Genomic DNA, 111,087 nt, shown 5'->3' with positions numbered 1-111,087 from the left:
CGGCCCTGTCCCGCTGCAGCATCACGTTCGCCGCGAGCCTCACCCTGTGCCTGGCCGTCTTCACGGTGCTGGACCGGACGTAGCGAAGGGGAACAGGAGACAGACGGCCGACGGGACGTTCCCAACACGCTCCAGGGGGATGCTCCGGTTCACCCCCGGGTCGGCGGGAAGCACGTCGAACAGCGTCTCGTCGTCGACCACGATGTCGTGGTCCCCGCCGACGCGGGGGAGTTCAGTCGGCTTCGGCGACATTGTCGACGAGCAGGATGCGCTCGACGCCGTCATCAGCCTCGCCGGGTTCCTCCTGGACGCCAACTTCCAGGCTGGCCAATTCACCGCGAACGACGCAGAGCACATGGCGTCGATGTTGATGGTGATCCGCGAACACATTCGGCCTCCTTCCGCTCGGCCTTGTGGATGGGCCGGAAGGCACCGAGATGGACGGGGTCACGCTCGACCTGCAGGAGATGGTCAACGCCATCCGGGCTCTCCGCGAACAGTCAGGCTCGCAGGGGTAGCTGGAAGGATTGCAGCTTGAGCCTCGGCGAAAGCTACCCTCTCGCGGCATGACCAACCGAGAGCCCGAAGTCTCCGGCGACATCGACGAGCAAGACTGGCCCGCGGCACTCGACCGGGCCCTGGTGTCCGCGTACTTTCCGAGCCGGAACCGATCACCCAAGACGCAGTGCGCAAGCGTCGGACTCGGGTCACGTCGAGCCACTTGACGAAGGGCTCATCGCGACAAACTGATACGGGAGGCCTGTTCAGAGCAGCGACTTCAACGAGACGTGGCAACAGGTTGTCGCACGGGCCGGTCTTCCTGAACGTGCCCGTTTCCATGATCTCAGGAGCTTCTACACCTCCACGCTCGGCGGCCCAGGTCAGCACGATCCGGAGACAGTCCAATCCCTCTCGCGTCAAGCCCGTTTCACCGAAACCTGGGACACGTATGCCCGCCCGCCAAAGATTGCAGAAGGTCTGACGGTGACCGCTTTCGGCCAGGCATTCCACTCGATCCTCCAGCGGCCCAACGGGTGTTGAGTACAGCGCGATCATCTCGTTCGCCGCGCTCTGTGACCGAACACTGCGCCCCTTCCGCCACGGCCGGGCGGCACACGGCCGGGGGGAGGGACTATGGCGGGCCGGTGTTGGTGAGGTCCAGGGCCCCCTCCAGACCGGGGAAGACGCTGGTGAGCTGGGCGCGGAGCTGGTTAACGATGCGCGTGCGGTCAGCGACCAGGTCCATGCGACGGCCGGTGAGGATTTTGAGGTCGGTGACACTCTCGTCGCCGATCCGTAAGAGGTGCAGGTCGCGTCGGATGCGTGCTTGGTCGGAAGACGCGCCGGACAATACTTCGAAAGCGTCCGAGGCTTCTCTTCTCGCTGCCCACCAGGGTCCAGCTGCTCCGACACCCCCCAGCAGGCGCCCGAAACGTTCACGCTTATCCCCCTATGGGGTCGGACGCGGACGACAAGACTTGGCGTACATCGGCACGTTGCAATTCACAGACGCACTCAAATTCGACCCCGAAACGACCCCAACAGATCAAGGATTCGCAAAAAACAGGCTCTGACCTGCATAAACTTAGAGCGGCAGACGAGTCGGGCTGTACGCCGGGTTCTGTCGCCGGTCGGCCTCACGGCCGGCCGGGAGACGGCCATCCATCTAGGGCCGGCGTTGCCGCCGGCCTCGTGCGGTCTACCCGCGGACTCGGGCGGGCAGCCCTCGAACGTCCGCGCAGAAACACCGGAGTGTTTCCTTTTGACCTTGCTCCGGGTGGGGTTTACCTAGCCGCCTGAGTCGCCTCAGGCGCTGGTGGTCTCTTACACCACCGTTTCACCCTTACCCGGGACCGAAGTCCCTGGCGGTCTGTTTTCTGTGGCACTGTCCCGCGGGTCACCCCGGGTGGCCGTTAGCCATCACCCTGCCCTGTGGAGCCCGGACGTTCCTCGGGGAGGTCCGCAAGGACCTCCACGCGGCCGTCCGCCCGGCTCGTCTGCCGTGTCGACCATGATACCGGGCGGATGACCCTCTTCGGTCCGGACTTCGGCCCCGAGGCCGCCGTGGCCAGGAAGGATCCCGCCAGGATCAGGGCGAAGGACACCGCGACGCCCGCGGTCAGGGACTCGTCCAGGAACGTCACACCCGCCGCCACCGCCACCGCCGGGTTGACGTACGTGAAGACCATCGCCCGGGTAGCCCCGGCCTCGCGGATCAGTTCGAGGAAGACGACGAAGGCGACGGCCGTGCAGATGACGCCCAGGCCTGCGAGGGAGGCCAAGACCGAGGAGAGGACGGGACCTCGGATGGCCAGGTCAGGGCTGCCCCGGGGGCGTACACCAGGGCCGCGAGCAGCAGGCACGGGGCTATCAGCTGGAGCGTCGGGACCGGCTTCAGGTGGTGCGCGACGATCAGGGGCGCCGTCGCGTATCCGAGCACCGTGATCAGCATCTCCGCGAGGGAGCGGGCGTCGCCGCCGGTGAGGTGCGGGACGGTCAGGACCGCGACGCCGGCCAGGCCGAGGCTGAGGCCGGTGATCCGCCGGGTCCCGAGCCGTTCGGTGTCGCCGAAGAAGCGGGCGAGGACGACACCGACGATCGGTACGCCCGCGATCAGCAGGCCGGCCGTGGAGCTGGACAGGTGGCGCTCCGCGTCCGTCAGGGTCCACCACGGGCCGATGATCTCGATGACGGCGAAGGCCAGCATCGGGCGCCAGTGCGTCCGTACGACGCGGACGAGCCCCCCTTGCCGTACGGCGAAGGGAAGCAGCAGCGCCGCGCCGAGCACGCAGCGCGTGAAGACGACCATCGACGGGGAGACCCCGTCCACCGCCACTTTGATCATCAGGTAGGGGATGCCCCAGAGGACTCCCATCAGGGAGAAGAGAAGCCAGCCGCGTGCAGTCATGCGGGCAGTCTCCGCCGGGTCGACGGGCGGTGTCTTGAACGCTGTTGCGCAACCGGTCGCGGAGCTGCGCGACCGTTCGCGCAGCCACGCCACCGGGAGCACGCTCCTCGCGCAGCTACGCCGCCGGCAACACGCTCGTGCGGTACGCCGCCGGAGTCACCCCCAGCACTCGCCGGAACCAGCGCGTCAGATGCGCCTGGTCCGCGAAGCCCACCAGGCCCGCCACCTCGGCGGGGCGCCGCCCGGCCTCGAGAAGCCCGCGGGCCCTGTCCACCCGGTGCTGGGCGAGCCAGGCGTACGGCGGTATCCCCATCGTCGTACGGAAGGCGCGCAGGAGTTGGTAGCGGGAGAGACCGAGGTCGGCGGCGAGGTCTGCGAGTGAAGGCGGGCTCTGCAGCTCGTCGGCGAGGCGCTCGCGTACGGCGTGCGCGACGTGGCCGGCCCCCGGGATCGTGTCGCACACCGGGCGGGCCGTGGAGTGGCGGCGGGCGAGGGCCGTGAGCAGCCAGGGAATGCGGGACTCGGCCTCCAACAGGTCCGGGCAGACGCTGAGTTCGGTGTGCGCGGTTCGCAGGGCAGCGGCCAGTTCGGGGTCGTCGAGGAGCGGTTCGCGGAAGTGCGGCAGGGTCAGGGTGCCCTCGCTGAGGAGGGAGACGTCCGGGTACATCGCACGGTACGCGTAGCCCTCGCAGGCGGCGGGCCCACCCGTGTGCACCTCACCGGGGGCGAGAACGACGATCGAGCCCGGTCCGGTACGGATCCGGCCGCCTCGGTAGTCGATGAGCTCGGCACCGTCGACGCAGACCCCGATGGTGAACTCCGCGTGGGTGTGCGGGGCGTACCGGTGCCGGTCGAAGCGGGCGGTCAGCAGATCGAGCGGACGTCCGTCCCGCCCGAGGGTCGCCCTGGTCCAGAGCGCCTGCTCACGTCCGCCCACCCCGTACTCCCCCGCCACCTCGGCTCACTGTCGGAGGTGCAACGCCTGAGCGCTCCCCTTCCATACCGCGAGGACGAGCGCGGGGCTCAGAGGAAGTCCGTCGTGTCCAGCTCGAAGGCGAACGGTTCCGGGAGGGCCAGCGGCTTACCGAAGGGGAGCGTGCAGTGTTGCCGGTAGTCGTCCCGTTCCGGGGCGCTGAACAGCGTCACCGAGGAGTCGTCCCGGTCGACGAGCAGGTAGAGCGGGATGCCGCCACGGGCATAGCAGCGGCGCTTGGCCTCGCGGTCGATCCTGGGCTTGGTGGAGGTCACCTCCAGCACCATGGCGACGCCGTCGCATGGCATCCAGGGTTCGGCGCCCCGGTAGAGCCGCAGTTCCTCGGGGGCGAACGTACCGTCCGGAATCGCGTGGTCCTTCGGGCAGCCTCCCCCGCTCTTCAGCTTCAGCCCCTTGTGCCCGGAGAACTGAATGTCGGTCCGGGACCGCCTGATCATCTGGCTCACGATCAGGCTGATGTAGTCCTCGTGGTCCCCGTCCGGCGGCGGCGTCACGACAATCTCCCCCTCGATCAGTTCCGCCCGGAAACCCTCCGGGGTGTCGAGGGCCAGGAAGATCTCCAGCAATCCCTCTGCCGGCGTGATCGGCTCATGGGCCACAGCAGTCATGTCACGCCCCTCCTTCGGTCGCTCGCCAGACTGGGACATCGAGTGATCACCCGTCCATGAGATCGGGAACTGTTCCCTCGATCGTGGCACACGACCACGGGCACCGTCAGGCCTCGCCCGCCCGGCGCGCGCCGTCGCTTGACCCTGTCGCAGCGTCAACGTTTCTACTGGGGTCATGCGGATCGGAGAACTCGCCACGGCCGTCGGTGTCACGACGCGGACCGTGCGGCACTATCACCATCTTGGGCTGCTGCCCGAGCCGGAGCGCCGCTCCAACGGCTATCGGGACTACGGGCTGCGGCACGCCGTCGTGCTGGCCCGGATCCGGCGGCTCACCGAGCTGGGGCTCGGGCTGGCCGAGGTGCGGGACGTGCTCGCGGACGACGCGGGGCGCGAGCTCGCCGAGGTGCTCGCGGAGCTGGACGAGGATCTGGCGCGGCAGGAGGAGGCGATCCGGGAGCGGCGGGAGCGGCTGGCTGCGCTGATGCGCGACGGGGTATCCGCCGAGGGACCCCTCTCCCCCGAACTGTCCTCGCTGTTCAGGGAGATGGCCGGCGGACCCGAATCGCCCATGGCCGCGAAGGACCGCGAGATGCTGGCGCTCATCGAGACCGCGGCGTCCCCGGAGGAGCGGCAACGGCTGCTGGCCGGGCTGCGCGGCGCGTTCGCGGCGCCGGGTGCGGTGGAGCGGGCGCATCAGGTGTACGCCCTGCTCGACGCGCTCGCGGACGCGGATCCGGCCGACCCGCGCGTGGAGGACGCCGCGCTGGCCATCGTCGACTGTCTGCCGGACGCCCTGCTGCCTGGGGGCGAGGTGGACGGCGACAGCAGTTTCCTGCGCGCCTTCTACGCCGACTTCGCACCGGCCCAGGCAGAGGCGCTCCGCCGCACGATGCGGATGGTCGCGGAGCGACAGCAAAAACAAAAACAAAAACAAAAGCAACAGCCACAGCCACAGCCACAGCCACAGCCACAGCAAAGGAGTACGCCATGAAAGCCACGTACGGACTCCTACGACTGCTACGACTGCTGCGACGGCTCCTCGCCCACGAGTCACGGCTGCTCGCGAGCCTCTGGCGGTGGTTGGCCCGGCGGCCCCACGGGGTGGGTGACGGGCGCGGGTTCGGGTATGCGCGCGGGCAGGCCGCGATGATGTTCGGGCTTGCGTTCGTGTGCGTCGTGGAGACCGTCGGCATGTCCGTGCTGCTGCGTGACTGGCCCCTCGTGGAGCGAGCCGTCCTCGTCCTCGACGTCTACACGGTGGTCTTTCTGATCGGCCTGTACGCGGCCTGCGTGACCCGGCCCCACGTGCTGGACTCCGGCGCCCTGCGGGTGCGCAACGGCGCCCATGTCGACCTGCGGATACCGCTGGAGAACATCGCCTCCGTACGCCGCGAGGTGCGTTTCACCCACGAGCGGGAGGAGGGTGAACTGAACCTCCCCGTGGGCGCACAGACCGAGGTGACCCTCGAACTCGCCACCCCGGTAAGGCACTTCAGTTTCCTGGGCCGGAAACGGGCCGTACATCTCGTACGTCTTCACGCGGACGACCCCGACGAACTGGTCCGGAGCCTCAAGCGGGCGCGAACCGCACCTTCGCCGCTCCCGGGTCGGCCTGCGTGAGCCGTACCCGCAGCCGCTCCCCCAGCGGCAGCGGCGCGGGCCCGCCGACGAGCCGGGCGACCACCGCAGGAGACTCCAACTGCACGGTCCCGACGGTGGGTTCACGTTCCTGTACGTCCACCACGCAGCCCTCGAACACCTCGCCGATCCGGTCCTTGAGCAGCGCGGCCTCGACGATGTCGACGCACTCGCGCTCGACGGTGCCCTGGCGCCGGGTGCCGTCGGCCATCTCCTTGGGGAGTTCACCGAGGGCGGCCAACACCCAGTCGGGGGGCGACTGTTCGGCGACCGCCGCGAGGCAGATCTCGGAGGCGTAGCGGTCGGCGAGGCGGCGTAGCGGGGCTGTGCAGTGGGCGTAGGGCGCGGCGACGGCGGCGTGTGAGGTGACCTCGGGGAGCACGCCGTCCTGGAACACCGTGTAGCCCGCGCCGCGCAGCAGCGTCGTGCACTCCTGGAGGAAGGCCGCGTGGTGCGGCTGGTGCGGGTCGAGGGAGCGGATGAGTTGCGCGTACGAGACGTGGTGCGGCCAGTCGATGTGCAGGGCCTTGGCGGTACGGCGGAGCCGGCCGACCGCGCCGTCGGGTGCGGCGGGGAGGGTGCGCAGGACGCCGGTGCCGTGGGCGAGCATGAGCTCGGCCGCCGCCATTCCGGTGAGCAGGGAGATCTGCGCGTTCCAGCCTTCGGCGGGGAGCGGGGCGCGGTAGGCGAGTTCGTACGTCCCGTCCGCCCCGTCCACCCCGTCCTTCTCGACGATCTCCTGCTCGGGCACGCTGAGCGAGATACCGCCGCGCTCCACTTCAAGTCCCTCGCGCAGCAGCCCGATGTCCTTCAGCAGCGCGAGCGGTTCCTCGGCCGTCCGGTCGTCGATCCGCTGCTGTACCTGCGCGTAGTCGAGCTTGGCGCGGCTGCGTACGAGGGCTCGGCGTACGTCGGTCGTCTCCGTACGGCCGTCCGCGTCGAGGTCGATCGTCCACAGCACGGCCGGGCAGGTCTGGTCCGGGAGCAAACTGGCGGCGCCCTCGGAGAGTTGGGGCGGGTGCAGCGGGACCTTCTCGTCCGGGAAGTACAGCGTCGTCACGCGGCGGTGGGCCTCGGCGTCCAGGGCGCCGCCGGGTGCGACGAACGCGGCGACATCGGCGATGGCGTACCGGACACGAAAGCCTCCCGGGCGGCGTGCCAGGTGCATCGCCTGGTCGAGGTCCCTGGACGTCGGCGGGTCGATGGTGAAGAGCGGGATGTCCGTCGCGTCGTGGGAGTCGTGGGAGGGGAGACGAGGTGCCCGCGCGGCTTCGTCGAGCACGCCGGGCGGGAAGCTCTCGGGCACGTCGAGCTCGGCACGCAGTGCGCGCAGCGCGGCCCGCAAGGGGGCCTCGGCTGTGCCGGTGACACGGATGCGACGGCGAGGCATGGGTCGAGCGTAGGCCGCGCCGCATCGGGCGGCACTCCGGGCGCTTGCCGCGTACCCCTTAGGCTTGCCCGGGCCAGATCCACCGTAGGGAGATACCACCGTGCTCGTGCTGCTGCCGCCCTCCGAAGGCAAGGCCCCCTCCGGCCGGGGAACCGCGCTGAAGCTGGAGTCGCTGTCGCTTCCGGGGCTCACCGAGGCGCGTCAGTCGGTGCTCGACGAGCTGGTCGAGCTGTGCCTGGGCGACGAGGAGAAGGCGCGAGAGGTGCTCGGGCTGAGCGAGGGCCTGCGCGGCGAGGTCGCCAAGAACACGGAGTTGCGGACGGCGGGCGCGCGCCCTGCCGGGGAGATCTACACCGGGGTCCTGTACGACGCCCTGGACCTGGCCTCGCTCGACTCGGCGACCAAGCGCCGCGCGGGCCGCTCGCTCCTCGTCTTCTCGGGTCTGTGGGGCGCGGTCCGGGTGACCGACCGGATCCCCTCGTACCGCTGCTCGATGGGTGTGAAGCTGCCCGCGCTGGGAGCGCTGGGCGCGTACTGGCGTACGCCGATGGCCGCCGCGCTCCCCGAGGCGGCCGGCAACGGGCTCGTCCTCGATCTGCGGTCCTCCGCGTACGCGGCCGCCTGGCGGCCGAAGGGCGAGATCGCCGCGCGGACGGCCACCGTACGGGTGCTGCACTCGCAGCTCGTGAACGGCGTCGAGAAGCGGTCCGTCGTCAGCCACTTCAACAAGGCGACCAAGGGAAAGATCGTGCGCAGCCTGCTCACGGCGGGCGCGGCTCCCAAGGGTCCGGCTGAGCTGGTCGAGGCGTTGCGGGATCTCGGGTACGCGGTGGAGGTCGAGGCGCCGGGCAGGGCGGGCAGGCCTTGGGCGCTGGACGTGGTGGTTACAGAGATCCACTGAACTCCGGGTTCACCCAAACTCCCGCCTCAGTGAACTCACACCTCAACAGCGCGTTGCAGCATACGCAATGACCTTTGCGCATGTTGCGCACCCCGGGCAGGATGAGCGGCATGACTTCGCCGCTGCCCTCATCTCCGCATGCCTCCGTGCTGGACCTCGCGCCGGTCGTCCCCGTCGTCGTGCTCGCGGACGCCGCCGACGCCGTGCCGCTCGCGCGGGCGCTGGTCGCGGGCGGGCTGCCGGTGATCGAGGTGACGCTGCGGACACCGGCGGCGCTCGACGCGATCCGGGCGATGGCGGCGGAGGTCCCGGACGCGGTGGTGGGGGCGGGGACCGTGCTCTCGCCGGCTCAGGTGGCTCAGTCCGTGGACGCCGGGGCGCGCTTTCTCGTCAGCCCCGGCTGGACGGACGTACTGCTCGCCGCCATGGAGGGGTCCGGGGTGCCGTTCCTGCCGGGGGTGTCCACGACGTCGGAGGTTGTGGCGCTGCTGGAGCGGGGGGTGCGCGACATGAAGTTCTTCCCGGCGCAGGCGGCGGGCGGTACGGCGTATCTCAAATCGCTGGCGGGCCCGCTGCCGCAGGCTCGGTTCTGCCCTACGGGCGGTATAGGGCTCGCCTCCGCACCGGAGTACCTGGCCCTGCCCAACGTCGGCTGTGTGGGCGGGAGTTGGATGCTCCCCGAGGACGCGCTCGCGGCACAGGACTGGGGGCGGATCGAGTCCCTGGCACGCGAGGCGGCGGCGCTGCGGCCTTAGCGACAGCTCCCTCAGCGGACCCTGCTCAGCGAAGGTGGGACGTGTCGTTGAAGACGCGCAGGCTCGCGTTGCCGTCCGCGTAGTACGCCACCGCGGAGAGGGAGGCCGCGGACAGCTCCATCCGGAACAGCGACTCCGACGGGGCGCCGATCGCGAGGCGTACGAGGGTCTTGATCGGGGTGACGTGGGTGACGAGCAGGACGGTGCGGCCCGCGTACGCGGCGATGAGCTTGTCGCGGGTGAGGGCGATTCGGCGGGCGGTGGCCTCGAAGCTCTCGCCACCGCCGGTGGGTTCGACGTCCGGCGATGCGAGCCAGGCGTTGAGGTCGTCGGGGTAGCGCTCCCGTACCTCGCCGAACGTCAGACCCTCCCACGCGCCGAAGTCGGTCTCGCGCAGGCCTTCCTCGATGACCACATCGAGCCCGAGGCGGGCGGCTACGGCCGCGGCGGTCTCGCGGGTGCGGGCAAGGGGGGACGCCACGATCGCCTGGATCGTGCCGCGTGCGGCGAGGGCCGTTGCGGCTCGCTCGGCCTGGTCCCGGCCTACTTCGGACAGGGCCGGGTCCGTGCCGCCGCTGCCGGAGAAGCGTTTCTGGGGGGTGAGGGGGGTCTCGCCGTGGCGAAGGAGCACGAAGGTGGCGGGGGCGCCGAGGTCCGGGGGTGCGCCCCAGCCGACGGACGGGGTCCCGGTGGCCAGGTTTCGCGCTGCCCGCACGTCGGATTCGGCCTTGGCGGCTGCGCCGCCGGATGACGGGGAACCGCCGGGAGTCTTCAGACTGCGGGCCGCCTGGGGCTGGTCGCGTAGTTCCCCGCGCCCCTGAAGGGGCGCTCCCGAACCCGGCGCCTTCAGGGCAGCCCGTACCTTCGCCGCACCCGCGACCGCGTCCCCGGGCGGACCCGCCGGCTCAGCCGCAGCCGACCTCGCCGCCCGCGCATCCAGCTCCGCCGTCGAAGCCGACGGCGACCACCGCTCGCCCCGCTTCCCCGCGTCCATCGCCTCGTTGGCGAGTCGGTCGGCGTGCTTGTTCTTCTCGCGCGGGATCCACTCGTACGTCACTTGTGACGGGGGGAGGATTCGCGCAGCCTCCGCCGCGAGGGGCTTCATGTCGGGGTGTTTGATCTTCCAGCGGCCCGACATCTGCTCGACGACGAGCTTGGAGTCCATGCGGACGCGGACCGAGGCGGCGGGGTCAAGTTCGCGGGCCGCCTTCAGGCCGGCGATCAACCCCCGGTACTCCGCGACGTTGTTGGTGGCCACGCCGATGTACTCGGCGGCCTCCGCCAGCGTTTCCCCGGTGGCCGCGTCGATGACCACGGAGCCGTAGCCCGCGGGTCCCGGGTTGCCCCGGGAACCGCCGTCGGCCTCGACGATGAACTCCCGCACCGCACAAGCTCCTTACTGGCCTACCGGCTACTTGGCCTACTTGGCTACTGGTCCGTAGGCCTACCGGCCCTACAGGCCGGACTCGGACGTGCGGATCAGGATGCGGCGGCAGTTCTCGCAGCGGAGCACGGTGTCGGGGGAGGCGGCCTTCACCTCGTTGACCTCGGTGATGTTGAGCTCCAGGCGGCAGCCCTCGCAGCGGCGCTGGTAGAGGCGCGCCGCACCGACGCCGCCCTGCTGCTGGCGCAGCTTGTCGTAGAGCTTGAGGAGGTCGGCGGGGACGACTCCCGCGATGACCTCGCGCTCCTTGGTCGCCGTGGCCGCCTCGCTGTCGAGCGACTCGTAGGAGGCGTCCCGGCGCGCGGTCGCGTCGTCGATCTTCGACTGGACGGAGGAGACCCGCTCGGTCAGCTCGGCGGACCTCTCCTGCGCGGACTCGCGGCGCTCCATGATCTCCAGGACGACGTCTTCCAGGTCGCCCTGCCGCTTGGCGAGGGAGATGATCTCGCGCTGGAGGTTCTCCAGGTCCTTGGGCGAGGACACGGCGCCGGAGTCGAGGCGCTGCTGGTCGCGGACGGCGCGCTGGCGCACCTGGTCGACGTCCTGCTCCGCCTTGGTCTGCTCGCGGGCGCAGTCGCTGTCCTCGGTCTGCGCGGCGACGAGCAGGTCACGCAGCTGGGTGAGGTCCTTGGTCAGGGACTCGATCTCGGCGTGCTCGGGCAGCGACCTGCGCTTGTGCGCCAGTTGCTGAAGGCGGGCGTCGAGGGACTGGACGTCGAGGAGTCGGATCTGGTCGGCGGGCGCGGCGTTCAGTTGGGGGCTCCTGATGTATCGGTAGTCGAGGCCGCGTGGGCGGTCCAGGGGTCGGTGACCGTCTTGGAGACGTGGACGCGAAGTCCCCATCCCTTCCGGTCGGAGATCTCGTCGAGCTGGGCGGCGGCCAGCTCGCACCAGGGCCACTCGGTGGCCCAGTGCGCCGCGTCGAGCAGCGCGAGAGGACTGTGGGCGCGGGCCTCGCTCACCGGGTGGTGGCGCAGGTCCGCGGTGAGGAAGGCGTCAACGCCTGCGGCGCGTACGTCGTCGAAGAGGCTGTCGCCGGAGCCGCCGCTGACCGCGACGGTCCGCAGCAGCGCCTCGGGGTCGCCCGCGACGCGGATGCCCTGCGCGGTGGCGGGCAGCCGCTCGGCGGCGCGCGCGGCGAACTCGCGAACGGTCAGCGGGTGGTCCAGCTCACAGACGCGGCCGAGGCCCCGGCGGCCGTCCGGGTCTGTCGGGTCCGGCACGAGGGGCCGTACGACCCGGAGGTCGAGCGCGCCCGCGAGGGCGTCCGAGACTCCCGGATCGGCACGGTCGGCGTTCGTGTGGGCGACGTGCAGCGCGATGTCGTGTCTGATCAGGGTGTGCACGACGCGGCCCTTGAAGGTGTCGGCCGCGACCGTCGTCGTACCGCGAAGGTAGAGCGGGTGGTGGGTGACCAGCAGGCCGGCGCCCAGCTTCAGTGCCTCGTCGACGACGTCCTGGACGGGGTCGACGGCGAACAGGACGCGTGTGACCTCCTGGTCGGGGTCGCCGCAGACCGTGCCGACCGCGTCCCACCCCTCGGCCCGCTCCGGAGGCCAGAGGGCGTCGAGCGCGGCGATGACTTCAGACAGACGGGGCACGAAGAAAGGCTACCTGGCTCAGGCCGGTCCCCCACCGGCCGCGGGCCACTCGGCCGGGACCCCGGCGACGGACGCGTCGCGGTCACCCCGTTCCCGCCACCCGCCGCCCGTCCCGTTCAGCACATCCGCCCCCGTTTCCTCAGGCGAATCTCGACATAGCCACCCTTATGTGTGAAGCGTCCGCCCGCCGGTCCCACGACCGTGCGTACGAAAACTAGCTTCGTGGCCGGAGGTGACCGAACGATGACGGCCTGTGCGACCGAACCCGGGAACGAGGCGGCTGAGAACGAGCGGGCCGCCCGCCCTACCTGCGTGATCACCGCGGACGGCACGTACGCGGCACGCCTCGCCCTCGACGGCGAGTCCTGGTATCCGGAGCGCTGGACTCTGGACGGCCCCGAGCCGTACGCCGTACCCCTGCCCTCCCATCAGCCGGAGGAGCCCGGCACCGAGGTGCTGCCGCTGACCGACGGACGGGTGCTGATCCACCGCGAGACCGACCGGCGGCACGCGTTCTCGCTGCTCTACCCGACCGGGCCCGGCACCGGTGAGCTGCCGCTCGGCGCGGTGGAGTGCCCGGAGGAGGGGACCCGGCTGCGGCTGCTGCCGCCCGCGCCGGACGGGGAGCACGCGTACGCCCTCGCCGTCGGCCGGGGGTCCACAGCGGTGTGGCAGGTGGCAGGCGGCGCCTTCGGGCCCGAGCATCTGGCCGAGGTGCCAGGCCGCTGCTCGGGCGGGGTGTGGCTGGACGGCACAGGACGCCTGCTGGCCCTGGACCGCTTCCAGGACGGCCACACCAAGACGGTCGTCGTGGACCTGGAGCGCGGCGGCGAGGTGTCCCCGCTGCTCCAGATCGCCGAGAACAGCAACGACCGGCTGCTCCTCGCGGACCCCGACAGCGGACTGCTCCTCATCCGCTCCGACGCCCCGTCCCCGGGCCACGACCGCCTCGGGTGGGGCGTCCTCGGCAGCACCCTGCCGATCCGCTTCCCGGAGAGCCTCAACCTGGCCGACCGCACGGTGACCCCGTTCGCGATCCAGCCCGGCCAGGTACTGATGCCGGAGAGCTGCGCGGTGGCCCTGCGCATCGACGGCCCACCCGGCACCTGGGTGGGCCTGTGGCGCCCCACCGAACGGCTGGTCCAGCATTTCCCGGCACCCGAGGGGTGGTTGACGGGGACGGGCCTGTGGAGCAGCGCGGGAGTGCTCCAACTGCCTTACGCGACAGGGTCGGTGGCGTACGGGGTGGCGAGGTTGCAGGTGCCGCCGGAACAGCCGGAGCAGCCGGAAAGGGACGACCCGCCGCCCGCGGAGCGGGTGACGCCCCGCCCGATCCCTCTCCAACAGGCACCTTTGAGCGGAGGGCGACATTCAGCCCGTCCGGCGTTTGAGGACGAGGCCGTCCAGGCCGAAGGGGGGTCTGGGGGCGCAGCTCCTAGGGACGGGAAGGGTAGGGGCGGCGGGGGCGAGAAAAACCCCAGCCCCGCCGAAGCCCCGGCCCTGGCCGCCGGTTAGAATCCCCCGGCACAAGAAGGATCTTGTCTACGGGGTGAACACAAGATGAGCGACACCAGCACCATGCAAAGCCCGACCACTGACACCCGAGCCGAGGGCCACGGCAAGCACCGCGGCCCGGTGGTCTCCGGCGGGGACGCGGACGCGACCCCGCAGGGCCGCCACCGCAAGCCGTCCGACCAGGGCAACCCGGCCTGACGACAGGCCGCAGTCACAACCGGCAACAACAACACGGCCCCGCTCGCTTCACAGCGAGCGGGGCCGTTCCGTGCGCCAGTAGCCACACCCACATGCCGATCGAGAAGGTCTAACCGCTCGTGAAGACCTAACGGCTCGTGAAGGACTAACCGCTCGTGAAGAGCTAACCGCTCGTGAGTGGGTTATCCGCTCGTGAATGGGCTATCCGCGCTTGAGTCCCAGCACCTCCGCCGCCGCGAACGTCTCCCCCGTCGGGCGCTCGGCGTAGTACGGGCTGAGCAGCGCGTCCAGTTCGTCGTACGTGAAGGTGTCCTCTTTGCTGTCGAACCTGGCGGCCACCCGCGGGCGTTCGACGATCGCGACCATGCCGCCGTGCACGACGAGAAGCTGACCGTTGACGTGCGCGGCGGCGGGCGAGGTCAAGTAGCCGACGAGCGGGGCAACATGCTCGGGAGCGAGCGGATCCAGGCCGTCCTCGGGCTCGGCGAAACCGGCGAACACGTCCTGGGTCATGCGGGTCCGGGCGCGCGGGCAGATCGCGTTCGCGGTGACGCCGTACTTCGCGAGAGCCAGTGCCGTGGAGGTGGTCAGCCCGACGATTCCGCCTTTGGCCGCCGCGTAGTTGGGCTGTCCCGCCGAGCCGGCGAGGAACGCCTCCGACGAGGTGTTCACGACCCGCCCATACACCGGCCCGCCCGCCGCCTTGGACCGCGCCCGCCAGTGCGCGGAGGCGAAGTGGGTGGTGTTGAAGTGGCCTTTCAGATGCACTCTGATGACCGAGTCCCACTCGTCCTCCGACATCGAGAAGACCATCCGGTCGCGCAGGATGCCCGCGTTGTTGACCAGGATGTCCAGCTTGCCGAACTCACTGACCGCCAACTCGACCAGGGCGCGGGCCTGTTCGTGGTCGGCGACGTCACCGGTGTGGGCGACGGCCCGGCCGCCCGCGGCACGGATCTCGGCGGCGACCTCCTCGGCGGGGGTGGCCGACGCCTCGCCGGAACCGTCCCTCCCGGGCCGGCCGTAGTCGTTGACGACGACGGCCGCGCCGAGACGGCCGAGTTCGAGCGCCTCCACCCGCCCGAGCCCGCGCCCCGCGCCGGTGACGATCGCGGCCAGCCCCTCAAGTGGCAGTGACATCAAGGTCCTTAGGGGTCGCGAAGAAGGTGTTGTGGGGGTCAGATCTCGATGCACGTACGCAGCGCCGTGCCCGTCCGCATCTGGTCCAGTGCCTCGTTGATCTCGGCGAGCGGCACCCGGTGGGTGATCAGGCTCTCCAGGTCGATGCGGCCCGCACGCCACAGGGCGACGGTCCGCTCGTAGGAACGCAGGACGTCTCCGCCGCCGTACATCGAGGGCAGGATCCGCTTCTCGTCGAAGAACAGCTCGAACATGTTGAGCTGGAGGAAGTCGTCCATGGCGCCCGCGCCGACGATGACGAGGGTGCCGCCGCGCCGGGTGTTCTCGTACGCGGTGCGGGCGGTGGAGGAGCGGCCGACGACCTCGAAGACGTAGTCGAAGCCCTCGCCCGCGGTGATCCGCTGCTTGGCGTCCGGGAGTTCGTCCGGGGAGACGGCCTGGGTGGCGCCGAACTTCAGCGCGGCCTCGCGACGGGAGGCGACCGGGTCGACGGCGACGATCTCGGCGGCGCCCTTGAGCCGTGCGCCCTGGATCGCGGAGATGCCGACGCCGCCGCAGCCGATGACGGCGACCGACGAACCGGCTTCCACGTCCGCGGTGTTGAGGGCGGCGCCGAGTCCGGTGGTGACCCCGCAGCCGATGAGGGCGGCGATGTCGAAGGGCACGTCGTCGGGGATCGGCACGGCGCATCCGGCGTCGACCACGACCTCCTCGGCGAAGGTGCCGGTGCCCGCGAAGCCGAATACATCGGAGGGGGTTCCGCCGGGGCGCCTGAAGTTGGGGGTGCCCGCGTTCATGAACCCGGCCAGGCACAGTTCGGTCTGGCCGCGCTTGCAGGCGGGACAGACGCCGCAGGCCGGCAGCCAGCAGACGACGACCCGGTCGCCGGGTTTGACGCTCGTGACGCCCTCGCCGACCTCGACGACCTCGCCGGCGCCCTCGTGCCCGGGCACGAACGGCGCGGGCTGCGGCAGTACGCCGCTCATCGCCGACAGGTCCGAGTGGCACAGCCCCGTGGCCCGTACCCGGATCCTCACCCGGCCCGGCCCGAAGCCCACCGCCTCGATGTCGTCGAGGACTTCCAGCTTGTCCTGGCCTATCTCGTGCTGTACGGCTGCGCGCATGGTGCGGCTCCCCTCGGGAAGGACGTCGGGAAGGACGTCACGGAGGTACGTACGACAGTCAGGCGATGCGACGGTCAGGCGTGCTCAACGATCGTGTCGGCGAGGACCGGAGCGTCGTCCCGCTCCGCCGCAGTCACCGCCACCTGGATCCCGCCGGGGCGCCGCCACATCCGGATGCGCAGGGTCTCGCCGGGGTAGACGACACCGGCGAAGCGGGTCGTGTACGAGTGGACGCGGGCCACGTCCCCGCCGAGCAGCGTGTCGACGACCGCCTTGAGCGTCATCCCGTACGTGCACAGCCCGTGCAGGATCGGCCGGTCGAACCCGGCGACCTTGGCGAACTCGGGGTCGGCGTGCAGCGGGTTCCAGTCGCCGGAGAGCCGGTAGAGCAGGGCCTGGTCCTCGCGAACCGGGCGTTCAACTTCCTTGTCCGGTAGCCCGGTTGGTGCTTCGAGGCGGGCAGAGGGGCCTCGGTCGCCGCCCCAGCCGCCTTCACCCCGTACGAAGATCTGGGCGTCGTTCGTCCACAACGGGCCCTCGGCGTCGGTGACTTCGGTGCGCATGACGAGGATCGCGGCCTTGCCCTTGTCGTACACCGCGGCGATCCGCGAGGTGGCCGTCGCCCTGCCCTCGACCGGGATCGGGCGGTGCAGTCGGAGGCTCTGGCCGCCGTGCAGGACGCGGGCCAGGTCGACTTCGACACCGGGCATGGAGAGGCTGCCGGTCACACCCGGGGAGCCCGCGCCCGCGACGGTCGCGAAGCTCGGCAGGACGTGCAGCCTGGACTCCAGGGTGTACCGCAGCTCGTCCGGGTCCGTCGCGGGGCTCTCCTTGTCGGGATTGGCGCCCGCACCGAGGCCGAGGTGGTAGAGCTGGACGTCCTTGTGACCCCAGGCGATCTCTCCGATCCGGGGTTCGGCGGCGAGGGCCTTGGCGGCGTCGATGGGCATGGGGCTCCTGGTCGCTCGTGATCTCGCCTGCAACTGCTCGTGATCGCTTGCCGTCGCTCGTGATCGCCGGCAAGCGGTGGTCGTTCTCGTGATCGGTGGTCGTTCTCGCGATCGGTGGTCGTTCTCGTGATCGCCTGTGGAAAACCTCGGTACGGCCGTCCGCACCGTCGGCCGCACCGAGGTCGACGCTGGGCCGTGGAACCCGCCTCTTCTAGAACGCGTTCCAGTCCGGCGACCCCTTGTATAGCCCAGCGCCCGATAGTTGTGAAGACTCCTGACACCATGTCAGATCGGGGCAGGATCGACGGGCCGTGACATTTGTCCCGCCCAACTCCTTACAAACACCTCTGCCGGGCGGCAGCCCCAGTCCGTAGCGTCGGACTCATCGCATTCGACGAGGGGGAGACGCGATGGCCGGGAAGAAGAAGAGGAACTGTCGCAGCACCGCGCTCGGGAAGTCCGGGGAGTCGCGGCACGACGACGTGGGCCACCCGCCCAGCGGCTTCGCGCTGCTGCCCTGGCTGCTGATGGGTATGGGCTCGTTCTCCAACCTCGTCCAGGGCAGGACGGCGAACCCCGTGGTCGGCGGCCTGGGTCTGCTCGCCTTCAACTCTCTCTACATCTACGTCGTGTTCCGCGCCTTCTCGAAGGAGACGCGGGAGGCCCGCTCCACCCGGGTGGCGCTCGTCCTGATGGCACTGCTGACCTCGGGTCTCACCATCGGGTACGGCGACACATGGCTGTGGTTCTTCCCGCTGCTTGGCCTGGCCGTGGGCTCGGTGGTCAGGGGCAAGCCCCTCGGCCGGATCGCGCTCGGCCTGAGCGTCCTCGCCGGGACCATCGCCTGGTTCCACGAGGGCTGGGCCGCGGTCAACATCGCCTACGGCACCTTCCTGTCCACCGCGGTGACCGCCGCGATCCTGTCCCTCTCCGATGCGGTACGTGAACTGCGCGCAGCCCGAGAGGAGTTGGCGCGCCGCGCGGTCGAGAAGGAGCGGCTGCGTTTCTCCCGCGATCTGCACGACCTGCTCGGCCACACGCTTTCGGTGATCGTGGTGAAGTCGGAGGCGGCCCGTCGTCTGGCCCACCGCGACCTGAACGCGGCCCTCGTCCAGGTCACGGACATCGAGTCGGTCGGCCGCCAGGCCCTCACGGAGATCCGCGAGGCGGTCACCGGCTATCGCGAGGGCAGCCTCGACACCGAACTGGACGGCGCCCGCTCGGCACTGTCCGCGGCCGGAGTCGAACCGGCCGTCCACCGGTCGGGCACACCCCTCGCACCGCAGATCGAGGTCCTCCTCGGCTGGGTGGTCCGCGAGGCCGTCACCAACGTCGTACGGCACAGCGGCGCCACCCACTGCGACATCACCGTCGACAGCACCCCCGAACGCGTCCGCCTGACCGTCACGGACGACGGCACCGTCCCCGCGGCCGCCCAGGAGCCCGGCATCAGTACCGGTACCGGCATCAAGGGCCTCACCGAACGCCTCGCGGCAGCGGGGGGCTCGTTGGAGGCAGGGCCCGGTTCGCGCGGCGGGTTCACGGTGTCGGCCGAACTTCCGGTGGAGCCGATGGATCCGATGGACGCGTTGGGTGCGGTGTATCCGATGGGAGTGGCGGATCCGATGGATGCGGTGGGCTTGAGGGACCCGGCGGGCTTGAAGGACCCGGCAGGCTTGGGGGATCCGGGAGAGCCGCAGTCGGTCAGGCACCGGAGGTGAGCACAATGCGCCGGCCGGGCGCCGTAGGGGTGTTCCACGCCTGCTCGACCTCGCACAGAGGCAGGGCGAGGGGGTCGACCGCCAGGGTTCCGGAGGCGATCTCCGCGACGAGGGCGGGCAGTTCGGCGAGGATTCCGGCGGTGGTGACCGAACCCTGGCCGCTGCCCATGATCTGGAGGTTCGCCGCGCGCAGCAGGTAGGAGGGCAGGGTGATCTCCGCGCCGGCCATGGAGCCGATCTGGATCCAGGCCAGCGGCTTGGCGCGCTCGGGGCGTGCGGTGAGCAGGGCGGGCATGGCGTGTTCGGCTACCGGGCCCCACAGGTAGTCGATGACCACGTCCGCGTCGCCCGCGCTCCGGCCGAGTTGGTCGGCGACCTTCTCCGGGTCGCCCAGCAGAGAGATGGTCTCGTCCGCGCCCAGGCCGGGCAGCAGGTCCAGACGCTCGGCGTCGCGGCCGGCGCCCACGACATGGGCGGCGCCGAGGTGCTTGGCGATCTGGACGGCGAGTTGTCCGGAGTTGCCGGTCGCACCCAGGACCAGGACGCGGGCGCCCGGCTTGAGCGTGACGCGGCTGCGGAGGGCGACCCAGGAGGACATGCCGGGATTCATCGCGGCGGCCACGGCGACCGGGTCGGTGCCGGCCGGCAGGGTGATGGCGCGGCGGCGGTCGACGACGGCCTGCTCCGCCATGGTGCCCGGGGCGGTTTCGTGGGCGACGAAGTAGAGCAGTTCACCCTGCGGCGTACGGCCGACCGCGTCGATGCCGGGGACCAGCGGCAGGACGCCGCCCGAGGTGTAGTGGGTGCCGTTGGCGTCGGAGCGCACCCGCGGATGGAGACCGGCGGCCAGTACGTCCACCAGGATCTCGTGCTCCCCGGCGGGCCGGGGTGTGTCGATGGTGTCGAAGCGGGGCGGGGCGTCGAAGGAACGGACGACGGCTGCGTGCATGGCTGGCTGGCCTCCTGGATCGGGCGGACACCCGTATGGTTTGCGGCGCGTACTACTTTCGTTTCAGTGTCCGCGATAGTTTGCGTCACGTACTAATTCGAAGGTAGTTTGCGTCACGTACTAAGTCAAGCGGAGGCGGCCACGATGACCACAAGCTCCCCCAGTTCCCCCGGCCCCACCCCGAACGCGGCAGGCGACCCGGCAGGCAGCCAGGCAGGCGACCAGGTGGCAGGAGACCAGACAGCCGACGCGGCCGCCCCGGGGGCCGATGAACCGCAGAACACGGTCGACGCCCTGGTCCAGCTGTCGTTCCTGGTCCAAGGCGTCCTGACCCGTATCGCCGCCGACCACGACCTCTCCCTGATCCAGGTCCGCCTCCTCGGCATCCTGCGCGACCGCAGACCCGGCATGCTCGAACTCGCCCGTCACCTGGGCCTGGACAAGTCCTCCATGACCGGCCTGGTCACCCGCGCCGAGAAACGCGGCCTGGTCCAGCGGCTGCCCTCACCCGACGACGGCCGCGCCGTCCTGGTCAGCCTCACCCCGCTCGGCCATCAGCTCACCGAGACGTGCACCGCCGATGCGGAGCAGCAGATCACCGCCCTGACCGCGTCGCTGACCGCCGCCGAACACACCCAGATCCTCGCCCTGACGGCGAAGCTCCTGCGCAGGCCCCCGAGCCATACTCTGACCCCGTGAACGAGATGCCCCGGGACCACCGGCCCGCCAAGTCCATTCGCGTCCTGCTCGCCGAGGATCAGGGAATGATGCGGGGCGCGCTCGCTCTGCTGCTGGACTTGGAGGCGGACATCCAGGTGGTGGCGCAGGTGTCGGCGGGGGACGCGATCGTCGACGCGGCGTTGACGTATCGGCCCGATGTGGCTCTGCTGGACATCGAGTTGCCGGGGATGAGCGGGCTGGCCGCGGCGGCCGAACTGCGCGACCAGGTGCCCGACTGCCGGGTGCTGATCCTCACGACCTTCGGGCGCCCCGGGTATCTGCGGCGGGCCATGGAGGCGGGGGCAGCGGGGTTCCTCGTCAAGGACGGGCCGGTGGAGGAACTCGCCGAGGCCATTCGCCGGGTGCTGACCGGTGAGAAGGTCATCGATCCGGCGCTCGCGGCGGTCGCACTGAGCGCCGGGCCCAATCCGCTCACCGCCCGCGAGTGCGACGTACTGAACGCCTCCGTGGACGGCGCCACCGTCGCCGACATCGCGGCCAAGCTCCACCTCTCCGAGTCGACCGTCCGCAACTACCTCTCCTCCGCCATCGGCAAGACGAGCACCCGCAACCGCATGGAGGCGATGCGGGAGGCGCGGCAGCAGGGGTGGCTGTAACCCCGGCCACCCCGACCTCGGGCAGGATCCGCGCAAGCTGTCCTGAAGCAGGAACCAACAGCGACCAGCAATGCATCGAATATGCGTTTCATTCTGACGCCAGGTCAGATCCTCATGTGTAGGTCAAGAATTCGTTAGTGCGCCGAAGTATCGGAATAGTTGCCCGGGCGCACCGGGTTCACCCTGCACGTATCCCGCACGGATCGCCGACCCCCTGCTTTCTCTTTCGGCCTGGAGGCCTCACGTAATGACGCACACGACGACCGAACAGCCCACCCGGAGGCCGAGCGGCGCGATCGTGCCGGTGCTGGCCTTCGCGGGCATCGTTGTCGCGGTGATGCAGACCCTGCTGGTGCCGGTCATCAAGGACCTGCCGGAGCTGCTCGGCACCACGCCGAGCAACGCCACCTGGGTGCTGACCTCGACCCTGCTCGCGGGAGCTGTGGCCACGCCGATCATGGGCCGGCTCGGTGACCTGTACGGCAAGCGGCGCATGCTGCTCCTCAGCCTGTCCGTGATGGTCGTGGGCTCGCTGATCGCGGGCTTCACCAGCCAGCTCCTTGTGATGATCGTCGGCCGTTCCCTTCAGGGCTTCGCCATGGGCGCCATCCCGCTGGGCATCGGCCTGATGCGCGACATGCTGCCCCGCGAGAAGCTCGGCAAGGCGATGGCCCTGATGAGCTCCTCGATCGGCGTCGGCGGCGGACTCGCGCTGCCGGTCGCGGCCCTGGTCGCGCAGCACGCCGACTGGCACGCCCTCTTCTTCCTGGCCGCAGCGCTGGGCGTCGTCTCGATCGTCCTCACCCTCGTCGCCGTACCGGAGTCCCCGATGCGCGCGAAGGGCACCTTCGACGTCCTCGGCGCGATAGGACTCTCCGCGGGCCTCATCCTTTTCCTGCTGCCGATCACCAAGGGCAGCGACTGGGGCTGGACCTCGGTCACCACGCTCGGTCTGTTCGCCGCGGCTGCCGTCGTCCTCCTCCTGTGGGGCGTGATGGAGCTGCGTCTGAAGGCCCCGCTGGTCGACCTGCGCACCACCGCCCGTCGCGCGGTGCTGTTCACCAACCTCGCCTCGATCATGGTCGGCGTCGCCTTCTACGCCGTCTCGCTCGTCCTGCCGCAGCTGCTCCAGCTGCCGAAGTCCACCGGCTACGGCCTCGGCCAGTCGATGGTCGTCGCGGGTCTGTGCGTGGCGCCGCTCGGCCTGACGATGATGTTCACGGCGCCGGTGTACGCCAAGATCTCCGCCAAGTACGGTCCCAAGGTCACCCTGATCATCGGCATGGTGATCATCGCGATCGGCTACGGCGCGGGCCTCGGCCTGATGAGCGCGGCCTGGCAGACCATCATCATCGCGGTGGTCCTGGGCGCCGGTATCGGCCTCGCGTACTCCTCGCTTCCCGCGCTGATCGTCGGCGCCGTCCCCGCCTCGGAGACCGGCGCGGCCAACGGCCTCAACACCCTGATGCGTTCGATCGGTACGTCGGTGTCGAGCGCCGTCATCGGCATGGTCCTGGCCAACACGGCCAACAACGTCGGAGGCGTCGCCGTCCCCACCATGCACGGCTTCCGGGTCTCCTTCATGATCGCCACAGGCGCTGTGGTCATCGGCCTGCTGATGGCCCTCTTCCTCCCCCGCGGGCGACCGGCGACCGCGCCGCAACTGATCGCCACCAGCGAGGAGGACGCCGCGCTCGAGCGGGCGCAGGAACTTCTCGGCGGCTTCCGCGGCCGGGTCGTCGACGCCGGCGGCGACCCCGTCGCCCGCGCCAAGGTCACCCTCATCGACCGGCGCGGCCGCCAGGCGGGCGCCACGCTCTCCGCGGAGGACGGCAGCTACACACTCGCCGTACCCGCCGAGGGCCCGTACGTCCTGGCCGCCAAGGCCACCGGCCACGGCCCGCTCGCCTCCTCGGCGACACACGCCGGGGACGACCGTACGGTCGACGTGGACCTGGCACTGCCGGGCGAAGCCGTCCGGGCCTGACCTGTCGTACACCGTCGTACACACCCCCGTCGCCCCAGGCGCCGGGGGTGTGGTGCACCATGGGGCGCCCACAGACACGTACAAACTGGAGGTCCCGCATGTCCGCGGCACCCGAGCCGGAGATCAAGCCGGCGATCAAGCCGGAGATTGTCGCCGCCTTCGAGGCCGCCAAGGGGTTCATGCCCACGGGCGAGGGGCTCGCGCTGTACGAGGCCGCCGTCGAGGCCGGTCGGCTGGGGCTGCCGCTGCTCGAGGTCGGCACGTACTGCGGACGCTCCACCGTTCTGCTCGCCGACGCGGCGCGCGGGGCCGGGGTCACGGCGATCACGGTCGACCACCACCGGGGCAGCGAGGAGCAGCAGCCGGGGTGGGAGTACCACGACCCGACGACGGTCGACCCGGAACTCGGCCTCATGGACACGCTCCCGACCTTCCGCCGCACCCTCCACAAGGCGGGTCTGGAGGACCACGTGGTCGCGGTCGTCGGCCGCTCGCCGCAGATCGCCGCGTTCTGGAAGTCCCCCCTCGGCCTCGTCTTCATCGACGGCGGTCACACCGACGAACACGCCTTGGGCGACTACGAGGGCTGGGCGCCGCACGTCGCCGACGGCGGGCTGCTGCTGATCCACGACGTCTTCCCGGACCCGGCCGACGAGTTCACCGGACAGGCTCCCTACCGCGTCTACCTCCGGGCCCTGAAGTCCGGCGCGTTCACGGAGGTCTCGGCGACGGACTCGTTGCGGGTGCTGCGGCGTACGGGGACAGGGATCTGAGTCAGGGATCTGAGTCAGGGATCTGAGGCGGGCTCCCTCAGCGCTCACCGGTCGGAAAAGGGCTGGAGGAGGGTGCGGCCTCCGTGCTCCCATGGGCCGCATGGTGCCTGCCGACCGACTGCTGGCCTTCGCGGCCATGTCGTTCCTGCTGATCGTGATACCCGGCCCCAGTGTGCTGTTCGTGATCGGGCGTGCGCTGGCGCAGGGGCGCCGTGCCGCGCTGACGACGGTCGCGGGGAACACTCTCGGGGCGTACCTGCTCGTCGTGGCGGTGGCTCTCGGCGTCGGTGCCGTGGTGGAGCGCTCAGTCCTCGTCTTCACGACGCTGAAGCTGGTGGGCGCCGCCTACCTGGTGTACCTCGGTGTGAAGGCGGTACGCCAACGCCGTTCGCTGCACGCCGCGTTCACCGCTGACGGCCCCGCGTACGGCGGACTGCGGACGCTGTGGGAGGGGTTCGCGGTCGGTGTGGCCAACCCCAAGACCATCGTGTTCTTCGCCGCCGTACTGCCTCAGTTCGTCGACCGGAGCCAGGGGCACGTCACCGCTCAGATGCTGCTGCTCGGTCTGGTCTTCAATCTCATCGCGGTGGTTTCCGACAGTGTGTGGGGGCTGGTCGCGGCGACCATGCGCAGCTGGTTCGCCGGTTCGCCGCGGCGGCTCGCCATGGTCGGGGGAATCGGCGGGCTCACGATGATCGGTCTCGGCGTGACGGTCGCGGCAACGGGCCGCAAGGAGTAGTTCCGCCAAGCGGATCACGAGGGGCCCGCCGTCCCGGGCACCCCGCGGATCATGTGGAGCGGCGCCCCGTAGGGTGGCACCCGTGTCGTACGTGGGCCCCGACTTCGATCCTCCCCGGCCGCGCCGTCCCTGGCGCCGGCCGCTGACCGTGGCAGTCGCCGCGCTGGTGCCGGGTGCGCTGGCCGGATGGCTGGTGTGGCAGGCGGTGGGTGACGACTCCGGGGGCGGGGGCGCGTCGCAGCAGGCGCGGGGGTCTGCCCCCTCCGCCGCCGGATCCCCGGAGGCGTCGAGCACCGACGACGCCAAGGAAGCGAGCCCCGCGTCGTCCGCGCCCGCCGCCACCCCCCTCAAGGGCAAGGTCGTCGTCATCGACCCGGGGCACAACCCCGGCAACTTCCAGCACACGGCCGAGATCAACCGCAAGGTGGACATCGGCACGAACTCGAAGGAATGCGATACGACGGGAACGGCGACCAACGCGGGTTACGCGGAGGCGCAGTTCACGCTCGACGTTTCGCGACGGCTGCGTACGATCCTGCAACAGCAGGGCGCCACGGTGAAGTTCACCCAGGACGGTGACCGTTCCTGGGGCCCGTGCATCGACGAGCGGGCCGAGATCGGCAACGAGGCGCATGCCGACGCTGCCGTCTCGATCCACGCGGACGGCTCGGCCGTCGGCAACCGCGGTTTCCACGTGATCCTTCCCGGGCCCGTCCACGACGGCGCCGCCGACACCCGCCCGATCGTCGCCCCGTCCCGCGAACTCGGCGAGCGCATCGCGGGCGACTTCGCCCGCGAGACGGGCACCGCGCCCTCCAATTACATCGGCGAAGGCACCGGCCTCGACGTCCGGACGGATCTCGGCGGTCTCAATCTGTCAACGGTTCCCAAGGTGTTCATCGAGTGCGGCAACATGCGCGACAGCAAGGACGCGGCACTGCTGACCAGCGGCGCCTGGCGTCAGCAGGCGGCACGTGGGATCTCTGAGGGAATCGTGAGTTTCCTGCGCGGGTGACGATCAGTGCGCTCAACCCGGCGGACACCCTGGTGGGGCGGGCGATAGTGTCGTCCCTACGATGAGGGGCCACCCCCGCGCTTCACACCACGGCCTCACGGCGGCATGGTGGCAGCGACGCCTCCACCGATGACGAGACGACTGACGAAGGACCTGAAGTGAATATCCGCTCCCTCACTCGAGGCGACGGCGTGGTGATCGGAGCAGCGGTATTGCTCCTCATCGCCTCGTTCTTCGCCATCTACTCCATCGACGGGGCCCCCGACGACTACGAGATCCCGAATGCGTGGCAGAGCGGGCCGTTGTTGATGGGCGTCGTCCTTGCGGGCATCATCGGCGCCGCGCTGATCGTGGTCTCCCACGGTCTTCCGCAGCCTCCCAAGGTCGTCGGCCTGGACCTCGGCCCGTTCGGCGTCGCGTTCACGGTCTTCGCCGCCTGGACCGCGCTGGGGAACCTCTTCGACCCGCTCGGCGGCACGGACAACGTCGGTCCTGCCACGGACAGCGGCGTCAGCGCCGGCATCGGCCTGATCCTTATTTTCATCGCCACCCTGATCCTCGCCGGCGGCGCCATCGCGACCCCCCTCGTCCCGGCCCTGAAGGGCGCTCTGCTCCCCGCCCCGAAGCCCGCCGCCCCGCAGCCCTACGGCGGTCAGCCCCAGGGTGGATACGGCTACCCGGGCGCGGGTGCCCCGCAGCCCGGCCAGCCCTACGGCGCCCAGCCGCAGACGGGCCAGCCGTTCGGCGCTCAGCCCAGCCAGCCGCAGCAGGCGCCGACTCCGCAGGTGCAGCAGCCGGCCGGGGACTTCTCCCCGTTCTGGTTCGCGGTGCCGGTGCCGCGTCCGCTGTACGCGGAGGACGGTTCGCCGACGCCGATCGCCGAACTGGCGCCGGGCACCTGGTACCTGGCCGTCGAGCAGCGCGGCCCGAGCCTGGTGGCGCAGACGCAGGACGGCCGTCGTGGTGTTCTGCAGGACACGTCGGGGATCCAGCGCGGCTGACGCGCACTACGGTCCAGCACGGCCCCTCGCCCTTCCCGGCGGGGGGCCGTTGTCGTACGCTCACCCGGCCGACATCTGACACACCGTCAGAACAGGGCGTCTGGAGGAGACATGCGGCTCGGTCTCGCACTCGGCTACTGGGGCCGCGGCCCCTCCGCCGACCACATACCGCTCGCACAGGAAGCGGAACGCCTCGGCTACCACTCCGTATGGACCGCCGAGTCCTGGGGGTCCGACGCCTTCACCCCGTTGACCTGGATCGCCGCGCAGACGTCCCGCATCCGGCTCGGCACGGCCGTCGCGCAGATGGCGGCCCGCTCCCCCACCACCACCGCGATGCACGCGCTCACCCTCGACCATCTCTCGGGCGGGCGCATGATGCTCGGCCTCGGGCTTTCGGGACCGCAGGTCGTCGAGGGCTGGTACGGGCGCCCGTTCCCGAAGTCGCCGCTGACCGCGACCCGGGAGTACGTCGACGTCGTACGCCAAGTCCTCAGGCGCGAGGCCCCCGTTGAGCTGGACGGGCGTTTCCACTCCCACCCGTACCGGGGCGCCGACGGCACCGGGCTCGGCAAGGCGCTCAAGTCCATCACGCATCCCCTGCGGGCCGAACTGCCCGTCCTGCTCGGCGCCGAGGGCCCGAAGAACATCGCACAGACGACCCGCATCGCGGACGGCTGGCTGCCGCTGTACTGGTCGCCGACACGCCCGCAGGCGTACGAGGCCTCGCTGACCGAACTGCCCGAGGGCTTCCTCATCGCCCCCATGGCCCGCGTCCACGTCTGCGACGACCTCGCCGAAGGGCTGCTGCCCGTCAAGGCCATGCTCGGCTTCTACATCGGCGGGATGGGGCACGCGGCCCGCAACTTCCACGCCGATCTGATGGCACGGATGGGCTTCGAGGAGGAGGCCCGGCGCGTCCAGGAGCTGTTTCTCGCGGGGCGGCGCGAGGAGGCCGTACTCGCCGTGCCCGACGCCTTCGCCGACGAGATCTCACTCGTCGGCCCGCGTGAACGCATCGCCGAGCGCCTGGAGTTGTGGCGAAAGGGTCCGGTGACCGACCTGCTCGTCCTCTCCCCCGACCCGCACACACTCCGCGTACTTGCCGAGCTCAACTCCTAGTCGCGACTCAACGCCCGGTCGCCGCCCGACTCCCAGCCGCGGCTCAACTCCCAGTCGCCGCCCGGCTCCTAGCCGCCGCTCAGCTGCGACGCGGACGGAACCTTGTCCGTGACCTCGGCGCCCGCGCCCTTCCCTGCGTCCTTCACATTGTTGATGATGTCGTCGAAGGAGCCGACGACCGAGTCCGTCGAGTCGCCCTTGCGGAGCTTGGACGGCAGGTCCTTGAGCGCGTCGATGCCCACGGAGAGCGGGGCGACGGCCTTCGCGAGCGTCGGGTCGCCCTGGGCGTTCTTGGTCGCGGCCTTGAGGCGGTTGTACGTGAACGCGCCCGCCAGGCCCGCCTTGATCAGGGCGAGCCTGCGTCCGTCGGCGCCCTTCTTGAACTTGCCGGCCTTCCAGGGCTTCACGATCCACTGGTAGGTGGCGCCGGCCGCGAGCCCCGCGTTCGCCACGAAACGGGTCTTGGCGAACTTCTGCTTCTCGGCCGAGCCGGTCGGTGTCGGAGTGGCGGCCGCGACCACGGCGGCGGTGTCCTCGGTACTGGTGCCACTCCCACACGCGGTGGCACCCGCGAGCAGGGCGCAGCAGAGGGTGAGCGCCACGATCAGGCGCCGTATCGGTACGGGCACGGGATCCTCCGGAAAGGGAACGGCTCTCCCCGGTCCCGGGAGAACACGGCTCTACCAGCAGCGTCACCCGGCCCCCGCGGTTGCGCCACTTGGGGGAAACCGTTCGGGTTTCATACACCGTTCTCGGGCAACACGGGTGTCATGTCCTCTCGAAATCGCAACGGTTCCAACCAAGCGGGGAGGGTCATCGCGGTCGTCGCAGACGTGATGGCGCTCATACTCGGGGTCTGGATCCTGATGTACCTACTGGACGCGAACCGCGCCAACGACCTGGTGCAGTTCGTCCACAACGTGGCAGCGTGGCTGGCGGGCTGGTCCCGCGACCTGTTCACGTTCGACGAGGAGTGGGCGCGCGTCGTCGCGGGCTACGGCCTCGCAGCCGTCGTGTACCTCTTCATAGGCCATGCCATCGCCAACCGTATGCACCGGTACTGAGAACGAAGAGTGAGAAGAGCAGAAGTACCAGGACCCTCGCGACCTCGGCCCCGACCGCCCTGCCGACTCACCGGCAGCAGTCGGGGTCCAGGCCTGCCGGGAGTCGTTCGCCGCTGAAGACGGCGCAGGTGGGCTCGTCACCGCCCAGTGCGGCGACGGCCAGCAGGAGCGAACCGGCTGTCCAACTGGTGAGTTCCTCGGGCCAGATGGCCTGGTCCTCGTAGACGTAGCCGGTCCAGTACAGGCCGGTCTTCGGGTCGCGCAGGTGCTGGATGGACTGGAGGATCTCCAGGGCACGGTCCGATTCGCCCACCGCCCAGAGCGCCAGGGCGAGTTCGGCCGATTCGCCGCCGGTCACCCACGGGTTGGGGACCACGCAGCGGACGCCGGCCCCGGGGACCACGAACCGGTCCCAGCCCTCCTCGATACGGGACTTGGCCTCGGCGCCGGTCAACGCACCACCGAGCACCGGGTAGTACCAGTCCATCGAGTAGCGGTCCTTGTCGAGGAACCGCTCGGGGTGCCGGCTGATCGCGTGGCGCAGCGCGCCCACCGCCAACTCCCAGTCAGGCTGCGGCTCTTCACGCTGCTCGGCGACGGCGAGCGCGCAGCGCAACGCGTGGTGGATCGACGAACTCCCGGTCAGCAGCGCGTCGTTGACGGCACGTCCGTCGTCCTCGCGCTTCCAGCCGATCTGCCCGCCGGGCTGCTGGAGCCGGAGTACGAACTCCATCGCCGCGTAGACGGTCGGCCACATCTGGTCCAGGAACGTGTCGTCGCCCGTCGCAAGGTAGTGGTGCCAGACGCCCACCGCGATGTACGCGCAGAAGTTGGTCTCCAGGCCGCGGTCGGTGACGTCCGCGAAGTCCCCGTCGGCGTAGGCCGCGTACCAGGACCCGTCCTGGTTCTGATGTCGCGCGAGCCACTCGTAGGCGCGCTCCGCCGCCTCGTGCTCGCCTGCCGCGTCCAGTGCCATGGCGGCCTCGGTGTGGTCCCACGGGTCCAGGTGATGCCCGCGGAACCACGGGATGGCACCGTCCGGGCGCTGCACCGCGAGGATCCCGCGCACCGTGGCGGCAGCCTCCTCGGCGGTGAGGACCCCGGGCAGGACGAGGTGTTCTGTCCGGGGAGTCGTCACCGGCCGGCCACCTCGACGGACTCGACGACCTCGGCGGACTCGACGGATTCCGCGGACTCGACGACCTCGGCCGACTCGACGGATTCCGCGGACTCGACCGGCAGGTGCGGCTTGGTCGCGTACGCCACGAAGCTCTTGCCGATCAGCGGGTTCAGCGCGTTCTCCGCGACCCGGGTGGCGAGCGGTTTCTTCATGATGTCCCAGACCAGGAGCTTGTGGTACGCCCGCACGGGCAGCGCCTTGTCGTTGTCGACGCCGAACGCGCACTTCAGCCACCAGTAGGGGCTGTGGAGGGCGTGCGCGTGATGGCTGCCGTACGGCCTGAGCCCGGCTTCCCTGATCTTGCTCAGCAGCTCGTCCGCCTTGTAGATGCGGATGTGGCCGCCCTCGACCTCGTGGTACGCGTCGGACAGTGTCCAGCAGACCTTCTCGGGCCCGTAGCGCGGGACGGTGATCGCGATGCGGCCGCCCGGCCTGAGCACCCGGACCATCTCGGCGAGTACGCCCTTGTCGTCCGGGATGTGCTCCATGACCTCGGAGATGATCACGACGTCGAAGGACTCATCGGGGAAGGGAAGCGCCAGGGCGTCGCCCTCCATGGCCGTCGCGGTGGCCCCGGCGGGCGCCTCGCCCGCCTCCTTCATCGCCGCGAACCACTTGGCGACCTCGCGGATCTCCTCGCCGTTCTGGTCCAGCGCGACCACCTGGGCACCGCGCCGGTAACACTCGAACGCGTGCCGGCCGGCACCGCACCCGAGGTCCAGTACGCGGTCACCCGGGGCGAGCGGGAACCGGGAGAAGTCGACGGTCAGCACGTGGCCCTGCTTTCGCGGTCGGGGGTGGTGGGTGCGGGGGGTGCCGCCCCGGCGGCTGTCACGCGGGTACCCGTCGCCGGGGCGGCTGTCGCGAGAGCGCCCGGCGCGGAACCGCCCGCGGAGCGGGTCATTGCCTCGCGGTAGTGGCTCACCGTGCCCTCGGCGGCGCGGGCCCAGGTGAAGCGGTCCAGTACGCGTGTGCGTCCGGCGGAGCCGAGGCGGGCGCGGAGTTCGGGGTCGGCGAGGACCCGGCTCAGGGCGGTGGCCAGCGCCCCCGAGTCACCGGGGGGTACGGCGAGGCAGGTCTCCCCGTCGGGCCCTGCGACCTCCGGGATCGCACCGCCGGTCGTGGCCACGAGCGGCGTCCCCGTCGCCATCGCCTCGGCGGCGGGCAGCGAGAACCCCTCGTACAGGGAGGGCACGCAGGCGACCTCCGCCGACCGTACGAGGTCGACGAGTTCGGCGTCGGAGATCCCCTTGACGAACTCGACGGCGCCTTCGAGGCCGTACCGCTCGATGGCCTGGGCGACGGGCCCGTCCTCGGCGCGCCTGCCGACGACCACGAGGTGCGCGCCGGGGTGCTCGGTGCGCACCTTCCCGAGCGCCTCGACGAGGAAGACGAGCCCCTTGAGCGGTACGTCCGCACTGGAGGTGGTGACGATCCGGCCCGGCACCTGAGGCACCGCGGGATCCGGCGAGAAAAGGTCGGTGTCCGCGCCGATGTGGACGACGTGGATACGGTCGTCGCGTACGCCGAGGTGCTCGACGATCTCCTGGCGTGACGTACCGGAGACGGTGAGCACGGACGGCAGTCGGCGCGCGACACGCTTCTGCATGCGGGTGAAGGCGTACCAGCGGCGTACGGACATGCGCCGCTTCCAGCCCTCGGCGGCGTCCAGCTCCAACTGCCGGTCGACGGTGATGGGGTGGTGGATGGTGGTGACCAGCGGGGCACCGACATCCCCCAACAGCCCGTACCCCAGCGTCTGGTTGTCGTGGATGACGTCGAACTCACCGCGCCGGGCCAGGAGATGGTGCCGGGCGCGCAGCGAGAAGGTCAGCGGCTCGGGAAAGCCGCCGGTCCACATCGTGCCGACCTCCAGCGCGTCGACCCAGTCCCGGTACTCGCCGCGCTTCGGGGTGCGAAAGGGGTCCGGCTGGCGGTACAGGTCGAGGCTGGGCAACTCGGTGAGGCTCAGGGCGGGAAGGCCTTCGTCCAGCACCGGATACGGCTGGGAGCCGATGACCTCGACATGGTGTCCGAGTCGGGCGAGCTCGCGCGAGAGGTGTCGTACGTACACACCCTGGCCGCCGCAGAACGGGTTCCCCTTATAGGTGAGAAGCGCGATGCGCAACGGTCGTTCGCCGTCGGCGGCCGCGCCCTCGCCGGGGCCCGCCTCCATGGCCTCAGCGGTCACTCTCGGCCCCCTTCTCCCTGCACATTCCCGCGAGATTACGCCGGGACGCTAATCTAGAACAAGTTTCAGACTTGATCGTTCAAGGAGCTTTGAATCTACCGGCAGGTAGCCCCGCTGTGAGCGGTGGATCAGGTGATTCACGCCACGACCGCGTGGCCTGGTCGCCCGGTCCACGCGACGCTCGTGAACCCTGCCGTGCCGACTCGCCACTCCTCTCGCTGATGTCACGGAATGTCACGGAACGGGAACCATGCCTGCGGAAGCCAAGGCGGACACGAACAGCGCGCGAACAGACGCACGACCGGACTCGCGAGCAGAGTCGCGTCCGGACTCGCGAACCGACTCGCGGCCCGAGTCGCACCCCGCCGCGCGGCAGCCCCCTCGCCCCCTCTCGTACTCCACCGCGCTCCCCGCTTCTCCCCCGCTCACCGAGCGGCAGGAGGCGCGCCGCCGCCGGATCCTGCACGCGAGCGCGCAGCTGGCCAGCCGGGGCGGTTTCGACGCGGTGCAGATGCGCGAGGTCGCGGAGTCCTCGCAGGTCGCCCTGGGCACGCTCTACCGCTACTTCCCGTCGAAGGTCCATCTGCTGGTCGCCACGATGCAGGACCAGTTGGAGCACATGCACGGCACGCTGCGGAAGAAGCCGCCGTCCGGGGACACGGCGGCCGAGCGCGTCGCGGAGACCCTGATGCGGGCCTTCCGCGCCCTGCAGCGCGAACCGCACCTCGCCGACGCCATGGTCCGCGCGCTCACCTTCGCGGACCGCAGCGTCAGCCCCGAGGTCGACCAGGTCTCCCGTATGACCACGGTGATCATCCTCGACGCGATGGGCCTCGACGACCCGACCCCCGCCCAGCTCTCCGCGGTCCGCGTCATCGAACACACCTGGCACTCGGCCCTCATCACCTGGCTCTCCGGCCGCGCCTCCATCGCCCAGGTGAAGATCGACATCGAGACGGTCTGCCGGCTGATCGACCTGACGGACCCGGACGACCGGCACTGATTCATCTGACGCGGCTACTCCTCGGGCGGGAACACCGGCTCCCCGCTCCCCAGCAGTGTGATCATGATCGCCTCCACCGGGCAGCCCTCCGCCGCCTCCAGGATCTTCTCGTTGGCGTCGGGCTCCGGGTCGGCCGGGTGGGACTGCCTGCCGGTGTCGAGGCGGAACGCGTCCGGGGCGAGGTGCACGCACTGGGCGGAGCCGATGCAGACGGACCGGTCGACCTCGACCTGCCAGCGGTCACCCATCCCTACGCCTCCCAGCCGGCCGGCAGGTGGATCATCTTGTGCTCCAGGAACTCGCCGTAGCCCTCGGGGCCGAACTCCCGCCCCAGGCCTGAGTTCTTGTAGCCGCCGAAGGGGCCGAGCATGTCGAGGCTGAAGGTGTTCACGGAGTACGTGCCGGTACGAACCTGGCGTGCGATGTCGATGCCGTGCGCGACGTCCGCCGTCCACACGCTGCCGCTGAGCCCGTAGTCGGAGTCGTTCGCGATCTTCACGGCCTCGGCCTCGTCGCCGTACGGGAGAAGGCAGATCACCGGTCCGAAGATCTCCTCGCGGGCGATCCGCATGGAGTTGTCGACGTCGCCGAAGAGGGTCGGCTCGACGTACCAGCCGCGGTCGAGGCCGGGCGGACGTCCGCCGCCGGTGAGGATTTTGGCGCCTTCCTCCTGGCCGATACGGATGTAGTCGAGGTTGCGCTGCTGCTGCCGTTTGGCGACCAGCGGGCCGACCTGGGTCGCCGGGTCCAGCGGATCGCCGACGACCAGCGCGCTCGCCGCCGTCGCGAACGCGTCCGCGAACTCGTCGTAGCGCGAGCGCGGCACGAGGATGCGGGTCTGGGCGACGCACGCCTGGCCGTTGTTCATCCAGGCCGCCGAGACGATGCCGGGGACGGACGTCGCGATGTCCGCGTCCGGCAGGACCACCGCCGCCGACTTGCCGCCCAACTCCAGTGTCACGCGGGTGAGATTGCGCGAGGCGACCTCCATCACCCGCCTGCCCGCCTCGACGGATCCCGTGAAGGACACCTTGTCGATCCCGGGGTGCCCGACCAGGTACTCGCTCACCTCGCGGTCCGCCGGGAGGATCGACAGCACGCCCTCCGGCAGCCCGGCATCCCTCGCGATCTCCCCCAACAGGTAGGCGTCCAGGGGCGATTCGGGCGACGGCTTCAGTACGACGGTGCAGCCGGTCAGCAGCGCGGGCGCGAGCTTGGCGGCGGCCACGAACTGCGGCACGTTCCACGGCACCACGGCCGCCACCACACCCACCGGCTCACGCCGGACGAGGATCCTCCCGAGGACTCCGTCGCGCGTCTCCTCGTACGTGAAGCCGCGGGCGACCGTGATCGCCGCGTCCCACACCATCATCGCGCCGAGGGCCTGCGCGAGAATGCTCCAGGAGTACGGGGAGCCGTTCTCCGAGGAGATGACACGGGCGATCTCCTCGTGCCGTACGGCGATCCCGTCCTTGATCCGCGTCACCACCTCGATCCGCTCGTCGAGGCTCATCCGCGGCCAGGGCCCCTCGTCGAACGCCTGCCGCGCGACGGCGACGGCCCGGTCGACATCCGCCGTCGAAGCGTGCGGCACCCGCCCGATGACCTCCTCCGTGTGCGGCGAGATCACCTCGATGACGTCCTTGCCCAGGGGGTCCGTCAACTCCCCTCCTATGAACAGCTGTCCGTGTTCCACGAGTTCGGTCATGGCCGACTGCCTCCCCGGAGACGTTCTCTGACGTTCTCTGACGATGCATCAGATGACTAGAACTGATACCAGTTCCAGTCAGTGGAGTCCACGGGTCGGACTCTTCGGGCTCTTCGGGCAGACAGTCTGCTCGGGCTCCCATCGGAACTGGTTCTAGTTATAGTTGGCCGGTACCCGGCACCCGGGACGCGGCGATTGGTGGAAGCCCATGACGCAGGTGACGGACCAGGTGACCGATCACGGCGGGGGCGTACGGTCGATCAAGGTCCCCATCCCGGACAACCCCCTTGGCCACACGCTGGTGTACGTCGTCGACACCGACCGCGGCGCCGTCCTGATCGACACCGGCTGGGACGACCCCACCTCCTGGGACACCCTCGCCGAGGGGCTCACCGCCTGCGGCACCTCCGTCGCCGAGGTGCACGGCGTGGTCATCACCCACCATCACCCCGACCACCACGGCCTGTCGGGCAAGGTGCGGGAGGCGTCCGGGGCGTGGCTCGCGATGCACGCGGCGGACGCCTCGGTCGTACGGCGGACACGCGAGAACCGGCCCGAGCAGTGGTACTCGTACATGACGGCGAAGCTGACGGCCGCCGGCGCGCCCGAGGAGCACCTGGCACCCCTGCGCAGGGCCCGCCCCGGCGCCCTGCCCGGCTACTCCCCCGCACTCCCCGACCGCGAGATCGTCCCCGGCGAACTCCTCGAACTGCCCGGCCGCCACCTCCGCGCGATCTGGACCCCCGGCCACACCCCCGGCCACGTCTGCCTCCACCTGGAGGAGACCCACCCCGCCCAACTCCCGGGCAACGGGCGCCTGTTCTCCGGCGATCACCTCCTCCCGGGGATCACTCCGCACATCGGCCTGTACGAGGATCCGGACGACGCCACCGTCACCGACCCCCTCGGCGACTACCTGGACTCCCTGGAGCGCGTCGGGCGCCTCGCCCCCGCGGAGGTCCTGCCGGCCCACCAGCACGCGTTCGCCGACGCCCCTGCCCGCGTACGGGAGTTGCTCGACCACCACGAGGACCGCCTCACCGGCCTCCTCACGCTCCTCTCGGCTCCGCTCACGCCCTGGCAGCTCGCCGAACGCATGGAATGGAACCGGCCCTGGGACCAGATCCCCTACGGGTCCCGGACCATCGCCGTCTCCGAGGCGGAGGCCCATGTACGACGGCTGGTGAAACTTGGGCGGGCGGAGGCCGTGACGGGGAGTGATCCGGTGACGTACGTGGCCGTATAACCACCCGCGAGTCTGCGGTCGCCGTGGCCCGTATGGCCACCGCGACTCCGCGGTCACCGTGGCCGTATGGCCGCCGCGACGCCGCCGTCGCCATGGCCGCATAACCGCCGCGACGCCGCCGTCGCCATGGCCGCATAACCGCCGCGACGCCGCCGTCGCCATGGCCGCATAACCGCCGCGACGCCGCCGTCGGCCCGTCAGCGGCCGTGGACCGCGTAGTCGAGGCCCTCCTCGTACCGCAGGGTGCGCCCCTCCTCGTACGCCTTCTTGTACGCCGTTGCGCCGATCTCCTCGCGGACGCGGAGTTCGTGCGAGCGGCGGGTGGCGATGAGGTCGGGTGAGTCCATCTGGGCGCGGCCGGTGAGTTCCCAGACGTGGGCGGCGATGCCGAGGAGGCGGGCGGCGCGGGGGCCGTCGCCGGCCGCGACGACGGCGGCGGCCAGCACGTCGAGGGCCATGGCCGCGCCGACGGTGTTGTGCATCAGACCGTGCCCGGCCAGGGCGGTGCGGGCGTTGCCGACCGCCGCGCGGACGTCGCCGCGGGCCAGATCCGCCTGGGCCACGATGCCGTCGGCGAAGGCGCCCACCCACGATTCGCCGCACGCCACGCTGGCCTCGTGCACCTCCTCGGCCACCGCACGCGCCCGGCCGTGGTCGCCACGCAGCAGGTACGAGAGGGAAAGCGCCACGCGGACCTGGAGCTGGGCGGCGCCGTACCCGTCCTCCCGGACTGGCAGTCGGGGGGTGGCGGACAGTATGTCGATCGCCTCGGAAAGCCGTCCTGTCAGGGCGAGTTGGCCGCCGGTGAGGTAGGCCGCGGCCACCATCGCCACCGGGTCGCCCGCCGCCTTCGCCGCGTCCGCGCAGCGCACCGCCCAGTCGGCCCCGACCAGCAGGTCGCCCTGGAGCAGTGCGACCGCGCCGCGTGCCCACAGTGCGCGGGTGCGGTCGGGTCCGGGGGCCGGGTCGGTGGCGAGCGCCAGGTCCAGGCAGTGCTGGGCGTCGCGCAGATAGCCGCAGTGCCGCCAGAGGAAGCCGACGTCGGCCGCCATTTCGAGGGCGACGCTGCTGTCGGGTTCGGTGAGCGCGCAGTCCACGGCGGCGCGCAGGTTGGCGTGTTCGGTGAGGACGCGCTCGCACCAGGCGACCTGGCGTCCGGTGTTCCACTCGGCGCAGCCCTCGCGGGCCAGGCGCCGGTAGTAGTCACGGTGGCGCAGGCGTACGGCGCGTTCCTCGCCGAGTGCGCGCAGCCAGTCGGCGCCGAACTCCCGCACGGTGTCCAGGAATTGGAAGCGGGCCGGGTCGGTGCGGTGGCGTCGCACGATGGACTGCTCGACGAGCCGGGCGAGCAGCCCGGCGATCCGCCGGGCGGGCAGCGGGCCGCCCGCACATACCTCCTCGGCGGCGCCCACGCAGAAGCCGTCGGCGAACACCGAGAGGCGGGCCCACAGCAGCCGTTCCAGCGGTTCGCACAGCTCATGGCTCCAGCCGATGGCCGTACGGAGGGTGTGGTGACGGGGTGGTCCTTCCCAGGGCGGTCCTTCCTGGGACGGTCCTTGGCGGGACGGTCCTTCGCGGTCCTGGGCGCCATCGTGCCGCGCGCCACCGTGCCGCGGGTCACCACGCTGCGCGTCACCGCGCCCTGGGTCTTCGTCCCGCGGGCCCAGCACGTCGAGGCGGGACGTCAGATGTTCGCCGAGGCGGCCGTCCAGTTCGGCAAGGGAGAGTTCCGAGAGACGGACGGCCGCGAGCTCGATGGCGAGCGGGATGCCGTCGAGGCGGCGACAGACGGCTTCCACCACCGGCCGGTTGGTGTCGTCGAGCGTGAATCCGGTGGCGGCCGCGCGTTCGGCGAACAGGGCCACCGCGTCGTCGGCGACCGGCAGCGGATCCACGTACAGGACGCGTTCACCCGGCAGGCCGAGCTGCTCCCGGCTGGTGACGAGGACGCGCAGCCCCGGCAGGACGGGCAGCAGGGTCTCGGCGAGCGCCACGCAGTCCGCGAGGACGTGTTCGCAGGAGTCGAGGATCAGCAACAGCCGCTTGTCCTTGGCCCATTCGGCCACCACCTCGGTGACCGGGCCCGTCGACTGGTCGGCGAGCCGCAGCGCCTCCGCGACGGCCAGGCCCACCAGGCCCGCGGTGTGCAGCGCGGAGAGCTCCACCAGCCAGACGCCGTCGGGGTACGCGTCCCGGACCCGGGCCGCGGCCCGCGACGCGAGCCGCGTCTTGCCGACCCCGCCGACTCCGACGAGGCTCACCAGTCGGCCGACACCGATCCCGGGGTCCAACTCCCCGTCCAGCCAGGCGAGTTCTTCGGTCCGCCCGACGAAACTCCGTGTCTCCGGGAGCAGATTGCCGGGATGGGTGGGAATGCCGGGATGGGCAGGAACGCCGGGACTACCGGGTTGGGCGGGCCGGCCTCCGCTCTCACTCATCTCGGGCTCGTCCCGCGCTGGGCTGGTGCTCATGCCGTCTCGTCTCGTCGGACACACCGATGTTCGTCTCGTCGGACACACTGACGTTCGCCTCGTCGGACATCGACCAGTCTGACCTGATCACACCCACCCGTTGCCGATGTCCGACAACTCGGACAGAAAGACGACAGGGCTCCATCAATTCCGGGCACCTTTCGACTAGATGCGATCAACTCCCCGTTGGCGAGGATGAAGAGGCCGATATTCGATGATTGTCGGGTGCGTGAGTGACGGACGAGAGGGAGCTGGGGAGCGGATGGCCGCCACAGGCGGAGGCGGCGGGGACTGGGACGGGGGCGAGGAGAGGCCGACACGGTGGCTGCCGGCCCAGCCCACCGAAAGGCCCGCACAGCTGTTGGCGCCCCCGCCGGGCGTCGGGAAACACGTGCGGCGACCGCTGCCGGTGCCGCTCGGGGCGGAGTGGCGGGCCCGCCGGCTGCTGCTTGCCCCGCTGGTCGCCTGTCTGCTGATCGCCCTGCCGGATCTGCTCGTCTCGCAAGTACCGCCGCTCATAACGCTGTTGCTGATCGGACCACTGCTGGCGTGTGTCACGTCCGGGGTGCGGCACACCGTGGTGGTCTGCTGCTGGTCGGCGGCGCTGGGCCTGGCGATGGGCATCGGCGACAGCGCGGTGCCGGGTTTCGAGTTCGGCGTGCGGTGGTGCGGGCTGCTGCTCGGCTGCGCCCTCACCGTGTACGCGGCCCGGCAGCGCGAGCGCCTCACCAAGACACTCGCCCAGGCCCGCGAGGTGGCCCGGATCACCCAGGAGGCGATTCTGCGCCCCATCTCCCGCACCCTGGACGGCACTCAGGTGTGCACCCGATACCACAGCGCCGCCCGCGAGTCGTCCGTCGGCGGCGATCTGTACGACGTCGCGGTGACCCCGTACGGACTGCGTGTCCTCATCGGTGACGTACGCGGCCACGGCCTCGACGCCGTCCGGCTGACCGCCGACACGATCGCGGCCTTCCGTGAACTCGCCTACACCGCGCCCACCTTGACCGTCCTGGCCGGCGCCCTCGACACGCGGCTGGCCCCGGAGCTGGGCCCCGAGGACTTCGTCACCGCCGTGTTCGCCGAGTTCGCACCCGGTGAGGTGCGGCTCGTCAACTGCGGCCATCCGCCGCCCCTGCGCTCCGGCCACCGGGTCGAGTTCCTCGAACCTGTGGTCCCCACAACGCCGTTGGGGCTGAGCCCGGAACCGCGCCAGTACCGCGTACGACTCCAGCCCGGCGACCGTCTCCTCCTCTACACCGACGGCCTGACCGAGGCCCGCGATCCGGAGGGCACCCCCTTCGCCCTCCTGGGCGAAGCCGCCCTGGCCCTGCGCGAGCCCCTCCCCGACGAGGCCCTGAACACCCTCTACACCCGCCTGACCACCCACACCGGCGCCGCCCCCACCGACGACCTCGCCCTCGTCCTGTTGCAGCCCACGGCAGCCACCGTCCCGGTACGCGCGCCCTTGAAGTTCAAGGACGGGTAGATCGGTAGATCCTCAAGAGGGCGGCAGCAGCGTACGGACCAACTCCTCCGCCTCGCCCAGGACCTGGACCTCGGTCTCACTCATCGTCGGATTGACCGCCCGTCGCTGCCTCGCCTCCGTGAGGCCGGTGTCGGTCACGCCCGGTGTGCCGTCACCGAGCATCGCGGCCAGCGTCTCGCGGGCCACCTGAGCGTAGGGGTCACCGCCTACGGCGACCTGGGCGAGGATCACGGCGGACATACCCCAGTCGAGTCCGGGCGGGCCCTCCTCGGCGTTGGCCCAGTCGATGACCTTGGGGCCCTCGGGGGTGAGCATCACGTTGTCGGGGTGCAGGTCCAGGTGCAGGATCCGGACGGCGGGGTCGACGGAGAGCCGGGCGGGAACGGCGTGCAGGGCGCGCAGCAGCCGGGCGAGGGTGACGCCGGCCTCCTCGGGGTCGAGCTGCCCCGCGGCGAACGCCTCCAGCATGGTCGGCCCGGACAGCCGCTCCATCACCAGGTCGGTGCGGGTCGCCAGCCGCACACCCGGCGCCGGAAAGCCGTGACCTCGTACGTGTGCCATCACCGCGGCCTCTGCGGTGGCGTCGCCCCATCCCACGCGGTCCCGCCGCAGTACCCACGCCTCGTCTATCTCGTAGACGTCCGCCGAACGCCCCGAGCCGAGCAGTCTCCCCGTTGACCTCATGGGCCGAACCTACCCGGGCCTCACCGGGCGCAAGGCCCTGCGCCGGGTCGCTTTCGAGACCCCGGTCACGTCCGAATCCGGCCGGTCTGCGACGCCCGTCACACCGTCCGGCAGCACGCCGTGCACACGCGCACGCCGTCCGTCACCCCGGGAGTGAGGCGGCCCACAGGACCTTGGTCACATACGAGGCGCGGTAGTAGTCGAAAGTCATGACATGTACGCGGCGCTAACCCCTCTGACCTGGGGTTTGAGAGCCAGATCACACAAGGCACTTTCTACTCGCATGCGACCACCACTAGTAAAAGGGGTCATTGCGGACGGACCTCCAGCCTGTTTCTCTGGAGCAGTCGCCAGGCGCCGACGAGCCCACCCGGGCCTCGGCGCCGCCGCATTCCCACCACGCACCGCGTGGCTCCGGCATGCGTACGACGACTCCTTGTCCCCGAAGAAAAAGGTTCTCCGTGTCCGTCTCCGCCATCCGTCGCATCGCTTCCCCGAAGAAGGCCCTCACCGTCGTCGCCCTGGCCGCCGCCACGACCGGCATGGTGCTGACCGCCGCTCCGGCCCAGGCTGCGACCACCTCGGCCTCCTCCGCCAAGACGATCGCGCACAAGATGATCCCGGACGCCTCGCAGTACAGCGCGTTCAGCAAGATCGTCGACCACGAGAGCGGCTGGGACATCGACGCCACCAACTCCTCCTCCGGCGCCTACGGCCTGGTCCAGGCCCTGCCCGGCTCGAAGATGGCCTCCGCAGGCTCCGACTGGAAGACCAACCCCGAGACCCAGATCGAGTGGGGCCTCAACTACATGAACGACCGCTACGGCAGCCCCGTCGGCGCCTGGAACTTCTGGCAGGCCAACGGCTGGTACTAAGCCACCCCACACACGAAAGGCGGCGGCCCCCGATCCCCGGGGGGCCGCCGCCTTCACACACCCACGAAAGGCCCCGCGAGGGCCTCACCCGCTCAGAAGACTGAACCGCGCCCATTCCAGGCCCGGCACACCGAAACGAGCACTGCCCTGGTCGGCGATCGCCACGAGTTCCCATCCCGGAGTGTCCGGCTGCCCGATGCTCGAAACGCCCCAAGGCTCGCCCAGCGACCAGGCCGCCCGCAGGACCTCGAAGACCATGTCCGCGGTCGATCCCGGCGGAACAGCGACAGAGAAGCGGACGTCCCGCAGCCTCGGATCCTTCCAGTACCGCTCGGCGGTCGCGTCGCCGAGTTCCAGCGGGCACGCTTGGCGGATCAGGGAAACGACCCTGCTCAACGCCCTGTCGTTCCCGACCCGCAGAAACACTTGCAGGTCCACGGAAACACTCATGCGTCTCCAGCACGGCACAGTGCCCGCAGCCGAGCCATACGGTCAGGATCGAGCCGCACGTCGAACTTGATCCAGTGGCCCGGATCCGAGAATCCAAAGACCGCGCCCGAGTCGCCGACTCCCCTCGCCGCGTGCCCTTCCCCCAGGCGGATCCGCACCCCGTCCGCGTACAGGCGAACCCCGCCGGCGGAACGGTCCTGGGGCTGGGAGGACTCGTCGAATACCACCAGCGGAACACCCGGATCCAAGACCCCTGGAGCATCCAGCGGCGCCTCGCGGCTCTCCGGCCGAGCGATGTCGATCAGTACGAGTTCCACCACTTCACTGGTGTCCCGGTCCGTCTTGACCTCGACCAAGGACGCCCCGGCGTCCAGCACGACGGATCGCGGAGCTTCCCGAAGGGATGCGTAACCCGCCCACTGGACGGTCATGGGGATGTCTTCGTCGACCTCGACGAAGTGTTCCCTCTTCGGGGTCACGCCCAGAATTCTGAACAACACCGGATCCCACCCAAGACCGTGTTTCACGAGGTGCCGATCCTCGCACCAGTACATGCCCAACGGCCACGCCCATGGTCAACTGGACCCGTGAGCGCTCAGCCACCGACCCGCGATCCCGAAGCCCGTGGCCTGCCCCTGGTTGTCGTGCTGCTCGTGCTGACGGTGGTCAGTGGGCTGATCGATGCGGTGAGCTATCTGGGGCTGCATCACGTCTTCACGGCGAACATGACCGGCAACGTGGTCGTGCTCGGCTTCGCCGCTGCCGGAGCGCCGGGGTTCTCGGTGTCGCATACGGCGACGTCGCTGGGCTGCTTCCTGGTGGGTGCGATGGCCGGAGGGCGCGTCGCGACGTGGCTCGGCGGCGGTTCGCGGCGGACCTGGGCCCGGGTGATCCTCGCCGCGGAGGCGGTGCTGGTGGGCGCGGCGTCGGCGGCGGCCTTCGCGGCCCCGGGCGCGACCGGTACGACGTACGCGGTCATCGCCCTCACCGCCCTCGCGATGGGTCTGCGCAACGCGACCGTACGCAAGCTCGGCGTACCCGACCTGACGACCACCGTCATGACGATGACCCTGACCGGCCTCGTCTCGGACTCCCACCTGACCGGCGGCAAGGGCACCCGGGCCCCGCGCCGAGCCGCTTCGGTGCTCGCGCTGCTCGCGGGAGCGCTGCTCGGCGCGTGGCTGGTGCTCCACCACGGTCTGGGGATTCCGCTCCTGATCGCCGCTGTGGCGGTGGCGCTGCTCGCCGCGACCGCGTCGGGCCGGGAGCGGTGACCGACCGACAGGAGACCTGGTCAGCCCGAGACCCGGTCAGTGCGAGATCTGCGCCTCCAGCAGGTTCGGATCCGTCGCCGTGAAGTACGCCCCGCTGGCGATGTACGCGGTGTTCCCCCGTACCGCGACCGAGGTCGGGTTGGACAGCCCGTCGGCGCTGGTGAGCACGGTCGTGTGGGTGCCGTCGGGCTTCACCAGGTAGACCTCGCTCGCGACGTTGATCGCCGCCAGTATGGTGTCGCCCTTGCCGGTGAAAGCGAAGTCGTCCATGCCGGTCAGCCCGGTGGCCTCGGTCGTGAAGGTGCCGGCGCTGCCGTTGGCGCGGATGGGGATACGGGTCAGGGTGCCCTGGTCGGTGTTGCCGACCCACACCGCGCCGTTGTGCACCTTGATGCCGTTGGAGGCGATTCCGGCGGCACCCGGATCGAACTGCTCACCCGAGGCCCAGAGGTCCACCTTGTCGGTCTTCAGCGAGACCCGCCAGACCCCGCCCTTCTTGGAGTCGGTGGCGTAGAGGGTGCCCGTCTTCTGGTCGAGCGCGAGTCCGTTGAGGGCGCCGACATCGGGAAGGGAGGCGATCAGTTCAGGCGTGCCGCCCGGCCGCAGCCGGTAGATGCCGGAGTTCGCACCGGCGTTGTAGTTGACGTACAGCGTGCCGTCGGAGGTGCGGACGATGCCCGACGCCGACGCCGTTCCCGTGGTGGCCGCGGGCAGCGTCGCCAGGACCGTGACCTTGCCGTCCTTGTCGATGTGGGCGATCTGCCGGGCCCTGGCGAAGGTGACGTCGGCGGAACCGTTCGGCTCCACGGTGATGTTCTCGGGCTGCTGCTTGGTCGCGACGTCGAAGTGCGCGACCACCGTCGGGTGGGACAGCGGTGCGGTGACCGCGAACGCGGGGGCCACCGCGAGCGTCGTCGCCATTCCGGCCGCCAGAACGGTGGTCAGCAGGGACACAGCTCGGTAGGAACGCATTAGAACCTCCACTTAAAAGCATTACGGCCGCCGCCGGGAACACTCCCGCCGGGGCGCCGTCCATGCTCACACCCGAAGCTGTCACCGACCTGAGAAGATCGGGAGGCGCCGTGGCATCACGAGCTGACGGAACCAAGTCCCGTTAGCGACGGCGGGCGAGCGACAGAGAAAAGACCAAGGAGCGACGGCACGGTGAACGACAGCGAAGAGGGAGCCGGGCACACAGCAGCCCCGTCCAAGCGGAAGGACGCCCGGCGCAACAAGGAGACCCTGCTCGACGCGGCCGCCGCGGTCTTCGTCACCTCAGGCGTGGAAGCGCCGGTACGCGACATCGCGGCCAAGGCCGGTGTCGGCCTCGGCACGATCTACCGCCACTTCCCGACCCGCGCGGATCTCATCATCGCCGTCTACCGGCACCAGGTCGACGCCTGCGCCGAGGCCGGACCGGCCCTGCTGGCGACCAGCGCGACCCCGCACGCCGCACTGGGGCAATGGATCAACCTCTTCGTGGATTTCCTGGTCACCAAACACGGACTCGCCGCCGCGTTGCAGTCCGACAGCGCCGGCTTCGAAACGCTGCACACCTACTTCCTCGACCGCCTCGTGCCCGTCTGCACCCAACTACTGGACGCAGCAGCCGCTTCCGGCGAGATCCGCTCCGACGTACAGGCCTACGAGCTCATGCGCGGCGTCGGAAACCTCTGCGTCGGCGCCCACAACGACCCCCACTACGACGCCCGTCGACTCGTCGGACTCCTCATCGCGGGACTACGCCGACCGAGCTCGCAGGAGTACGCCGACCGGGCTGACGACCGCCCGGCCGGCTGATGCGAGCCGGCCACCCCGGCCGCGCTCACGGCGTCTCGACTACCACCGCTGAATGCGTCTCGACTACAACCGCTGAATGATCGTCCCGGTGGCCAGTCCCCCGCCCGCGCACATCGTCACCAGCGCGAACTCCTTGTCCCGCCGCTCCAGTTCATGCAAGGCCGTGGTGATCAGCCGTGCCCCCGTCGCCCCCACCGGATGCCCGAGGGCGATCCCGCCGCCGTTGACGTTGACCTTCTCCAGGTCCTGTTCGAAGACCTGTGCCCAGCTCAACACCACTGACGCGAAGGCCTCGTTGATCTCGACGATGTCGATGTCGTTCAGCGACATGCCGGCCTTCCCGAGCACCGCGCGCGTCGCGTCGATCGGCCCGTCGAGATGGAAGTGCGGGTCGGCGCCGACCAGCGCCTGGGCGACGATCCGCGCCCGCGGGCGCAGCTTCAGCGCGCGGGCCATCCGCTTGGACGCCCACATGATCGCGGAGGCGCCGTCGGAGATCTGGGAGGAGTTGCCGGCCGTGTGGACGGCCGTGGGCATGACCGGCTTCAGCTTCGCCAGTGCCTCCATCGACGTGTCGCGAAGACCTTCGTCGCGATCGACGAGGCGCCACATGCCCTGGCCCGCCCGCTGCTCCTCCTCCGTCGTGGGTACCTGTACGGCGAAGGTCTCGCGCTTGAAGCGTTCCTCGGACCAGGCATTGGCAGCGCGCTCCTGCGAGATCAGCCCGAGCGAGTCCACGTTCTCGCGGGTCAGACCGCGATTGCGCGCGATGCGTTCCGCCGCCTCGAACTGGTTCGGCAGGTCGACGTTCCACTCGTCGGGGAACGGCTTGCCCGGCCCGTGCTTGGACCCGGACCCCAGCGGCACCCGCGACATCGCCTCGACGCCGCAGGAGATCCCGACGTCGATGACGCCCGCCGCGACCATGTTGGCGACCATGTGCGAGGCCTGCTGCGAGGAGCCGCACTGACAGTCGACCGTCGTCGCGGCGGTCTCGTACGGCAGGCCCATGGTGAGCCAGGCGATACGGGCGGGGTTCATGGACTGTTCGCCGGCGTGGGTCACCGTGCCGCCGACGATCTGCTCGACACAGTCGGCCTGGATCCCGGTGCGACCTAGGAGTTCACGGTAGGTCTCGCCCAGGAGGTAGGCGGGGTGCAGATTGGCCAGCGCGCCTCCGCGCTTGCCAATGGGGGTGCGTACGGCTTCGACGATGACGGGTTCCGCGACCATGGGGGCTCGTCCTCTCCTTGGGCCTGTCCACCCGCGCGGCGCGGGCGTCCCGGCCACCCGCCGCGCCGAACTAGTACGCGTTCTAGTTCTGTGTGCAGTCTGCTGAGCGAACCCCCGGTGCCGCAAGGGTCGTGCAGCCGTGGAAGTCGCGTTCCGTACGAATCCCGCACGCGATTCGGGCTGTCGTGCCCCTTGCGAGTTATAGAACCCGTTACTACCTTCACGGCAGTTTCCAGTCCCTGATGGGCCGTCAGAAGAGTCAGAACCGTCAGGGTCTACCGAGAAGACCAGAAGGCCGTCTGAACGGCGGGAGTTGCCGATGCCCTGTCCAGCGCTGCCCGACGGGTTCGATTTCACCGACCCCGATCTGCTGCACCACCGCGTGCCCCTCCCGGAGTTCGCCGAGCTGCGCGCGACCGAACCGGTCCACTGGATCCCCCAACAGCCCGGTATCGCGGGCTTCGAGGACGACGGCTACTGGGCCGTGGCGCGGCACGCGGACGTCAAGTATGTCTCCACGCACCCCGAGCTCTTCTCCTCGTTCCTCAACACCGCCGTCATCCGCTTCAACGAGCACATGCGGCGCGAGACGATAGAGGTCCAGCGGCTGATCATGCTCAACATGGACCCGCCCGAGCACACCCGGGTCCGCCAGATCGTGCAGCGCGGCTTCACCCCGCGCGCGATCCGCTCACTGGAGAACGCCCTGCGCGCCAGGGCCGGTTCGATCGTCGAGAGCGCGCTCGCGGGCGCGGGCCCCGACGGCGCCTTCGACTTCGTCACCCAGGTCGCCGGCGAACTGCCCCTCCAGGCCATCGCGGAGCTCATCGGCGTCCCGCAGGACGACCGGGCCAAGATCTTCGACTGGTCCAACAAGATGGTGGCGTACGACGATCCGGAGTACGCGATCACCGAGGAGGTCGGCGCCGAGTCGGCCACCGAACTCATCTCGTACGCCATGAACCTGGCCGCCGACCGCAAGCAGTGCCCGGCCAAGGACATCGTCAGCACACTGGTGGCGGCGGAGGACGAAGGCAACCTGGCCTCCGACGAATTCGGCTTCTTCGTCCTGCTGTTGGCCGTCGCCGGCAACGAGACGACCCGCAACGCCATCACCCACGGCATGCACGCCTTCCTCACCCACCCCGACCAGTGGGACCTCTACAAGCGCGAGCGCCCGAAGACGACCGCCGAGGAGATCGTCCGCTGGGCGACCCCCGTCGTCTCCTTCCAGCGCACCGCGACCCAGGACACCGAACTGGGCGGACAGCAGATCAAGAAGGGCCAACGCGTCGGCATCTTCTACTCCTCCGCCAACAACGACCCTGAAGTCTTCGACCGGCCGGAACTCTTCGACATCACCCGCGACCCCAACCCCCACCTCGGCTTCGGCGGCGGAGGCCCGCACTTCTGCCTCGGCAAGTCCCTCGCCACCCTCGAAATCGACCTCATCTTCAACGCCATCGCCGACGCCATGCCGAACCTCCGCCTCTCCGGCGACCCCCGCCGCCTCCGCTCGGCCTGGCTCAACGGCGTCAAGGAACTCCAGGTCAGCCACACGTAACGCCCCACCGCGCTCGGGCCGACGACCTCCCGGCACCGTCGGCCCGTCTCGTGGGAGGCAGGGGCACCCACCGTCCCTACGCCCCGCCCCTGCCTCCCCCGCCCTCGCCCTCTCCGCCTGCCCCTGCGAACGACGCACGGTACGCGCGCGGGCTCGTCGCCAGCCTCGTCGCGAAGTGCTGCCGCATCGTGACCTCACTGCCGAAGCCCGCCCGGCGGGCCACCTCGGGCATGGCCAGGCCGGTCCCCTCCAGCAGCCTCTGCGCGGCCGCGACGCGCTGATCCAGCAACCAGCGCACCGGAGTTGACCCGGTGGCCGCCACGAAGTGCCGCGCGAACGAACGCGGTGACATCCCGGCACGGGCGGCGAGCCGAGGCACGGTGAGCGGCTCGTGGAGATGCCCGAGCGCGTACTCCCGTACGGCGGCCAGCGCGTCGGCGTCCGGGTCCGCCGGTGCGACCGGATGCTCGATGAACTGCGCCTGGGTACCGGTCCTGAACGGCGCCGTCACCATCGAACGGGCCACCGCCGCCGCGGCCTCCGCACCATGAGCGGTACGGACGAGATGCAGGCACAGATCGATCCCGGCGGCCGTCCCCGCGGCCGTCCAGATGTTGCCGTCCTCGACGAACAACGCGTCCTGCTCGACCCGCACCCCCGGATGCCGCTGCCGCAACTGGTCGATCAGATTCCAGTGCGTCAGCGCGCGCCGGCCGTCCAGCAACCCCGCCTGCGCCAGCGTGAAGGCGCCGCCGCACAGCGCCGCAATGGTCGTCCCCCGGGCATGGGCACGCCGCAGCGCCTCCAGTACGGGTTCGGGCGCGAGCGTCACGTGATCATCGAGCCCCGGCACCACGATCAGCTCGGCCCTGGGCAGCCACGCCAGCGTCCGGTCCGGAGTGACCGCGAGCCCACCGAGCATCGCCACGGGAGCGGGGTCGACGGCGACCCGTCGCAGGTCAAACGCGGGTACGCCACGGTCGGTACGGTCCACCCCCCACACCTCGGTGATCACGCTGACGTCGAAGGCCCGGACGCCGGGGAAGGCGAGGAGGGCGATGCGATGAGACTGTGTCGTCGACTGAGCCACTCTGGCAGTAAACCATCGAACGCTGGCTTCCTGCCTCCTGGGCCGAACGTGCGGATCGCGGCACGATGGTCCCCATGGAGATCACAGAGAACGCGGCGCTGGTAGTGGTGGACGTACAGCAGGGCTTCGACGAACCGGAGTCCTGGGGCCCACGCAACAACCCCGCCGCCGACGAGAACATCGCCTCCCTCATCGCCACCTGGCAGGACACCGGCCGCCCGGTCGTCTTCGTACGCCACGACTCGACCAAGCCGGACTCGCCGCTGCGGCCCGGACAGCAGGGCAACGACTTCAAGGAGTACGTCGAGCAGCGGCGCGGACTGGGCAAGGGCCCGGAACTGTTCATCACCAAGACGGTGAACTCGGCGTTCTACGGCACCCCGGACCTGGACGCCTGGCTCAAGGCCGCCGGCATCACCCAGATCGCCGTCGCCGGAATCCAGACCAACATGTGCGCGGAGACGACCGCCCGCATGGGCGGCAACCTCGGCTACGACGTCCTGTTCGCCTTCGACGCCACATACACCTTCGACGAGACCGGCCCGTTCGGCTGGCACCTGACGGCCGACGAACTGGCGCGGGCGACGGCCGTGACGCTGCACGGCGGGGGCTTCGCCCGGGTGGTGACGACGAAGGAGATAGTGGCGGCAGTCCGGTCCTGACCGGGGCCAGGGGCTCGGCTCGCATCGCCGGCCGGGTAGTCGACGGATCGCCCGGCGCCGGCCAGGCCGTCAGTCGACGGAGTCCACGAAGCTCAGCATCCAACTGTTGGTCTGCTCCGCGTGGTCAATCTGCGGTCCGTGCCCTGTGTTCGAGACGATCTCGGCGCGGGCGCCCGGAATCAGGCGCGGGACGCGCTCCACTTGCCGCTTCGGGTGCACGAGGAGACTCCGGCTACCGAGCACCAGATAGAGCGGGGTGCGGATGGTGCGCAGTTCGTCCTCGGCGAGAGGGCGCGGAGCCGGGCGGCGTATGCGGTAGGCGCGGACACCGGACCTGATCATCACGCGCAGCTCAGGAACGATGAGCACGGGCTGCTGCAGCCAGGACGCCAGGCGCGGACGCAGCGCCTTGGGTGCGAAGGTCGCGAAGAGACCGGCGAAGATCCAGGCAAAGAAGCGGAGGCCCACCTTCTCCAGCCCGCCGGGGTCGAGGAGCGTGACCGAGGCGAGGCGGCCGGGCTTGCGGTGCGCCTGGTTCAGGGCGAGCCAGCCGCCGTAGGAGGAGCCGATGAGGTGGACGCGGTCGAGGCCGAGGCCGGTCAGCGTCTCGTCGAGCCACTCTGCTGCGCGCTCGGGTTGGTAGATGGGTTCGCGCTGCACGCTGCGCCCGGGATCACCCGGGGTGTCGATCGCGTAGACCGGGCGGCCGGCGCTGAGCGCGGCGGTGTTCGGATACCACATGGCGGAGCAGCTGCTCGCCCCGTGCACCAGGACGATGGGGGTGCGGGACTCGGCGGCGGGTTCTGCGGGGCCGTACCGGTACACGTGCGTGGTGCCGAAGGAGGTCTGCACATCCGTCTCCGCGAGGGCGGGCGCCCCCATGGCGTACACCGCGTCGCAGGCCGCGAAGTAGCGGTCACGCAGGGCGTCGTTCACATACCGGCCGACATCGTTCCGGGCGCGGGTCGTGGTTTCAGGCACGGCGGGCCACCTCCGAGGTACGTTTTTCGTGATACGACCGTACCACGTTGACGGTACGGTCGTATCATGAAAAGGGCCTGGCCAAAGCCGGACCAACAGAACGAACGAGCGGAGACGTGGCCGATGCCCAAACGCGTGGACCATGAGGAGCGGCGTACTGAGATCGCCGAGGCGCTCGTTCGGGTCGCCGGGCGGCGCGGCCTGCACGCCGTGGGGATGCGCGACGTGGCGGCCGAGGCGGGTGTGTCGCTCCGGCTGGTCCAGTACTACTTCCAGACCAAGGAGCAGTTGCTGCTCTACGGGCTGCACCACCTGACCGCCGGATTCGGCGAGCGGACCGCCGCCCGGGTGCGGGCCGCAGGGGACAACCCAGGACCCCGCGCGGTGATCGAGGCGTTGCTCATGACCTCATTGCCGACCGACGAAGAGAGCCGCACCTTCCACCTCGTCTACACCTCGTACGCCGTTCTGGCCGTGACCGACGAGGCGCTCGCCGCCCAGCCCTTCATCAAGAACCCCGATGCCGCCGAGAACGCCGTGACCGAGCTGCTCCAGCAGGCACAGGACGCTCGCCTCACCCGACCCGACATGGACGCGCGACTGGAGGCGATCAGCCTGCTCGCCATGTCCGCGGGGCTCGGCACCAGCATCCTGGTCGGCCAGCGCAGCCCGGAGTCCGCCGCCGCGGTCCTGAAGCACCACCTGGACCGGATCTTCCTGTCGCATGGCAGCACACCGCGGGTCGCGGCGACCGCGCCTGGATCATCACGCGTACAGACCCCGGTCCCGCCACTAGAACTGAGCGACGAAGGCGGTGAAGGCGGCCGAGGTCAGGGTGAGGGCGGGGCCGTCGGGGACTTTGGAGTCACGAACGGCGATGGTGGCGCAGGGGGTTGAGGCGATCTCGACGCAGTCGCCGCCCTGGTCGCTGCTGTACGTCGACTTGCGCCACGCCAGGGGGCCGAGCGGGGCGCACTCGACGCACGAGCCGCCCGTGTCACCGCTGTAACTCGACTTACGCCACCGGGCGCCGGTCAGACGGGAGTTGCTCTCCATAGCGTTCCTCCATCACGTGCCGGATCAGCGTCGCCGAGTCTTTGACGGACAGGGCTGCAGCCTGCAAATGATCGTAACGGAGTGACCGGGACTCGACCGCGTCAGGATTTGCGGTCGGATGCCCCGAGTCGTAGTCCTCGCTGTAGACGATGGTCGGATCGCTAACGAAGCGGAAGAGGTCGAAGGAACCCATCAGCCCAGCATGGACACCCACCTTGAACGGCAGCACCTGGATGTTCACGCGCGGGGTCCGCTCGAAGTACAACAGTCGCGTGAGTTGGCCGCGCATGACCTCCGGACCGCCGATCTCCTGGTAAAGCACCGCCTCGCTCACCACCGTCCAGAACACGGGCGGCTTGCCCTTCTCCAGGATGCGCTGTCGTGCCAGGCGCGCGGCGGTCCGGTTGTCCAGGTCACTGTCGTCCACGGCACCGAGCACGGCCCGTGCGTACGCCTCGGTCTGCAACAGGCCATGCACCAACTGCGGCTGGAACACGGAGATCTCTGCCGCCCGCGCCTCAAGCTCCGCCACCTGCTGAAACCACCCAGGCAGCTGACTCCGCAACACCAGCCCCACCAACCGCGACAACAACCCCCCGGTCCCCAGCGCCGCGTCCGCCCGCTCGCTGAACACATCCGTCGGCAGCTTCCTGGCCGTCTCGATCTGTCCCACCAGCGACCCGGTGTAGTTGATGACGTCTCCGAACTCCTTCTGCGTGAGCCCGGCGGCCTCCCGGTGCCGCCGCAGCTCAAAGCCGTAGTAGTGGAGCGGCGACGCGCCCGGGTCGAGGACGCTGATGTTGGTCACGCACGGCCCCTCTCGCCCAACTCGGCCCGCGAGTCAGTTGTGTTCGGTTGGTAGCTCAGCGTAGCGAGTGGCCGTCACGCTCGTCCTGTGAACGAACTCATCCCTCCCCCACCCGTCCGGTACGGCATGCGCTTCACGGTCGGCGAACACTCGGCCGGTCACGTCCGGCGCATCGTCCGCGCGTACCTCCGCTACTGGGAGATGCCCGAGCTGACCGACCCCGTCGGCCTGGCGGTCACCGAACTGCTCGCCAACGTCCTGCGCCATGTCCCGGACCGGTGCTGCGAGTTGCTGGTCCTGCGGCAGCCGTACGGCGTCCGCGTCGAGGTGTCGGACAGCTCCGCCGACCTCCCGACCGTCTCGGCCCCCGACAGCGACTCGGAAGGCGGCCGTGGCCTCGTCCTGGTCGAGGCCACGGCCGACGAGTGGGGGGTGGAGCCGACCGGCGAGGGCAAGACGGTGTGGTTCGAGTGCTGGGGAGGAACTATGGTCCCGTCGAAGACGTGACGGTTGTTCAGGGGGGCGGCTGGAGATGTTGGCGGAGGCGATGGTCGCCGCGGCTGCGGCGGCGGGTACGACGGTTGTGCAGAGCGCCAGTTCGGACTTGTGGACCGTGTTCCGGGATCGGTGCGCCAGGGTCATCGGCCGTGGGGATCCCGCGCGGGAGAGCGACGCGTTGGAGCGGCTCGACCGGACGGCCGCCGTGCTGGACGCGGCGGACGAGGAGGAGTCCGGGACGGTTCGGGACCTTCAAGTGGGGCTGTGGCAAGGGCGGTTCGAGGCGCTGCTGGAGAGTCTGGGGCAGGAGGAGCGTGAGCGGTTCGTCGCCGAACTGCGGGCGCTGGCCGAGGAGTCGGCGGATCGGTCGCCCGGCCGGGGCGTGGTGTCCGGCAACACGTTCAGCGGCCCCACCGCTCTCCAGGTCGGCGATCACAACCAGCAGGACAACCACTTCGGGTCCGCCGGATGACCGACCCCGGCTCGGACAGACCGACAGAACGCCCGGACGGACCGGCGCAGGTCTCCGGCAACGTGTTCCACGGCCCCACCGCCCTCCAGGTCGGCGCCGGAAACACCATGAACGTCCGCTACGACGTCACCCCGCTCTCGCCGCTCGACGCGTCCGCCGACGAACTGGCCGCCGCGGTGCGCCGCCAGTGGGAACAGGAGGCCGGACTCCGCCGCCTCCTGGAACCCGCCCCGCTGCCCGTGCGGTGGCAGGTGAGTGTCCGCAAGGCGGCGGGCAAGGTCACCGGAGCCACCGCCGAAGGGGGCCGCGCCCGCTTCACCCCGCTGCCGGGGCTGGCGGCAGTCACCCGCGACGGCCTGCGCCAGGGCGGCGGTCTGACCGAACTGCACGCCGCTTACGGCGGGCTGGCCTCCGGCCGTCTCCTCCTCGTCGGCCCTCCGGCCGCGGGAAAGACGGCTGCCGCGGTCCTCCTGCTCCTCGACGCGCTCCGGTACCGCGCGAACACGGCGCCGCCCGACCGCCGCGCCCTCATCCCCGTACCGGTGATGCTCTCGCTGCACGGCTGGGACCCCGCCGCCGAGAGCCCGGCCGAGTGGGCGGCGGGCCGCCTCTCCCGCGAGTACACGCTGTTCCGTGGCAGGGACGGCCGCGCCCGCGCGCTCGAACTGCTTGAGGCCGGCCGCATCGCGCTGTTCCTCGACGCGCTGGACGAGGTCAGAGGCAAGCTGCGCACCGCCATGGTGAGCGCACTGGAGTCCGCCGACTTCCGCCTCGTACTGGTCTCCCGTGCCAAGGAGGCCGTCCTCACCGCCAAGCGGGCCCGGCTGAGCGGTGCCCTCGCGCTGGAGATCCTGCCGGTACGCCCCGCCGACGCCGCCGCGTACCTCCTCAACCCGCTGCCCGAGCTGCCCCCGCCCTCTTGGGACGCACTGGCGCGCGGACTCCTGGACGCACCCGCGAGCACCCTCGCCCAGGCCTTGTCCGGCCCCCTCGCGATCAGCCTCCTCCGCGACGTCTACGGCGACACCGACCCGGTCGACGAACTCCTCGACACCGGCCGCTTCCCCACCGCCCGCTCCATCGAGGACCATCTCCTCGACCACGCGGTCACCGCCGCGTACACCGCCCGGCCGGGACGGCCGCGCCCCCGCCACTCCCCCGAGGCGGCCGACCGCGCACTGCGCCACCTGGCCGTCCGCCTCACCGAGCAGGACACGCACGACCTGCTCTGGTGGCACATCCCCAGCTGGGCGGACCGCCGCCCCAGGGCGATCGCCGTCGGGACCGTCGTCGGCCTGCTGTACGGAGTGCTCGCCTTCCCCATGATCTGGCGGATGTCCGGTCCCGTATGGGCGTGCGTGCTGGGGCCCGTGGCCGCGCTCGCGAGCGGGTTCGCCGCCGCCCGGCTCAACCGCCGCAGCGGCGACCCGCAGCCGCTGCCGAGCGCCGGGTGGCGTGACATCTTCAGCCGGTCGGCTGTCCGGGCGGGTGTCGTCCAGTGGCTCATGACGGCGGTCGGGGTCTGGCTCACCTTCGGCCTGCTGACGGACCACACGCTGCCCGCCTGGCTCTGCTTCCTCTGCACGGCGCCGACCGGCTTCGGCACGACCCTGGTCTACGGCCGTGGCTACGAACTCGTCGCCGGAACCTTCATCGGCGTCGGAACGGGATCCTGGTTCGACGGGGTCAGGAGGGACCACAGCAGTCCTCCTGTGGTGGACACGCGGTCCATCGGCCCCCGGGATGTATGGCTGCACCACATCAGGCTGAGACTCCTCCTCGGTCTCCTGGTCGGCCTCTCGGTCGCCGTGCTCATCGTCCCCGTCGCCACGTGGACGAACGGTTTCTGGGCCGGTGCCCCGGTCGGCGTCGGCGCGGGCCTGTGGGCAGGGCTCACCGCAGGCCCGGTGACCAACCTGGGAGTCGCCACAGCCCTGACCGCCGTACAACTCTCCGCCGCCGAGGGCACCCCCGTACGCCTGATGTCCTTCCTGGAGGACGCCCGGCGCCGCAACCTCCTGCGGGCGACGGGCCCGGCCTACCAGTTCCGCCATGCCAGGCTCCAGGAACGCCTGGCCGCCGCTCCCCGCTGACCACGCTGAATACTGCTGCCACTCTTCGTGAGTGCCTCAGAGTGATCTATCTCATACGCTGTCACAGGGATCGGTCACGCGGTGTCTTGAGGCCGAACCCTTGAAACGAAGGAGACACCATGGCTGAGAACACCGATGTGGTCGTGATCGGCGGCGGATACGCCGGCGTCATGGCGGCCAGCCGTCTGACGCAGCGCGACGACGTGACAGTGACTCTGATCAACCCGCGCCCGGCCTTCGTCGAGCGGATCCGCCTGCACCAACTGGTGGGCGGTTCCCACGACGCGGTCGTCGACTACCGAAAGGTCCTGGCCAAGGGCGTCCGGCTGGTGGTCGACACCGTGACACGGATCGACGCCGCCGAGCGCGGCGTGACGCTGGCGACCGGCGGCACGGTCCGCTACGACTACCTGATCTACGCGGTGGGCAGTGGCAGCGCCGACTGGCACGTGCCTGGAGCGGCCGAGTTCGCGTACCCGATCGGCAGCCTGGAGGAGGCGCAGCGGCTGCGGCCGGTCCTCGACGCCGCGCCCGCAACAGCCCCGGTGACGGTGGTCGGAGCCGGTCCACTCGGCATCGAGACCGCCGCCGAGCTGGCGGAGCTGGGCCGCACCGTGACCCTGGCCTGCGGCGAGGTCCTCGGCCCGTACCTGCACCCTCGGGGTCGACGCTCGGTCGCCCAGCGGCTGGGCAAGCTCGGTGTGACCGTGCTCGAAGGCCCCGGTGCGAAGGTGACAGCGGTGACTCGCGATGCCGTGCGGCTCGGCGACGACCGCGAGCTGCCGAGCGAGGTGACCATCTGGACCGCCGGGTTCGGTGTGCCGGACCTGGCCACGCGCAGCGGGCTGAGCACCGACGCCTTGGGCCGCCTGCGGACGGACGAGACGTTGACGAGCGTGGACGACGTACGCATCGTCGCGGCCGGGGATTCGGCGGCACCGTCGGACCTGCCGTTCCGGATGAGCTGCCAGGCCGCGGTTCAGCTGGGCCCGCAGGCCGCCGAGACAGTGCTCAGCCGGATCGCCGGTGAGCAACCCGCGCCCATCGACGTGGGGTTCGTCAGCATGTGCGTCAGCCTGGGTCGTCACGCCGGCATCTTTCAGTACGCCGACAAGGCTGACACCGCCAAGAAGTTCTACCTCGGCGGTCGCCCGGGCGCGAAGATCAAGGAGTTCATCTGCAAGGGCACCGTCTGGCAGCTGGCTTACGAGGCGCGCAAGCCCGGTGCGCGCGACCGGTGGATGAAGGACGACAAGCGCCGACAGCTGCTGCAGGCCAACCGCGACAAGGCGCCGACCACCACTGAACGGGCATCCTGAGCAGGACGCATGCTGCTTGAAGGCTGTCGGCGATCAGGGTCGGCCGCCAAGGAGGGGAGCCGAGATATGAGCGACCACGCCACTGATCCCGCGACCGAGACGTTCGTCGCCCACCGCAACCTGCTCTTCACCGTCGCCTACGAAATGCTCGGATCGGCGGCCGACGCCGAGGACGTCCTCCAGGAGACCTGGCTGCGATGGGTCGAGGTCGACCTGGGGCAGGTGCGCGACGAGCGCGCCTACCTGGTCCGGATCACGACCCGGCAGGCGCTCAACCGGCTGCGCACGATGAAGCGCCGCAGGGAGCTGTACGTCGGCTCCTGGCTGCCCGAGCCCCTGCTCACCACGCCGGACGTGGCCGACGACGTCGAGCTGGCCGAGAGTGTGTCGATGGCGCTCATGCTCGTCCTCGAAACGCTGTCGCCGACCGAGCGCGCCGTCTTCGTGCTGCGCGAGGTGTTCGACGTCAGCTACGACGAGATCGCGGCCGCCGTCGACAAGAGCCCCGCGGCCGTCCGCCAGATCGCCCACCGCGCCCGCCTGCACGTCGACGCCCGCCGCCCTCGCGAGGTGGTCTCCGCGAGCAGGACCCGGGCGGTTCTGGAGTCGTTCCAGCGCGCGCTGGAATCCAGCGACCTTCAGGGTCTCCTCGATGTGCTCGCCCCTGAGGTCGTCCTGATGAGCGACGGCGGCGGTATCAAGCAGGCCGCGCTGCGACCGATCAGCGGCGCCGAGAAGGTCGTCCGCTTCATGGTCGGCGGTCTGGGCAGGCACGAACGCCCGATCACCGTCGCGCCCACCGTGGTCAACGGCAACCCGGCACTCCTCGTACACCTGGACGGCGAGATCGACGGCATCATGGCGATCCGTGTCGAGAACGCCCGCATCACCGGCCTCTACTACGTCCGCAACCCGGAGAAACTGACCCGCGTCGAATCCGAAACCCCACTCACCCTGCGCTGAACCCCGGCGCCGGAACAACCACCGGCGGTACGCAGGCACCAAAGCGCTGCCGCCGTTCGTCGACCCTCTCCATCTGAACGTCGAGCGCGAGCACGGCGATGCCTGGCACCTTGGCCCGGCGCCCCCGACTCGGGCCGACGGCCCTCCGGCCGCCGGGCCCACCCGGCGTGCGACGGCAGTGGTCCGCTATGGCCTGCGTCTGCCTCCATCGAGGCCGATGGCACCCGCGCCGACAGGACGCCAACCGGCGGACATGGCCTCCTTCGGTGGCCGAGGGGAGGGAACCGCGCCCCCGACGCCGGTTCTCCTCGCCGACTTGGACGCCGTCCAGCGCTCGCGGCGGGCGACGAGGCTGTCGGCATCGGGCGTCCGCTGGTAGTACACCCTGCTGCCTTCCCGCGTCCGGCTCAGCAGACCCACACGGTGAAGCCGGAGCAGGTGGTACGACACCGTCGACGCGGTCATGTGGTGCCGTTCGGCGAGCTCCGTGGTGGTCCGGGAACTCGCCAGGTCCGCCAACAGCAGAAGCCGGGCCTGCCCGATCACCTTGCCCAGCGGATCCACCACCGCGGACTCCCCCAAAGGAATATCGCTCTTCGGCGCGGCCCCCACCGGGTAGGCAAGGTGGGTCCCGTCCTCACCCCACGGGTCGGCACGGAGAACCCACGTCGCGGCCAGCGGCGACGGATGAAGCACGATCCTCTTGGATTCAAACACCCGCCACGTATGTTCGTCGCGAATCTGGAGCGCCCCAGAGCCGTAAGAGAACGCCGGGTGCAGGGAGTTGAGAGTGGCGCTCAGCCCGCGCCGAGCCATGGAGGCGGCCCGATGCCGGATGTCCCCCTCCATCAGGGCGCGCATGGCGTTCCACCGGCCCGACATGAACTCCAGCCAGAACTGCTCCAACTCCGAGGCGACTCGCTGGGCGAACGAACGCTCCCCGGATTCCAGAGCGGCCAGTATCGTCCGCATTTCGGCAGATGCCGACTGTTCCCCCGCGTGCGAATGCTTCAGGAACCTGCTCATCTGACGCGCGACCCTACCGCTCGGAGTCGAGGCCACCTGATGCAATTCCGTGTCCAGCGAGCCAGGCTCCCCACTCGCGAACATGAAACCTGGCGCGTACGTTCCTATTTCGCGGCGTATCGCCAAGAGTATGCGTAAGTCATGGCGGATCAAAGTCTCATTGACCGCGACCTGATCCATCCGGCGCCCGCCGTCCGCGGCCATCCGCCCGAAATTCAGCAGGAATCCAATTTGGGCCAGCGGAGAAACCGCGAACGTGGCACCCACAAGCGCATCTGGACCTAAACAGACAGAAATCATCCATCCCCCTGACGTCACCGCCGACATTCCACCGACCTGGTCGTCGATCGGCGGCATGAATGGACGGGGGCAGCAGAGACCCCGCCACCGTCCGATCGAGATCGTCACACGGGGGTCCTTCTCCTCGCTAGATCATTTTTTCACGGCGGAAAACAATGAGGGGTGCACAAACTGGGCATAGACAACTTAAATCACTAAACGCACCTCCAGATTCGGGACATTTCACTAGGCTCGAACCATCCACCCACCGCTGGCGCCGGAACTAGGGGAGTGATGCCGAAAGGGAAAATCGACGACGACCTCGACCGGACATCGTGAAGCGATTCCATGCTGCGCGGGCACCACTGCGGACATCTCGCACTGCTGACGCCTCGTCATCACCGCACACAGTGCCCCGGGCGGGCGTAGACGACAATCTGCGCGCCCAACACCTGGGTTCGCTCGCAGACCTCGAAGTACGCCTTCAGCGTCTGCCGTTTGACCACCTCCTGTGCGAAGGGGTCGAGCGGCTGCCCCGGAGGGTCGGTCAGTGCAATGACGCGATCCGCGGCCAGGATGCTCCGCCGGATCGCCTCGGCGGAGAGTTCGGTCCCCTGGAGAGTGTGCGAGGCCGCCGGGGACTCATCGAGGGCGAGGTCGTCCAGGCGCCCGTACACGGACGGGTACGACAGCAACCACTCGCGGCGCCGGGCAGGCATGAACAGAACGCCGTCACCCTCTCGCGCGGACTTCTCCACGGCGTGCGCGACCGCGACGACGTCGTCCTTACGGCTCTCGGGCGAACGCACCGACAGCGACCACGGCAACAGAACTGCGGCCGCTGCCCCGGCCAGCAGACAGGCTGTCAACACACGGACGGCGGGGGCGAGCCGGTGAAGTCGGGTGATCGCCCACCCCAGCGCGGCCCCGGCAGGCAACGCCAGTCCCGTCATGGTGTACAGCACGTACCGGTCGACATACCACGGCTTGACGAGCGAGATCGCCATCAGCAGGCCTGTCGGGGCGATCAACAGGGGTACGGACAGTCGGACCAGGGCGACGGCGTCGGCGTCGGCGTCGGCGGAGGCCGTGCCCGCGAGCCCGCGCACGAGGAGCCTGGAGAGCAACACGCCCACGCCCGAGATCACCAGGAACTGCAGCCACGCGCTCAGGCTGGGGCGCCCGAGCCAACCCAGTTGCTGTTCCGCCTGCGCCGCACTTGCCACCGCCAGGGGCAGCAGACTCGCCGCCACACAGGCCGCCGCGATCCCCCAGCTCCGCCAGACCTGCCGCGGCACGCGAGACCACCACAACGTCAACCCGTGGGCCACCAGTGCCAGGGCCGCGAACTCGTGCAGCCAGCAGGCGAGGCCGAGCGTGAGGGCGTACGCCGTCCACCAGCCGCCGCGGGATTCGCCAGTGCCGCGCACGAAGAAGTACGTCGCCCAGGTGACACCGGCGGTGACCAGCGCGTACGAACGGCCCTCCTGCGCGTACTGCTGCGTGACCGGCAACAGCACCAGGACGAGCCCCGCGAGCGTGCCTGCCCGGCGTCCCGCCAGCCTTGCGCCGATCGCCCCGACTCCCGCCGCCGCCAAGGCAGTCGCCACCGTCGAGGGCAGCCGCAGGGCCAGGAGGCCGCCGTCCCATACTGCGAACACCGCGTGCATGAGGAGGTAGTACACGCCGTGCACGGCGTCGATGTGGCCCAGCAGCCCCCACAGTTCACCCAGTGACCGATGAGCCACCTGGTAAGTGACCGACTCATCGCGCCACATGCTGTCCTGCCGGTCGATCCCCCACAGGCCCAGGGCCAGTGCCGCCGCGGCCGGGACGGCCACCGGCACCGCCCGTCTCGTCCTGCTCCACCGCCGGGCCGCCCCAGGCTCGGCGGGCCGGGAGCCACCGTCGCCAGGGAGTGTCGCTGCGGTATCCAGGTGCTGAGTGATGGTGTCCTCCGGAGAAGTGGGTGGCTGGTCACTGTTGAGACGTGCTGATCCTTGCGGCACGGGTGCCCTGCGGGTCAACAGCCGTCACCACGTGCGTACACGTCGATCCTTGCCGTGCCGACAGCCCGGCTGCCACACCGGGTGAAGTACACGCGCAGCGTTGCTTCCTTGGCCTCCTCCCGCTCGTTCGCTTCCTGGCGCTCGCGCGCGGGTTCACGCACAACGACGATCCGTGAGACGCGCAGCATCCCCGTACGGATGCCTGCGGGCGGTAACTCGTCGCCGTACAAGGTGTGCGAGATGCGTGGTGCGGCAGCCAGCGCGATGTCGAACAGGCCGTACGACGCCGGCTCCCGCTGGAGGGTCCATACCCGGCGGCTGGCCGGCAGGAAGAGCACGCCATCACCGGGTGCCGCCGCCTCCCGCAGAGCGCGAGCGACTGCCGAGACGTCGTCGGCCCGGCTCGCCGGGCTGCGCAGGTGTGTTCCCACCGATCCCACAGCAACCACCGCCGCGGCCATCATCAGCGCGAGCACCGTACGCGGACGCCCGGTGCGCCACAGGGTGTCGAGTGCGGCGCCGACGAGGAGCGAGAGACCGGCCTGGGCGTACAACACGTACCGGTCGACGTAGAGCGGTCTGACCGCGGCGGCCAGCAGGAGCAACGCCGGAGGCACCACGAGCAGCGGCATGGCCACGATGCCGGTTCCGGATCTCCGAGGCGTTGTTGCCGCACGCCGGCGCACGGCCACGCAGGTCAGTCCCACACCGACGATCAGCAGGAAGCCAAGAACATCTCCGGCCCCGGGCGCCTCGATCCAGGCAACCTGCCGGGACTGCCGCAGACTGAGCAGTACCAGGGGCGCCGTCACCGTCACCGCGCAGGAGCACGCTGCCGCCCACGCCGCGACGACCGCCCGCGGCAGCCGGGCGGCGAGCACGGTCACGCCGTGGGCGCCAAGGGCCAAGAGCGCGAACTCGTGCAGCAAACCCGACAGCGTGGACAGCGCGGCGTAATACGCCCACAAGGAACGGCGACGCTCAGTGCACGCCCTGACCAGGACCCAGGTCTGCGCCACGACAAGCGCGGTCACCAACGCGTACGAGCGGCCCTCCTGCGCATAGCGCTGGACGACAGGCAGCAGTGCGAACACCAGTCCCGCGGCGAGTCCGGCCCGCGGCCCCGCCAGCCGTCGGCCCAGCGCCGCGACTCCTGCCGCGGCACAGGCCATGGCCAGCACGGACGGCAGACGTAGAGCGACGAGACCGCCTTCCCAGAGCCGGAAAACGCCGTGCATCAGGAGGTAGTAGAGGCCGTGCACCGCGTCGGCCTGACCCAACGTCGCCCACAGGTCCCCAAGGCCGCGGTGGGCCATGTCGTAGGTCACGGCCTCGTCCTGCCACAGCGTTCCCTGACGGCGGATACCCCAGAGGCCGAGCACCACTGAGAGAACCGCGGGGGCCGCGACGATGACGTACGCCGGCCTCCGGGCCCGTGAGACGGACGGCCGGGGCGGGGCGGGCACGCGGGCGGAAGGGCGGACGGCATGACTGTCGGGCGCGAGGCGCTGTGCCGTGGCCATGGCTGACTCCCTGAGTGAGGGGGACCGGGGTAGCCCGCAGTCAACCGGCCGGAAAATTGATGGTCAGCCGCCTTCCGGGCCGCCTATCAATGGCGAAACACGTACCGTGAAGCTCGGTTCGCGCAGTGAGGACGACGGGGGAAACAGTGGGCCGTTCCGAGAAGCCGTTGGACCCGGATGCGGGACCGGTGGAGCGTTTCGCGCATGAACTCCGCGAGCTGCGCAGGGGCGCCGGGAGTCCTACGTACCGGGAGATGGCCCGTCGTGCCGGCTACTCCGCGCCCACCCTGTCCAGTGCCGCCGCAGGTGAGCGGATGCCCTCCCTGCCGGTGGCCCTGGCGTACGCCGCAGCCTGCGGCGGGCGGGAGACGGAGTGGGAACTCCGCTGGCACGAACTCACCGAGGAGCTCGCCGTCCTGCCCGTAGCACGCGACGAGGTCGAGCCCCCGCCCTATCGCGGGCTGGCCCGGTTCGAGGCAGCGGACGGCGCCCTGTTCTTCGGGCGCGAGCAACTGGTCGACGACCTCGCCGGCCTGATCCGCAAAAACCGCTTCGTCGCCCTCGTCGGGGCATCGGGCAGCGGCAAGTCCTCGCTGCTGCGCGCGGGGCTCGTGCCCGCGTTGCGGAGCCTCGCCGAGGAGGACGGACGGCCGGCCGGCCTCCGTATCTGCACCCCAGGGGGGACTCCCTTACAGACCCACGGTGCGCTGCTGCAGCCCGTGGAGGGCGACGCGGACACCGTGCTCGTAGTGGACCAGTTCGAGGAGGTCTTCACCCTCTGCCACGATCCGGTGCAGCGGGCGGAGTTCATCGACGGTCTGCTCCGTCCCCGCTCGGGCGACGTCGGGTCGCGGCTGCGCGTGGTCATCGCGGTCCGGGCCGACTTCTACGGGCGATGTACCGAGCACAGCGACCTCGTCGAGGCACTCAACGCGGCGACTTTGCTGGTGGGTCCCATGTCCTCGGAGCAGGTCCGAGACGCGATCGTGAAGCCTGCCAAGGCGGGCCGACTGGTCGTGGAGCGGGCGCTGACCAGCCGGATGATCGCCGACGTGGCGCAGGAGCCCGGCGCCCTTCCCCTGATGTCGCACGCCCTGCTGGAACTGTGGCGCCGCCGCCAGGCCCGCACCCTGACGCTGGACGCGTACGAGGCGTTCGGCGGGGTTCAGGGCGCGGTGGCCCACACGGCGGAGGAGGTCTTCGCCGGCTTCACCGAGGCGCAGGCGGAACTCGCCCGTGCGATGCTGCTGCGGCTGATCACCCCGGGCGAGGAGGCACCGGACACCCGGCGCCCGGCAGACCGCGCCGAGCTGGTCCGGTCCAAGGACACGGAGTCCGTACTCGAAGCGCTCGTCCGGGCGCGGCTGTTGACCGTCGACGGCACCGGTGTGGACCTCACGCACGAGGCGCTCATCACCGCTTGGCCCCGGCTGCGGGCCTGGGTGGAGACCGACCGCGAGCTGCTGCGCATCCAGCGGCGCCTGACGGAGTCCGCGCGGGAGTGGGAACAGCTGGAGCGGGATCCGGACGCCCTGTACCGCGGGGCGCGCCTGCTGTCCGCGCGGGACGCCTTCATGGGGGCGGACGGCCCGGCGGCCGATCTGACGCCGCTGGAACGGGAGTTCCTCACCACGAGCCTGCGCAGCGGACGCTTCGTCCGGCCCGTGCTGATGATGGCCCGGCGCTTCGTCCGGAGCCGCTGGTGGCTGGTGTTCCGGCTGGCAATGCTGTGTTCAGCGGTGATCTGGACCGTGTGGTTCCTCAACCGCGACCACCCGTGAACCCCGTCAGCCCTGTGAACCGCGTCAGCCCTGTGAACCCCGTCAGCCCGTCAGCCCCGGTCGATTACGGCTCGGGCGGCGGCGAGGTGGCGCTCCTTTGCCGACGCCAGGCGCTCGAAATACGCTTTGTGTTCACGGATTTCCCGCTCCTGGATGCTCGTTTCCGTCTCGGTGAGAACCTTCACGAGACCGGCCTGCTGTTTGCAGGTCACATCCGCTTCCGCGGTTTCCTTCTCCGTATCGGACGGCTCTTTGGCTGTCGCCCACCGAGGATCTTCGGCGGCGGCATAGAAGTCCTTGTACTTGTGTCCCTTGTCCGCCATGCACTGCACCCATGAACGCAGCGCGGGCGCAACGCGTGAACTCTTGCGCGCCTCTTCGAGGCTCTCGAAGTTCAGTCTGCTCACGAGATCCTCGTTCTCCGCGTTTCCGCGCGCCAGTTCGTCCCCAGCCAGCTTGTAGCAGCCGTCGGTGGGATCAGTCGCGGCTTTCCGCGCCGCCGGGCTCATCCGTGCCTCGCGGTCCATCTTCTGGGCCGTGACCTCGGTGGAACCCAGCAGCCGGGCATTGGACTTGTAGCCCATCTCTGTGGCGACCGGCATCTCGATGACCGCGTACCGGCGACGGTTGCGCAAATCGGGATACTGCTTCCGATCGCCGATGACTTCCCAGTCGTATCCCTGTTTCCTCATGCAGTCGCGGGTCAGGAGGTCTTTTGCGCTCTCGATCAGGTAGATCTCGTTGACCGACAGCTGGTAGTGGTCGTAAGGCAGAAGGAGATTCCTGACCTCCTTCGTCGGCTCAGGGGCCGCCGCGAGAACGGTTTTCGAGGTTGCCCCGGGCGACGCCGCACACCCCGTGGCAAGCATTACGAGGGCGACCGTTCCCACCAGCCAGTACCTGATCATTCATTCACCTCGGAGAGGAGCGGGTGAGAAAAGCGGGGTGGCGCCGGAGAAACCGGCGCCACCCCGAGGCATCAGAGGAACTTCACGCAGCTTGCCTTGTTGTCGAAGCTGTTGTTGCTGAAGTCGGCGTCGACGCTGTTCGGCTGCACGGAGTACGAGGCACCGCTGCACGAGGTGCCGACGTCCCACAGGCCGATGCTGTAACCGGTGTTGTTCCTCATCGAGCTGCCGCCGTTCTGCGCGAACGCAGAAGTGCTGCCGGACCAGTACTTGTTGTTCAGCTCGACGTCGGAACCGGAGAAGTTCGCGTACCGGCCCCCGTAGTTGTCGTCCTCGTAAAGAACGAAGTAGGTGGCCTGCGTCCCCGACTCGGCCGCCGAGGCCGTACCCGTCATGCTGAACGCGCCCCCGGCACACAGGGCCGCAATACCTATCGCCACACCCAGCTTGCGCTTCATTCGCTGTCTCCCATTCGAGTGGTCCCGCTCCGGCGGATCTCTATCTGCCATGAACAGTTCAAACGAAAGCGAGTGCTGAGTACAGATGTTTCGAAAACACTCGAATGTGACAGCGGATGCGGAACTGAGCCCCCAGCGCGCCCAGGAGTCGGCTCTTCGGTCAACTCCCCGTGTACGAACGCTCCCCGGCCCGCGCCACTCGGGCATCGGGCAGGTACTCGTCCTTGGCGGCGACGGCCGCGCGCGGCCCCGACAGGAGATAGACCAGCCCGAAGCCCGCACCGATCACGACCGCCCCGCCCACCGCGTCCAGCACCCAGTGGTTGCCCGTGGCCACGATCGCGGACAGGGTGAACAGCGGATGCAGCAGACCCAGCGCCTTCATCCACCATTTCGGGGCCATGACGAAGATGATGATGCCGCACCACAGGGCCCAGCCGAAGTGCAGCGAGGGCATCGCCGCGTACTGGTTGGTGACGGCGGTCAGGGCGCCGAAGTCGGGGTTGGCGAGGTCCTGCGTCCCGTGCACCGTGTCGATGAAGCCGAGGCCCGGCATCAGACGGGGCGGCGCCAGCGGGTACAGCCAGAAGCCGAACAGGGCGAGCAGGGTGCCGAAACCGATCGTGGAGCGGGCCCAGCGGTAGTCGGCCGGGCGGCGGGCGTACAGGACTCCCAGGATTGTCAGCGGCACCACGAAGTGGAACGACGTGTAGTAGAAGTTGAAGAAGTTCACGAGCCACGGAATTCCCGCGACCGCGTGGTTCACCGTGTGCTCGACGTCGATGAAGAGCGCCTTCTCCAGCGAGTGGATCTGGTGGCCGTGTTCCTCGGCGGCGGGACGGCCGCCGCCCGCCGCGAGCCGTACGGAGGAGTAGGCGGCGTAGAACACGCGGATGAGCAGCAGTTCGAGCAGCAGGCTGGGCCGGGTGAGGGCCCTGCGCCAGGACGGGAGCAGCGGTACGCGGTTGAACCTGGCGGGGCGGGCGGGCGCGTACAGCGTGGAGTCGGGTGACCGGAAGTAGGGCGACTGCAGCGAAAGGAACGGCACCGCGATCGCGGCGGCGAGGGCCGCGAGCAGCACCACGTTGTCGCGCAGCGGGTACAGCGCCGGCATGTTCGGCAGCAGCATCTTCGCGGGCAGTGTCATGACGAGGATGACGACGACGGGCCACATGTAACGGTCGGAGGTCTTCCTGCCGACCCGCCCCACCACCGCGAGCAGCACCCACAGCAGCTGGTGCTGCCAGGTCGTCGGCGAGACGGCGACCGCGACACAGCCGGTGATCGCGACGGCGAGCAGCAGCTGTCCGTCGCGCGCGTACCGCACGGCCCGGCGCAGGCCGAGGACCGCGACGGCCATGCCGAGCAGCAGGAACAGGCCGATCTCCAGTGGGCCTTCGAGTCCGAACCGGAGCAGCGCGCCGTGCAGGGACTGGTTGGCCAGGCCGTCCGCCTTTCCGCCGAGGCCGACACCCGCCAGATGGTGCACCCAGTACGTGTAAGAGTCCTGTGCCATCGCGGCCCACGCGACCGCGGTACAGGCGGCGAAGGAGACCCCCACGGACACGGCGGCGCGTCTGCGGCCGGTGAACCAGAGCAGCGGCGCGAAGAGCAGCACGGTGGGCTGGAGGGCGGCGGCGAGGCCGATCAGGACGCCACTGGCCCGCTGCCCGCGTGCGGCGAAGCAGCCGAGCAGGACGAGCAGCACCGGGATGATGCTGGTCTGGCCGAGGTAGAGGGTGTTGCGGACCGGCAGCGACAGCATCAGCAGGCTGATCGTGACGGGCGCGGCGAGCAGCGACGCCCGCCGGGTCACGGGCTTGGGCAGGGCGCGCGCCGTGACCAGGCCGAGCGCGACGACCAGCAGCAGGGTGCCGAAGGTCCAGCCCCAGCCGAGGGCCTGTTCCGCCGAACGGGTGAGAGGTTTGAGGACGAGTCCCCCGAAGGGGGTGCCGGTGAACTGGGTCGAGTCGTACAACGACCCCTTCACATGCAGCACGCCGTTCGTGCCGACCCAGGTCTCCAGATCCGTCAGCCGCTCCCCTTTCGGGGTGCGCAGGACCACGGCGAGCTGCCGTACCGCGAGGACCGCGGCAATCGCCCACAGCCCGATACGGAGAGCCCTCAGCCGTGCCTTCGCCCGCTCGGCCGCCCCCCCGCCGAAGGCATTACCCGCTCTTCCGCCGTGCTCCACATTCGCCACGCCGCGCCGGCCCTCCCGCCCCGCTCGTCCCACGCGTCCCGTGCGCGGGTTCTTGTTCCGGTCCCCATGAGGCTCGCAGCACCTCTGGTGAGAGACGCAGGCAACCCCCTCTTCACCTGACGTCCTTCCATCTTTTGTCCGGATGACGATAGTGCGCGATCGGTTCACTTCCACCACGGGTCCGCGACATAGATCACAGAAGGACTGCCAACCCTCACTGGGCCGAGCTCCGGACCACCGCCACCCCACCGAGTTCCGACCGCGGACACGGGGAAACCCGCTGACAATCCCCCGCTTCCGCGACTAGATTCGCCTCATGGACTAGTTAGCGGATCTAACTAGGCATACGAAAGGCATGGTGCATGAGCGAGTCGCAGCTCTGGAACGACGTCGACGACTACTTCACCACCCTCCTCGCCCCCGCCGACGAGGCCCTCACCGCCGCACTGCGCGACAGCGACGCGGCCGGACTGCCACCCATCTACGTCGCCCCGAACCAGGGCAAGCTGCTCCAGCTCCTCGCCCAGATCCAGGGCGCCCGCCGCATCCTGGAGATCGGCACCCTCGGCGGCTACAGCACGATCTGGCTGAGCCGCGCCCTCCCCGCCGACGGCCGCCTGATCTCCTTCGAGTACGACCCCACACACGCCGAGGTCGCCCGCGGCAACCTCGCCCGTGCGGGCCTCGACAAGATCGCCGAGGTGCGCGTCGGGCCCGCCCTGGAGTCGCTCCCGAAGCTGGCCGAGGAGAACCCGGAGCCCTTCGACTTCGTCTTCATCGACGCGGACAAGGTGAACAACCCGCACTACGTCGAGTGGGCCGTCAAGCTCACCCGGCCGGGCAGCCTGATCGTCGTCGACAACGTCGTACGGGGTGGCGCGGTCACCGACGCCGGTAGCACCGACCCGAGCGTGCGGGGCACCCGGGCCGCGCTCGAACTGATCGCCACACACCCGAAGTTGAGCGGTACGGCGATCCAGACGGTCGGCAGCAAGGGGTACGACGGGTTCGCGCTGGCGCGGGTACTGGCGTGACCGCCCGCCGACTCTAGGCCTCGTGATAGAAGCCCACGTTCACGCTGTACGGGCCGGTGCGGTCCAGGATGACGAGCTCGCCGGAGCTGCCCGCGGGGAGCCTGGCCGTACCGCCGTACGGGACGGGCTGGGTCACCTGGCCCGCCAGCGTCAGGCGCACCTCGGAGGAGGGGTCGGGGTTGGAGCCCTGGAGCCAGGTGACCTGCCAGGAGCCGTCAGGGCCGCACAGGAACTCCAGATGCACCCTGGACACGAACAGCCAGTCGTCGGGGGTCGCGAGACGGCACACGGCCTTGTCCCGGCCCACCCGCAGGATGGCACCGGGCTCACTCGGCTCGTCGGCCATCAGCATCCCGGCCGTCGCACCCGCGTCCGCCCCGGTGACCGAGGCCATGGTGAGTTCGAGCACGTGCGCTCCTTCAGTTCCCGCCGGTCCAATTGTCCATGTACGGAGCGTGCTTGACGCGCCGCCGCCGAATGATAGTTCGCCCCGTCGCCCCTGCGTGCAGCCTCCTGCACAATGGACTCATGACCGAGCGCAAGCCACCCGGTGTCAGCTTCGAGACGTGGATAGACCGGCAGATCCGTGAAGCGGAGGCGCGCGGGGAGTTCGCGGAACTCCCCGGTGCGGGCAAGCCGATGCCCGAGATCACCGATACGTCGTACGACGAAATGTGGTGGATCAAGCGGAAGATGGCCCGCGAGGGCCTGTCCGTGCTGCCGCCCACGCTGGCCCTGCGCAAGGAGGCGGAGGACGCGCTCGCGGCGGCTTCCGCGGCGCCCTCGGAGCGGGTCGTGCGCCGCATCGTCGAGGACATCAACGCCAAGATCCGCGAGGTCATGTTCAAACCGCCGCCCGGCCCTCCCCTCGGGCTCAAGCCGTACGACGTCGAGGAGATCGTCCGGGAGTGGCGCGAGCGCCGGGAAGGTCCGGCCGCCGCCGCCCGGTGACGACTGAGGCCGCGCCCCGGGACATGGTCCGGGGTGCGGCCTCACTGGTGCCGGTTGTTCGTCCGTGGGTCGCGTCCGTCACCGGGTCAGAAGCGGAGCAGGCGTTCCGTCACCTCGCGGTAGTCCCGCAGGGCGATCCGAAGCTGCTCGGTGTCGGCGCCGTTGCCGGTCTTCTCGTCGGCCTTCTTCTCGCCGGTCTTCTGCTGCCAGGCCGTACGCAGCGTGCTGCGCCGCCGGGTGACGGCGTCCGAGAACCGCGCGGCGAGCTCTTCCAGCACCTGGTCGGCCTCCGCCACGGAGTCCCGGGGCCCGTCGACGAACCCACCCACCGCGTGCCGCAGCCGCAGCTCGAACTTGTCGCACTCGTCCTGCGGGAGCAGCCGGGTGTCGTGGTCCTGGTCCGGGAGCTGCCGGTTCTCCTGCGTGGCGGGCCGCGCGTGGGCCGCCGTACCGCCCTTGCCCTCGCGGTCCGCACTCGCGCGGGTCGCACTGTCACGGGCCGCACTGTCACGGGTCTCGCTTTCACGAGCCGCACTGTCACGGGTCGCGCTGTCGCCGGTCTCGCGGTCGAGGACGCCGGCGCCCTCGCGGGACCCCGTGCCGGAGGTGCCTCGGCGAGCGTCGGGCTCGCTCCCGCGGGCTGTACCGGGCGAGCTGCTGACAGCCTCGTCGGCAGAGGTGCGGACGCCCTCACGGGACGCGGTGCCGGAGGCGGGGGCGGAAGTGGGGCGGACCGGGTCGTCCGTCCGGCGTGCCTTCGCATCCTCGCCCAGCGGGGACTTCTGGCCCGTCGGGAACTCGCGGGCCGGAGAGGCCTCGCCGGGTGCCGGGTGGGCGCGGCCCTTCATCGGGTCGGAGCGTGTCGGGTCCGAGCGCGTCGGGTCCGTGCGTGACTCGTCGCGGCGTGTCGGGTCCTTGGTGCCGTCGTCTGGCATGTCCTTCACGATTCTCAACTCCCCTTCGCCTGGTGTTTGTTGGACGACCAGGGCAGGTGGGATCGGCCCTCGGGGGCGGAGCCCTCGGGGCGGGTGGCTGTGGTCCGGGCGGTGGGCGTCTTCCCGTCCGCGTCCGTCCGGTGACGGGGGGTGTCCTGGCCGTTGGCAGTCACCAGTTCCTCGAAGAGGACGCGGGCCTCGATCATGGCCTCGCGCAGCTCCTCGGTACTGCCATGGCCGTCCGGGACGCGGGCCTGCGCGGCGCGGTGCACCCGGCGGTAGCCGTGGACGTGGGGCCCGTGGTGGACGGAGAGTGCCGCGTACTGCTCGTCGTACTGGCCGCCGTCGGGGAATCCCCGCGCGCCGGCCACTTCGCCGAGCAGCTGGTCGGCCTCGGCCACTGCCTTCTGCGGCGACTCGACAAAGCGTTCCTGGGCGGCCGCCCAGCGGGCCGTGTACTGGTCGCGGACCGCGGGCTCGAGCGCCCGCTCCCGCAGCGAACCGTGTCGGCTCACGCGTTCGGTCAGGTCCTGCTCCGCGGCCTTCACGTCACCGTGGTGACGGGCGACGGCCCGGTCGTATTCGGGCCCGAAGCGCCGCTGCAGGCTGCGCCCGCCCTGCGGCCTTCGAGCGAGGAGGGTCACGGCGGCCGCGACAACGACAACGGCCGCCACGATCACGATCAGAGCGATGATCACGCCTGTGGACATGGGTGCCTTCCGGGGGTCTTCCCGACCCAACGGCGGGCCGGTTCACAACCCGGGTTGCCCGCACAGCGCCTCTCAAACAGTGGGCGTCGCGCGGCAGTCCACCGAAATCCGCTTGCCCGCCCGGCACGGCACCCCGTGACAATGACCGCCATGACCACCACCCGTAGTACGCCGGCTTCCTGGACCGTCGCCCCCGAACCATTCGACTCCCCCGTCGCCGCCGCGCTCTGGCGGGCGTACTACACGGAGGTCAGCGACCGCTGGTACCTGCTGCACAAAGGGCACCCGACGGACCCCGAGGAACTGGAACGGGAGATCGCCGCCGACACCGGGGACTGCTTCGTACCGCCGGGCGGGGCACTGCTGGTCGCGCGGTACGACGGCGAGGCGGGCGGCACGGCGGGCGTGCGGATGCTCGACCCGAGCACCGGTGAACTGAAGCGGGTCTTCGTGCGCGAGGACCTGCGCGGCAAGGGCGGCGGCCCCGTACTCCTCGCGGCGGCCGAGGAGGCGGCCCGTGGACTCGGCGCCGAGCGGCTGATTCTCGACACCCGCGGTGACCTGGTGGAGGCGCGTGCGCTGTACGCCCGGCACGGTTACGTGGAGACCGCGGCGCACAACGACGACGTCTACGCCGAGCACTGGTTCGAGAAGCGGTTGTGAGGGTCAAGTAGTACGGCGTGGCACCGTGCCGTTGTGGGGGCGTTCCCCGTCCGAGCCGCACAGCTCCGCGTTCAACTCCTTGACCAGACCGGCCAGATCGGCCGGGCGGTCCGGGCTCCACCAGTCGCCGAGCAGCTCGGCCAGGGACTCCTCACGCGCCTTGGACAGCTTCCCGGCGGCCTCCCGGCCCTCGTCGGTCAGCACGAGGTCGAGTCCCTCGCGGACGGCGAGCCTGCGCTCCTCGATCTGCCGGGCCGCGGCCATCACGACGGGCAGCGGTACGGCGCTGCCCTCGGACAGCTGGGCGGGCTCGGCCCACCCGTACTTCCTGATCCGCAGCAGCAGCCAGCTCGCGGCGGGCAGCAGGTCGTAGCCGGCCCGCGCGGTGATCTTCTCGTAGATCTCCCGCCGCCCCTCCCGGGTGCCGAGCACCGACAGCGCCCGGCACACCTCGTCGTACGACGAACGCTGCACCGGGTTGCTCGCGAGCGTCTGGGTGGCGTCCGGCGCCGTGACCGCCCCGCGCAGCTTGTCCTCGCGCAGGAACCAGGCCAGCACGAAGCCCAGGAGGGCGACCGGGGCCGCGTACAGGAAGACATCGGTGATGGAGGAGGCGTACGCGTGCACGACCGGTGGTCGCAGCGCGGCCGGCAGGTCGGCGATGCCCTTCGGGTCGGCCTTGAGCGCGTCCACGGTGGTGCCCGCCGGGAGCTGCTGTCCACTCAGTGCGGTCGTCAGCTTGTCGCCGAGACGGCTCGCGAAGAGCGAGCCGAAAATGGCCACGCCGAACGAGGCGCCGATCGAACGGAAGAAGGTGGCGCCGGAGGTGGCGACGCCCAGATCCTCGTACGAGACCGCGTTCTGCACGATCAGCACCATCACCTGCATGACCAGGCCGAGGCCCAGGCCGAAGACGAAGAAGTACGCGCTCATCTCGCCGGTGCTGCTGAACTCGTCGAGCTGGTGGAGCAGCAGCAGGCCGATGGCCATGATCCCCGTACCGGCGATGGGGAACACCTTCCAGCGGCCGGTGCGGCTGACGATCTGTCCGGAGCCGGTGGAGGCGATGAGCAGGCCGAACACCATCGGCAGCAGGTGCACGCCGGACATCGTCGGCGTCACGCCCTGGACGACCTGGAGGAACGTCGGCAGATAGGTCATCGCGCCGAACATCGAGAAGCCGACGATGAAGCTGATGAGGGCGGCGAGGACGAAGGTGCGGATGCGGAAGAGCTTGAGCGGCAGGACGGGTTCGGCCGCCCTACGTTCCACGGCGACGAAGGCCACGGCCAGTACGACGCCCAGGACCGCGAGGCCGATGATCTGCGGAGAGCTCCAGCCCCAGGTGGTGCCGCCGAGCGAGGCCACCATGATCAGGCAGACGGCGACCGCGGCGATCAGGAACGTGCCGAGATAGTCGATGACGTGCTTCTTGGAACGGACCGGGATGTGCAGGACGGTCGCGATCACGACGAGCGCGACGAGGCCGATGGGCAGGTTGATGTAGAAGACCCAGCGCCAGCTGAGGTGTTCGGTGAAGAACCCGCCGAGGAGCGGGCCGAGCACACTCGACGTGCCGAACACCGCGCCGAACAGGCCCTGGTACTTGCCGCGTTCGCGCGGCGAGACGATGTCTCCGACGATCGCCATCGACAGCACCAGGAGTCCGCCGCCGCCCAGGCCCTGCAACGCCCGGAAGCCGATCAGCTGCGTCATGCTCTGCGCGAGGCCGCACAGCGCGGAGCCGATCAGGAAGATCACGATCGCGATCTGGAAAAGCCTCTTACGGCCGTACTGGTCGCCGAGCTTGCCCCACAACGGGGTCGCCGCGGTCGACGCGAGCAGATACGCGGTGACGACCCACGACAGGTGCTCCAGGCCGCCCAGGTCGCTGACGATGGTCGGCAGCGCGGTCGACACGATCGTCTGGTCGAGGGAGGCGAGCAGCATGCCGAGCAGCAGTGCGCCGATCGAGACGAGCACTCGGCCGTGTGCCGTCTCACCGGCGTCGGTGGCGGCCGCGTCGCGTCGCCTGTCGGCGCTCTCGTTCACGCCCCGCGGCGCGTTCCCGCCCTGCGGCCCGGGCTGCCCGCCGTCCGTGCCGTGCCCGTCCTCGGTCATGCGGACCTCCCGCCGGTCCCCGCGTCTCGGTCATCCCCCATCCTGATCGGTGTGACCGATTATGGCCTGTTGAGTCCTGGCTCCTCCCGCGGAGGGCGGGATTCCGGGGGCTCCGGGGAGATCGTGCGGGGCTTACGGATAATCTCTGGAGTTCCTCAGGGGGAGGACAGGGGAGGGACCCACGCGTGACTGAACCGAACGGGCATGTCTGCCCCGAGTGCGCGGCGCCTCGCACACCGGACGGCACCCCGTCGTGCGGCTGCACCCAGCGGGCGTCGGACGCGCTGCGGGATGCGCGTACGGCTGAGGCGGCTGCGGCGGAGGACTTCGATCCACTGCGGATTCGGCCTTACGTGGAGCTGGAGCCGGGGGATGGGGGCGCGGGTACGGGTACGGGTACCGGTAGGGGTACGGGCACGGCTTTGGTACCGATGTACGCGCCGGTGCCCGTCGCTGCGCCGGAGCTTCCTGAGGAAGCCTCGGCTGCGACGATGCGGCTCGCCGCGGTGCCGTCCGTGGCGGCTGGGCCGGGCGGCGTCGGCGAACCTTCCGACGAGCCGACCCGCCGTCGGCGGCGGATCGTGTTCCTGGGCGTCGCCGGAGCCGCGGTTACGGTCGTGGCTGCGGCGGGGCTGGCCAGCGGGTTCTTCGCGTACGAGGCTCCCTCGCGGGACGAGGCTGCGCCGGACGCCGTGCGGGCGAGCGTGCCGGAGGGATCGCCCTCGTCCTTCTCTGCGTCGCCGTCCGCGAGCGTGTCATCGGCGCCGCCGGTGCCGGCCGCACCGGTTCCGTCCCGCAGCACGAGCCCGTCGCCCTCGGCGCCGCCCTCGTCGAGCGCTGCCGCGACACCGTCCCCTTCGGTCACTCCCACGCAGACGCCCACGACCGAGCGCGCCGGCGGCTCGGTGGAGGCCACCGGCGACGCCTCGGCCGACGAGCCCGCGGCCCAGAGCCTGCAACGCGGCGACAAGGGCCCCGAGGTCACCGAACTCCAGCTGCGCCTGCGCGAGTTGGCCCTGTACATCGGTGAAGCCGACGGCGACTACAACGGGCAGGTCGAGGACGCCGTGACCCGCTACCAGTGGGCGCGGGGGATCACGGCCGACGAGCTGGGCGTGTACGGCCGGACGACCCGGGCGAGCCTGGAGGCGGAGACGTCGGAGCCGTGACCGTGCCTGCGGTCCGGCGCGTCCGGCGCGTGGGTGGGTCGGGGGCGGGTCCGGGTTGTGGGTGGGTCGGGGGCGTGCCGGTACGTCCCGCCCGTCGCCGCCGGATCAGACGTCGGGCAGGAAGCGACGGGTCCGGTGACGCGAACGTACGCGACGGGCATCTGGACGTACCGACACGCCCCCTCCCGCCGTCATGCGGGTGCGGGCCGCGCAACAGCACCTTCCAGCTCCGGCCGAGCGAGAGATCTTCAGCCCGTCCGGCGTTTGAGGACGAGGCCCTTCAGGCCGACAGCGGGGGTCTGGGGGCGGCAGCCCCCAGGGGCAAGGGACGGGTAGGGGCGGAGGGGGCGAGAAAACCTGTGGCCCGCACCGGCGCGCCCACCGTCACCCCACATGCAGCCGAATCCCCCCGCCCCACAGAGCCTCCACCCGGACCTGCGTCAGGTCGGAGACGAGCGCGTCGGGACGGTGGAAGCCGGCCCGAGGGCCGACCCCGACGACGCGCATCCCGGCGGCACGCCCCGCCGAGATCCCGGCCCCGGAGTCCTCGAAGACGACACAGTCCTCGGGCGCGACGCCGAGTTCGGCCGCGCCCTTCAGGAACCCCTCGGGATCCGGCTTGCTCGCCCCGACGGACTCGGCGGTGACCCGCACATCGGGAAGCGCAAGCCCGGCCGCAGCCATCCGCGCCGTGGACAGCCCCACGTCCGCGGAGGTGACGAGCGCGTGCGACAGCCCGGCGAGGGCAAGCGAGGCCAGGAACTCCGGCGCGCCCGGGACCGCGACGACGCAGTCCATGTCGGCGGTCTCCTCGGCAAGCATCCGCGCGTTGTCCGCGTAGTTCTGCTCCATCGGCCGGTTCGGCAGCAGCACCGCCATGGAGGCGTACCCCTGCCTGCCGTGGACGACCTTCATGACCTCGTTCCCGTCCAGCCCGTGCCGGTCCGCCCAGCGGCGCCAGCAGCGCTCGACGACAGCGTCCGAGTTGACGAGGGTGCCGTCCATGTCGAGCAGGAGGGCGCGGGCGGTCAGAACGGTGGGAGCCGTCATCGGCATGCTCCAGAGCGCGAGAGACGTAAGAAACGGGGGAAAGGGGGAAACGGGAGAAACGCGGAAGACCCAGTAAAGGGGGTGGTTACGGCCCCCCAGGAACAAGGTGACCCCGCCCGCCGGTCAGGGAGTGCGGGCGGGAGTCACTTTGTTTCTTAACGATACAAAATAGGAGGCTCCAGCGCCACCGCCTCCGACCAGGCCTTCAGCGGCTCACCCCGTCACCGCCTCGAACAGGCTCCACAACCCGAGCCCCAGCATCAGCACCGCCGCGACGTTGGTGACCAGCCGCAACGGCACCCGCTTCATCAGGGCCTTGCCGCCCACGATGCCGAGCCCGGCGACCGCCCACAGCGCGAGGACCGCGCCGAGACCGACGGAGAGCGGGTCGTCGTAACGGGCCGCGAGGTTCGCCGTCATGATCTGGGTGAGGTCACCGAACTCGGCGACCAGGATGAGCATGAAGCCCGCCCCGGAGACCTTCCAGAAGCCCTGGTTCTCGGGCTTGCGGACCTCCCCCTCGTCCTCGTCCTTCTTCAGCAGAAGCACGGCGGCGCCGCCGATGAAGAGCACGCCGGTGAGCGCGTGCAGGATCTGCTGCGGCAGCAGGGTCAGGACGCTGCCCGCCGCCACGGCGAGTGCGACATGCAGGGCGAAGGCGGCGGCTACGCCGACGAAGACGTACGAGGCGCGGTAGCGCGTGCCGAGGATGAGCCCGGCGAGGGCCGTCTTGTCCGGGAGTTCGGCGAGGAAGACGACGCCGAAGACGAGCGCCATCACGCTGAAGCTGATCAAAATTCCTCAATCGGTCGGGCTGCCCCACCGAGAGTGCTGTACTGCGCTGCGACACCTCGGCATGGCAGCACACAGGGAGCCCGCGCCGAAAGGCACAGGCGGTGCACTGCTTGCCGAAGGTCTCGCTGGCCGGCCTCGCGTGAACGAGGTCTGCCTCCGGGCGCCGGCTCAGACGAGCTGAGCAGTATGTCGACGGTCCGGCGAAGAGCTACTCCCCTTCTGCGCCATCCATCCTACGGGATGGCCGCACGGGCCGCATAGGGCCGTTGGTCCCGCCGCGGGCGTAGGAGTTCTGGTACCTCAGAAGTGTTGATGTGTCATGCGCACGTCACTAGCTTCTCACCTGACACACATCTCCTGGAAACACGCCGCCGCAAGCATGTGCTCGCCCGCCCCCAACGTCCCCCCACTCCAACGGAGTCAGCATGCCCAAGGTCTACGCGCGTCGACGGCTGAGCATACTCGCAGCGGTCACCGGTCTGATAGCCATGGTCGGGATATTCAACGGCCCGACCGCCTCCGCCGCACTGCCCACCCCGGTCAGCGCCGCCACCGCCCGCACCTACCTCGCCTCCCTCACCGTGGCCACCGAGGACCGCACCGGCTACGACCGCGACCTCTTCCCCACCTGGATCACCATCTCCGGCACCTGCAACACCCGCGAGACGGTCCTCAAGCGGGACGGCTCGGGCGTCGTCACCGACTCCGCCTGTGCGTCCACCAGCGGCAGTTGGTACTCCGTCTACGACGGCGCGACCTGGACCGCCGCGTCCGACCTCGACATCGACCACCTCGTGCCGCTGGCCGAGGCCTGGGACTCCGGCGCCGACAGCTGGACCACCGCCCAGCGCCAGGGGTTCGCCAACGACCTGACCCGTCCGCAGCTCATCGCGGTCACGGACAACGTGAACCAGTCGAAGGGCGACCAGGACCCGGCCACCTGGATGCCGTCGCGCACCGCCTATGCCTGCACCTACGTCCGTGCCTGGGTCCAGGTGAAGTACTACTACGACCTCTCGATCGACACCGCGGAGAAGACCAAGCTGACGTCCGTTCTCAGCGGCTGCTGATCCGGCGCGATTGTTAACTGACCGGTTCCCGGAACCTCCCCGCCGACCTCCGTCGTTCCGTACCGTACGGGGCGACGGAGGAGGCTGATCAACTTGGCGGAACTGCGCCTGGGACCGCTGCTGAGGTACGTCGACGGCTCGTCCGCGACCTTCTGGGTCGAGGCGAGCCGTCCGTGCACCGCCGAAGTGCGCTGCGCCGACGGCACCCGCGGCGAGTCCCGGACCTTCCAGATCGCCGGACATCACTACGCGTTGGTGCAGGTGAGCGGCCTGACCCCGGGCACGAGGACCGCGTACGAGGTGCGGCTGGACGACGTACCCGTCTGGCCTCTGCCCGACTCCGCTTTCCCGCCCTCGGTCGTCAGCACCCCCGACGCCGAGACCGTCCGGGTCACCTTCGGCTCCTGCCGCTGGGCCGCGCCGCCCGACAATGAGAAGGACCCGGCGGGCCCCGACGCGCTGGACACCCTGGCGGCCCGCATCGCCGCGGACCCGGAAGGCGAACGCCCGGACGTCCTGCTGCTGTTGGGCGACCAGGTGTACGCGGACGAGGTCTCCCAGTCCACGCTCAGTTGGATCGCCGCGCGCCGCGACCTCGACGACCCTCCGGGCCACCAGGTCGCGGACTACGAGGAGTACACCCGCCTCTACTACGAGTCCTGGCTCGACCCCGAGATCCGCTGGCTGCTGTCCACCGTGCCCAGCTGCATGATCTTCGACGACCACGACGTCATCGACGACTGGAACACCAGCGCCGCCTGGGTCGCCGACATGCGCGAAACGCCGTGGTGGCGTGAGCGGATCCTGAGCGGCCTGACCTCGTACTGGGTCCACCAGCACCTCGGCAATCTCTCCCCGCGCGAACTGGCCGAGGACCCCCTGTACGCCGCCGTCCGCGAGACCCCCGACGGTACCGACGTCCTGCGCGCCTTCGCCGCCCGGGCGGACGCCGACCCCGCCTCCGTCCGCTGGAGCTACCGCCGCGACTTCGGCCGCGTCCGCGTCGTCATGCTCGACAGCCGCGCGGCCCGCGTCCTGGACGAGCAGAACCGCCGGATGATCGACTCCGGCGAGGCGCAGTGGCTGCGCGAACAGGCGCTGGAGTCGTCCGGCTCGTACGACCATCTCCTCATCGGCACCTCCCTGCCCTGGCTGCTGCCCCCGCTCATACACGACGCCGAGGCCTGGAACGCGGCGCTGTGCGTGGGTGAACGGGGCGAGCGCTGGGCGCGGTTCGGGGAGAAGGTGCGCAGGGCGGCCGACCTGGAGCACTGGGCGGCGTTCCCGTCGTCGTTCGTGGCGCTCACCGAGTTCATCGCCGAGGTGGGGTCGGGGGACGCCGCCCCGGCCACGGTGTGCGTGCTGTCGGGGGACGTGCACCACGCCTACGTCACCGAGCCGTCCTGGGTCGACGGCGCACAACCCGACGCCCGCGTGCTCCAGCTGACCTGCTCCCCCGTCCACAACTCCATCCCCCGCTACATAAAACTCGGCTTCCGTTTCGGCTGGAGCCGGCTGGGGCGCATGATCGGACACCGGCTCCGCCGGCACGGCCGCTGCGCGCACCCGCCCGTCAACTGGGGCAGAAGCGGCGGGCCCTGGTTCGGCAACCAGCTGATGACCCTGACGCTGCGCGGGCGTTCGGCGTCCCTGCGTCTCGATCAGGCACAGGTCGTACGCGGTGGAGCCGCCCGTCTGGAGACGGTGGACGAATCAGTACTCACCCCCTGATAAGCGCATTGCGTAGGGTTGTTGTGCACGTGGTCCCTGATGCTCGTGAGGCATCCCACATGCGGCGCCGATGATCTGCCCCTGGTCTCGGCTCCCGCACCGTACGACGGCATGATGAGGCGGACCGTCCGCTTCCGACGGACGGTCCGCTGCCTTGCACCCCACATGCCGGGAGTCACCTCTTTGTCCGCACCGCCCGCCGCGCCCACCAGAGCCTCGCATGTCTCCGTCGCCCTCGTCGGTGCCGGGCCGCGCGGCACCAGCGTCCTGGAGCGCCTCTGCGCCTCCGTGCCGGAGCTCCTCGCGCCCGGTGTACGGCTGACGGTCCACGTCGTCGATCCCGCCCCACCGGGATCCGGCCGCGTCTGGCGCGCCGCGCAGTCGCCGCATCTGCTCATGAACACCGTGGCCTCTCAGGTGACCCTCTTCACCGACGAGAGCGTGGACTGCTCGGGGCCGATACGTCCCGGGCCGAGCCTGCACGCCTGGGCGGGCGGCGAGCTCGGCCCCGACGACTATCCGACCCGCGCCCAGTACGGCCGCTATCTGGAGTGGGTCTTCGGCAAGGTGGTGCGCGAGGCGCCGCCCGAGGTGCGGGTCGAGGTGCACACCGCGCGCGCGACCCGGCTCGACGACGCGCGCGACGGCCGTCAGACGGTCACCCTCTCCACCGGCCGCACCCTGTCCGGCCTCGCCGCCGTGATCCTCGCGCAGGGCCATCTGCCGGTCCTCGCGGACCCCGCGGAGCAGCACCTCACCGCGTACGCCGAACGGCACGGCCTGCGCCGCGTCGCGCCCGCCAATCCGGCCGACGTCGACCTCTCCCCGCTCACCCCCGGCGAGCCGGTCCTGCTGCGCGGCCTCGGCCTCAACTTCTTCGACCACATGGCCCTGTTGACCACGGGCCGCGGCGGCCGCTTCACCCGCACCCGCCAGGGCGGCCTGCGCTACCTTCCCTCGGGCGACGAGCCCCGCCTGTACGCCGGCTCCCGCCGCGGCATCCCGCACCAGGCCCGCGGCGACAACGCGAAGGGCCCGTACGGCCGGCATCTGCCCGTCGTCCTCACCGACGACGTGATCGCCTCCTTCCGCAAGCGCGCGGACTCCGGTGACGCACCGGACTTCCTGCGCGAGATATGGCCGTTGGTCGCGAAGGAGGTGGAAACGGTCTATTACGAGGGGCTGTTGGAGGGGCATGAGCCGAGGAGGTTCAGGGACCGGTTCCTCGCCGCACCGCACTGCGGCACCCAAGAGGGTTCGATTCTGGCCGAGTTCGGCATCCCCGCCGCCGACCGCTGGTCCTGGGACCGCATTTCGCGCCCCTACGCCGGACAGGTTTTCGCCGGCCCCGGCGCCTGGCGGAACTGGCTGCTCCGATATCTGCGCGAGGACGCCGAGGAGGCCGCGCTCGGCAATGTCGAGGGCCCGCTCAAGGCCGCCCTGGACGTGCTGCGCGACCTGCGCAACGAGCTGCGCCGGATCGTGGACCACGGAGGGCTTTCGGGCGCTTCACGCCGGGAGCACCTGGACCGTTGGTATACGCCGCTCAACGCGTTCCTCTCCATCGGGCCGCCCCGGCAGCGTGTCGAGGAGATGGCGGCACTGATCGAGGCGGGTGTGCTGACCGTTCTCGGGCCCCGCCTCGGTGTGCGGGCCGAGGACGGGGCCTGGGTCGCACACTCCCCCGACGTGCCGGGTTCGACCGTACGCACGACGACGCTCGTAGAGGCGCGGCTGCCGGAAGCGGACGTACGGCGGACCGCGGACGAGTTGCTCGGGCGGCTGCTGAAGACGGGCCGGTGCCGCCCGCACACCGTCGACGGTTACGAAACCGGAGGGCTGGACGTAACACCGCGCCCTTACCGTCTGATCGACCGTCAAGGTCGGCCTCACACACGGCGGTTCGCCTTCGGCGTGCCCACGGAAGGCGTGCACTGGGTGACCGCGGCCGGGGCCAGACCGGGTGTGGATTCGGTCATGCTCTCGGATGCCGACGCGGTGGCGCGTGAGGCGCTACGGGTGGCACTGCATGCGGCGACGGCCGAAGCGGAATCAGAAACGGAAGCGCAAACGGGAGCCGGCCAGTGGCCGAATGTTGAACTTGCAAGCATTGATTAGGCGCCCCTAGCGTAGGTGGCTCACTCGGTTCCGTCCCCACGACCGGTCCGTCCCACCGGACCGGCCCTGACCGAAGGAGACCCCCCGTGTCCGGACGCCTCAACAGCGCCCAGCCCTACGCCATCGCCCTGTTCCGCATCGTCGTCGGGCTGCTCTTCGCCTGCCACGGCGCCGCCTCGCTCTTCGGAGTCCTCGGTGGCGCGATGGGCGGCGGCAGCATCGACGCCGGCACCTGGCCCGGCTGGTACGCGGCCGTCATCCAGTTCGTCGGCGGCATCCTGGTACTGCTCGGCCTCGGCACCCGCGCCGCCGCGTTCATCGCCTCGGGCTCGATGGCGTACGCGTACTTCGATGTGCACCAGTCGGGCGCCCTGTGGCCGATCCAGAACGGCGGCGAGGCCGCGGCGATGTTCAGCTGGGCCTTCCTGCTGCTGGTCTTCACCGGCTCAGGCGCCTTCGGCCTCGACCGCTTCATCGCCTCCCGCACGTCCTCGGAGCAGGTGGAGCCGGCGGAGAAGCGGGCCTCGGAGCCTGTCACGGCCTGACCGCTCGCGCGACGGCGCCCGTCCCTCGTACGAAGGCGTACGAGGGGACGGGCGCCGTCGGCCGTCGTCGTGCCCGCTCAGCCCGTCCCGGCCGCCCACCCGAACGGGACCGTGAAGCAGGCCACCCTGCTGCCGGCCATGCCCGGCGCGCTGTGCAGCACCACGGAGGAAGCCTCGCCGCGCCTGAAGTTCCAGTCGTGCCGGGCGCTCGCCCCGCCGTCGCCGCGCTCGTCGGCGGTGAAGTCGAGCCAGACCTCGTTGTCGGCGTTGGCATAGGCCGGGTCCGTCGGCGGCTGCACGGGGTCCTTGCGGTGCTGGTAGTGCCCGCCCGCGGCGGCCGGCTCGGCGCCGCACGGCTTCTGGTGCACATGCACGCCGTACACGTGCCCCGGCTTCAGGCCCTCCACCTTCAGCCCTACGGTCGTGGCGCCATTCGCCTCGGTGCGCTGGCTCACCTCGATCCGGGAGGCCGCGGGCACGAGCGACGTGTCGTACGTCAGTGCCGCCGACGGGACGAAGGCGGTGGGCGGCGCGAACCGCGCGTCCGTCTTCATCCAGTAGCCGTCGGGCGCGGCCCTGCCGCTGCCGCCCGTCGCCAGTACGGCCGACGCCAGAGCGCCGACGAGTATCCCTGCCACCATCGCTGTCCAACTCCTCTTGGGCTTGTGCGCACCCCCGCGAGAACCGATCCCCCTCTCGTTGGTACGGGAAGTCGGCGCGGTGCGCCGTGCGGGGGCGGCAGCCGGGTGAACGTGGTGCGGGAGACGCACGAACCCCCACGAGCCCCCCGTGGAACTCCTGTCACACCCGCGGCGTACGCTGTATGGCTGTCACAGGCCGCCCTGCCGCTCCCCGCTACGCCGCGGCGTGGTTGTGCCTACGGGGGGAAGTTCAGGGGAGTGTTTCGGGTGCTTGAGAGTGTGGGGTCGCTGACAGGCAGCCCATGGATCTATGTGGCGGTGGCCACGTCGGTCCTGCTCGACGTCTTCCTGCCGGTGCTGCCGAGCGGCGTGCTGGTCATCATGGCCGCGACGGCCGCCGCGGCCGGCTCCGCGACCGGCGATGTCCCGCAGGCGGTGCCCGACATCCTGTTCCTCACCCTGTCCGCGGCCACCGCCTCCGTCCTGGGCGACCTGGTCGCGTACCACCTGGCCTGGCACGGCGGCGAACGGCTGGACCGGGCAATCGCCCGCTCCCGCCGCCTGACCAGCGCGCAGGAACGTCTCGGCGCGGCCCTCGCGCGGGGCGGCGGCCCGCTGGTCGTGGTCGCCCGCTTCGCCCCGGCCGGCCGCTCGGTCGTCTCGCTCGGCGCCGGCGCCGCCCACCGCCGGGTCCGCGAGTTCCTGCCCTGGTCGATCCTCGCGGGCCTGTCCTGGGCCGTGTACAGCGTCGCCCTCGGCTATTTCGGCGGCCAGTGGCTGGGCACGACCTGGCTCGCCACAGGGGTTTCGCTCCTGGCGCTGTTCGGCGCGGGCGCGGGCGCGGCGTACCTGATGCGGCGGCCCGTGCCCGAGGAGACGGCCGGCGGCGCCTAGGCGCGTTGGGTTTGGGCTGCTGTCCCGCGTACTTCCAGGCCGTCCAGGAGTTCGGCCGTGGCCGCCGCGATCGCCTCGACCGCCTGGTCGAAGACCTCACGGTTGTGGGCGGCGGGGGCGCGGAAGCCGGACACCTTGCGGACGTACTGGAGGGCGGCGGCGCGGATCTCCTCCTCGGTGGCCTCTTCGGGGATCACGGGCGGACGGAGTGTCTTGATGCTGCGGCACATACGTCCAGTGTCGCGCGTACGCCGACATCCCGTGCAGCGCTTACACCGGGCCGCGGCTCTCGTCCCCGGGGTATCGATACATCCGTACCGGCTGCGATGATCCACTCCGAGGCGGCCACCCTTCCCGGGGACCGACCGACGAGAGGACCGAACAACCATGGAGACAGCGCAAGTCACACGTATGACGATCGCGGTGCTGGGCCCCGGCGGCGTCGGCGGTCTGCTCGCCGCGCTGCTGACCCGCGCCGGGCACCGGGTGATCTGCCTGGCAGGCGACGAGACCGCGCGGACGCTCGGCGCGGACGGCATCCGCGTACGCAGCGGGCACTTCGGCGACTTCACGGCTCGGGTCGAGGCGGACACCGAGCTGCGCGAGCCCGTCGACGCGTGTCTGATCGCGGTCAAGGCCACGGTGCTCGACGCGGCCCTGGAGCGCGTCCCGGCGAAGGCGCCGGGCGACGGCCTGCTCGTACCGTTCCTGAACGGTGTCGAACACCCGGCGGCCCTGCGCGAGCGCTACGGCCCCGAACGGGTGGCCCCCGCGGTGATCCGCGTGGAGTCGGCTCGGGTGGCCCCGGGGCTGATCGAACACGGCAGCCCCTTCGCGGAGGTCGACCTGACCGGCGAGACGGTGGAGCGCGCACGGCTGGACGCGCTGGCCGGAGCTCTGGAGGGGGCCGGCATGGGTACCCGCGTCCAGGACGGGGAGGCGGCAACGCTGTGGGCGAAGATGTCCTTCCTCGCCCCGTTCGCTCTGCTGACCACCCGATACGGGCTCGCCCTGGGCGACGTACGCACCCTCCACCGCGAGGAGCTGGCGGCGCTGGTGGAGGAAACGGCGGCCGTCAGCGCCGCGTGCGGTGGTCCGGCCGACCCGGCCGCCGCCCTCGCCCGCTACGACTCCTTCCCGCCCGCCGCCAAGTCCTCCATGCAGCGCGACGCCGAGGCGGGCCGCCCCCTCGAACTGGACGCGATCGGCGGGGCGTTGCTGCGGGCGGCCGAGCGGTACGGGGTGCCTGTGCCGGTGGCGAGCGCGCTGGTACGGGAGTTGGCGGCGGCGGGTCACTGACCCGTCGCCACCCGCGGGGGGTCAGGGGCGGGTCTTCGCCAGCAGCTCGATGACCTCGGCCGTCGTCCCCGTCTCGCCGAGGCGGGGGAAGATCCGCTCGACGCTGTTGCGGTGGGTGTCGGCGTCGAGGTCGGACATGGCATCGGTGGCGAGGGTGACGTGGTAGCCGTGTTCGTGGGCGGCGCGGGCGCTGGACTCCACGCCGATGCTGGTGGCGATGCCGCCCAGCACGATCTGGGTGATCCCCCGGCGGCGCAGGTGCAGGTCGAGGTCGGTGCCGTGGAAGGCGCCCCAGTTCCGCTTGATGACGGTGATGTCCTCGGGGTGCCCGGCCAGCTCGTCGACGATGACGTCCCAGCCCTCCGGCCAGGTGCGGGCGTGGCTGCCGCCGTCGATGCGGCCGGGCACGGCGTCCGCCCCGTCCGCGGCGAAGGTGACCCGTACGAGGATCACCGGGAGGCCGTGGCCGCGGAAGGCGTCGGCGAGTTCGCCCGCGCGCTCCACGACCTCGGCGGCGGGGTACGGGGCGAGGGCGGGGTTCCCGACGACCCCGTTCTGCAGGTCGATGAGGACGAGCGCGGTACGGGGGTCGAGCGTGCTGAGAGCCATGATCAGGAGGCCTTTCCGGAAACGGGGGTGACGGGGGTGATGGTGCGGAGGGAACGGTCCAGGAGGGTCACCGCCAGGAGCAGCACGGCTCCGGCGAGCATGAACAGGGCCAGGCCGTGCAGCCCGTGGGTGTCGGCGCCGTGGGCGAAGAAGGTCGCGGTGGCGGCGGAGGCGCCCATCGCGCCGAGGTAGGTGAAGGTGCGCAGCAGTCCGGCGGCGGAGCCGATGCGTGCGGGGTCGGCCTGCCGGTAGAGGGCGTTCTGGTTGGCGAGGCCGAGGAGGCCCTGCGGTACGCCCATGAGGACGCCGACGGCGGCGAGCAGCCAGACGGGGCTGCCGGAGCCCACCACCAGCAGCAGCGAACAGGCGGCGATCTGTACGAGGCCGCCGACGACGAGCTTGGCGCGGACGTCCTCACGCCGTCCGGTGGCAGCCGAGACGGCCAGCGCGCTCAACGACAGCGGCAGCAGGAGCAGTCCGGCGGCGGACGCGTGCAGCCCGCCGCCCTCCTCCAGCCACTGCGGGAACCCGTACAGGAACCCGTAGACGGCGGTGAAGCTCAGGAACTGGCGCAGGAAGGTGGCCAGCATGGGCAGGTTGCCGCCGAGCACCCGCAGATCGATGAAGGGCTCCGCGACGCGCAGTTCCCGCAGCACGAACCCCGCTCCCGCGGCGGCCGTCAGCCCGAGCAGATACAGATCGGCGATCCCCGGGTTCATCAGGAACACCATCAGCGAGACGAGCATCGCGGCGAACAGGACCATGCCCACAAGATCCACGGCCTGCTTCGTACGCGGTGTCCGGTACCGGTGCTTCGGCAGCCGCAGCGCCCCGAGCACCAGACAGGCCAGCGACAGCGGGACATTGACGGTGAAGATGACGCGCCAGCCACCCGCGCCGATGAGCAGTCCGCCCAGGGTGGGGCCGATGGCGACGACGGTCTGGTTGGCGACCGAGAGCGCGGTCAGAACACCGGCCGGGCTCTCCATCCCGGTGCGCTCGGCCTCGCTCCGGGTCAGGTACATGGACGCGGGATACGCGGCCGACGTACCGAATCCGAGCAGCACCCGGGCGGCGATCAGCACGCCGAGGGACGGGGCGAAGGCGCCCAGCAGTCCGGCGACGCCCACCAGTGCCGTGCCGATGAGGTAGAGACGACGGGGTCCGTGCGTGTCGACCAGCCGCCCGATGACGGGCTGACCGACGGCGGTCGCGAGGTAGAGCGCGGAGACAAGCCATGCCGTCTCCGAGGCCGGCGCCCCGAAGGCGGCCGCGATCGGCACCAACGCCACCGCGATCATCGAGGAGTTGACCGGGTTGAGGATGGACCCGAGGATCATCGGGGCGATCAGCCGCCGGTCGAAGCCGGCGGGGGCCGCGCGCGGCGGCCTGGCGGAGCGGGTGAGCTTCGGTATCACGGGCGGGTGAGCCGTTCCGGTACGTTCACGGGCGGGTGAGCCGTTCCAGTACGTTCACGGGCGGGTGAGCCGTTCCAGTACGGCCATCGCGTCGACGACGGTCTGCCGTTCGGCCTCCGTGCAGCGGTCCTGGAAGGCCCGGGCCAGCCACTCCTCGCGGGCCTGCCGGGTGCCCTCGACGCGCTCGCGACCGGCGACGGTCAGTGTGACGAGCTGGCGCCGGCCGTCCGACGGGTCCGGGTTGCGCTCGATGAACCCCTGCTCGTCGAGCGCGGCGAGCGTGGCGGCCATCGACTGCGGGCGGACCCCTTCGGCCGTCGCCAGCGCACTGGCCGTGGCTGCCCCGCTCTTGCTCACCAGCGTGAGTGCGGACACCTGCGAAGGCGTGAGGTCCTCCGACTCGGAGACCTCCCTGATCCGCCGCCGCAGCCGGCTGAACGCCACGCGCAGATCTTGGGCGGCACGGGCGGCGGACCCGGAGATCCCCTCGGCGCCCTCGATGTCGTCATCGTCCATGCGACCAAGCTAATTCCTTCAGGCCAGACTGTCCAGTTTGGACTGAACAGCCTTTCCTGAAGAATCCCTCTCCGGCGCGACCTCATGCGGCCCCCTGATGCCGACCCTCCCCTCGGCGACGTATCGTCACCGATGTCTCAGACATGGAGCCCAAAATGACCACACCGCGGGACCTGTTGATCATCACCATGGACGTCGCGTCCAGCCGTCCCGCCGAGCAGGGCGACCTGTCGCTGGCCCTCGCGGGAGCGGAACTGGTCGACCTCCTCGGCGCCCAGGCCCTCACCCTGGACGACGACCGCATCGTGCCCGGCCCGCAAGTGGCCGTGGACGATCACCTGCTGGACGAGGCCGCGTCGTCGCTCCTCCGGCAGCAGCCGTACGAATCCGTCGAGGACTGGCTGTGGCGCCGGGGCCGTGATCTGTCCTCGGCCTATCTCGCCGCCCTGGGGACGGACGTACAGGTCACCCCCCGACGCCACCGGTGGATTCCCGGCCGGACCGACAAAACAGAGCTGACCGACTCACCGGACCGTCGCCAGGCGACCGACCGCTGGACCTCGGGCGAGCCCGTCCTCACCGCCCTCGCGGCCGCCGTGGGCATCCAGGACGAGCAGCCCGAAGAGGCCACCAGCATCACCGACGACGCGATCGCGACCGTACTGGCAGCCGTCCACGACTCCATCACGGAACTGGAAGCCGTACGCCAACGGCGACGCGTCGAGGACGCGGCCTACGACAACATCTGGCGAGGCATGTGAATCGCTCGGCCCACGAGCCGGGCGGCCCCGACGACCGGCTCGGAGCGGCGGTTCACACGGGGGACGCCGAGGCGGTGCGCGCCCTGCTGGAACCCGCAGCCCCGCCGCCAGGGCGGCACTGCTCACCCTCACGCGCGACCCGGACACCCAGGTTCGGCTCAGCGCGTGCATGGCGGCCTCGCGGGACGACGACCTCCGCCCTGACATCACCCGGGCGCTGCTCCTGCTGGCCGAGGATCCGGATGCCGAGACGCGGGGTGCGGCCGTGTCGACACTGGCCGAGTTCCAGGATCTGGCGCCGGCCGTCGCCGATGGCCTGGCGGGATTGCTCGACGACGACTATCTCCTCGTACGCCTGGCAGCCGCCTACGGTCTCGCCCGCCGCGACGATCCACGCACTGCCGAGGCCATCGAGCGACTGGGGCGTCTGCCTGCCGGCTACGAGCACGACCACCGGCTCAGCACGCTGTGGCGGTGGAGTTGGCAGAAGGAGAACCCGGGCGGCGCGTGGTGACGGACACCGTCGGGGCCCGTTCCCGCGCGGTTTTCTCCCGGACCGATCAGGATGGCAGGTGGGACCGGCGGCGGCGCCCAGCACAGACCCTTCCGCATCTCATGAGGAGGCCGGCTCGTGGTTGAGTCGCAGGCCGTGATCGTCTCACCGGCCAGAGCCACTGTATTTCTGGTGGTGACCCTTACGCCGGGCCACGAGGACACGGTCCGAGATCTGCTGGAAGACTTCTCGGGCCTGCGGCGTTCGGTTGCCTACCGCGCACCCGACGACGAGCTCACCTGTGTCGTCGGCATCGGATCGGCCGCGTGGGACCGCCTGTTCAGCGGGCCGCGCCCACGGGAGCTGCATCCGTTCGTGGAGTTGGCCGGTGACCGTCACCGGGCCCCGTCCACGCCTGGCGACCTCTTGTTCCACGTGCGGGCCCGTCGTATGGACCTCTGCTTCGAACTGGCCCGGCTGATCGCGGAACGGCTGAGCGGCGCGGTCACGGTGGTCGACGAAGTGCATGCCTTCAAGTACTTCGACGAGCGCGACCTGCTCGGCTTCGTCGACGGCAGCGAGAACCCCGAAGGCGGGACGGCGGTCGAAGCCGTGTTCATCGGCGACGAGGACCACGCCTTCAAGGGCGGCAGCTACGTGATCATCCAGAAGTACCTGCACGACCTGACGGCGTGGAACGCCCTGCCGTCGAACGAGCAGGAGAAGGTCATCGGGCGGACCAAGCTGGCCAACATCGAACTCCCCGACGAGGTCAAGCCCGTCGACTCGCACGTGGCGCTGAACGTCATCACCGACGAGGACGGCAACGAACTCAAGATCGTGCGGGAGAACATGCCCTTCGGCACCGTCGGCGACGGCGAGTTCGGCACGTACTTCATCGGCTACGCCCGTACTCCGGAGGTGACCGAACGGATGCTGAGGAACATGTTCGTCGGCGACCGACCGGGCGTGCACGATCGCATCCTCGACTTCTCGACCGCGCTCACCGGATGCCTCTTCCACGTACCGACGGAAACCTTCCTCGACGACCTTCCCGCCGCTCCCGGCGAAGGCATCACCTGATCGCATGGCGCGGCACGTTGGCCGACGCTCAGCGATCTGCCCCACAGCCTTGCTCTCAACTTAACTTCAGGTTCTACGGTGCTTGCGTCAGCGACCATCCACAGGGGAGCCACGCATGACGACACAGCACCTCTCGGACGCCGAGCTCGTCGCCCAGCCGGCCGCGTACTGGACCGGAGTGGCCTACGAAGCCCTCATCGCGTTCACCCGTGCCCGGCAGGCCGAACACGGCTTCACCCAGCCCCAGTTCTGGCTGCTGCGCAATCTGTCGAAGAACGACCTCTCACTCGACGGCCACGGAATGACCGTTCCCGAACTCCAGCAGGCCATGAGTTCCTACCTCAGGCCCGAGGACGATCTGTCGGCCGAGGCGGAGGTCCTCCTGGAGCACGACCGGCTCACCCGCGACAGCGAGGGCCGGCTGTGGATCACCGAGGCGGGGGACGCGGCTCGTGCCGACTTCAAGCAGCATGCCCCGGCGATCCGCGCCCACATCCACCAGGGCATCGACGATGCCGACTACGTCACCACCCTGAAAGTGCTCCAGCAGATGATCCGGAACGCCGGCGGCGCTTGCTGAAAGCCACTCCGGGCGCCCCTGGATGGCCTCACGCGCCTGGGCGTCGTCGAGGCTCCGCGTCAGGACCGGGCGAGGACGCAGAACTCGTGGCCCTCCGGGTCGGCCAGGCACGTCCACGGCACGTCGCCCTGGCCGATGTCGAGGTCGGTGGCGCCGAGGGCCCGCAGCCGTGCCACCTCCGCCTCTTTGTCGTCACCAGGGCCCGGCAACAGGTCGAGATGGACGCGGTCCGGCACGGTCTTCACGCCGGGCACGCGGAGGAACTCGAAATACGGGCCGACGCCTTTGGCGGAGCGAAACACCGCATGATCGTCAGTCGCCTCGTGCAGGGTCCAGTCGATCGCCGCGCCCCAGAACCGGGCCATGACCCGCGGATCCTCACAGTCGATCACCACCGTGGCGATCGGCCCGGTGTCCCGGTAGACCTCCCGAGGCTCCAGCACACAGAACTCATTGCCCTCCGGGTCGGCGAGGACCGTCCACGGCACATCACCCTGGCCCACGTCGGCGGGCGTCGCACCGAGACCCTGAAGGCGCGCGACCAACTCCGCCTGATGGGCCACAGAGGTGCTGGCGAGATCGATGTGCACACGGTTCTTTGTTGTCGTCTTGCCTTCCGGGACAGCGATGACATCGACGCAGATGCCGACCGGGTCCAGCCAGTCGAAGCCGGCGGGCTTGACGCCGGTCGCGCCGGGTTCCGAGCTGGAAACACCCCAGCCGAGCGCCTCCCCCCAGAACCGGCCGACCGCCGAGTCATCAACAGCCTTTACGTTCACCTGAACAGGTCGCAGAGCCATGCCGGCGATCCTATGCACCCGCTCTGCGAAGACATCCGCGCCTTCGCCAAACAGAGATCAACTCGCTCACCGGCTGTCCTGTGACAGGGAAGGCTGAGCGCGTGCCATCGACGCTTGCTCGATGGCCGAGCCTCGATCAACGGCCGTCAATTCAATCGATGATGAAGGCTGGTAGACGCTGTTTCTCCACGTCGTCGCGAGGAAGCAAGAGACCGAATCGCGCCTCTATGAGCGACAGCGTGTGGCGGTCCCGGTCACGGTGGGGTTCGTCTTCCGGTCGGGCGTACTCGCCGTCCGGGTACAACACGCCGGCCGCAATCAGCTCCGGCAGCAGCAGGTTCGGCTGGTCCCCCCATCGCCAGACTTCTTCGCCAATTCCGAAACCACAGACGTCTGCCCCGTCCCGCGCGTAGGAGAACATCGCGGGCGGATGGTCCGGGGCAGGATCCAGATGGATCGCCTCCACGCCGTTTCGGGAGATCTCGGCCAGCCTGCGTCCCCGTCGCCCAGACCGTATTCAACGGCGAATGACCAACCACCGCACGCGCCGACCCGCACAACGTCATCATCATCCGTCGCCAGGTCCAGGACCATGTGCCATGCCTCTGTGTCCGTGATCGGTGACACGACGGATCCCGGCACGCCCCCCATCCGCAGCCCCAGCTCCTCCGGCGCGATGCCCCGCGCGAACACCACGCCGTGCCGCCAGTCGTCCTGATCTACAAGCCACTGAATTCCGCCACCCATGACGCCCCCCTCACAGGCACAGGCGGTCCCTCCAACTGTGCCCACCGAAGGGATCACCCTAGCCACGGGAACTGACAAGCCCATGTACGAACACTGCTCGCCCCAACGGACTGACCTGGGGCGATCAACCTTCGCTGTCACGAAATGCTGTGCCGGGAAGCAACTGGCTGAGCGCTCCAGTTGGCCCGGCCGGCCAACTGGAGCCTGTCCGTGGAAGTGCTGGGCACGCTGCCTCCGCCGGAGGGCCGCCCCGGTCCCCTCAGCCGGTGGCGAGGAGTTCGAGCGTATCGATCACGCGGTTCGAGAAGCCCCACTCGTTGTCGTACCAGGCGACCACCTTGATGTGGCGGCCGTCGACGCGGGTGAGAGCCGAGTCGAAGATGGCTGAGGCGGGGTTGCCCGTGATGTCGGACGACACGAGCGGGTCGTCCGAGTACTCGAGTACGCCGGCGAGCGGCCCCTCAGCCGCGGCGCGGTACGCCGCCAGCACGTCCTCGCGCGTCACGTCGCGGGCGACGGTCGTGTTGAGTTCGACGATCGATCCCACCGGAACCGGCACGCGGATCGAGTCGCCCGACAGCTTGCCCTCAAGGTTCGGCAGCACGAGGCCGATCGCCTTGGCGGCGCCTGTCGTGGTCGGCACGATGTTGACGGCGGCGGCGCGGGCGCGGCGGGCGTCGCGGTGCGGGCCGTCCTGGAGGTTCTGCTCCTGCGTGTAGGCGTGCACCGTCGTCATGAAGCCGTGCTCGATGCCGGCAAGATCGTCGAGCACCTTGGCCAGCGGGGCAAGGGCGTTGGTCGTGCACGAGGCGTTCGAGACGATCGTGTGCACGGCCGGGTCGTACGCGTCGGTGTTGACCCCGAACGCGAGCGTGACATCGGCGCCGTCCGCCGGCGCGCTGACGAGTACCCGCTTCGCGCCCGCGTCGATGTGGGCGCGGGCGGCCTTGGCCGACGTGAAGCGGCCGGTCGCCTCAAGCACGATGTCGACGCCGAGCTCGGCCCACGGCAGCTGCGCCGGTTCGCGCTCGGCGAGCACGGTGATGCGACGGCCGTCCACCACGAGGGCGTCCCCGTCGACGACCACCGGGCGGCCGAGCCGGCCCGCCGTCGTGTCGTAGGCGAGCAGCCGCGCGAGGGTGGCGGGCTCCGTGAGGTCATTGACGGCGACGACCTCGATGTCGCTGTCGCGTTCGAGCAGTGCACGCAGCACATTGCGTCCGATGCGGCCGAATCCGTTGATGGCAATGCGAGTCATGAGTGGTGTCCCTTCGGGTTCGCCATCAGGTTCTCGCGCGGCATCAGCCGGTGACAGTGGCGTGATCGCCACGGTCCGAAAGGATCGCGCCACGTGGAGGTGGACTACTCGCCCTTGGCGAAGGTGCGCCGGTACTCGCTCGGCGTGGTGTCGAGGATGCGCTGGAAGTGCAGCCGCAGATTCGCACCGGTGCCGAGACCGACGTCGGCGGCGATCTGCTCGACACCCCGCTGCGAACGCTCCAGCAGCTCGCGGGCCACGTCGATGCGGGCGCGCATGACCCACTGCATCGGCGTGTACCCCGTGTCTTCGACGAAGCGTCGCGAGAACGTGCGCGGCGACACCGCCGCATGCCGGGCGAGCACTTCAAGGGTGAGGGGCTCACCGAGCCGGTGCAGCGCCCACTCCCGGGTGGCGGCGAACCGCTCGTCGAGCGACTCGGGCACACTGCGCGGCACGTACTGCGCCTGACCGCCGCTGCGGTAGGGGGCCGCGACCAGCCGCCGGGCCGCGTGGTTCGACGCGGACACCCCCAGATCGCTGCGCAGAATATGCAGGCACAGGTCGATGCCCGAGGCGGCGCCGGCCGACGTCAGCACACTGCCCTCGTCGACGAACAACACGTTCTCGTCGACCTGAACGAGCGGACGCTTCGCCGCGAGTGCCCGCGCGTAATGCCAGTGCGTCGTGGCGCGCTTCCCGTCGAGCAGGCCCGTGGCGGCGAGCGCGAAGGCACCCGTCGAGATGGCGGCGAGCCGCGCGCCCCGGTCATGGGCCGCGATCAGCGCATCGACGACGGCCTGCGGCGGGTCGTCGCGGTCCGGGAACCGGTAGCCGGGGACGAAGACGATGTCGGCCCACTCAAGTGCGTCGAGGCCGTGAGCGACGTAGTACGACAGGCCGTCGCCGCCGGTCACAAGACCGGGCGCCGCGCCGCACACCCGCACCTCGTACGGCATGCTCGCGCGGGTCGTGAACACCTGCGCAGGAATACCGACATCGAGAGGCTTCGCACCCTCGAGCACGAGGACGGCAACGTGATGCAGGGGTGAGGCTGGCACGGGGACGAGGGTACGCGGGGGAGGCAGGGGGTACATCGGCCCAGTTCCAAGGCCGCGCGGGTCCGCCGGAACTGTGTCGACATGGGCGCGGACAGCGCAGGACAGTCCCACCCGTTCGCGTGAAGTCCCGGAAGGAACTCGCATCCCAAAATCGAACAGGCGTACCATTGCCGCGTGGCTGCGACCTATGACTTTCCGAGTGACCTCCTGGCCGGCCAGGAGGAGCTGCATCAGGTCCGGGCCGAGCTACTGGCCCTGCTGAAGCGACTCCCCTGGTCGGTCGAACCGCTGGACGGCTTCAGCGACGCCAACGGCTGGCGCAAGGTGGAACGGCCCGCCTCCCCCGGCTGGACCTCCGACGAGCAGGCCGAAGTGGAGAAGCTCCGCCGGCGAGAGCGCGAGCTCGCCGTGTTCGTGACCTGCCACCGCTTCTGGTCGGAGGTCACCCCCGCGGAAACGGTCGCCGCCCGCGCGAGCCTGAAGCACACTCAGCAGGACCCGGCGTGAACCCGACGGTTCAGTCGAGCGCGACGGCTCAGCCGAACCCGACGGCTCAGTCCGCCCTCAGCACGGTCCGAAGAGGCTGAGGCATACGAAGCGTCCGCCGGAGCGTCTCGAAGGCGGTGGGGCGCGGGCGGTCCGCCAGGAAGTCCCGTACCCGAAGAGCGCACTCCCGCGGATTGTGAAGACTGGTGTCGACGTCGAGATCGTGCAGTTCGTGGGAGTGCACCTCGCCGTACTGCATGGCGGCCAGTCCCGGCTGCCGGTCCCCGCGCTCGCTCTCCCGGCGCTCCAGCTCGGGCAGCGGACACCTGACCCCGACCAGCACCGTGTCCTCGGGCACGAGCAGACCGAGAAGATCGAGCAGCCGCCAACGACGGCTCAGCGGATGATCGACGACGAGATTGTTGCCGCCGGCCGCCATGCCCGCGACGGAACGGTGGAATCCCTTGGCCGTGCGGTCGATCTCCGCCTGAAGATCCTCGTCGGCTATCTCGCTACCGCCGCGCATCGAATGAAAGGCGTCCACCGGCATGTGGAACCACGTCCCGTCGAGGACGTCGAGGAGCTCCCGGGCGATGCTGCTCTTCCCCGAACTGGACGTGCCGTTGAGCAGAATGACGGTGCCCCCGGCCACGGTGTCGGGGATACGCGCGTGGTCCAGGTCCGCGGTACCCGGAGCCGCCTCGGTCGTCATGGTGTCGCCTTTCCCTCTGCCCGTCTCACCGCCGTACAGCCATGATCTCGAACCGGACGGGCCGGAGAACACCGGTTAGTTCCGCACCGAAGCCCTGGGCCAGCAACAGTTCACGCCCGGCCTCTTCGTGCGCGGAGCCGGGCCCGGACAGTTCATCGAGGTGTTCCGTCTTACCTATGTCATGCGTGGCCGCCCCGAAGAGCACGGCCTCGCGGTCGAAGCCCAGCGCCGGCTGCCACTCCTCCACCCGGTCGACGAGTTGGTACGCGACATCGTGAACGGCTCGCAGGTGGGCCGCGAGACGCGGAGGGGCGCCGAGACTCCGCAGAAGCTCCGCCACGTGAGGTGGGAAAAAGCCCAAGGCCCAGATCTCCGGGTTCGTACCCCGCTGACCTGGGCCTTGCTTGTCCTGAGACTGGTGGGCGCGGACGGTTTCGAACCGCCGACATCCGCCTTGTAAGGGCGGCGCTCTACCACTGAGCTACGCGCCCAGGACGAGCCGTCAGCCTACATTGCCCGGGGGGATGCCCTGCAAACCCGTATCCGGGGACCGGTTCAGGGACCAGTCCCCGGCCCGGTTCAAGGACCGGTGCCTGACGAGCCCGCGACCGGTACGGGGGTTACCCCTACCCCTGATCCGGGAGCCGCCCGGATCCCCCCGCGGCCCGCGGATCCGTACGTTCGAAGAGCGTCGGAAGAGCAGGTGCCCCAGAGGCCCGGCGCACGTTGCCGTACTTCGCAGGGGGAGATCTTCATGGCTCGCACCGTACGTACCCGTACTCGCTCGACGCGTACCCGCACGGTGGCCGTCACCGGCGCCGTGGCCGTCGTGGCGCTGCTCGCCGCCGGGTGCGGTGCCAGTGCCGGGGACGACAAGGAGCCCGAGCACCGGTCCTTCGCCCTGAACGGCCGCACGCTCACCGTCGACTCCGACGACTCCGCGCTCGACCTCGTCGTGGCGGACTCGGACACGGCCGACAAGGTCGAGGTCACCCGCTGGTTCCAGGGCAGCGTCGTCGTCGGCGAGGACCCCAAGGTGACCTGGAAGATGGCGGACGACCGGCTGGTGCTGCGGCTGAAGTGCTCGGGCGTGGTCGCCGACTGCTCGGCCAGGCACCGGATCGTGGTGCCGCGCGGCGTCGCCGTCACCGTGAAGAACGAGGACGGAAGCGTGAGCGCGCAGGGGTTCAAGGACGCGCTGAGCATCCGTACGGCGGACGGATCCGTCCGGGTGAGGGACTCCGCCGGGCCGCTGGACCTGCGTACCGCCGACGGATCCATCCATGCGGACGGCGTCGACTCGCGGCGCGTCCAGGCGCGCACCCAGGACGGCTCCGTACGGCTCGACCTCGACGCCGTACCGGACCTCGTGGAGTCCCGCACCGAGGACGGCTCTGTCACGATCGCGCTGCCTCAGGAGACGTACCGGGTGACGACGGAGACCGGGGACGGCTCGGTGGATGTGTCGGTGCCCCGGGACGACACCAGTTCGCATGTGGTGTCCGCCCACACCAGCGATGGGAAGATCACGGTGCGAACCGCGAACTAACCAGCCCGTGTGTTCGTCCTTAACGGGTGGGAGAATGACACCGGCAGGGCGGGACCACCACACGGGAGAGGGATGTGACGGCGACACCTTCACAGCCGTACACGGCGTCTGTGCCATGCGCGCAGGCAGAAGGTGGTCGGCCTACGGGCTCCGGGGAGGGCCGCACCTTCGGTTTCGGTTTCCCGTACGCCATCTCGTACGCCGCTCGTGACGCCCTGACCCTCATGGCCCTGCCGCTGCTCGTCGCGCTCGCGCTGCCCGCGGCCTTCGCGGGCGGCGGCACCCGGCGCTGGTTCGGCGGGCGAGCCGAGGGCCAGCGGGCCGAGGCACAGGCCGCGAAGGACGCCGCCGCGGCCGCCTTCTACGAACTCGACACCGCCCAGCGCGACCTGCGGATCTCGATAGAGACCATCACGGCCGTCGACGCCTCCCCGCCGGCCCGCCGCGCCGTCTCCGACTTCGAGGCGCTGGGAAGGCGCATCGACGAGGCCAGCCAGCAGTACATCACCGCCGTCGACGCCCACGATCTCGACCGGGACGAGCTGGAGGCCTCGGTCGCCGCACAGGCCCGTACCGAGCTGACCGCCGCCAAGGACGAGCTGGGCCGGGTGAAAGCGGAGCTGGACCGGTTCGAGCGGGGGCTCGGGCCGCTGCTCGGCAAAGCCGAGACGCAGCTCGCCCGGCTCGCCCCGTCCGTCGAGCGCGCCCGCCAGGCCCTGCTGGCCGCCTCGAACGCGCTGGACGGCGTACGGGGGTCGGGGCTCAAGGCCGACGACCTCGCCGCCCGGCTGGCCGCCCTCGGCCCCGAACTCACCAAGCTCAACCAGGGCGCCGGGCAGCACGGCGTGCCGGAGACGCTGGAGCGCGCCGAGCGGGTCTCGAAGGAGGCCGAGGCGGTGCGGGCGGAGGCGGCGGGGCTTCCCGAGCGGGCCGCCGAGATCGACCACCGGCTGGTCTCGCTGCGTACCCGCGCGCAGGCCCTGACCACGCGATCCGGGCAGGTGGAGCCGGTGCTGAGCGAGCTGCGGCGCCGGTTCTCGGCCGAGTGCTGGCAGGACCTTCAGCACGTGCCGGAGCAGGCCGCGGAGAGCGTGCGGCAGGCCGAGCTGAAGCTTAAAGAGGCGCGGACCGCGCGCGACGAGCAGCGCTGGCCGGACGCGACCTCCCTGCTGTCGACGGTTCGGGCGCTGCTCAACAACACCGACGAGGCGGTCTCGGCGGCGGGCGACCGGCTGCGGCGGCTGAACGCGGTGGCGAAGAACCCGCAGGAGGAGATCGACCGCACCCGCTTCGCCATCCGTGACGCCCAGCGCCTCGCCATGGCGGGCCGCAACACCCCCGACCCGCGCCAGGCCCGCCCCCTCGACGAGGCGGTGGCCCGCCTGGAGCGCGCCATCACTTCGCTGGAGGGCCGCCACCCGGACTACTGGCACTTCCTGACCGAGACCGAGGCGGTACGGCAGACGGTGGCACGGGTGGTCTCGCAGATCCGCGAGGAGCGCGGCGGAGGGGCCTGAACACCGGTACGGCTCCGGGGTGGCGGGGCCTGAACAACCGGGTACGGCTGCGGGGGCGGCGGGGCGTGAACAACGCGGTACGGCCGCAGGGGCGGCTGGCGTGAACACACGGTACGGCCGCAGGGGCGGCGGGACCCGAACACGCCGTACGGCCCCAGGGGCGGCGAGGCTGGACACCCCCACCGCTCCGAAGGTGGCGGTTCAGGTTCCCCGGGCGGATGCTGAAGGTACGTACGGCCTCCGCTAACAGCGTGAGGAGGCGGACATGGCCACACACGTACTTCGCCCGGGAACCAGGCGGCGCATCAACCTCGACGAGCAGCTGCCCGTCGATCACCGTCTCAGCACCGTCTACCGGATCGGCGCGGGCCTGATGGGCCTCGTACTGCTCGCGTTCGGCATCCTGGGCCTCATCGACAAGGTCGGCTTCTTCGACACCCGCGGGGACCAGGTCGCGGGGCTGAGCACCAACGGCGCGCTCAGCGTGCTGTCGATCTGCGTCGGGCTGCTCCTGTTCGCGGGGATGGTGATCGGCGGGAACTTCGCCTCCACCCTCAACATGGTCCTCGGCGTCCTCTTCATCCTCAGCGGCTTCGTGAACCTGGCGCTGCTCGACACCGGCTCCAACTTCCTCGCCTTCCGCATCCAGAACGTGCTGTTCAGCTTTGTCGTGGGCGTCATGCTGATGTTCTTCGGGATGTACGGAAGGGTCGGCTCGGCCCTGCCCCACGACAACCCGTACTGGAAGGCCCGCCATCCTGAGCAGCAGGAACACGAGCAGCGCCTGCGGGCCAAGGCCCACGCACTCGCCCTCCAGCGGGCCGGCCGACGCGAGCTGCGCAGGTGACCCTCGTCGGCGGCACCGGGCGCCCGCTAACCTGTGCCCCATGCCTCGCTACGAGTACCGCTGCCGGACCTGCGGCGACACGTTCGAAAAGAGCCGCCCGATGGCGGAGTCCTCCGCACCCGCGGCCTGCCCCGCCGGTCATGACGACACGGTGAAGCTTCTGTCGACGGTCGCGGTGGGCGGTTCGGCCTCCGCGCCGGCGTCCGCCCCGGGCGGTGGCGGTGGCGGCTGCTGCGGTGGGGGCTGCTGCGGCTGAGCTACAGCTGTTTCGCCCCCGCCGCCCCTACCCGTCCCATCCCTGGGGCTCCGCCCCAGACCCCGTGGGGTTGTCTGGCTTGTCTTTTGGCTGCGCGACGGTGGGGGCTTGTCGCGCAGTTCCCCGCGCCCCTAAGAGGGGCGTTCGCACCCACTCAACAACTCCCGCAATATCCGCTCCCCCGCCGCAACCCCGAACTCCGGAAGCGCCGTGACCGTGGGCGCCGTCCAACCGGCCTCCGCCAGTTCCCCGTGTCCCGGGCGCCATCCCCGGTCGGCGGCGAGCAGGAGGTCGGCGTCGAGGAGAGAGTCGCCCGCCGCCAGGGTGAGCGTCGCGCCCGTGCGCCGGGCGACCTCGTACATCGCCGCGCTCTTGGTGAGCGGCTTCGGCACGGCGTAGATCTTGCGGCCCTGGAGGGACACGGTCCAGCCGCGGTTCTCGGCCCAGACGGCGAGTTCCTTGACCCAGTCCTCAGGGAGCAGTTCGCGCTCGACGACGAGGTAGGCGAACAGGTCCTCGGCGACACGGTGTTTGCGGACCCAGGCCGGGTCGGCGGTGGCCTCCATGTGCTCGCGTACCTCGGTGAGGGAGGCGCACTCGCTCGCCAGCCGGGCGGTGACCGTCGCGTGCCAGTCGGGGTCGGACACGCCGTCGACGAGCAGGTGCCCGCCGTTGGCACAGATCGCGTACTTCGGGGCGGGGCCCGGCAGGCTGATGCGCTGGTACTGCTTGCGGGTGCGGGTCGTGGTGGGGACGAAGTCCGCCACCACGCCGAGTTCGGCCAGCAGCGCGGCCGCGGTCTCCGTCATGTACGACAACGGCTTGCTCTCGTGCACCTCGACGCAGAGCAGCCGGGGCGCCTCCGCGTCCGGCATGGTCAGCGCGAGGGCGGCGGCGGAGTAGATGAGCGTGCGGTCGAGGTCGCTGGCGACGAGCACCTTGGGCGAGACCGTCGCGGAAGCCCCGGAGGTCCCGGAAGACGCAGAAGTCGCAGAAGACTCGGACATCAGACCGTCACCGCCTTGCCGTCGGCACCCGTCGCACCGCGGGTGAACTTCGGGTGGATCAACCCCACGCAGGTGTACGGGAGTTCGGCGACCTCCTCGACAGGTACCCCACGCTGTTCGGCGAGCAGCCGTACGTGGTCGAGGTCGGCGCCCGCTCCGGCCCGGGCCAGGATCTTCCAGGGGACGCGGCGCAGCAGCACCCGCGTGGTCTCGCCGACGCCCGGCTTGACGAGGTTCACGTCGTGGATCCCGTACTCCTCGCTGATCCGCTCGACCGCCCCCCAGCCTTCCCAGGTGGGCGTGCGGTCGCCGGCGAGCAGCTCCTTGGCCTGGGCGCAGGCCGCGTCGGCGACGTCGGCGAACCGGGCGGCGACGGCGTCCAGGAAGTCGACGGAGACATCGGATCCTGCGAGTTCGCGGTAGAACTTCGCGCCGTGGAAGTCGTGCTCGCCGACGAGGTCGGAGCGCAGGACCGTGCGCGAAATCAGGCCGGACACCGTCGAGTTGAGGCAGGCGGACGGAATCAGGAAGTCCTCGCGGGTGCCGTACGTCCGTACGCACGAGCCCGGGTCGGCGAGCACCGCGATCTCCGGGTCGAAGCCGGTGACGCCCTCAGCCTCCTCGAACTCCCGTATCGCGTCGGCGAGTTCGCGGGTGATCGCGCCCTTGCCTGTCCAGCCGTCGACGAACACGACGTCGGCGGGGTCGTGGTGGGCGGCCAGCCAGCGCAGCGCGTTGGCGTCGATGCCGCGGCCCCGGACGATGGAGACGGCGTAGTGCGGGAGGTCGAGGCCGTGCCGGTACTGGGCCCAGCGGCGCATCAGGACGCCGACCGGGGTGCCTGCGCGGGCCAGCGACACCAGCACCGGGCGCGGTGACCGCTCGGCGAGCACCAGCTCGGTGACCGCGCCGACGGCCTGCGCGATCCGGGCGGCCGAGGTGTCGAGCGCCGCGTGGAACAGCTCCTGGTAATGGGCGCTCGGCTGGTACTCGACCGGCAGCGACTCCGCGTAGTGCGCCCCGCCGCTCTGGATGGCCTCCTCACGCTCCTCGGTCGGCGCCTCCAGCGTCACGTCCGAGAGGTCCTGCAGCAGCCAGCCGACGTCTTCCGGTGCGTACGAGGAGAAGGCTGGGCCGCGGAGGGGCTCGGGGAGCATGGAGGGCCTTTCGGTGGACGGCCGTGCGGGGACGTACGAAGGGACGACGGCGAGCAGGACGTTCGGCGTGTGCGCGGCGAGCTGCGCCAACAGGCCGTCCACGGCGTGCAGTTCAGGGGTGTCGGCGGTGGAGTCGACGACGGCGACCACTGCGTCGAAACCGGCCCCTGCGACGTTGTAGGCGTAACGCTCGCCGGGGCCGTCGTCCGGGTTGTCGTGGGCGGGGAAGACGAGCCGGCTGCGTATCGCGTAGCCGGGGTCGTCGAGGGCGAGCACCGGGGACCGGGTGGTCGTGGAGTAGCGCACCTCGGCGGCCACGACCTGCTCCAGCTCGCGGGCCAGCCGCAGCGGCGCGTACATCAGCTCCTCGAAGCCGAGTACGAGCACCCGCCGGGCGTCGTCGGGCAGCGCGCCGGCGACCCGCGCGGCGAGGGCGGGCAGCGCGCCGTCCAGGCGTATTCGCTGGCCGGGCACGAACCCGTGCCGCCCGCCGTCGGGAACGCCACGCGGCCAGCCGAGCTCGACTCGGGCGACCTTCCCGGCCCGCGAGCGGGCAAGTGCCGCGAGTGCCGCGGGCCCTGCTGACGCCGCGAGCGCCGCCGCCTCCTGCTCGGCGACCAGCGCCTGCCCCTTCTCCAGCACCCCCTCGGGAAGCTTCACCGTCCCCGACGCCGCCGTCACCAGGTCCACCCGCGCGCCGATCTCCCGCGCGAACTCGTCCAGGCGCCCCATGTCGGCGGCGGACCGCATGTCGACCAGGGCGACGACCACGTACCGCTCACGCGGGTAGCGGGCGTGCAGGTCGCGGATGGTGTTGAGGACCGTGTTGCCGGTGGAGAACTCGTCGTCGACGAGGACCAGCGGGCCGGAGCCGGCGAGGAGGTCCGGGTTCTCGGGGAGGAGCAGATGCGAGGTGGCGTGCGAGTGGGACTCCTCGAAGCCGCCCGCGCTGGCGACGCCGGGAACGGCTCGGCGGGTGGAGTGCAGGTAGGGCGCGAGGCCCACGCCGTCCGCGACGCAGTGGCCGAGCCCGGTGGCCGTCTCGGCATAGCCGAGGACCACCGCGGCACGGCACTCCTCGGCGCCCAGCAGGTCCCGCACGCGCCGGCCGAGCGCGATTCCGTACCCGTACACCACGGACGGCGACTGCGGCACATGCTTGCCGAGCACGTTCGACACGAGCAGATGCGCCCGCTTGGGGTTGCGCCGCAGCGCGAGCCCCAGCAGATCGCTCAGCTTCTCGTCCCCGACCAGCTCGACACCGAGCCGCTCAGCGACCCAGGTCCCCGTCCACACCACGTTGCTCATCAATTCCCATCGGTATCGGTAAAGGTCACTACGGCTGGTCGGGCCGCTCAGGTCTCAGCCGGGAAGTCCGGCCCGAGTCAGGAAGGAAGCCCGGCCTCAGTCGGGAAGCCCCGCGGCCAGCAGCTCCACGAAGCCGATGTCCTCGTTGGCGACGCCGAAGACCTCGGCGCGCTGAAGGGTGCGCTCGGCCCAGGCGCGGTGCGGCTTCACCTCGTTCATCTTGTTCGTGTACGCCGACCGCAGGACGCCTCCGCCGCAGCGCTCGGGCCGCAGGATGTCCTGCGCGTCGCTGTACTCCTCGTGGCTGACCACGGACAGCGCGTGCACGGCCGGCACGTGCGAGGGGTGGATGCAGGTCTTGCCGAGCAGGCCGTTGGCGCGGTCGAGGGCGATCTCGCGCAGCAGCCCGTCCAGATCGTGTTCGATGAGCGACTGGCGCAGTCCCTCGACCTCGCCCGCCTGGAAGGGGCTGCGGCGAAGCTGCGGCTTGAACATGCGTTCCTGGACGCGGAAGTACTCCCACACGGGCCCGGTCACCGTGAAGCCGGTGCCGTCGGCCCGCCCGAGCACGTTCACCACGTCGGCGATCACGGAGGCGACGATCTGGACGTCGTACGCGGTCATGTCGGGCGCCCTGCGCAGTCCGTACGCCGAGCAGAAGTCGGTGACGCCGAGGCGCAGGGCGAGGACGCGGTCGCGGTACTTGGTGACCGTGCGGTGGATGCCCTCCAGGGTCTCCCTGCGGGTCTCCAGGTGCAGCAGGCCGGGCGATTCGAGGACCGGCATGGCGAAGAGGCGCCGCCCGCTCGCGTTCTCGGCCGCCGTGAGCGCCTCCAGGAAGGGGACGCCCCGCTCCTCGGTGAACTTCGGCAGTACGAATCCGGACAGCAGCCGCACCGCCGGGCCGAACCGCTGGACGAGGTCCGGGATCTGCTCGGGTTCACGGACTCGTACGAAGAGCAGCGGCAGCTCGGAGGTTTCCGGCCGTCCTGCGAGGTCGGTGAACTGCCGGACCAGGTTCTCCTCGGCGCCCACGACCTCGGCGTCGTCGATCGAGTCCTCCAGGCACAGCACCATGGAGACCACTCCGCGCCCGGCCTGCTTGACGATGTCGTCGGCCAGCTGCGGCCTGGTCGCGGGGCTGTAGAGGGTGGCTCCGAGGGCCGCCGCGAGCACATGCGCCGGTGATTCGGCGGTGAAGAGGCTCGGCTCCCGGTAGAAGAGGCGCTGCCGCTCTTCCGGGGCGATATGACCGAAATGACGCATGAAACTCCCCGTGGCAGCTAGGCGGCCGGATCTGATGTGGCCGGTAATAGTACGTATAGATCAATGTCAAGGGTTCCCACCGGGCATGAAGTTCTGGTAACTCAGCCATGTCGACTGTTCGCCGATCCCGGCCGGGGATCTTCACCCCCGCGTTGTCCTGACCAGGCCCCAGAGGGCAGGATGACCGCATGACGCACGCGATGCTGAAGGGGTCGAACGTCCCGCTGGACGCCACAGCGGTGCGCGCGGTGCTGCGCTGGGCGCCCGGACAGGGTGTCCCGGACGTGGATGCCTCGGCACTGCTCCTCGGCCACGACGGTCGTGTGCGATCCGACGAGGACTTCGTCTTCTACAACCAGCCCCGCCACCCCTCGGGCAAGGTCAGACTGCTCGGCAAGAAACGCGGAACCGAGGGCCTTACCGACACCATCCAGACGGATCTGTCGGGTGTCGAGTCCGCTGTCGGACAGATTCTGCTGGTCGCATCGGCCGAGGACGTCACCTTCGACCGCGTACGGGGCTTGCGCATCCTGCTGTACGACGCGTCCCTCGCGGACTCCGAACCGCTGGCGTACTTCGACATCAAGCCGGAGACCGGCACCGAGACGGCACTGATCTGTGGCGAACTGTACCGGCGCGACGGGGGCTGGAAGTTCCGGGCGCTGGGCGAGGGCTACTCGGAGGGCCTGCAGGGGCTGGCGAGCGACTACGGGATCCTGGTGGACGAAACGGAGGCCGCCGCCCCGCTGACGGACCCCATGCCCCACTCCCCGGCTTGGTCCGCGCCCGCCGCCGCCCCCGAGACCTCCGTACCCCTGCCGCCCGAGCTGCCGCCCGCCCCGGTGCCGCAGCAGCCCGCGTACGGCTACCCCGGGCCCCAGGCGGCGCCGGCGGCGGCCCAGCCCTCGTACGGCTATCCACAGCCGTCCAGCCAGCCCGCCTACGGTTACCCGGGGCCCCAGACCGCGCCGGCCGCGGCGCCCGCGTACGGCTTCCCGCAGGCGGTCGGCACCCTGCCGGACCCGGACTTCAAACTGCCGCCGCAGGGGCCGCAGTTCATCGGGCGCTGACGCCCGCCCGGCAGACATCCGCCTTGTAAGGGCGGCGCTCGGCGGTCGCCGTACGCCCGCAGTCAGCGGGCGGCCTTGGACTTGTACCCCCGCCCCCACTGCAGTCCCCAGCCGTACAGCCGGTCGAGTTCGGCCTGGAAGCCGTACACGAACCTCACCTCGCGGCGCACGATCAGCTCGCCCTTGATGTTCTCGATCATCACGACCGCGCAGGAACGGGCTTGCGGATGGCGTTCGTCGAGGCTGATCTCGACGCGTGGGCCATTGCTCGGGAAGAGCGTGACGATGGCGTGCGTACGGTCGAAGGCGGGGGTCTGGTCGTAGATGTAGACGAAGACCAGGAGTCGCTGGATTTCGTCGCGGTGGTCGAGGTTGACGTAGATCGTCTCGCCGGACGCCGAGCCGAAGCGGTCGTCGCCGCTGAGTTTGACGTACGGCGGGCCGTTGAGTTCGCCGAAGAAGCTGCCCAGCGGCTGGACGACGCCCTTGGAGCCGTCCTTGAGTTCGTACATGACGCCGAGGTCGAGGTCGACGTTGACCATGCTCTGGGTGTGCGCCTGGACCACTTCCGGCTTGAACATGCGGAAGGGATGGCGCAGCAGGCTGCCGCGTTGCGGCCCGCCTATGTCGGAAGTGCGCATCCGCCAGGACAGGTTGATGCGCAGGTTGCCGGTGGCCGCGCCCTGCTTGGTGAGTGAGACCGTGCGGTTCCGCTTGGTCAGCTCGATGGAGTTGCTGGCCGCGCTGCCCGAGTCGAAGTCCGCCGAGCGCCCGCGCCACAGGTCCTGCCAAATACCCATTCCCGCCCCCACGTTCCCTCGATATGCCCGCGGGGCGGCCGCGAGGACTCGTCCTCGCGGCCGCCCCGTTCAGAGCGTTCCTCAACCAGGCCCGGGTCACACCCCGGAACCCGGACCGGGGTCAGACCCCGGACGAGACCTCGGCCTTGTCGTCCGAGCTCTCACCTTTTCCCTCGGCCGCTGCCAGCGCGTTGTTGCGGCGCACGGAGGACCAGAAGGACCAGGCGATCAGGACGACACCGGTGAGGCCGGTGATGAACTCGTTGATCTCGAAACGGATGGTGACGAGCAGGATCGCCGCGAGGGCGCCGATCGCGTAGTGCGCGCCGTGCTCCAGGTAGACGTAGTCGTCGAGGGTGCCCTGGCGAACCAGGTAGACCGTGAGCGAGCGGACGTACATGGCACCGATGCCGAGGCCGAGCGCCATCAGGATGATGTCGTTCGTGACGGCGAAGGCGCCGATGACACCGTCGAAGGAGAAGGACGCGTCCAGGACTTCCAGGTAGAGGAACATGAAGAACGCGGCCTTGCCTGCGAGGGCCACCGCGGAGACCGGATTGCCCTCGCGCTTGGCCTCTTCCTCGGCCTCGTGCTCGCGCTCCTCTTCCTCCTCCAGCCGGTTCTCGAAGAAGCCGGAGAGTCCGCCGACGATCAGGTACGTGATGAGACCGCCGACGCCGGAGAGCAGGACCGTCTCCGCCTTGTTGACGTGGATGCCACCGTGCTGGTGGGCGTGCGAGGCGAAGTACAGCGCGGAGAGCAGCAGGACGATCAGCGCGATGCAGACCGACAGCATGTCGACCTTGCCGAGCTTGGCCAGCGGGCGCTCGATCCAGCCGAGCCACTTGATGTCACGGTCCTCGAAAATGAAGTCGAGGAAGATCATCAGCAGGAACATACCGCCGAAGGCCGCGATCGCCGGGTGCGCGTCGGTGACCAGTTGCTGGTAGCGGTCCGCATCGTTCAGCGCCAGGTCGACGGCGTCGATGGGGTTGAGCGACGCGGTGATCGCCACGATCACGACGGGGAAGACAAGCCGCATTCCGAAGACGGCGATCAGAACACCGACGGTGAGGAAGATCTTTTGCCAGAACGGGCTCATCTTCTTCAGGATTCCGGCGTTGACCACCGCGTTGTCGAAGGACAGCGAGATCTCGAGGATGGAAAGGATCAGTACGATCCCGAACGCCGTCCATCCGTCGATCAACACCGCTGCGACCAAGCCGAGCGCGGTGACCGCGAACGACCAGCCGAAGGTTTTCAGGACCACTGGCTACCCAATCGTGAGTTGGGGGGCTACCCCCGGACGAAGTCCAGAGAGGGATTTACCCCCCGCCGTACTCGGCTTTACGAAACATTGACCCAAAGTCTAGAGGTCGACTCTCCGGACGAGAGGGCCGGGCCCATCCCATCCGGAGATTCGCAGGTCGAGAGGGTTGAACGCCTAGTGACGCACCTTCAGCCCCTCGAAGACCACGAGAAACGGGGAGATGTAGCCGGAAGCTTCCACGGGGGTGGCCTCACCGGCCACGACCAGGACGACACCGGCGGCCAGAGCAGCGCAGTACATCAGCGCACTGCTCACGGGGCCGAGGCGCTGTGACGATTGCTGGGGTTCACTTGGCATAATGAACGGACTCCCGCCCTTCCGAGGTCGGCGAGCTCCCGGAGGGCCACCCGCCTCGTTTCCAGGCGCAGCAGGTGGCTCTCCGTCGTCTTCGCCGGGGCCACTCTGCGTAGAGCACCCTTTACGAAACGTTGACTCCGAAGTCTAGAGCGATGCCGCGCAAGCCTGACGCGTACCCCTGCCCCACTGCACGGAACTTCCACTCGGCTCCGTAGCGGTACACCTCGCCGAAGATCATCGCCGTTTCCGTGGAAGCGTCCTCGGACAGGTCGTAGCGGGCGAGCTCCTGGCCGTCGGCCTGGTTGACGACCCGGATGAAAGCATTGCTGACCTGGCCGAAGGTCTGGCCGCGGTTGTCGGCGTCATGGATCGAGACCGGGAAGACGATCTTGTCCACATTGGCCGGAACCTTGGAGAGGTCGATCAGGAGCGACTCGTCGTCGCCGTCGCCCTCGCCCGTGAGGTTGTCACCGGTGTGCTCCACCGAACCGTCGGGGCTCTTGAGCTGGTTGTAGAAAACGAACCACTCATCGCCGAGCACCCGGCCGGAGTTGCACAGCAGTGCGCTGGCGTCCAGGTCGAAGTCGGCTCCGGTGGTGGATCGCGCGTCCCAGCCGAGCCCGATCAACACCTGCGTGAGGTTGGGTGCGGCCTTCGAGAGGGAGACATTGCCCCCCTTGGCGAGTGTGACGCCCATGATCTGGTCCTCCCCGAGGTCATACGTTGGGTTGCCGAGCGCGTCCGGCGCCGCACGTGAAGTGTGCGGCGCCGGACGGATGTGCCAAAGGCTTTTACTCAGACGTTGACGCCGAAGTCCTGCGCGATGCCGCGCAGGCCCGAGGCGTAGCCCTGGCCGATGGCACGGAACTTCCACTCCGCGCCGTGCCGGTAGAGCTCGCCGAAGACCATGGCGGTCTCCGTCGAGGCGTCCTCGGACAGGTCGTAGCGCGCGATCTCCGCCCCGCCGGCCTGGTTCACCACGCGAATGAACGCGTTGCGGACCTGACCGAAGGACTGCTGGCGGTTCTCGGCGTCGTAGATCGAGACCGGGAAGACGATCTTCTCGATGTCGGCCGGGACGCCGGCGAGGTTGACCTTGATCTGCTCGTCGTCGCCCTCGCCCTCACCGGTGGTGTTGTCACCGGTGTGCTCGACCGAGCCGTCCGGGCTCTTCAGGTTGTTGAAGAACACGAAGTTGGCGTCACTGCTGACCTTGCCGTCCGTGTTCGTGAGGATGGCGCTGGCGTCGAGGTCGAAGTCGGTGCCGGTGGTGGTGCGGATGTCCCACCCCAGACCGATGATGACCGCGGTCAGTCCCGGGGCCTCCTTCGACAGCGATACGTTGCCGCCCTTGCTGAGGCTGACTCCCACGAGTCCTCCATTGGTGTCCAGGGGCGGGATGCCCCGACTGCGTTCGGTATCGGATCAACGAGTCGATCCTAGTGACGGGTTCCCGCACCCTGCATGGCTTGGGACCGAACAATCACAGGGTGTCGAGTGCCTTGACGTACTCGTTCAGGTCTCGCGCGTCCGGCAGGGCGTTGACGACGGTCCAGCGGACGACGCCCTCCTTGTCGATGATGAACGTGCCGCGCACCGCGCAGCCCTTGTCCTCGTCGAAGACGCCGTACGCGCGCGAAGTGTTGCCGTGCGGCCAGAAGTCGGAGAGCAGCGGGTACTCCAGGCCCTCCTGCTCGGCGAAGACGCGCAGGGTGTGGATGGAGTCGTTGGAGACGGCCAGCAGCTGGGTGTCACGGTCGGTGAACTGCGGCAGGTTGTCGCGCAGGGAGCAGAGCTCGCCGGTGCACACGCCGGTGAAGGCGAACGGGTAGAAGAGCAGCACCACGTTCTTCTCGCCGCGGAAGTCGGACAGCCGCACGGTGGCGCCGTGGTTGTCCTTGAGCTCGAAGTCCAGGGCCTTGGTGCCGACCTCGATCGCCATTTCTGCTCCTTGTGTGGGAATCCCGGCCTTCGGGCCGGGCGGGAAGCTCATCCTGGGCGCCGGAACCGCGAAGCGGCGCATCAGGCTTCGTGTCTGCCTCCGGCAGCGGTCAGGGCTTGGCCGTCATGAAACTCCTCGGAGTTCAGTGAGAAGCCCCCTCGTTCACGAGGGGGAGGAGTCACATTCACACGCTTCCCTTCCAGGGAGCCGTTCGAGTGAGACCACCCTACGGAGCGGTCACCGCGCCCCGTCAGGGAGTCCGATACATAAAACGCCGGACCGGGCTGAGAGTCTCAGCCCGGTCCGGCGTTTTATGA

At 70.1% G+C, this 111,087-nt stretch carries 111 protein-coding genes, 1 tRNA gene, 1 other RNA gene and 4 pseudogenes (1 of these 117 only partly in view); 52 read left to right on the top strand and 65 right to left on the bottom strand.

Features of this window, described 5'->3' with window-relative positions; genetic code table 11:
• Positions 1-83 carry the 3' portion of a hypothetical protein gene (locus AB0N66_RS26900; RefSeq protein WP_365439667.1) on the top strand. 118 nt of this gene lie to the left of the window's left edge, so only the last 83 of its 201 coding nucleotides appear in the window; its start codon lies off the left edge, out of view; its stop codon occupies positions 81-83.
• Positions 84-232: 149 nt separating this feature from the next.
• Here AB0N66_RS26900 and AB0N66_RS26895 read toward each other — a convergent pair whose 3' ends face one another.
• From AB0N66_RS26895 to AB0N66_RS26865, 7 genes and pseudogenes are all read right to left on the bottom strand, one after another.
• The gene (locus AB0N66_RS26895) at positions 233-388 is read right to left on the bottom strand and encodes a hypothetical protein (RefSeq protein WP_365439665.1); all 156 of its coding nucleotides are present in this window, start codon (positions 386-388) and stop codon (positions 233-235) included.
• A 750-nt stretch (positions 389-1,138) separates the two neighbouring features.
• Positions 1,139-1,336: pseudogene (locus AB0N66_RS26890) on the bottom strand (transposase); the annotation flags it as partial.
• 258 nt (positions 1,337-1,594) lie between these two features.
• An RNA gene (rnpB, locus tag AB0N66_RS26885) (RNase P RNA component class A) lies at positions 1,595-1,996 on the bottom strand.
• Positions 1,997-2,126: 130 nt separating this feature from the next.
• Positions 2,127-2,282, bottom strand: a pseudogene (locus AB0N66_RS26880) (EamA family transporter); the annotation flags it as partial.
• A complete protein-coding gene (locus AB0N66_RS26875) occupies positions 2,216-2,908 on the bottom strand; it encodes a DMT family transporter (protein ID WP_365439663.1) in 693 nt (230 codons plus the stop codon). The pseudogene AB0N66_RS26880 and the gene AB0N66_RS26875, both read right to left, overlap by 67 nt.
• Positions 2,909-3,023: 115 nt before the next feature.
• Positions 3,024-3,845 (bottom strand): AraC family transcriptional regulator, encoded by an 822-nt coding sequence (locus AB0N66_RS26870; RefSeq protein ID WP_365439661.1) that lies wholly within the window; start codon positions 3,843-3,845, stop codon positions 3,024-3,026.
• 86 nt (positions 3,846-3,931) lie between these two features.
• On the bottom strand, positions 3,932-4,510 hold the full coding sequence (locus tag AB0N66_RS26865; RefSeq protein WP_365439659.1) for a Uma2 family endonuclease: 579 nt from the start codon (positions 4,508-4,510) through the stop codon (positions 3,932-3,934).
• A 175-nt stretch (positions 4,511-4,685) separates the two neighbouring features.
• Here AB0N66_RS26865 and AB0N66_RS26860 point away from each other — a divergent pair, with 175 nt between their 5' ends.
• Entirely contained in the window at positions 4,686-5,504 is an 819-nt protein-coding gene (locus tag AB0N66_RS26860) for a MerR family transcriptional regulator (protein WP_365439657.1), read from the top strand.
• Positions 5,501-6,133, top strand: a complete 633-nt coding sequence (locus tag AB0N66_RS26855) for a hypothetical protein (protein WP_365439655.1) — start codon at positions 5,501-5,503, stop codon at positions 6,131-6,133. Before AB0N66_RS26860 ends, AB0N66_RS26855 begins: the two co-directional genes overlap by 4 nt.
• On the opposite strand, the gene AB0N66_RS26850 is transcribed toward AB0N66_RS26855, so the two are convergent.
• The gene (locus tag AB0N66_RS26850) at positions 6,084-7,541 is read right to left on the bottom strand and encodes an RNB domain-containing ribonuclease (protein WP_365439653.1); all 1,458 of its coding nucleotides are present in this window, start codon (positions 7,539-7,541) and stop codon (positions 6,084-6,086) included. The genes AB0N66_RS26855 and AB0N66_RS26850 overlap by 50 nt on opposite strands.
• A 100-nt stretch (positions 7,542-7,641) precedes the next feature.
• Here AB0N66_RS26850 and yaaA point away from each other — a divergent pair, with 100 nt between their 5' ends.
• Positions 7,642-8,442: a peroxide stress protein YaaA gene (gene yaaA, locus AB0N66_RS26845; RefSeq protein WP_365439651.1), complete on the top strand. Its 801-nt coding sequence runs from the start codon at positions 7,642-7,644 to the stop codon at positions 8,440-8,442.
• 110 nt (positions 8,443-8,552) lie between these two features.
• On the top strand, positions 8,553-9,197 hold the full coding sequence (gene eda, locus AB0N66_RS26840; RefSeq protein ID WP_365439649.1) for a bifunctional 4-hydroxy-2-oxoglutarate aldolase/2-dehydro-3-deoxy-phosphogluconate aldolase: 645 nt from the start codon (positions 8,553-8,555) through the stop codon (positions 9,195-9,197).
• Positions 9,198-9,222: 25 nt separating this feature from the next.
• Here eda and AB0N66_RS26835 read toward each other — a convergent pair whose 3' ends face one another.
• The 3 genes from AB0N66_RS26835 to AB0N66_RS26825 all read right to left on the bottom strand — a co-directional run bounded on the left by AB0N66_RS26835 (position 9,223) and on the right by AB0N66_RS26825 (position 12,242).
• The gene (locus tag AB0N66_RS26835) at positions 9,223-10,581 is read right to left on the bottom strand and encodes a bifunctional RNase H/acid phosphatase (RefSeq protein WP_365439647.1); all 1,359 of its coding nucleotides are present in this window, start codon (positions 10,579-10,581) and stop codon (positions 9,223-9,225) included.
• A gap of 69 nt (positions 10,582-10,650) precedes the next feature.
• Positions 10,651-11,394: a C4-type zinc ribbon domain-containing protein gene (locus AB0N66_RS26830; RefSeq protein WP_365439839.1), complete on the bottom strand. Its 744-nt coding sequence runs from the start codon at positions 11,392-11,394 to the stop codon at positions 10,651-10,653.
• On the bottom strand, positions 11,391-12,242 hold the full coding sequence (locus tag AB0N66_RS26825) for a Nif3-like dinuclear metal center hexameric protein (RefSeq protein ID WP_365439645.1): 852 nt from the start codon (positions 12,240-12,242) through the stop codon (positions 11,391-11,393). The genes AB0N66_RS26830 and AB0N66_RS26825 overlap by 4 nt, the downstream gene beginning before the upstream one ends.
• Positions 12,243-12,485: 243 nt before the next feature.
• On the opposite strand from AB0N66_RS26825, the gene AB0N66_RS26820 reads away from it, so the two are divergent.
• Together AB0N66_RS26820 and AB0N66_RS26815 are read left to right on the top strand one after the other, a co-directional pair.
• Positions 12,486-13,757, top strand: a complete 1,272-nt coding sequence (locus tag AB0N66_RS26820; protein WP_365439643.1) for a hypothetical protein — start codon at positions 12,486-12,488, stop codon at positions 13,755-13,757.
• Between the two features lie 45 nt (positions 13,758-13,802).
• Complete coding sequence (locus AB0N66_RS26815; protein ID WP_365439641.1) at positions 13,803-13,955, top strand: hypothetical protein; 153 nt, start codon at positions 13,803-13,805, stop codon at positions 13,953-13,955.
• Positions 13,956-14,156: 201 nt separating this feature from the next.
• On the opposite strand, the gene AB0N66_RS26810 is transcribed toward AB0N66_RS26815, so the two are convergent.
• From AB0N66_RS26810 to AB0N66_RS26800, 3 genes are all read right to left on the bottom strand, one after another.
• Positions 14,157-15,095: a 3-oxoacyl-ACP reductase gene (locus tag AB0N66_RS26810; RefSeq protein WP_365439639.1), complete on the bottom strand. Its 939-nt coding sequence runs from the start codon at positions 15,093-15,095 to the stop codon at positions 14,157-14,159.
• A gap of 38 nt (positions 15,096-15,133) precedes the next feature.
• Complete coding sequence (locus AB0N66_RS26805) at positions 15,134-16,219, bottom strand: Zn-dependent alcohol dehydrogenase (protein WP_365439637.1); 1,086 nt, start codon at positions 16,217-16,219, stop codon at positions 15,134-15,136.
• Between the two features lie 74 nt (positions 16,220-16,293).
• On the bottom strand, positions 16,294-17,169 hold the full coding sequence (locus AB0N66_RS26800; protein WP_365439635.1) for a MaoC/PaaZ C-terminal domain-containing protein: 876 nt from the start codon (positions 17,167-17,169) through the stop codon (positions 16,294-16,296).
• 410 nt (positions 17,170-17,579) lie between these two features.
• Between AB0N66_RS26800 and AB0N66_RS26795 the strand changes: the two genes are divergently transcribed.
• Entirely contained in the window at positions 17,580-18,890 is a 1,311-nt protein-coding gene (locus AB0N66_RS26795) for a sensor histidine kinase (protein WP_365439633.1), read from the top strand.
• Here AB0N66_RS26795 and AB0N66_RS26790 read toward each other — a convergent pair.
• Positions 18,874-19,839, bottom strand: coding sequence for a zinc-binding alcohol dehydrogenase family protein (locus tag AB0N66_RS26790; protein ID WP_365439631.1), 966 nt, complete (start codon positions 19,837-19,839; stop codon positions 18,874-18,876). The genes AB0N66_RS26795 and AB0N66_RS26790 overlap by 17 nt on opposite strands.
• Positions 19,840-19,983: 144 nt before the next feature.
• On the opposite strand from AB0N66_RS26790, the gene AB0N66_RS26785 reads away from it, so the two are divergent.
• From AB0N66_RS26785 to AB0N66_RS26750, 8 genes are all read left to right on the top strand, one after another.
• Entirely contained in the window at positions 19,984-20,538 is a 555-nt protein-coding gene (locus tag AB0N66_RS26785; protein WP_365439630.1) for a MarR family transcriptional regulator, read from the top strand.
• A gap of 5 nt (positions 20,539-20,543) precedes the next feature.
• Entirely contained in the window at positions 20,544-21,176 is a 633-nt protein-coding gene (locus tag AB0N66_RS26780; RefSeq protein ID WP_365439838.1) for a response regulator transcription factor, read from the top strand.
• A gap of 247 nt (positions 21,177-21,423) precedes the next feature.
• Positions 21,424-23,163, top strand: coding sequence for an MFS transporter (locus AB0N66_RS26775; protein ID WP_365439628.1), 1,740 nt, complete (start codon positions 21,424-21,426; stop codon positions 23,161-23,163).
• Positions 23,164-23,261: 98 nt separating this feature from the next.
• Entirely contained in the window at positions 23,262-23,936 is a 675-nt protein-coding gene (locus tag AB0N66_RS26770) for a class I SAM-dependent methyltransferase (RefSeq protein ID WP_365439626.1), read from the top strand.
• Between the two features lie 100 nt (positions 23,937-24,036).
• Positions 24,037-24,675, top strand: a complete 639-nt coding sequence (locus AB0N66_RS26765; RefSeq protein WP_365439624.1) for a LysE family translocator — start codon at positions 24,037-24,039, stop codon at positions 24,673-24,675.
• An 82-nt stretch (positions 24,676-24,757) separates the two neighbouring features.
• The gene (locus AB0N66_RS26760; RefSeq protein WP_365439622.1) at positions 24,758-25,690 is read left to right on the top strand and encodes an N-acetylmuramoyl-L-alanine amidase; all 933 of its coding nucleotides are present in this window, start codon (positions 24,758-24,760) and stop codon (positions 25,688-25,690) included.
• A gap of 158 nt (positions 25,691-25,848) precedes the next feature.
• Positions 25,849-26,691, top strand: coding sequence for a DUF5336 domain-containing protein (locus tag AB0N66_RS26755; protein WP_365439620.1), 843 nt, complete (start codon positions 25,849-25,851; stop codon positions 26,689-26,691).
• A gap of 111 nt (positions 26,692-26,802) precedes the next feature.
• Positions 26,803-27,813, top strand: a complete 1,011-nt coding sequence (locus AB0N66_RS26750; protein ID WP_365439618.1) for an LLM class F420-dependent oxidoreductase — start codon at positions 26,803-26,805, stop codon at positions 27,811-27,813.
• A gap of 68 nt (positions 27,814-27,881) precedes the next feature.
• Here AB0N66_RS26750 and AB0N66_RS26745 read toward each other — a convergent pair whose 3' ends face one another.
• Positions 27,882-28,442 carry a hypothetical protein gene (locus AB0N66_RS26745; RefSeq protein ID WP_365439616.1) on the bottom strand — a complete coding sequence of 187 codons (561 nt, stop codon included), beginning with the start codon at positions 28,440-28,442 and terminating at the stop codon, positions 27,882-27,884.
• A 141-nt stretch (positions 28,443-28,583) separates the two neighbouring features.
• Between AB0N66_RS26745 and AB0N66_RS26740 the strand changes: the two genes are divergently transcribed.
• Entirely contained in the window at positions 28,584-28,877 is a 294-nt protein-coding gene (locus AB0N66_RS26740) for a hypothetical protein (protein WP_365439614.1), read from the top strand.
• A 67-nt stretch (positions 28,878-28,944) separates the two neighbouring features.
• Here the strand turns inward: AB0N66_RS26740 and AB0N66_RS26735 are convergent, their stop codons facing one another.
• The 3 genes from AB0N66_RS26735 to AB0N66_RS26725 are packed head-to-tail and all read right to left on the bottom strand — an operon-like array spanning position 28,945 to position 32,248.
• Positions 28,945-30,015, bottom strand: coding sequence for a prenyltransferase/squalene oxidase repeat-containing protein (locus tag AB0N66_RS26735; RefSeq protein ID WP_365439612.1), 1,071 nt, complete (start codon positions 30,013-30,015; stop codon positions 28,945-28,947).
• Positions 30,012-30,830: a class I SAM-dependent methyltransferase gene (locus tag AB0N66_RS26730; RefSeq protein ID WP_365439610.1), complete on the bottom strand. Its 819-nt coding sequence runs from the start codon at positions 30,828-30,830 to the stop codon at positions 30,012-30,014. The genes AB0N66_RS26735 and AB0N66_RS26730 overlap by 4 nt, the downstream gene beginning before the upstream one ends.
• Positions 30,824-32,248, bottom strand: a complete 1,425-nt coding sequence (locus AB0N66_RS26725) for a glycosyltransferase family 4 protein (protein WP_365439608.1) — start codon at positions 32,246-32,248, stop codon at positions 30,824-30,826. Before AB0N66_RS26725 ends, AB0N66_RS26730 begins: the two co-directional genes overlap by 7 nt.
• A gap of 250 nt (positions 32,249-32,498) precedes the next feature.
• On the opposite strand from AB0N66_RS26725, the gene AB0N66_RS26720 reads away from it, so the two are divergent.
• Positions 32,499-33,251: a TetR family transcriptional regulator gene (locus tag AB0N66_RS26720; RefSeq protein ID WP_365439606.1), complete on the top strand. Its 753-nt coding sequence runs from the start codon at positions 32,499-32,501 to the stop codon at positions 33,249-33,251.
• 14 nt (positions 33,252-33,265) lie between these two features.
• Here the strand turns inward: AB0N66_RS26720 and AB0N66_RS26715 are convergent, their stop codons facing one another.
• Together AB0N66_RS26715 and AB0N66_RS26710 are read right to left on the bottom strand one after the other, a co-directional pair.
• On the bottom strand, positions 33,266-33,499 hold the full coding sequence (locus tag AB0N66_RS26715; protein WP_365439604.1) for a ferredoxin: 234 nt from the start codon (positions 33,497-33,499) through the stop codon (positions 33,266-33,268).
• Between the two features lie 2 nt (positions 33,500-33,501).
• On the bottom strand, positions 33,502-34,959 hold the full coding sequence (locus AB0N66_RS26710) for an aldehyde dehydrogenase (RefSeq protein WP_365439602.1): 1,458 nt from the start codon (positions 34,957-34,959) through the stop codon (positions 33,502-33,504).
• A 208-nt stretch (positions 34,960-35,167) separates the two neighbouring features.
• On the opposite strand from AB0N66_RS26710, the gene AB0N66_RS26705 reads away from it, so the two are divergent.
• Positions 35,168-36,205: an MBL fold metallo-hydrolase gene (locus AB0N66_RS26705; RefSeq protein ID WP_365439600.1), complete on the top strand. Its 1,038-nt coding sequence runs from the start codon at positions 35,168-35,170 to the stop codon at positions 36,203-36,205.
• Between the two features lie 197 nt (positions 36,206-36,402).
• On the opposite strand, the gene AB0N66_RS26700 is transcribed toward AB0N66_RS26705, so the two are convergent.
• A complete protein-coding gene (locus AB0N66_RS26700) occupies positions 36,403-38,676 on the bottom strand; it encodes an NB-ARC domain-containing protein (protein WP_365439598.1) in 2,274 nt (757 codons plus the stop codon).
• Positions 38,677-38,938: 262 nt separating this feature from the next.
• On the opposite strand from AB0N66_RS26700, the gene AB0N66_RS26695 reads away from it, so the two are divergent.
• Entirely contained in the window at positions 38,939-40,165 is a 1,227-nt protein-coding gene (locus tag AB0N66_RS26695) for a PP2C family protein-serine/threonine phosphatase (protein ID WP_365439596.1), read from the top strand.
• Between the two features lie 12 nt (positions 40,166-40,177).
• Here AB0N66_RS26695 and AB0N66_RS26690 read toward each other — a convergent pair whose 3' ends face one another.
• Complete coding sequence (locus AB0N66_RS26690) at positions 40,178-40,849, bottom strand: phosphotransferase (protein WP_365439594.1); 672 nt, start codon at positions 40,847-40,849, stop codon at positions 40,178-40,180.
• Positions 40,850-41,310: 461 nt separating this feature from the next.
• Between AB0N66_RS26690 and AB0N66_RS26685 the strand changes: the two genes are divergently transcribed.
• Complete coding sequence (locus tag AB0N66_RS26685) at positions 41,311-41,724, top strand: transglycosylase SLT domain-containing protein (protein WP_365439592.1); 414 nt, start codon at positions 41,311-41,313, stop codon at positions 41,722-41,724.
• A gap of 84 nt (positions 41,725-41,808) precedes the next feature.
• Here the strand turns inward: AB0N66_RS26685 and AB0N66_RS26680 are convergent, their stop codons facing one another.
• Together AB0N66_RS26680 and AB0N66_RS26675 are read right to left on the bottom strand one after the other, a co-directional pair.
• The gene (locus tag AB0N66_RS26680) at positions 41,809-42,174 is read right to left on the bottom strand and encodes a hypothetical protein (RefSeq protein ID WP_365439590.1); all 366 of its coding nucleotides are present in this window, start codon (positions 42,172-42,174) and stop codon (positions 41,809-41,811) included.
• Positions 42,171-42,653, bottom strand: a complete 483-nt coding sequence (locus AB0N66_RS26675; protein ID WP_365439588.1) for a hypothetical protein — start codon at positions 42,651-42,653, stop codon at positions 42,171-42,173. The genes AB0N66_RS26680 and AB0N66_RS26675 overlap by 4 nt, the downstream gene beginning before the upstream one ends.
• 108 nt (positions 42,654-42,761) lie before the next feature.
• Between AB0N66_RS26675 and AB0N66_RS26670 the strand changes: the two genes are divergently transcribed.
• Positions 42,762-43,448 (top strand): YoaK family protein, encoded by a 687-nt coding sequence (locus tag AB0N66_RS26670; protein WP_365439586.1) that lies wholly within the window; start codon positions 42,762-42,764, stop codon positions 43,446-43,448.
• A 36-nt stretch (positions 43,449-43,484) separates the two neighbouring features.
• Here AB0N66_RS26670 and AB0N66_RS26665 read toward each other — a convergent pair whose 3' ends face one another.
• Positions 43,485-44,420, bottom strand: a complete 936-nt coding sequence (locus AB0N66_RS26665; RefSeq protein ID WP_365439585.1) for a hypothetical protein — start codon at positions 44,418-44,420, stop codon at positions 43,485-43,487.
• A 192-nt stretch (positions 44,421-44,612) separates the two neighbouring features.
• Between AB0N66_RS26665 and AB0N66_RS26660 the strand changes: the two genes are divergently transcribed.
• A complete protein-coding gene (locus AB0N66_RS26660; RefSeq protein WP_365439583.1) occupies positions 44,613-45,248 on the top strand; it encodes a TetR/AcrR family transcriptional regulator in 636 nt (211 codons plus the stop codon).
• 63 nt (positions 45,249-45,311) lie between these two features.
• Here AB0N66_RS26660 and AB0N66_RS26655 read toward each other — a convergent pair whose 3' ends face one another.
• A complete protein-coding gene (locus tag AB0N66_RS26655; RefSeq protein ID WP_365439581.1) occupies positions 45,312-46,481 on the bottom strand; it encodes a steroid 3-ketoacyl-CoA thiolase in 1,170 nt (389 codons plus the stop codon).
• 319 nt (positions 46,482-46,800) lie between these two features.
• Between AB0N66_RS26655 and AB0N66_RS26650 the strand changes: the two genes are divergently transcribed.
• Complete coding sequence (locus AB0N66_RS26650) at positions 46,801-48,045, top strand: cytochrome P450 (protein ID WP_365439579.1); 1,245 nt, start codon at positions 46,801-46,803, stop codon at positions 48,043-48,045.
• Between the two features lie 76 nt (positions 48,046-48,121).
• Here the strand turns inward: AB0N66_RS26650 and AB0N66_RS26645 are convergent, their stop codons facing one another.
• On the bottom strand, positions 48,122-49,135 hold the full coding sequence (locus AB0N66_RS26645) for a helix-turn-helix domain-containing protein (protein WP_365439577.1): 1,014 nt from the start codon (positions 49,133-49,135) through the stop codon (positions 48,122-48,124).
• Positions 49,136-49,209: 74 nt separating this feature from the next.
• Here AB0N66_RS26645 and AB0N66_RS26640 point away from each other — a divergent pair, with 74 nt between their 5' ends.
• Complete coding sequence (locus AB0N66_RS26640) at positions 49,210-49,797, top strand: cysteine hydrolase family protein (RefSeq protein ID WP_365439575.1); 588 nt, start codon at positions 49,210-49,212, stop codon at positions 49,795-49,797.
• Between the two features lie 69 nt (positions 49,798-49,866).
• Here the strand turns inward: AB0N66_RS26640 and AB0N66_RS26635 are convergent, their stop codons facing one another.
• On the bottom strand, positions 49,867-50,778 hold the full coding sequence (locus AB0N66_RS26635; protein WP_365439573.1) for an alpha/beta fold hydrolase: 912 nt from the start codon (positions 50,776-50,778) through the stop codon (positions 49,867-49,869).
• A gap of 123 nt (positions 50,779-50,901) precedes the next feature.
• Between AB0N66_RS26635 and AB0N66_RS26630 the strand changes: the two are divergent.
• Positions 50,902-51,495 (top strand): annotated as a pseudogene (locus AB0N66_RS26630) (TetR/AcrR family transcriptional regulator); the annotation flags it as partial.
• Positions 51,496-51,570: 75 nt separating this feature from the next.
• Here AB0N66_RS26630 and AB0N66_RS26625 read toward each other — a convergent pair.
• Both AB0N66_RS26625 and AB0N66_RS26620 read right to left on the bottom strand, forming a co-directional pair.
• Positions 51,571-51,834: a DUF397 domain-containing protein gene (locus tag AB0N66_RS26625; protein ID WP_365439571.1), complete on the bottom strand. Its 264-nt coding sequence runs from the start codon at positions 51,832-51,834 to the stop codon at positions 51,571-51,573.
• Complete coding sequence (locus AB0N66_RS26620; protein ID WP_365439569.1) at positions 51,794-52,642, bottom strand: helix-turn-helix transcriptional regulator; 849 nt, start codon at positions 52,640-52,642, stop codon at positions 51,794-51,796. Before AB0N66_RS26620 ends, AB0N66_RS26625 begins: the two co-directional genes overlap by 41 nt.
• An 87-nt stretch (positions 52,643-52,729) precedes the next feature.
• Here AB0N66_RS26620 and AB0N66_RS26615 point away from each other — a divergent pair, with 87 nt between their 5' ends.
• From AB0N66_RS26615 to AB0N66_RS26595, 5 genes are all read left to right on the top strand, one after another.
• Complete coding sequence (locus tag AB0N66_RS26615) at positions 52,730-53,149, top strand: ATP-binding protein (protein ID WP_365439567.1); 420 nt, start codon at positions 52,730-52,732, stop codon at positions 53,147-53,149.
• A gap of 25 nt (positions 53,150-53,174) precedes the next feature.
• Positions 53,175-53,612: a hypothetical protein gene (locus AB0N66_RS26610; protein WP_365439565.1), complete on the top strand. Its 438-nt coding sequence runs from the start codon at positions 53,175-53,177 to the stop codon at positions 53,610-53,612.
• Positions 53,609-55,705, top strand: coding sequence for a hypothetical protein (locus tag AB0N66_RS26605; protein WP_365439563.1), 2,097 nt, complete (start codon positions 53,609-53,611; stop codon positions 55,703-55,705). Before AB0N66_RS26610 ends, AB0N66_RS26605 begins: the two co-directional genes overlap by 4 nt.
• 119 nt (positions 55,706-55,824) lie before the next feature.
• Complete coding sequence (locus tag AB0N66_RS26600) at positions 55,825-57,024, top strand: FAD-dependent oxidoreductase (protein WP_365439561.1); 1,200 nt, start codon at positions 55,825-55,827, stop codon at positions 57,022-57,024.
• Between the two features lie 66 nt (positions 57,025-57,090).
• A complete protein-coding gene (locus tag AB0N66_RS26595) occupies positions 57,091-57,987 on the top strand; it encodes an RNA polymerase sigma-70 factor (RefSeq protein WP_365439559.1) in 897 nt (298 codons plus the stop codon).
• A gap of 186 nt (positions 57,988-58,173) precedes the next feature.
• On the opposite strand, the gene AB0N66_RS26590 is transcribed toward AB0N66_RS26595, so the two are convergent.
• The 3 genes from AB0N66_RS26590 to AB0N66_RS26580 form a co-directional block, all read right to left on the bottom strand.
• The gene (locus tag AB0N66_RS26590; RefSeq protein ID WP_365439557.1) at positions 58,174-59,421 is read right to left on the bottom strand and encodes a helix-turn-helix domain-containing protein; all 1,248 of its coding nucleotides are present in this window, start codon (positions 59,419-59,421) and stop codon (positions 58,174-58,176) included.
• A 269-nt stretch (positions 59,422-59,690) separates the two neighbouring features.
• Positions 59,691-61,139: a glycosyltransferase family 39 protein gene (locus tag AB0N66_RS26585; RefSeq protein WP_365439555.1), complete on the bottom strand. Its 1,449-nt coding sequence runs from the start codon at positions 61,137-61,139 to the stop codon at positions 59,691-59,693.
• A 176-nt stretch (positions 61,140-61,315) separates the two neighbouring features.
• A complete protein-coding gene (locus tag AB0N66_RS26580) occupies positions 61,316-62,824 on the bottom strand; it encodes a glycosyltransferase family 39 protein (protein WP_365439553.1) in 1,509 nt (502 codons plus the stop codon).
• Positions 62,825-62,970: 146 nt separating this feature from the next.
• On the opposite strand from AB0N66_RS26580, the gene AB0N66_RS26575 reads away from it, so the two are divergent.
• A complete protein-coding gene (locus AB0N66_RS26575; RefSeq protein WP_365439551.1) occupies positions 62,971-64,605 on the top strand; it encodes a helix-turn-helix domain-containing protein in 1,635 nt (544 codons plus the stop codon).
• 50 nt (positions 64,606-64,655) lie between these two features.
• Here the strand turns inward: AB0N66_RS26575 and AB0N66_RS26570 are convergent, their stop codons facing one another.
• The 3 genes from AB0N66_RS26570 to AB0N66_RS26560 all read right to left on the bottom strand — a co-directional run bounded on the left by AB0N66_RS26570 (position 64,656) and on the right by AB0N66_RS26560 (position 68,174).
• Positions 64,656-65,513: a hypothetical protein gene (locus AB0N66_RS26570; protein ID WP_365439549.1), complete on the bottom strand. Its 858-nt coding sequence runs from the start codon at positions 65,511-65,513 to the stop codon at positions 64,656-64,658.
• Positions 65,514-65,584: 71 nt separating this feature from the next.
• Positions 65,585-65,971, bottom strand: coding sequence for a peptidase inhibitor family I36 protein (locus tag AB0N66_RS26565; protein ID WP_365439547.1), 387 nt, complete (start codon positions 65,969-65,971; stop codon positions 65,585-65,587).
• Between the two features lie 160 nt (positions 65,972-66,131).
• Positions 66,132-68,174 carry a bifunctional glycosyltransferase 87/phosphatase PAP2 family protein gene (locus tag AB0N66_RS26560; protein ID WP_365439545.1) on the bottom strand — a complete coding sequence of 681 codons (2,043 nt, stop codon included), beginning with the start codon at positions 68,172-68,174 and terminating at the stop codon, positions 66,132-66,134.
• Positions 68,175-68,536: 362 nt separating this feature from the next.
• Between AB0N66_RS26560 and AB0N66_RS26555 the strand changes: the two genes are divergently transcribed.
• Entirely contained in the window at positions 68,537-69,208 is a 672-nt protein-coding gene (locus tag AB0N66_RS26555; protein WP_365439543.1) for an O-methyltransferase, read from the top strand.
• Between the two features lie 13 nt (positions 69,209-69,221).
• Here AB0N66_RS26555 and AB0N66_RS26550 read toward each other — a convergent pair whose 3' ends face one another.
• The gene (locus tag AB0N66_RS26550) at positions 69,222-69,617 is read right to left on the bottom strand and encodes a hypothetical protein (protein WP_365439541.1); all 396 of its coding nucleotides are present in this window, start codon (positions 69,615-69,617) and stop codon (positions 69,222-69,224) included.
• 119 nt (positions 69,618-69,736) lie between these two features.
• Here AB0N66_RS26550 and AB0N66_RS26545 point away from each other — a divergent pair, with 119 nt between their 5' ends.
• Complete coding sequence (locus tag AB0N66_RS26545; RefSeq protein WP_365439539.1) at positions 69,737-70,159, top strand: DUF1992 domain-containing protein; 423 nt, start codon at positions 69,737-69,739, stop codon at positions 70,157-70,159.
• A gap of 86 nt (positions 70,160-70,245) precedes the next feature.
• On the opposite strand, the gene AB0N66_RS26540 is transcribed toward AB0N66_RS26545, so the two are convergent.
• Together AB0N66_RS26540 and AB0N66_RS26535 are read right to left on the bottom strand one after the other, a co-directional pair.
• On the bottom strand, positions 70,246-71,094 hold the full coding sequence (locus AB0N66_RS26540; protein ID WP_365439836.1) for a hypothetical protein: 849 nt from the start codon (positions 71,092-71,094) through the stop codon (positions 70,246-70,248).
• Between the two features lie 14 nt (positions 71,095-71,108).
• Complete coding sequence (locus tag AB0N66_RS26535; protein ID WP_365439537.1) at positions 71,109-71,804, bottom strand: hypothetical protein; 696 nt, start codon at positions 71,802-71,804, stop codon at positions 71,109-71,111.
• A gap of 150 nt (positions 71,805-71,954) precedes the next feature.
• On the opposite strand from AB0N66_RS26535, the gene AB0N66_RS26530 reads away from it, so the two are divergent.
• Entirely contained in the window at positions 71,955-72,467 is a 513-nt protein-coding gene (locus AB0N66_RS26530) for a GNAT family N-acetyltransferase (RefSeq protein ID WP_365439535.1), read from the top strand.
• Between the two features lie 3 nt (positions 72,468-72,470).
• On the opposite strand, the gene AB0N66_RS26525 is transcribed toward AB0N66_RS26530, so the two are convergent.
• The gene (locus AB0N66_RS26525; RefSeq protein ID WP_365439533.1) at positions 72,471-74,588 is read right to left on the bottom strand and encodes an MDR family MFS transporter; all 2,118 of its coding nucleotides are present in this window, start codon (positions 74,586-74,588) and stop codon (positions 72,471-72,473) included.
• 349 nt (positions 74,589-74,937) lie between these two features.
• The gene (locus tag AB0N66_RS26520) at positions 74,938-75,504 is read right to left on the bottom strand and encodes a hypothetical protein (RefSeq protein ID WP_365439531.1); all 567 of its coding nucleotides are present in this window, start codon (positions 75,502-75,504) and stop codon (positions 74,938-74,940) included.
• On the opposite strand from AB0N66_RS26520, the gene AB0N66_RS26515 reads away from it, so the two are divergent.
• On the top strand, positions 75,494-75,757 hold the full coding sequence (locus AB0N66_RS26515) for a peptidoglycan-binding domain-containing protein (protein WP_365439529.1): 264 nt from the start codon (positions 75,494-75,496) through the stop codon (positions 75,755-75,757). The two genes, AB0N66_RS26520 and AB0N66_RS26515, sit on opposite strands and share 11 nt — an antisense overlap.
• 384 nt (positions 75,758-76,141) lie before the next feature.
• Here the strand turns inward: AB0N66_RS26515 and AB0N66_RS26510 are convergent, their stop codons facing one another.
• Together AB0N66_RS26510 and AB0N66_RS26505 are read right to left on the bottom strand one after the other, a co-directional pair.
• Positions 76,142-76,813, bottom strand: a complete 672-nt coding sequence (locus AB0N66_RS26510) for an HAD family hydrolase (RefSeq protein WP_365439527.1) — start codon at positions 76,811-76,813, stop codon at positions 76,142-76,144.
• Positions 76,814-77,020: 207 nt separating this feature from the next.
• Positions 77,021-77,602, bottom strand: a complete 582-nt coding sequence (locus tag AB0N66_RS26505; protein WP_365439525.1) for a TMEM165/GDT1 family protein — start codon at positions 77,600-77,602, stop codon at positions 77,021-77,023.
• A gap of 425 nt (positions 77,603-78,027) precedes the next feature.
• On the opposite strand from AB0N66_RS26505, the gene AB0N66_RS26500 reads away from it, so the two are divergent.
• From AB0N66_RS26500 to AB0N66_RS26485, 4 genes are all read left to right on the top strand, one after another.
• Positions 78,028-78,672, top strand: a complete 645-nt coding sequence (locus tag AB0N66_RS26500) for an HNH endonuclease family protein (RefSeq protein WP_365439523.1) — start codon at positions 78,028-78,030, stop codon at positions 78,670-78,672.
• A 93-nt stretch (positions 78,673-78,765) separates the two neighbouring features.
• Positions 78,766-80,403, top strand: a complete 1,638-nt coding sequence (locus AB0N66_RS26495; protein WP_365439521.1) for an alkaline phosphatase D family protein — start codon at positions 78,766-78,768, stop codon at positions 80,401-80,403.
• A gap of 165 nt (positions 80,404-80,568) precedes the next feature.
• On the top strand, positions 80,569-82,521 hold the full coding sequence (locus tag AB0N66_RS26490) for an FAD/NAD(P)-binding protein (RefSeq protein ID WP_365439834.1): 1,953 nt from the start codon (positions 80,569-80,571) through the stop codon (positions 82,519-82,521).
• 86 nt (positions 82,522-82,607) lie between these two features.
• Positions 82,608-83,066, top strand: coding sequence for a DoxX family protein (locus AB0N66_RS26485; protein ID WP_365439519.1), 459 nt, complete (start codon positions 82,608-82,610; stop codon positions 83,064-83,066).
• A gap of 77 nt (positions 83,067-83,143) precedes the next feature.
• Here AB0N66_RS26485 and AB0N66_RS26480 read toward each other — a convergent pair whose 3' ends face one another.
• On the bottom strand, positions 83,144-83,707 hold the full coding sequence (locus tag AB0N66_RS26480; RefSeq protein ID WP_365439517.1) for a superoxide dismutase family protein: 564 nt from the start codon (positions 83,705-83,707) through the stop codon (positions 83,144-83,146).
• Positions 83,708-83,974: 267 nt separating this feature from the next.
• Between AB0N66_RS26480 and AB0N66_RS26475 the strand changes: the two genes are divergently transcribed.
• A complete protein-coding gene (locus AB0N66_RS26475) occupies positions 83,975-84,601 on the top strand; it encodes a VTT domain-containing protein (RefSeq protein ID WP_365439515.1) in 627 nt (208 codons plus the stop codon).
• Here AB0N66_RS26475 and AB0N66_RS26470 read toward each other — a convergent pair.
• Entirely contained in the window at positions 84,598-84,831 is a 234-nt protein-coding gene (locus tag AB0N66_RS26470) for a DUF2277 domain-containing protein (RefSeq protein ID WP_365439513.1), read from the bottom strand. The two genes, AB0N66_RS26475 and AB0N66_RS26470, sit on opposite strands and share 4 nt — an antisense overlap.
• Before the next feature lie 157 nt (positions 84,832-84,988).
• Between AB0N66_RS26470 and AB0N66_RS26465 the strand changes: the two genes are divergently transcribed.
• Positions 84,989-85,900, top strand: a complete 912-nt coding sequence (locus AB0N66_RS26465) for a 2-dehydropantoate 2-reductase (RefSeq protein WP_365439511.1) — start codon at positions 84,989-84,991, stop codon at positions 85,898-85,900.
• A 21-nt stretch (positions 85,901-85,921) separates the two neighbouring features.
• Here AB0N66_RS26465 and AB0N66_RS26460 read toward each other — a convergent pair whose 3' ends face one another.
• Genes AB0N66_RS26460 through AB0N66_RS26450 form a run of 3 tightly spaced genes read right to left on the bottom strand, consistent with a single transcriptional unit; the run spans position 85,922 to position 88,443 of the window.
• Positions 85,922-86,509 carry a hydrolase gene (locus AB0N66_RS26460; RefSeq protein ID WP_365439509.1) on the bottom strand — a complete coding sequence of 196 codons (588 nt, stop codon included), beginning with the start codon at positions 86,507-86,509 and terminating at the stop codon, positions 85,922-85,924.
• 2 nt (positions 86,510-86,511) lie between these two features.
• Positions 86,512-87,927 carry an MFS transporter gene (locus AB0N66_RS26455; RefSeq protein WP_365439507.1) on the bottom strand — a complete coding sequence of 472 codons (1,416 nt, stop codon included), beginning with the start codon at positions 87,925-87,927 and terminating at the stop codon, positions 86,512-86,514.
• A 54-nt stretch (positions 87,928-87,981) separates the two neighbouring features.
• Positions 87,982-88,443, bottom strand: coding sequence for a MarR family transcriptional regulator (locus tag AB0N66_RS26450; RefSeq protein ID WP_365439505.1), 462 nt, complete (start codon positions 88,441-88,443; stop codon positions 87,982-87,984).
• Positions 88,444-88,598: 155 nt separating this feature from the next.
• On the opposite strand from AB0N66_RS26450, the gene AB0N66_RS26445 reads away from it, so the two are divergent.
• The 4 genes from AB0N66_RS26445 (at position 88,599) to AB0N66_RS26430 (ending at position 91,360) form a co-directional block, all read left to right on the top strand.
• Positions 88,599-89,204 carry a GPP34 family phosphoprotein gene (locus AB0N66_RS26445; protein WP_365439503.1) on the top strand — a complete coding sequence of 202 codons (606 nt, stop codon included), beginning with the start codon at positions 88,599-88,601 and terminating at the stop codon, positions 89,202-89,204.
• A 169-nt stretch (positions 89,205-89,373) separates the two neighbouring features.
• A complete protein-coding gene (locus AB0N66_RS26440) occupies positions 89,374-89,718 on the top strand; it encodes a HEAT repeat domain-containing protein (RefSeq protein ID WP_365439501.1) in 345 nt (114 codons plus the stop codon).
• Positions 89,719-89,835: 117 nt separating this feature from the next.
• Positions 89,836-90,780, top strand: a complete 945-nt coding sequence (locus AB0N66_RS26435; RefSeq protein ID WP_365439499.1) for a Dyp-type peroxidase — start codon at positions 89,836-89,838, stop codon at positions 90,778-90,780.
• A gap of 115 nt (positions 90,781-90,895) precedes the next feature.
• Entirely contained in the window at positions 90,896-91,360 is a 465-nt protein-coding gene (locus AB0N66_RS26430; RefSeq protein ID WP_365439497.1) for a MarR family transcriptional regulator, read from the top strand.
• Between the two features lie 59 nt (positions 91,361-91,419).
• On the opposite strand, the gene AB0N66_RS26425 is transcribed toward AB0N66_RS26430, so the two are convergent.
• From AB0N66_RS26425 to AB0N66_RS26410, 4 genes are all read right to left on the bottom strand, one after another.
• Positions 91,420-92,160, bottom strand: coding sequence for a VOC family protein (locus tag AB0N66_RS26425; protein WP_365439495.1), 741 nt, complete (start codon positions 92,158-92,160; stop codon positions 91,420-91,422).
• Between the two features lie 151 nt (positions 92,161-92,311).
• Positions 92,312-92,626 carry a hypothetical protein gene (locus AB0N66_RS26420; RefSeq protein WP_365439493.1) on the bottom strand — a complete coding sequence of 105 codons (315 nt, stop codon included), beginning with the start codon at positions 92,624-92,626 and terminating at the stop codon, positions 92,312-92,314.
• 540 nt (positions 92,627-93,166) lie between these two features.
• The gene (gap, locus tag AB0N66_RS26415) at positions 93,167-94,165 is read right to left on the bottom strand and encodes a type I glyceraldehyde-3-phosphate dehydrogenase (RefSeq protein WP_365439491.1); all 999 of its coding nucleotides are present in this window, start codon (positions 94,163-94,165) and stop codon (positions 93,167-93,169) included.
• A 104-nt stretch (positions 94,166-94,269) separates the two neighbouring features.
• Entirely contained in the window at positions 94,270-95,262 is a 993-nt protein-coding gene (locus AB0N66_RS26410) for a helix-turn-helix domain-containing protein (RefSeq protein WP_365439489.1), read from the bottom strand.
• A gap of 138 nt (positions 95,263-95,400) precedes the next feature.
• Here AB0N66_RS26410 and AB0N66_RS26405 point away from each other — a divergent pair, with 138 nt between their 5' ends.
• Positions 95,401-95,733, top strand: coding sequence for a hypothetical protein (locus tag AB0N66_RS26405; protein ID WP_365439487.1), 333 nt, complete (start codon positions 95,401-95,403; stop codon positions 95,731-95,733).
• A 46-nt stretch (positions 95,734-95,779) separates the two neighbouring features.
• On the opposite strand, the gene AB0N66_RS26400 is transcribed toward AB0N66_RS26405, so the two are convergent.
• The 3 genes and pseudogenes from AB0N66_RS26400 to AB0N66_RS26390 form a co-directional block, all read right to left on the bottom strand.
• Positions 95,780-96,424, bottom strand: a complete 645-nt coding sequence (locus AB0N66_RS26400; protein WP_365439485.1) for an AAA family ATPase — start codon at positions 96,422-96,424, stop codon at positions 95,780-95,782.
• A 91-nt stretch (positions 96,425-96,515) separates the two neighbouring features.
• A pseudogene (locus tag AB0N66_RS26395) lies at positions 96,516-96,794 on the bottom strand (HD domain-containing protein); the annotation flags it as partial.
• A 46-nt stretch (positions 96,795-96,840) separates the two neighbouring features.
• Positions 96,841-96,915, bottom strand: a tRNA-Val gene (locus AB0N66_RS26390).
• Between the two features lie 263 nt (positions 96,916-97,178).
• On the opposite strand from AB0N66_RS26390, the gene AB0N66_RS26385 reads away from it, so the two are divergent.
• The 4 genes from AB0N66_RS26385 (at position 97,179) to AB0N66_RS26370 (ending at position 100,593) form a co-directional block, all read left to right on the top strand.
• Positions 97,179-97,973 (top strand): DUF4097 family beta strand repeat-containing protein, encoded by a 795-nt coding sequence (locus AB0N66_RS26385; protein WP_365439483.1) that lies wholly within the window; start codon positions 97,179-97,181, stop codon positions 97,971-97,973.
• Between the two features lie 224 nt (positions 97,974-98,197).
• Positions 98,198-99,490: a hypothetical protein gene (locus tag AB0N66_RS26380; protein WP_365439832.1), complete on the top strand. Its 1,293-nt coding sequence runs from the start codon at positions 98,198-98,200 to the stop codon at positions 99,488-99,490.
• 265 nt (positions 99,491-99,755) lie between these two features.
• Positions 99,756-100,337, top strand: a complete 582-nt coding sequence (locus tag AB0N66_RS26375; RefSeq protein WP_365439481.1) for a DUF4383 domain-containing protein — start codon at positions 99,756-99,758, stop codon at positions 100,335-100,337.
• Positions 100,338-100,377: 40 nt separating this feature from the next.
• Entirely contained in the window at positions 100,378-100,593 is a 216-nt protein-coding gene (locus tag AB0N66_RS26370) for a zinc ribbon domain-containing protein (protein WP_365439479.1), read from the top strand.
• Positions 100,594-100,724: 131 nt separating this feature from the next.
• On the opposite strand, the gene AB0N66_RS26365 is transcribed toward AB0N66_RS26370, so the two are convergent.
• The 3 genes from AB0N66_RS26365 to AB0N66_RS26355 form a co-directional block, all read right to left on the bottom strand.
• Positions 100,725-101,600 (bottom strand): HAD family hydrolase, encoded by an 876-nt coding sequence (locus AB0N66_RS26365; protein WP_365439477.1) that lies wholly within the window; start codon positions 101,598-101,600, stop codon positions 100,725-100,727.
• Positions 101,600-104,065, bottom strand: coding sequence for a phosphoribosyltransferase (locus AB0N66_RS26360; protein ID WP_365439475.1), 2,466 nt, complete (start codon positions 104,063-104,065; stop codon positions 101,600-101,602). Before AB0N66_RS26360 ends, AB0N66_RS26365 begins: the two co-directional genes overlap by 1 nt.
• A 96-nt stretch (positions 104,066-104,161) precedes the next feature.
• Positions 104,162-105,331 carry an HpcH/HpaI aldolase/citrate lyase family protein gene (locus tag AB0N66_RS26355; RefSeq protein WP_365439473.1) on the bottom strand — a complete coding sequence of 390 codons (1,170 nt, stop codon included), beginning with the start codon at positions 105,329-105,331 and terminating at the stop codon, positions 104,162-104,164.
• 188 nt (positions 105,332-105,519) lie between these two features.
• Between AB0N66_RS26355 and AB0N66_RS26350 the strand changes: the two genes are divergently transcribed.
• On the top strand, positions 105,520-106,401 hold the full coding sequence (locus AB0N66_RS26350; RefSeq protein ID WP_365439471.1) for a TerD family protein: 882 nt from the start codon (positions 105,520-105,522) through the stop codon (positions 106,399-106,401).
• Positions 106,402-106,463: 62 nt separating this feature from the next.
• Here the strand turns inward: AB0N66_RS26350 and AB0N66_RS26345 are convergent, their stop codons facing one another.
• From AB0N66_RS26345 to AB0N66_RS26320, 6 genes are all read right to left on the bottom strand, one after another.
• Positions 106,464-107,201, bottom strand: coding sequence for a Tellurium resistance (locus AB0N66_RS26345; protein ID WP_365439469.1), 738 nt, complete (start codon positions 107,199-107,201; stop codon positions 106,464-106,466).
• Between the two features lie 121 nt (positions 107,202-107,322).
• Positions 107,323-108,471 carry a DUF475 domain-containing protein gene (locus AB0N66_RS26340; RefSeq protein ID WP_365439468.1) on the bottom strand — a complete coding sequence of 383 codons (1,149 nt, stop codon included), beginning with the start codon at positions 108,469-108,471 and terminating at the stop codon, positions 107,323-107,325.
• Positions 108,472-108,645: 174 nt separating this feature from the next.
• On the bottom strand, positions 108,646-108,786 hold the full coding sequence (locus AB0N66_RS26335) for a hypothetical protein (RefSeq protein ID WP_365439466.1): 141 nt from the start codon (positions 108,784-108,786) through the stop codon (positions 108,646-108,648).
• 163 nt (positions 108,787-108,949) lie between these two features.
• Positions 108,950-109,525: a TerD family protein gene (locus AB0N66_RS26330; RefSeq protein WP_365439464.1), complete on the bottom strand. Its 576-nt coding sequence runs from the start codon at positions 109,523-109,525 to the stop codon at positions 108,950-108,952.
• 98 nt (positions 109,526-109,623) lie between these two features.
• On the bottom strand, positions 109,624-110,199 hold the full coding sequence (locus AB0N66_RS26325) for a TerD family protein (RefSeq protein WP_365439462.1): 576 nt from the start codon (positions 110,197-110,199) through the stop codon (positions 109,624-109,626).
• 112 nt (positions 110,200-110,311) lie between these two features.
• The gene (locus AB0N66_RS26320) at positions 110,312-110,770 is read right to left on the bottom strand and encodes a peroxiredoxin (protein ID WP_365439460.1); all 459 of its coding nucleotides are present in this window, start codon (positions 110,768-110,770) and stop codon (positions 110,312-110,314) included.
• Between the last annotated feature and the right edge of the window lie 317 nt (positions 110,771-111,087).

It is taken from the genome of Streptomyces sp. NPDC093544 (genome assembly GCF_040683495.1).
GTDB lineage: Bacteria > Actinomycetota > Actinomycetes > Streptomycetales > Streptomycetaceae > Streptomyces.
Note: the sequence above shows the minus strand (reverse complement) of the source record. Positions and strands in the feature narration are given on the sequence as shown.

Excerpts from the sequence above, each read along its gene's own strand:
- AB0N66_RS26375 (WP_365439481.1), top strand. The coding sequence starts at position 99,756 with ATGGCCACACACGTACTTCGCCCGGGAACCAGGCGGCGCATCAACCTC.
- AB0N66_RS26425 (WP_365439495.1), bottom strand. The coding sequence starts at position 92,160 with ATGGCTCTGCGACCTGTTCAGGTGAACGTAAAGGCTGTTGATGACTCG.
- gap (WP_365439491.1), bottom strand. The coding sequence starts at position 94,165 with ATGACTCGCATTGCCATCAACGGATTCGGCCGCATCGGACGCAATGTG.
- AB0N66_RS26445 (WP_365439503.1), top strand. The coding sequence starts at position 88,599 with ATGACCACACCGCGGGACCTGTTGATCATCACCATGGACGTCGCGTCC.
- AB0N66_RS26400 (WP_365439485.1), bottom strand. The coding sequence starts at position 96,424 with ATGACGACCGAGGCGGCTCCGGGTACCGCGGACCTGGACCACGCGCGT.
- AB0N66_RS26355 (WP_365439473.1), bottom strand. The coding sequence starts at position 105,331 with ATGCGTCATTTCGGTCATATCGCCCCGGAAGAGCGGCAGCGCCTCTTC.
- AB0N66_RS26710 (WP_365439602.1), bottom strand. The coding sequence starts at position 34,959 with ATGACCGAACTCGTGGAACACGGACAGCTGTTCATAGGAGGGGAGTTG.
- eda (WP_365439649.1), top strand. The coding sequence starts at position 8,553 with ATGACTTCGCCGCTGCCCTCATCTCCGCATGCCTCCGTGCTGGACCTC.
- AB0N66_RS26320 (WP_365439460.1), bottom strand. The coding sequence starts at position 110,770 with ATGGCGATCGAGGTCGGCACCAAGGCCCTGGACTTCGAGCTCAAGGAC.
- AB0N66_RS26650 (WP_365439579.1), top strand. The coding sequence starts at position 46,801 with ATGCCCTGTCCAGCGCTGCCCGACGGGTTCGATTTCACCGACCCCGAT.
- AB0N66_RS26470 (WP_365439513.1), bottom strand. The coding sequence starts at position 84,831 with ATGTGCCGCAGCATCAAGACACTCCGTCCGCCCGTGATCCCCGAAGAG.
- AB0N66_RS26330 (WP_365439464.1), bottom strand. The coding sequence starts at position 109,525 with ATGGGCGTCACACTCGCCAAGGGGGGCAATGTCTCCCTCTCGAAGGCC.
- AB0N66_RS26600 (WP_365439561.1), top strand. The coding sequence starts at position 55,825 with ATGGCTGAGAACACCGATGTGGTCGTGATCGGCGGCGGATACGCCGGC.
- AB0N66_RS26480 (WP_365439517.1), bottom strand. The coding sequence starts at position 83,707 with ATGGTGGCAGGGATACTCGTCGGCGCTCTGGCGTCGGCCGTACTGGCG.
- AB0N66_RS26875 (WP_365439663.1), bottom strand. The coding sequence starts at position 2,908 with ATGACTGCACGCGGCTGGCTTCTCTTCTCCCTGATGGGAGTCCTCTGG.
- AB0N66_RS26365 (WP_365439477.1), bottom strand. The coding sequence starts at position 101,600 with ATGTCCGAGTCTTCTGCGACTTCTGCGTCTTCCGGGACCTCCGGGGCT.
- AB0N66_RS26565 (WP_365439547.1), bottom strand. The coding sequence starts at position 65,971 with ATGAAGCGCAAGCTGGGTGTGGCGATAGGTATTGCGGCCCTGTGTGCC.
- AB0N66_RS26440 (WP_365439501.1), top strand. The coding sequence starts at position 89,374 with ATGGCGGCCTCGCGGGACGACGACCTCCGCCCTGACATCACCCGGGCG.
- AB0N66_RS26795 (WP_365439633.1), top strand. The coding sequence starts at position 17,580 with ATGGCCGGGAAGAAGAAGAGGAACTGTCGCAGCACCGCGCTCGGGAAG.
- AB0N66_RS26490 (WP_365439834.1), top strand. The coding sequence starts at position 80,569 with ATGCCGGGAGTCACCTCTTTGTCCGCACCGCCCGCCGCGCCCACCAGA.
- AB0N66_RS26810 (WP_365439639.1), bottom strand. The coding sequence starts at position 15,095 with ATGTCACTGCCACTTGAGGGGCTGGCCGCGATCGTCACCGGCGCGGGG.
- AB0N66_RS26790 (WP_365439631.1), bottom strand. The coding sequence starts at position 19,839 with ATGCACGCAGCCGTCGTCCGTTCCTTCGACGCCCCGCCCCGCTTCGAC.
- AB0N66_RS26545 (WP_365439539.1), top strand. The coding sequence starts at position 69,737 with ATGACCGAGCGCAAGCCACCCGGTGTCAGCTTCGAGACGTGGATAGAC.
- AB0N66_RS26450 (WP_365439505.1), bottom strand. The coding sequence starts at position 88,443 with ATGGACGATGACGACATCGAGGGCGCCGAGGGGATCTCCGGGTCCGCC.
- AB0N66_RS26750 (WP_365439618.1), top strand. The coding sequence starts at position 26,803 with ATGCGGCTCGGTCTCGCACTCGGCTACTGGGGCCGCGGCCCCTCCGCC.
- AB0N66_RS26540 (WP_365439836.1), bottom strand. The coding sequence starts at position 71,094 with ATGCCAGACGACGGCACCAAGGACCCGACACGCCGCGACGAGTCACGC.
- AB0N66_RS26460 (WP_365439509.1), bottom strand. The coding sequence starts at position 86,509 with ATGGCTCTCAGCACGCTCGACCCCCGTACCGCGCTCGTCCTCATCGAC.
- AB0N66_RS26370 (WP_365439479.1), top strand. The coding sequence starts at position 100,378 with ATGCCTCGCTACGAGTACCGCTGCCGGACCTGCGGCGACACGTTCGAA.
- AB0N66_RS26555 (WP_365439543.1), top strand. The coding sequence starts at position 68,537 with ATGAGCGAGTCGCAGCTCTGGAACGACGTCGACGACTACTTCACCACC.
- AB0N66_RS26780 (WP_365439838.1), top strand. The coding sequence starts at position 20,544 with ATGCCCCGGGACCACCGGCCCGCCAAGTCCATTCGCGTCCTGCTCGCC.
- AB0N66_RS26605 (WP_365439563.1), top strand. The coding sequence starts at position 53,609 with ATGACCGACCCCGGCTCGGACAGACCGACAGAACGCCCGGACGGACCG.
- AB0N66_RS26655 (WP_365439581.1), bottom strand. The coding sequence starts at position 46,481 with ATGGTCGCGGAACCCGTCATCGTCGAAGCCGTACGCACCCCCATTGGC.
- AB0N66_RS26700 (WP_365439598.1), bottom strand. The coding sequence starts at position 38,676 with ATGAGCACCAGCCCAGCGCGGGACGAGCCCGAGATGAGTGAGAGCGGA.
- AB0N66_RS26775 (WP_365439628.1), top strand. The coding sequence starts at position 21,424 with ATGACGCACACGACGACCGAACAGCCCACCCGGAGGCCGAGCGGCGCG.
- AB0N66_RS26410 (WP_365439489.1), bottom strand. The coding sequence starts at position 95,262 with ATGTACCCCCTGCCTCCCCCGCGTACCCTCGTCCCCGTGCCAGCCTCA.
- AB0N66_RS26345 (WP_365439469.1), bottom strand. The coding sequence starts at position 107,201 with ATGGGTATTTGGCAGGACCTGTGGCGCGGGCGCTCGGCGGACTTCGAC.
- AB0N66_RS26465 (WP_365439511.1), top strand. The coding sequence starts at position 84,989 with ATGGAGACAGCGCAAGTCACACGTATGACGATCGCGGTGCTGGGCCCC.
- AB0N66_RS26705 (WP_365439600.1), top strand. The coding sequence starts at position 35,168 with ATGACGCAGGTGACGGACCAGGTGACCGATCACGGCGGGGGCGTACGG.
- AB0N66_RS26770 (WP_365439626.1), top strand. The coding sequence starts at position 23,262 with ATGTCCGCGGCACCCGAGCCGGAGATCAAGCCGGCGATCAAGCCGGAG.
- AB0N66_RS26740 (WP_365439614.1), top strand. The coding sequence starts at position 28,584 with ATGTCCTCTCGAAATCGCAACGGTTCCAACCAAGCGGGGAGGGTCATC.
- AB0N66_RS26500 (WP_365439523.1), top strand. The coding sequence starts at position 78,028 with ATGCCCAAGGTCTACGCGCGTCGACGGCTGAGCATACTCGCAGCGGTC.
- AB0N66_RS26385 (WP_365439483.1), top strand. The coding sequence starts at position 97,179 with ATGGCTCGCACCGTACGTACCCGTACTCGCTCGACGCGTACCCGCACG.
- AB0N66_RS26815 (WP_365439641.1), top strand. The coding sequence starts at position 13,803 with ATGAGCGACACCAGCACCATGCAAAGCCCGACCACTGACACCCGAGCC.
- AB0N66_RS26360 (WP_365439475.1), bottom strand. The coding sequence starts at position 104,065 with ATGAGCAACGTGGTGTGGACGGGGACCTGGGTCGCTGAGCGGCTCGGT.
- AB0N66_RS26380 (WP_365439832.1), top strand. The coding sequence starts at position 98,198 with ATGGCCCTGCCGCTGCTCGTCGCGCTCGCGCTGCCCGCGGCCTTCGCG.
- AB0N66_RS26510 (WP_365439527.1), bottom strand. The coding sequence starts at position 76,813 with ATGCCGATGACGGCTCCCACCGTTCTGACCGCCCGCGCCCTCCTGCTC.
- AB0N66_RS26765 (WP_365439624.1), top strand. The coding sequence starts at position 24,037 with ATGGTGCCTGCCGACCGACTGCTGGCCTTCGCGGCCATGTCGTTCCTG.
- AB0N66_RS26855 (WP_365439655.1), top strand. The coding sequence starts at position 5,501 with ATGAAAGCCACGTACGGACTCCTACGACTGCTACGACTGCTGCGACGG.
- AB0N66_RS26800 (WP_365439635.1), bottom strand. The coding sequence starts at position 17,169 with ATGCCCATCGACGCCGCCAAGGCCCTCGCCGCCGAACCCCGGATCGGA.
- AB0N66_RS26720 (WP_365439606.1), top strand. The coding sequence starts at position 32,499 with ATGCCTGCGGAAGCCAAGGCGGACACGAACAGCGCGCGAACAGACGCA.
- AB0N66_RS26690 (WP_365439594.1), bottom strand. The coding sequence starts at position 40,849 with ATGAGGTCAACGGGGAGACTGCTCGGCTCGGGGCGTTCGGCGGACGTC.
- AB0N66_RS26865 (WP_365439659.1), bottom strand. The coding sequence starts at position 4,510 with ATGACTGCTGTGGCCCATGAGCCGATCACGCCGGCAGAGGGATTGCTG.
- AB0N66_RS26535 (WP_365439537.1), bottom strand. The coding sequence starts at position 71,804 with ATGTCCACAGGCGTGATCATCGCTCTGATCGTGATCGTGGCGGCCGTT.
- AB0N66_RS26695 (WP_365439596.1), top strand. The coding sequence starts at position 38,939 with ATGGCCGCCACAGGCGGAGGCGGCGGGGACTGGGACGGGGGCGAGGAG.
- AB0N66_RS26805 (WP_365439637.1), bottom strand. The coding sequence starts at position 16,219 with ATGCGCGCAGCCGTACAGCACGAGATAGGCCAGGACAAGCTGGAAGTC.
- AB0N66_RS26430 (WP_365439497.1), top strand. The coding sequence starts at position 90,896 with ATGACGACACAGCACCTCTCGGACGCCGAGCTCGTCGCCCAGCCGGCC.
- AB0N66_RS26665 (WP_365439585.1), bottom strand. The coding sequence starts at position 44,420 with ATGCGTTCCTACCGAGCTGTGTCCCTGCTGACCACCGTTCTGGCGGCC.
- AB0N66_RS26570 (WP_365439549.1), bottom strand. The coding sequence starts at position 65,513 with ATGATCAGGTACTGGCTGGTGGGAACGGTCGCCCTCGTAATGCTTGCC.
- AB0N66_RS26640 (WP_365439575.1), top strand. The coding sequence starts at position 49,210 with ATGGAGATCACAGAGAACGCGGCGCTGGTAGTGGTGGACGTACAGCAG.
- AB0N66_RS26785 (WP_365439630.1), top strand. The coding sequence starts at position 19,984 with ATGACCACAAGCTCCCCCAGTTCCCCCGGCCCCACCCCGAACGCGGCA.
- AB0N66_RS26680 (WP_365439590.1), bottom strand. The coding sequence starts at position 42,174 with ATGAGTGTTTCCGTGGACCTGCAAGTGTTTCTGCGGGTCGGGAACGAC.
- AB0N66_RS26350 (WP_365439471.1), top strand. The coding sequence starts at position 105,520 with ATGACGCACGCGATGCTGAAGGGGTCGAACGTCCCGCTGGACGCCACA.
- AB0N66_RS26860 (WP_365439657.1), top strand. The coding sequence starts at position 4,686 with ATGCGGATCGGAGAACTCGCCACGGCCGTCGGTGTCACGACGCGGACC.
- AB0N66_RS26625 (WP_365439571.1), bottom strand. The coding sequence starts at position 51,834 with ATGGAGAGCAACTCCCGTCTGACCGGCGCCCGGTGGCGTAAGTCGAGT.
- AB0N66_RS26530 (WP_365439535.1), top strand. The coding sequence starts at position 71,955 with ATGACCACCACCCGTAGTACGCCGGCTTCCTGGACCGTCGCCCCCGAA.
- AB0N66_RS26850 (WP_365439653.1), bottom strand. The coding sequence starts at position 7,541 with ATGCCTCGCCGTCGCATCCGTGTCACCGGCACAGCCGAGGCCCCCTTG.
- AB0N66_RS26715 (WP_365439604.1), bottom strand. The coding sequence starts at position 33,499 with ATGGGTGACCGCTGGCAGGTCGAGGTCGACCGGTCCGTCTGCATCGGC.
- AB0N66_RS26525 (WP_365439533.1), bottom strand. The coding sequence starts at position 74,588 with ATGACCGAGGACGGGCACGGCACGGACGGCGGGCAGCCCGGGCCGCAG.
- AB0N66_RS26820 (WP_365439643.1), top strand. The coding sequence starts at position 12,486 with ATGACGGCCTGTGCGACCGAACCCGGGAACGAGGCGGCTGAGAACGAG.
- AB0N66_RS26610 (WP_365439565.1), top strand. The coding sequence starts at position 53,175 with ATGTTGGCGGAGGCGATGGTCGCCGCGGCTGCGGCGGCGGGTACGACG.
- AB0N66_RS26580 (WP_365439553.1), bottom strand. The coding sequence starts at position 62,824 with ATGGCCACGGCACAGCGCCTCGCGCCCGACAGTCATGCCGTCCGCCCT.
- AB0N66_RS26595 (WP_365439559.1), top strand. The coding sequence starts at position 57,091 with ATGAGCGACCACGCCACTGATCCCGCGACCGAGACGTTCGTCGCCCAC.